This window comes from Microbacterium sp. Clip185 (genome assembly GCF_028743715.1).
Classification (GTDB): Bacteria; Actinomycetota; Actinomycetes; order Actinomycetales; family Microbacteriaceae; genus Microbacterium.
In genome coordinates, this window is sequence record NZ_CP117996.1 from 3050016 (window position 1) to 3163496 (window position 113481).

The 113481-nt window shown below is 70.4% G+C and carries 109 protein-coding genes and 1 pseudogene (2 of these 110 running past the window's edge); 59 read left to right on the plus strand and 51 right to left on the minus strand.

Going from position 1 to position 113481, the window contains the following annotated elements; all coding sequences use genetic code 11:
* Nucleotides 1–217 carry the final stretch of a DoxX family protein gene (locus PQV94_RS14900; protein WP_274286545.1) on the plus strand. Its footprint begins 359 nt before the window's first position, so 217 of the gene's 576 nt are visible here — the last part of the coding sequence; its start codon lies beyond the left edge, outside the window; the stop codon is at nucleotides 215–217.
* Nucleotides 218–587: 370 nt separating this feature from the next.
* Here PQV94_RS14900 and PQV94_RS14905 read toward each other — a convergent pair whose 3' ends face one another.
* Both PQV94_RS14905 and PQV94_RS14910 read right to left on the minus strand, forming a co-directional pair.
* Complete coding sequence (locus PQV94_RS14905; RefSeq protein WP_274286546.1) at nucleotides 588–1211, minus strand: response regulator; 624 nt, start codon at nucleotides 1209–1211, stop codon at nucleotides 588–590.
* Nucleotides 1208–2851, minus strand: coding sequence for a GAF domain-containing sensor histidine kinase (locus PQV94_RS14910; RefSeq protein ID WP_274286547.1), 1644 nt, complete (start codon nucleotides 2849–2851; stop codon nucleotides 1208–1210). Before PQV94_RS14910 ends, PQV94_RS14905 begins: the two co-directional genes overlap by 4 nt.
* Nucleotides 2852–3098: 247 nt before the next feature.
* On the opposite strand from PQV94_RS14910, the gene PQV94_RS14915 reads away from it, so the two are divergent.
* Nucleotides 3099–4859: an aldehyde dehydrogenase family protein gene (locus PQV94_RS14915; RefSeq protein WP_274286548.1), complete on the plus strand. Its 1761-nt coding sequence runs from the start codon at nucleotides 3099–3101 to the stop codon at nucleotides 4857–4859.
* A 3-nt stretch (nucleotides 4860–4862) separates the two neighbouring features.
* Here the strand turns inward: PQV94_RS14915 and pip are convergent, their stop codons facing one another.
* Nucleotides 4863–5834 carry a prolyl aminopeptidase gene (gene pip / locus PQV94_RS14920; protein ID WP_274286549.1) on the minus strand — a complete coding sequence of 324 codons (972 nt, stop codon included), beginning with the start codon at nucleotides 5832–5834 and terminating at the stop codon, nucleotides 4863–4865.
* A gap of 95 nt (nucleotides 5835–5929) precedes the next feature.
* Between pip and PQV94_RS14925 the strand changes: the two genes are divergently transcribed.
* The 3 genes from PQV94_RS14925 to PQV94_RS14935 are packed head-to-tail and all read left to right on the plus strand — an operon-like array spanning nucleotide 5930 to nucleotide 9169.
* Nucleotides 5930–6943 carry a malate dehydrogenase gene (locus PQV94_RS14925; protein ID WP_274286550.1) on the plus strand — a complete coding sequence of 338 codons (1014 nt, stop codon included), beginning with the start codon at nucleotides 5930–5932 and terminating at the stop codon, nucleotides 6941–6943.
* A gap of 1 nt (nucleotide 6944) precedes the next feature.
* Entirely contained in the window at nucleotides 6945–8669 is a 1725-nt protein-coding gene (locus PQV94_RS14930) for a cation:proton antiporter (protein WP_274286551.1), read from the plus strand.
* Nucleotides 8670–8701: 32 nt separating this feature from the next.
* On the plus strand, nucleotides 8702–9169 hold the full coding sequence (locus PQV94_RS14935; RefSeq protein WP_274286552.1) for a recombinase family protein: 468 nt from the start codon (nucleotides 8702–8704) through the stop codon (nucleotides 9167–9169).
* A 58-nt stretch (nucleotides 9170–9227) separates the two neighbouring features.
* Here the strand turns inward: PQV94_RS14935 and PQV94_RS14940 are convergent, their stop codons facing one another.
* Complete coding sequence (locus tag PQV94_RS14940) at nucleotides 9228–9809, minus strand: DNA-3-methyladenine glycosylase I (protein WP_274286553.1); 582 nt, start codon at nucleotides 9807–9809, stop codon at nucleotides 9228–9230.
* Nucleotides 9810–9841: 32 nt separating this feature from the next.
* Nucleotides 9842–11950: an acyl-CoA dehydrogenase family protein gene (locus PQV94_RS14945; RefSeq protein WP_274286554.1), complete on the minus strand. Its 2109-nt coding sequence runs from the start codon at nucleotides 11948–11950 to the stop codon at nucleotides 9842–9844.
* Between the two features lie 262 nt (nucleotides 11951–12212).
* Between PQV94_RS14945 and PQV94_RS14950 the strand changes: the two genes are divergently transcribed.
* Both PQV94_RS14950 and PQV94_RS14955 read left to right on the plus strand, forming a co-directional pair.
* Nucleotides 12213–12524, plus strand: coding sequence for a mycothiol transferase (locus tag PQV94_RS14950; RefSeq protein ID WP_274286555.1), 312 nt, complete (start codon nucleotides 12213–12215; stop codon nucleotides 12522–12524).
* Between the two features lie 48 nt (nucleotides 12525–12572).
* Nucleotides 12573–13829, plus strand: coding sequence for a GNAT family N-acetyltransferase (locus PQV94_RS14955; RefSeq protein WP_274286556.1), 1257 nt, complete (start codon nucleotides 12573–12575; stop codon nucleotides 13827–13829).
* A gap of 22 nt (nucleotides 13830–13851) precedes the next feature.
* Here PQV94_RS14955 and recQ read toward each other — a convergent pair whose 3' ends face one another.
* The 3 genes from recQ to PQV94_RS14970 form a co-directional block, all read right to left on the minus strand.
* Entirely contained in the window at nucleotides 13852–15828 is a 1977-nt protein-coding gene (recQ, locus tag PQV94_RS14960) for a DNA helicase RecQ (RefSeq protein WP_274286557.1), read from the minus strand.
* A gap of 461 nt (nucleotides 15829–16289) precedes the next feature.
* The gene (locus PQV94_RS14965) at nucleotides 16290–16835 is read right to left on the minus strand and encodes a DUF1697 domain-containing protein (RefSeq protein ID WP_274288296.1); all 546 of its coding nucleotides are present in this window, start codon (nucleotides 16833–16835) and stop codon (nucleotides 16290–16292) included.
* 42 nt (nucleotides 16836–16877) lie between these two features.
* Nucleotides 16878–18041: a glycoside hydrolase family 3 N-terminal domain-containing protein gene (locus PQV94_RS14970; protein WP_274286558.1), complete on the minus strand. Its 1164-nt coding sequence runs from the start codon at nucleotides 18039–18041 to the stop codon at nucleotides 16878–16880.
* Between the two features lie 101 nt (nucleotides 18042–18142).
* Between PQV94_RS14970 and PQV94_RS14975 the strand changes: the two genes are divergently transcribed.
* From PQV94_RS14975 to PQV94_RS14990, 4 genes are read left to right on the plus strand one after another with little or no spacing between them, the layout of a single operon-like run.
* The gene (locus PQV94_RS14975; protein ID WP_274286559.1) at nucleotides 18143–18439 is read left to right on the plus strand and encodes a hypothetical protein; all 297 of its coding nucleotides are present in this window, start codon (nucleotides 18143–18145) and stop codon (nucleotides 18437–18439) included.
* Nucleotides 18436–18705 carry a hypothetical protein gene (locus PQV94_RS14980; protein WP_274286560.1) on the plus strand — a complete coding sequence of 90 codons (270 nt, stop codon included), beginning with the start codon at nucleotides 18436–18438 and terminating at the stop codon, nucleotides 18703–18705. Before PQV94_RS14975 ends, PQV94_RS14980 begins: the two co-directional genes overlap by 4 nt.
* A complete protein-coding gene (locus PQV94_RS14985) occupies nucleotides 18702–19025 on the plus strand; it encodes a hypothetical protein (protein ID WP_274286561.1) in 324 nt (107 codons plus the stop codon). Before PQV94_RS14980 ends, PQV94_RS14985 begins: the two co-directional genes overlap by 4 nt.
* Nucleotides 19019–20257 carry a C2 family cysteine protease gene (locus PQV94_RS14990; protein ID WP_274286562.1) on the plus strand — a complete coding sequence of 413 codons (1239 nt, stop codon included), beginning with the start codon at nucleotides 19019–19021 and terminating at the stop codon, nucleotides 20255–20257. The genes PQV94_RS14985 and PQV94_RS14990 overlap by 7 nt, the downstream gene beginning before the upstream one ends.
* Here the strand turns inward: PQV94_RS14990 and PQV94_RS14995 are convergent.
* On the minus strand, nucleotides 20254–22860 hold the full coding sequence (locus PQV94_RS14995; protein ID WP_274286563.1) for a DEAD/DEAH box helicase: 2607 nt from the start codon (nucleotides 22858–22860) through the stop codon (nucleotides 20254–20256). The two genes, PQV94_RS14990 and PQV94_RS14995, sit on opposite strands and share 4 nt — an antisense overlap.
* Nucleotides 22861–22994: 134 nt before the next feature.
* On the opposite strand from PQV94_RS14995, the gene PQV94_RS15000 reads away from it, so the two are divergent.
* From PQV94_RS15000 to PQV94_RS15035, 8 genes are all read left to right on the plus strand, one after another.
* Complete coding sequence (locus PQV94_RS15000) at nucleotides 22995–23288, plus strand: GNAT family N-acetyltransferase (protein WP_137418303.1); 294 nt, start codon at nucleotides 22995–22997, stop codon at nucleotides 23286–23288.
* Nucleotides 23285–24259: a pirin family protein gene (locus PQV94_RS15005; RefSeq protein ID WP_274286564.1), complete on the plus strand. Its 975-nt coding sequence runs from the start codon at nucleotides 23285–23287 to the stop codon at nucleotides 24257–24259. Before PQV94_RS15000 ends, PQV94_RS15005 begins: the two co-directional genes overlap by 4 nt.
* Before the next feature lie 62 nt (nucleotides 24260–24321).
* A complete protein-coding gene (locus PQV94_RS15010) occupies nucleotides 24322–24870 on the plus strand; it encodes an ECF transporter S component (RefSeq protein WP_274286565.1) in 549 nt (182 codons plus the stop codon).
* Between the two features lie 4 nt (nucleotides 24871–24874).
* Nucleotides 24875–25456 (plus strand): TetR/AcrR family transcriptional regulator, encoded by a 582-nt coding sequence (locus PQV94_RS15015; protein ID WP_274286566.1) that lies wholly within the window; start codon nucleotides 24875–24877, stop codon nucleotides 25454–25456.
* 47 nt (nucleotides 25457–25503) lie between these two features.
* Nucleotides 25504–27252, plus strand: coding sequence for an ABC transporter ATP-binding protein (locus PQV94_RS15020; protein WP_274286567.1), 1749 nt, complete (start codon nucleotides 25504–25506; stop codon nucleotides 27250–27252).
* Complete coding sequence (locus tag PQV94_RS15025; protein WP_274286568.1) at nucleotides 27249–28064, plus strand: energy-coupling factor transporter transmembrane component T; 816 nt, start codon at nucleotides 27249–27251, stop codon at nucleotides 28062–28064. The genes PQV94_RS15020 and PQV94_RS15025 overlap by 4 nt, the downstream gene beginning before the upstream one ends.
* A gap of 23 nt (nucleotides 28065–28087) precedes the next feature.
* Nucleotides 28088–28942 (plus strand): siderophore-interacting protein, encoded by an 855-nt coding sequence (locus PQV94_RS15030; protein WP_274286569.1) that lies wholly within the window; start codon nucleotides 28088–28090, stop codon nucleotides 28940–28942.
* Nucleotides 28939–29502, plus strand: a complete 564-nt coding sequence (locus PQV94_RS15035; RefSeq protein ID WP_274286570.1) for an ECF transporter S component — start codon at nucleotides 28939–28941, stop codon at nucleotides 29500–29502. The genes PQV94_RS15030 and PQV94_RS15035 overlap by 4 nt, the downstream gene beginning before the upstream one ends.
* Nucleotides 29503–29711: 209 nt before the next feature.
* On the opposite strand, the gene PQV94_RS15040 is transcribed toward PQV94_RS15035, so the two are convergent.
* The 3 genes from PQV94_RS15040 to PQV94_RS15050 all read right to left on the minus strand — a co-directional run bounded on the left by PQV94_RS15040 (nucleotide 29712) and on the right by PQV94_RS15050 (nucleotide 33225).
* Complete coding sequence (locus tag PQV94_RS15040; protein ID WP_274286571.1) at nucleotides 29712–30875, minus strand: acyl-CoA dehydrogenase family protein; 1164 nt, start codon at nucleotides 30873–30875, stop codon at nucleotides 29712–29714.
* A gap of 161 nt (nucleotides 30876–31036) precedes the next feature.
* Nucleotides 31037–32209: a hypothetical protein gene (locus PQV94_RS15045; RefSeq protein ID WP_274286572.1), complete on the minus strand. Its 1173-nt coding sequence runs from the start codon at nucleotides 32207–32209 to the stop codon at nucleotides 31037–31039.
* 50 nt (nucleotides 32210–32259) lie between these two features.
* Nucleotides 32260–33225, minus strand: a complete 966-nt coding sequence (locus PQV94_RS15050) for a M15 family metallopeptidase (protein ID WP_274286573.1) — start codon at nucleotides 33223–33225, stop codon at nucleotides 32260–32262.
* Nucleotides 33226–33334: 109 nt separating this feature from the next.
* Between PQV94_RS15050 and PQV94_RS15055 the strand changes: the two genes are divergently transcribed.
* The gene (locus PQV94_RS15055; protein ID WP_274286574.1) at nucleotides 33335–34399 is read left to right on the plus strand and encodes an Rv2578c family radical SAM protein; all 1065 of its coding nucleotides are present in this window, start codon (nucleotides 33335–33337) and stop codon (nucleotides 34397–34399) included.
* Nucleotides 34400–34455: 56 nt separating this feature from the next.
* Here PQV94_RS15055 and PQV94_RS15060 read toward each other — a convergent pair whose 3' ends face one another.
* Nucleotides 34456–36519 carry a DEAD/DEAH box helicase gene (locus PQV94_RS15060; RefSeq protein WP_274286575.1) on the minus strand — a complete coding sequence of 688 codons (2064 nt, stop codon included), beginning with the start codon at nucleotides 36517–36519 and terminating at the stop codon, nucleotides 34456–34458.
* 234 nt (nucleotides 36520–36753) lie between these two features.
* Between PQV94_RS15060 and PQV94_RS15065 the strand changes: the two genes are divergently transcribed.
* The gene (locus PQV94_RS15065) at nucleotides 36754–37662 is read left to right on the plus strand and encodes an aldose 1-epimerase family protein (RefSeq protein WP_274286576.1); all 909 of its coding nucleotides are present in this window, start codon (nucleotides 36754–36756) and stop codon (nucleotides 37660–37662) included.
* A 287-nt stretch (nucleotides 37663–37949) separates the two neighbouring features.
* A pseudogene (locus PQV94_RS16165) lies at nucleotides 37950–38597 on the plus strand (DUF998 domain-containing protein); the annotation flags it as partial.
* Between the two features lie 178 nt (nucleotides 38598–38775).
* Here the strand turns inward: PQV94_RS16165 and PQV94_RS15070 are convergent.
* From PQV94_RS15070 to PQV94_RS15090, 5 genes are all read right to left on the minus strand, one after another.
* On the minus strand, nucleotides 38776–41940 hold the full coding sequence (locus PQV94_RS15070) for an efflux RND transporter permease subunit (protein ID WP_274286577.1): 3165 nt from the start codon (nucleotides 41938–41940) through the stop codon (nucleotides 38776–38778).
* Between the two features lie 114 nt (nucleotides 41941–42054).
* On the minus strand, nucleotides 42055–42426 hold the full coding sequence (locus PQV94_RS15075) for a fluoride efflux transporter FluC (RefSeq protein WP_274286578.1): 372 nt from the start codon (nucleotides 42424–42426) through the stop codon (nucleotides 42055–42057).
* On the minus strand, nucleotides 42423–42797 hold the full coding sequence (locus PQV94_RS15080; protein WP_274286579.1) for a fluoride efflux transporter FluC: 375 nt from the start codon (nucleotides 42795–42797) through the stop codon (nucleotides 42423–42425). Before PQV94_RS15080 ends, PQV94_RS15075 begins: the two co-directional genes overlap by 4 nt.
* 35 nt (nucleotides 42798–42832) lie before the next feature.
* Entirely contained in the window at nucleotides 42833–43795 is a 963-nt protein-coding gene (locus PQV94_RS15085) for a DNA topoisomerase IB (protein WP_274286580.1), read from the minus strand.
* Nucleotide 43796: 1 nt separating this feature from the next.
* Complete coding sequence (locus PQV94_RS15090) at nucleotides 43797–44066, minus strand: DUF7218 family protein (protein ID WP_137418321.1); 270 nt, start codon at nucleotides 44064–44066, stop codon at nucleotides 43797–43799.
* 229 nt (nucleotides 44067–44295) lie between these two features.
* On the opposite strand from PQV94_RS15090, the gene PQV94_RS15095 reads away from it, so the two are divergent.
* The 4 genes from PQV94_RS15095 (at nucleotide 44296) to PQV94_RS15110 (ending at nucleotide 47103) form a co-directional block, all read left to right on the plus strand.
* A complete protein-coding gene (locus PQV94_RS15095) occupies nucleotides 44296–44460 on the plus strand; it encodes a DUF2207 domain-containing protein (protein ID WP_137418322.1) in 165 nt (54 codons plus the stop codon).
* Nucleotides 44461–44536: 76 nt separating this feature from the next.
* Nucleotides 44537–45400 carry a class I SAM-dependent methyltransferase gene (locus PQV94_RS15100; protein WP_274286581.1) on the plus strand — a complete coding sequence of 288 codons (864 nt, stop codon included), beginning with the start codon at nucleotides 44537–44539 and terminating at the stop codon, nucleotides 45398–45400.
* A 264-nt stretch (nucleotides 45401–45664) separates the two neighbouring features.
* Nucleotides 45665–46498, plus strand: coding sequence for a DUF4097 family beta strand repeat-containing protein (locus PQV94_RS15105; RefSeq protein WP_274286582.1), 834 nt, complete (start codon nucleotides 45665–45667; stop codon nucleotides 46496–46498).
* Complete coding sequence (locus PQV94_RS15110; RefSeq protein WP_274286583.1) at nucleotides 46498–47103, plus strand: PadR family transcriptional regulator; 606 nt, start codon at nucleotides 46498–46500, stop codon at nucleotides 47101–47103. The genes PQV94_RS15105 and PQV94_RS15110 overlap by 1 nt, the downstream gene beginning before the upstream one ends.
* A 2-nt stretch (nucleotides 47104–47105) precedes the next feature.
* Here the strand turns inward: PQV94_RS15110 and PQV94_RS15115 are convergent, their stop codons facing one another.
* Entirely contained in the window at nucleotides 47106–47600 is a 495-nt protein-coding gene (locus PQV94_RS15115) for a universal stress protein (RefSeq protein ID WP_274288297.1), read from the minus strand.
* Between the two features lie 145 nt (nucleotides 47601–47745).
* Here PQV94_RS15115 and PQV94_RS15120 point away from each other — a divergent pair, with 145 nt between their 5' ends.
* A complete protein-coding gene (locus PQV94_RS15120) occupies nucleotides 47746–47940 on the plus strand; it encodes a DUF3073 domain-containing protein (protein WP_137418327.1) in 195 nt (64 codons plus the stop codon).
* Between the two features lie 96 nt (nucleotides 47941–48036).
* On the opposite strand, the gene purF is transcribed toward PQV94_RS15120, so the two are convergent.
* Complete coding sequence (gene purF, locus PQV94_RS15125) at nucleotides 48037–49497, minus strand: amidophosphoribosyltransferase (RefSeq protein ID WP_274286584.1); 1461 nt, start codon at nucleotides 49495–49497, stop codon at nucleotides 48037–48039.
* Between the two features lie 6 nt (nucleotides 49498–49503).
* A complete protein-coding gene (purM, locus tag PQV94_RS15130; RefSeq protein ID WP_274286585.1) occupies nucleotides 49504–50622 on the minus strand; it encodes a phosphoribosylformylglycinamidine cyclo-ligase in 1119 nt (372 codons plus the stop codon).
* 225 nt (nucleotides 50623–50847) lie between these two features.
* Between purM and PQV94_RS15135 the strand changes: the two genes are divergently transcribed.
* Nucleotides 50848–51438, plus strand: coding sequence for a zinc-binding alcohol dehydrogenase (locus PQV94_RS15135; RefSeq protein WP_274286586.1), 591 nt, complete (start codon nucleotides 50848–50850; stop codon nucleotides 51436–51438).
* A gap of 2 nt (nucleotides 51439–51440) precedes the next feature.
* Here PQV94_RS15135 and PQV94_RS15140 read toward each other — a convergent pair whose 3' ends face one another.
* Nucleotides 51441–51791 (minus strand): potassium transporter Trk, encoded by a 351-nt coding sequence (locus PQV94_RS15140; RefSeq protein ID WP_274286587.1) that lies wholly within the window; start codon nucleotides 51789–51791, stop codon nucleotides 51441–51443.
* Between the two features lie 71 nt (nucleotides 51792–51862).
* On the opposite strand from PQV94_RS15140, the gene PQV94_RS15145 reads away from it, so the two are divergent.
* Entirely contained in the window at nucleotides 51863–52402 is a 540-nt protein-coding gene (locus tag PQV94_RS15145) for a GNAT family N-acetyltransferase (RefSeq protein WP_274286588.1), read from the plus strand.
* A 95-nt stretch (nucleotides 52403–52497) separates the two neighbouring features.
* On the opposite strand, the gene PQV94_RS15150 is transcribed toward PQV94_RS15145, so the two are convergent.
* The 6 genes from PQV94_RS15150 to PQV94_RS15175 all read right to left on the minus strand — a co-directional run bounded on the left by PQV94_RS15150 (nucleotide 52498) and on the right by PQV94_RS15175 (nucleotide 59251).
* A complete protein-coding gene (locus PQV94_RS15150) occupies nucleotides 52498–55002 on the minus strand; it encodes an HtaA domain-containing protein (protein WP_274286589.1) in 2505 nt (834 codons plus the stop codon).
* A 108-nt stretch (nucleotides 55003–55110) separates the two neighbouring features.
* A complete protein-coding gene (locus tag PQV94_RS15155; RefSeq protein WP_274286590.1) occupies nucleotides 55111–55887 on the minus strand; it encodes a heme ABC transporter ATP-binding protein in 777 nt (258 codons plus the stop codon).
* On the minus strand, nucleotides 55884–56903 hold the full coding sequence (locus PQV94_RS15160; RefSeq protein WP_274288298.1) for a FecCD family ABC transporter permease: 1020 nt from the start codon (nucleotides 56901–56903) through the stop codon (nucleotides 55884–55886). Before PQV94_RS15160 ends, PQV94_RS15155 begins: the two co-directional genes overlap by 4 nt.
* Nucleotides 56904–56929: 26 nt before the next feature.
* Entirely contained in the window at nucleotides 56930–58027 is a 1098-nt protein-coding gene (locus PQV94_RS15165; protein WP_274286591.1) for a heme/hemin ABC transporter substrate-binding protein, read from the minus strand.
* Nucleotides 58024–58824: an HtaA domain-containing protein gene (locus PQV94_RS15170; RefSeq protein WP_274286592.1), complete on the minus strand. Its 801-nt coding sequence runs from the start codon at nucleotides 58822–58824 to the stop codon at nucleotides 58024–58026. The genes PQV94_RS15165 and PQV94_RS15170 overlap by 4 nt, the downstream gene beginning before the upstream one ends.
* Before the next feature lie 73 nt (nucleotides 58825–58897).
* On the minus strand, nucleotides 58898–59251 hold the full coding sequence (locus tag PQV94_RS15175; protein ID WP_274286593.1) for a sterol carrier family protein: 354 nt from the start codon (nucleotides 59249–59251) through the stop codon (nucleotides 58898–58900).
* Nucleotides 59252–59303: 52 nt separating this feature from the next.
* Between PQV94_RS15175 and purD the strand changes: the two genes are divergently transcribed.
* Entirely contained in the window at nucleotides 59304–60590 is a 1287-nt protein-coding gene (gene purD / locus PQV94_RS15180; protein WP_274286594.1) for a phosphoribosylamine--glycine ligase, read from the plus strand.
* A 117-nt stretch (nucleotides 60591–60707) separates the two neighbouring features.
* Here the strand turns inward: purD and PQV94_RS15185 are convergent, their stop codons facing one another.
* The 3 genes from PQV94_RS15185 to PQV94_RS15195 all read right to left on the minus strand — a co-directional run bounded on the left by PQV94_RS15185 (nucleotide 60708) and on the right by PQV94_RS15195 (nucleotide 63460).
* The gene (locus tag PQV94_RS15185) at nucleotides 60708–61202 is read right to left on the minus strand and encodes a hypothetical protein (protein ID WP_274286595.1); all 495 of its coding nucleotides are present in this window, start codon (nucleotides 61200–61202) and stop codon (nucleotides 60708–60710) included.
* A 168-nt stretch (nucleotides 61203–61370) separates the two neighbouring features.
* On the minus strand, nucleotides 61371–62846 hold the full coding sequence (locus tag PQV94_RS15190) for an MDR family MFS transporter (RefSeq protein WP_274286596.1): 1476 nt from the start codon (nucleotides 62844–62846) through the stop codon (nucleotides 61371–61373).
* Complete coding sequence (locus PQV94_RS15195) at nucleotides 62843–63460, minus strand: PadR family transcriptional regulator (protein WP_274286597.1); 618 nt, start codon at nucleotides 63458–63460, stop codon at nucleotides 62843–62845. Before PQV94_RS15195 ends, PQV94_RS15190 begins: the two co-directional genes overlap by 4 nt.
* 59 nt (nucleotides 63461–63519) lie before the next feature.
* On the opposite strand from PQV94_RS15195, the gene PQV94_RS15200 reads away from it, so the two are divergent.
* The 3 genes from PQV94_RS15200 to PQV94_RS15210 all read left to right on the plus strand — a co-directional run bounded on the left by PQV94_RS15200 (nucleotide 63520) and on the right by PQV94_RS15210 (nucleotide 66356).
* The gene (locus PQV94_RS15200; RefSeq protein WP_274286598.1) at nucleotides 63520–63867 is read left to right on the plus strand and encodes a hypothetical protein; all 348 of its coding nucleotides are present in this window, start codon (nucleotides 63520–63522) and stop codon (nucleotides 63865–63867) included.
* Between the two features lie 44 nt (nucleotides 63868–63911).
* Nucleotides 63912–64844 (plus strand): phosphoribosylaminoimidazolesuccinocarboxamide synthase, encoded by a 933-nt coding sequence (locus PQV94_RS15205; protein WP_274286599.1) that lies wholly within the window; start codon nucleotides 63912–63914, stop codon nucleotides 64842–64844.
* Between the two features lie 192 nt (nucleotides 64845–65036).
* A complete protein-coding gene (locus PQV94_RS15210) occupies nucleotides 65037–66356 on the plus strand; it encodes a uracil-xanthine permease family protein (protein WP_274286600.1) in 1320 nt (439 codons plus the stop codon).
* 67 nt (nucleotides 66357–66423) lie between these two features.
* On the opposite strand, the gene PQV94_RS15215 is transcribed toward PQV94_RS15210, so the two are convergent.
* The 5 genes from PQV94_RS15215 to PQV94_RS15235 all read right to left on the minus strand — a co-directional run bounded on the left by PQV94_RS15215 (nucleotide 66424) and on the right by PQV94_RS15235 (nucleotide 72252).
* Entirely contained in the window at nucleotides 66424–67437 is a 1014-nt protein-coding gene (locus PQV94_RS15215; protein WP_274286601.1) for a LacI family DNA-binding transcriptional regulator, read from the minus strand.
* Between the two features lie 6 nt (nucleotides 67438–67443).
* Complete coding sequence (locus PQV94_RS15220; RefSeq protein WP_274286602.1) at nucleotides 67444–68916, minus strand: glycoside hydrolase family 1 protein; 1473 nt, start codon at nucleotides 68914–68916, stop codon at nucleotides 67444–67446.
* Nucleotides 68917–68944: 28 nt separating this feature from the next.
* Entirely contained in the window at nucleotides 68945–69856 is a 912-nt protein-coding gene (locus PQV94_RS15225; RefSeq protein WP_274286603.1) for a carbohydrate ABC transporter permease, read from the minus strand.
* The gene (locus PQV94_RS15230; RefSeq protein ID WP_274286604.1) at nucleotides 69853–70908 is read right to left on the minus strand and encodes a carbohydrate ABC transporter permease; all 1056 of its coding nucleotides are present in this window, start codon (nucleotides 70906–70908) and stop codon (nucleotides 69853–69855) included. The genes PQV94_RS15225 and PQV94_RS15230 overlap by 4 nt, the downstream gene beginning before the upstream one ends.
* A gap of 72 nt (nucleotides 70909–70980) precedes the next feature.
* The gene (locus PQV94_RS15235) at nucleotides 70981–72252 is read right to left on the minus strand and encodes an ABC transporter substrate-binding protein (protein WP_274286605.1); all 1272 of its coding nucleotides are present in this window, start codon (nucleotides 72250–72252) and stop codon (nucleotides 70981–70983) included.
* Between the two features lie 224 nt (nucleotides 72253–72476).
* Between PQV94_RS15235 and purS the strand changes: the two genes are divergently transcribed.
* From purS to PQV94_RS15265, 6 genes are all read left to right on the plus strand, one after another.
* Entirely contained in the window at nucleotides 72477–72725 is a 249-nt protein-coding gene (gene purS, locus PQV94_RS15240; protein ID WP_274286606.1) for a phosphoribosylformylglycinamidine synthase subunit PurS, read from the plus strand.
* A complete protein-coding gene (gene purQ, locus PQV94_RS15245; protein ID WP_274286607.1) occupies nucleotides 72722–73429 on the plus strand; it encodes a phosphoribosylformylglycinamidine synthase subunit PurQ in 708 nt (235 codons plus the stop codon). The genes purS and purQ overlap by 4 nt, the downstream gene beginning before the upstream one ends.
* Before the next feature lie 158 nt (nucleotides 73430–73587).
* On the plus strand, nucleotides 73588–74541 hold the full coding sequence (locus tag PQV94_RS15250; protein ID WP_274286608.1) for an ABC transporter ATP-binding protein: 954 nt from the start codon (nucleotides 73588–73590) through the stop codon (nucleotides 74539–74541).
* Nucleotides 74538–75299 (plus strand): ABC transporter permease, encoded by a 762-nt coding sequence (locus PQV94_RS15255; protein ID WP_274286609.1) that lies wholly within the window; start codon nucleotides 74538–74540, stop codon nucleotides 75297–75299. The genes PQV94_RS15250 and PQV94_RS15255 overlap by 4 nt, the downstream gene beginning before the upstream one ends.
* A gap of 9 nt (nucleotides 75300–75308) precedes the next feature.
* Nucleotides 75309–76400 carry a sensor histidine kinase gene (locus PQV94_RS15260; protein WP_274286610.1) on the plus strand — a complete coding sequence of 364 codons (1092 nt, stop codon included), beginning with the start codon at nucleotides 75309–75311 and terminating at the stop codon, nucleotides 76398–76400.
* A 17-nt stretch (nucleotides 76401–76417) separates the two neighbouring features.
* The gene (locus PQV94_RS15265) at nucleotides 76418–77011 is read left to right on the plus strand and encodes a response regulator transcription factor (protein ID WP_274288299.1); all 594 of its coding nucleotides are present in this window, start codon (nucleotides 76418–76420) and stop codon (nucleotides 77009–77011) included.
* A gap of 233 nt (nucleotides 77012–77244) precedes the next feature.
* Here the strand turns inward: PQV94_RS15265 and PQV94_RS15270 are convergent, their stop codons facing one another.
* Nucleotides 77245–77892 carry an ATP-binding cassette domain-containing protein gene (locus PQV94_RS15270; protein WP_274286611.1) on the minus strand — a complete coding sequence of 216 codons (648 nt, stop codon included), beginning with the start codon at nucleotides 77890–77892 and terminating at the stop codon, nucleotides 77245–77247.
* 55 nt (nucleotides 77893–77947) lie between these two features.
* Between PQV94_RS15270 and aztB the strand changes: the two genes are divergently transcribed.
* From aztB to PQV94_RS15300, 6 genes are all read left to right on the plus strand, one after another.
* A complete protein-coding gene (aztB, locus tag PQV94_RS15275; RefSeq protein WP_274286612.1) occupies nucleotides 77948–78793 on the plus strand; it encodes a zinc ABC transporter permease AztB in 846 nt (281 codons plus the stop codon).
* 10 nt (nucleotides 78794–78803) lie between these two features.
* Nucleotides 78804–80000 carry an ABC transporter gene (locus PQV94_RS15280; protein ID WP_274286613.1) on the plus strand — a complete coding sequence of 399 codons (1197 nt, stop codon included), beginning with the start codon at nucleotides 78804–78806 and terminating at the stop codon, nucleotides 79998–80000.
* Nucleotides 79997–80911 carry a zinc ABC transporter substrate-binding protein AztC gene (gene aztC, locus PQV94_RS15285; RefSeq protein WP_274286614.1) on the plus strand — a complete coding sequence of 305 codons (915 nt, stop codon included), beginning with the start codon at nucleotides 79997–79999 and terminating at the stop codon, nucleotides 80909–80911. The genes PQV94_RS15280 and aztC overlap by 4 nt, the downstream gene beginning before the upstream one ends.
* 65 nt (nucleotides 80912–80976) lie before the next feature.
* Nucleotides 80977–82161, plus strand: coding sequence for a zinc metallochaperone AztD (gene aztD, locus PQV94_RS15290; protein ID WP_274286615.1), 1185 nt, complete (start codon nucleotides 80977–80979; stop codon nucleotides 82159–82161).
* A 309-nt stretch (nucleotides 82162–82470) separates the two neighbouring features.
* Nucleotides 82471–83781, plus strand: coding sequence for a threonine/serine ThrE exporter family protein (locus PQV94_RS15295; protein ID WP_274286616.1), 1311 nt, complete (start codon nucleotides 82471–82473; stop codon nucleotides 83779–83781).
* A gap of 81 nt (nucleotides 83782–83862) precedes the next feature.
* The gene (locus PQV94_RS15300) at nucleotides 83863–84780 is read left to right on the plus strand and encodes an NAD(P)-dependent oxidoreductase (RefSeq protein WP_274286617.1); all 918 of its coding nucleotides are present in this window, start codon (nucleotides 83863–83865) and stop codon (nucleotides 84778–84780) included.
* Nucleotides 84781–84784: 4 nt separating this feature from the next.
* Here PQV94_RS15300 and PQV94_RS15305 read toward each other — a convergent pair whose 3' ends face one another.
* From PQV94_RS15305 to PQV94_RS15315, 3 genes are read right to left on the minus strand one after another with little or no spacing between them, the layout of a single operon-like run.
* Nucleotides 84785–85552, minus strand: a complete 768-nt coding sequence (locus PQV94_RS15305) for a hypothetical protein (protein WP_274286618.1) — start codon at nucleotides 85550–85552, stop codon at nucleotides 84785–84787.
* Between the two features lie 40 nt (nucleotides 85553–85592).
* A complete protein-coding gene (locus tag PQV94_RS15310; RefSeq protein ID WP_274286619.1) occupies nucleotides 85593–86438 on the minus strand; it encodes a hypothetical protein in 846 nt (281 codons plus the stop codon).
* A 35-nt stretch (nucleotides 86439–86473) separates the two neighbouring features.
* Nucleotides 86474–87034 (minus strand): nucleotidyltransferase family protein, encoded by a 561-nt coding sequence (locus PQV94_RS15315; RefSeq protein WP_274286620.1) that lies wholly within the window; start codon nucleotides 87032–87034, stop codon nucleotides 86474–86476.
* A gap of 50 nt (nucleotides 87035–87084) precedes the next feature.
* Between PQV94_RS15315 and PQV94_RS15320 the strand changes: the two genes are divergently transcribed.
* Nucleotides 87085–88176, plus strand: a complete 1092-nt coding sequence (locus tag PQV94_RS15320; protein WP_274286621.1) for an XdhC family protein — start codon at nucleotides 87085–87087, stop codon at nucleotides 88174–88176.
* A 121-nt stretch (nucleotides 88177–88297) separates the two neighbouring features.
* The gene (locus PQV94_RS15325; RefSeq protein WP_274286622.1) at nucleotides 88298–89065 is read left to right on the plus strand and encodes a nucleoside phosphorylase; all 768 of its coding nucleotides are present in this window, start codon (nucleotides 88298–88300) and stop codon (nucleotides 89063–89065) included.
* A 96-nt stretch (nucleotides 89066–89161) separates the two neighbouring features.
* On the opposite strand, the gene PQV94_RS15330 is transcribed toward PQV94_RS15325, so the two are convergent.
* On the minus strand, nucleotides 89162–90139 hold the full coding sequence (locus PQV94_RS15330; RefSeq protein ID WP_274286623.1) for a zinc-binding dehydrogenase: 978 nt from the start codon (nucleotides 90137–90139) through the stop codon (nucleotides 89162–89164).
* A gap of 69 nt (nucleotides 90140–90208) precedes the next feature.
* On the minus strand, nucleotides 90209–90601 hold the full coding sequence (locus tag PQV94_RS15335; RefSeq protein WP_274286624.1) for a DUF1304 domain-containing protein: 393 nt from the start codon (nucleotides 90599–90601) through the stop codon (nucleotides 90209–90211).
* A gap of 74 nt (nucleotides 90602–90675) precedes the next feature.
* Between PQV94_RS15335 and PQV94_RS15340 the strand changes: the two genes are divergently transcribed.
* From PQV94_RS15340 to PQV94_RS15390, 11 genes are all read left to right on the plus strand, one after another.
* A complete protein-coding gene (locus PQV94_RS15340) occupies nucleotides 90676–91266 on the plus strand; it encodes a TetR/AcrR family transcriptional regulator (RefSeq protein ID WP_274286625.1) in 591 nt (196 codons plus the stop codon).
* A 382-nt stretch (nucleotides 91267–91648) separates the two neighbouring features.
* Entirely contained in the window at nucleotides 91649–92485 is an 837-nt protein-coding gene (locus PQV94_RS15345; protein WP_274286626.1) for an FAD binding domain-containing protein, read from the plus strand.
* The gene (locus PQV94_RS15350) at nucleotides 92482–95184 is read left to right on the plus strand and encodes a molybdopterin-dependent oxidoreductase (protein ID WP_274286627.1); all 2703 of its coding nucleotides are present in this window, start codon (nucleotides 92482–92484) and stop codon (nucleotides 95182–95184) included. Before PQV94_RS15345 ends, PQV94_RS15350 begins: the two co-directional genes overlap by 4 nt.
* A gap of 319 nt (nucleotides 95185–95503) precedes the next feature.
* Complete coding sequence (locus PQV94_RS15355; protein WP_274286628.1) at nucleotides 95504–96118, plus strand: helix-turn-helix domain-containing protein; 615 nt, start codon at nucleotides 95504–95506, stop codon at nucleotides 96116–96118.
* Nucleotides 96119–96233: 115 nt separating this feature from the next.
* Nucleotides 96234–97622 (plus strand): amidohydrolase family protein, encoded by a 1389-nt coding sequence (locus tag PQV94_RS15360; RefSeq protein ID WP_274286629.1) that lies wholly within the window; start codon nucleotides 96234–96236, stop codon nucleotides 97620–97622.
* Nucleotides 97619–99124, plus strand: a complete 1506-nt coding sequence (locus tag PQV94_RS15365; protein WP_274286630.1) for an aldehyde dehydrogenase family protein — start codon at nucleotides 97619–97621, stop codon at nucleotides 99122–99124. The genes PQV94_RS15360 and PQV94_RS15365 overlap by 4 nt, the downstream gene beginning before the upstream one ends.
* Nucleotides 99121–100497 (plus strand): NtaA/DmoA family FMN-dependent monooxygenase, encoded by a 1377-nt coding sequence (locus PQV94_RS15370; protein ID WP_274286631.1) that lies wholly within the window; start codon nucleotides 99121–99123, stop codon nucleotides 100495–100497. The genes PQV94_RS15365 and PQV94_RS15370 overlap by 4 nt, the downstream gene beginning before the upstream one ends.
* A 29-nt stretch (nucleotides 100498–100526) precedes the next feature.
* Nucleotides 100527–101027 carry a thiamine pyrophosphate-binding protein gene (locus tag PQV94_RS15375; RefSeq protein WP_243232221.1) on the plus strand — a complete coding sequence of 167 codons (501 nt, stop codon included), beginning with the start codon at nucleotides 100527–100529 and terminating at the stop codon, nucleotides 101025–101027.
* Nucleotides 101024–101638, plus strand: coding sequence for a thiamine pyrophosphate-dependent enzyme (locus PQV94_RS15380; RefSeq protein WP_274286632.1), 615 nt, complete (start codon nucleotides 101024–101026; stop codon nucleotides 101636–101638). Before PQV94_RS15375 ends, PQV94_RS15380 begins: the two co-directional genes overlap by 4 nt.
* A complete protein-coding gene (locus PQV94_RS15385) occupies nucleotides 101638–103203 on the plus strand; it encodes a GMC family oxidoreductase (protein WP_274286633.1) in 1566 nt (521 codons plus the stop codon). The genes PQV94_RS15380 and PQV94_RS15385 overlap by 1 nt, the downstream gene beginning before the upstream one ends.
* A gap of 552 nt (nucleotides 103204–103755) precedes the next feature.
* Nucleotides 103756–104019, plus strand: coding sequence for a hypothetical protein (locus PQV94_RS15390; protein ID WP_274286634.1), 264 nt, complete (start codon nucleotides 103756–103758; stop codon nucleotides 104017–104019).
* A gap of 167 nt (nucleotides 104020–104186) precedes the next feature.
* Here PQV94_RS15390 and add (PQV94_RS15395) read toward each other — a convergent pair whose 3' ends face one another.
* From add (PQV94_RS15395) to PQV94_RS15425, 7 genes are all read right to left on the minus strand, one after another.
* Nucleotides 104187–105227 carry an adenosine deaminase gene (add, locus tag PQV94_RS15395; RefSeq protein ID WP_274286635.1) on the minus strand — a complete coding sequence of 347 codons (1041 nt, stop codon included), beginning with the start codon at nucleotides 105225–105227 and terminating at the stop codon, nucleotides 104187–104189.
* Entirely contained in the window at nucleotides 105224–105844 is a 621-nt protein-coding gene (locus PQV94_RS15400) for a helix-turn-helix domain-containing protein (protein WP_274286636.1), read from the minus strand. Before PQV94_RS15400 ends, add (PQV94_RS15395) begins: the two co-directional genes overlap by 4 nt.
* Nucleotides 105845–105853: 9 nt before the next feature.
* On the minus strand, nucleotides 105854–106888 hold the full coding sequence (gene add, locus PQV94_RS15405; RefSeq protein WP_274286637.1) for an adenosine deaminase: 1035 nt from the start codon (nucleotides 106886–106888) through the stop codon (nucleotides 105854–105856).
* A 50-nt stretch (nucleotides 106889–106938) separates the two neighbouring features.
* Nucleotides 106939–107862, minus strand: a complete 924-nt coding sequence (locus tag PQV94_RS15410; protein ID WP_274286638.1) for an ABC transporter permease — start codon at nucleotides 107860–107862, stop codon at nucleotides 106939–106941.
* On the minus strand, nucleotides 107859–108692 hold the full coding sequence (locus tag PQV94_RS15415) for an ABC transporter permease (protein ID WP_274286639.1): 834 nt from the start codon (nucleotides 108690–108692) through the stop codon (nucleotides 107859–107861). Before PQV94_RS15415 ends, PQV94_RS15410 begins: the two co-directional genes overlap by 4 nt.
* On the minus strand, nucleotides 108679–109506 hold the full coding sequence (locus PQV94_RS15420; protein WP_274286640.1) for an ABC transporter ATP-binding protein: 828 nt from the start codon (nucleotides 109504–109506) through the stop codon (nucleotides 108679–108681). Before PQV94_RS15420 ends, PQV94_RS15415 begins: the two co-directional genes overlap by 14 nt.
* Before the next feature lie 88 nt (nucleotides 109507–109594).
* Entirely contained in the window at nucleotides 109595–110671 is a 1077-nt protein-coding gene (locus PQV94_RS15425; protein ID WP_274286641.1) for an ABC transporter substrate-binding protein, read from the minus strand.
* A gap of 305 nt (nucleotides 110672–110976) precedes the next feature.
* On the opposite strand from PQV94_RS15425, the gene PQV94_RS15430 reads away from it, so the two are divergent.
* Nucleotides 110977–111477, plus strand: a complete 501-nt coding sequence (locus tag PQV94_RS15430; RefSeq protein ID WP_274286642.1) for a septum formation family protein — start codon at nucleotides 110977–110979, stop codon at nucleotides 111475–111477.
* A gap of 55 nt (nucleotides 111478–111532) precedes the next feature.
* On the opposite strand, the gene PQV94_RS15435 is transcribed toward PQV94_RS15430, so the two are convergent.
* The gene (locus PQV94_RS15435; protein ID WP_274286643.1) at nucleotides 111533–112903 is read right to left on the minus strand and encodes an amidohydrolase family protein; all 1371 of its coding nucleotides are present in this window, start codon (nucleotides 112901–112903) and stop codon (nucleotides 111533–111535) included.
* Between the two features lie 284 nt (nucleotides 112904–113187).
* A protein-coding gene (locus PQV94_RS15440) for an ABC transporter substrate-binding protein (RefSeq protein ID WP_274286644.1) crosses the window boundary here: on the minus strand, nucleotides 113188–113481 show its 3' end. It continues 771 nt past the right edge of the window; the window shows 294 of its 1065 coding nt (coding positions 772–1065); its start codon lies beyond the right edge, outside the window; it ends in the stop codon at nucleotides 113188–113190.

Here is a 113481-nt window from a genome sequence, read left to right on the forward strand (position 1 = left end):
CGCCGCCGTCGCAGGCAGCGCGATCATGTTCTTCATGTGGATGGCGGAGTTCCCGATGATCTGGGGCACCGGCTCCACCAACCCGGTCGTCGACTACCACATCATCTACGCCCTCATGCTCATCGTTTTCGTCGCACTTGCGGCCGGCGAAACGTGGGGCCTCGGCGCCCAGTGGCGCAAGCTGCCCATCGTGCAGAAGAACCACTGGCTCATCTAGCCGACCTGCTGGCCGCGTGACGGTGCGGCGCTTCCTCGCCCGGGGAGCGCCGCATCGTCATGTCTGCATGTCCGCCCTTCTCGCCCTCGTGCGGCACCCGCCCCAGAGCCTCGCGGCCCGCTCCCGACCCCGGGGCCTCTGCATGTTCGAGGGACCCGGAACGTCACGCCCACGGCCCGAACACGACAACACGCGTCCCTCGAACGAGAACACCCCACGTTGAAGGGACCCGGAACGTCACGCCCACGGCCCGAACACGACAACACGCGTCCCTCGAACAAGAGGACGCCCCATTCGAGGGACGCGAAACGTCACGCCCGCGGCCCGAACGCGACAACACGCGTCCCTCGAACGAGGAGCGGGGGCGGGGTCAGGAGCGGCGCTGCTCGGCGCGGTAGACGGCGGCCTGGGTGCGCCGCTCCATGCCGAGCTTGCGCAGCAGCCCCGACACGTAGTTCTTGACCGTTTTCTCGACCAGGTTGAGCTTCTCGCCGATCTGGCGGTTGGTCAGCCCGTCGGCGATGAGGTCCAGGATCTGCCGCTCGCGCAGCGTGAGGTCGACCTCGGGCGCCGCATCCGCATCCGCACGCGAGCGGACGAGCTCGGCTGCGCGGGTTCCGGTGAGCGTCTTGCCCGCCGCGACTTGACGGATGCTGTCCAGCAGCCCGTTCGCGCGGATGTCCTTGAGAACGTAGCCCGCAGCGCCGGCGAGCACCGCCGCTTCGCTGGCACGGTCGTCGTCGAACGCGGTGAGGATGAGGCACGCGATCTCCGGATGCGCGGAGCGTACGTCGCGGCAGACGTCGATGCCATCGCCGTCGGGCAGGCGCATGTCGAGCACCGCGACATCCGGACGCACCGCATCCACGCGCGGGAGCGTCTGCGCCGCCGTCGACGCTTCGCCGACGACCTCCATATCGGGTGCGGCGTCGATGAGGTCGACGACCCCGCGGCGCACGAGTTCGTGGTCATCGAGAACGAAGACGCGGATCATGAATCGGCCTCCTGCCGGGAAGTGTCGTCATCGGATGCGGCCGTCGGAGCTGCCAGCGGCACGCTCCACGCGGCGAGGGTGCCGCCGCCGGGGCGGGGTGCGAGTGCGAAGGTGCCTCCGCGGGCCTCGGCGCGGGCCTGCAGATTGCTGAGCCCGCTGCGCCGTTCCCGCGCAGGGTCGAGCCCCCGACCGTCGTCGCCGACCTCGATGAGGATGCGACCTCCGCGCACCTCCACCCGCACTTCGGCGTGCGAGGCACGCGCGTGGCGGACGACGTTCGAGAGCGCCTCGCGCACGACGGCGGCGGCCTCCGGGGCGAGATCGGCGGGGACGTCGTGGTCGACGGGACCACGGAAGACCAGCCGCGGCGGCTCCGCGAGAAGGGCTCGATACTCTCCGACGACGTCGACGATGCGGTCGCGCAGCGTGACGCCGCCCACGTCGTCGTGCTGCAGCGCGAAGATCGCGGTGCGGATCTCGGCGATCGCCTCGTCGAGGGCGTCGATCTGCGCCGAGAGGCGGTCGCCCAAGCGCGGATCGTCGACACCGGCAGAAACCACCTGCAGTTGCATGCCCGCGGCGAACAGCCGCTGAATCACGTTGTCGTGCAGGTCGCGGGCGATGCGGCCGCGGTCCTCCAGCAGGGCGAGCCGATGACGGTCGGCACGCGCGCGACTCAGTTCTCCGGCCAGGTCCGCAACGGAGGCCAGCGCGGTCGTGCGGCGGATGTCGTCGTCGCTGAACGGCCGTTCACGCAGGTGCCGAGCCAGCAGCACCCCCACATCCGCGCCGTCCTGTCCGCCGAGACTCACCACGAACGCGTCGCCGAATCGCACGGTCTCGCCCTCGAAAGTGGGCAACGCCACCTCGGGAAGCACAGTGGCCCCCGTCGCGAGCAGAGCGCGGGCGACCCGGTCGTGACCGGGCAGCTCCACGCTCTCCAGCTGTCGCGCCATCGCGTCGCCTCGCACGATCTGCAGCCGCACGGTGCCGCGCTCGGTGGAGGTGATGATCGCCACGAGAGCCGCACCGGTCAGCATCGGCAGCTGCTCCGCGAGCAGTCGGTAGGGCCGCTCGTCGTCGACCTCGAGAAAGGCCGCGCGCACCTCGGCGGTCGCCGCGGCCCACCGCTCGCGCAGCCGGGCGGCCTCGTACAACCGCGCCTTCTCGATCGCGATGCCCGCCGTCACGGCGAGCGAGCGCAGCAGCTCGGTGTCTTCTTCGGTGAAGTGGCCTTCAGGATGCTCGGCCAGATAGAGGTTGCCGAACATCTCCTCACGCACCCGGATCGGGACGCCGACGAAGCTGTCCATGTGGGGGTGGTGCGCGGGGAATCCGGTGAACCGCGGGTCGGCGGCGACGTGGTCGACCCGCACACTCTCGGACACGATGGCTCCCAGCAGCCCGCGCCCGCGCGGCGGATGCCCCATCCGCGCCGCGGTCTTCTCGTCGATGCCGACGTGCACGAAATCGACGATCGTGCCGTCCGCGCCCAGTACCCCGATCGCGCCGTACCGCGCGCCGACGAGGTCCACGGCGGACTCCACGATCTCGCGCAGCACGGAGTGCAGATGGATGTGTCCGACGATCGCCTGGTTGAGCGAGAGCAGGCTGCGCAGTCGCGCCTCGATGTCGGCCACGGTCCCCTCCCCTGGTGTCGCGCCCAAGTCTAGGTGCGCCCCTGTCCGGCCCCTCCGACCGCCGCCGTGACTACTGCGCCCTCCCCCGCCCCCGCTCCTCTCACCCACCCCGTTCGCCTGTCACAGATCGAGCCGGCGGGCTCGATCTGTGACAGGCGAACAAAACGGGCGACCCCCGACGACCGGGGCGTTGTGCTCGAGGCGCGGTTCACAGCATCCGGGATGCCGGGCGCGGCACACTTGCCTGGTGGCCCACCCGAAGGAGAGCGCCGTGCCCGCGTCCGAGTCCTCTGCAACGCCCGCGCCTGTGTCCACGCCCGAGCTCGATCCGCGGCTGCGCGCCGCGATCGACGACGACCTCGTCGCGCTCCGCCAGGGCGCCGCCCTCTGGATGCGCTCGAGCATCGTCGAGCGCATCCGGGCACTCGCGGCCACGAGGGATGCGGTCGGCACCGCCGCCGCGGACTGGGCCGGCATCGCCGCGCGCGCGAAGGGACTCGCGCCCGACCATCCGCTGCGCGGCGAGGAATGGCTCTCCGGTCCCTACGCGGTGCTCGGCGCGCTCGACGGCTACCTCGCGACGCTTCACCGCATCGCCGCCGGCGGCAGCCCGCTCGACGGCGTGCGGATCGATAGAGCCCCGGGCGACCGTGTCCGCGCGCACGTCTTCCCCCGCGAGCCCATCGACAACCTGCTGCTGTCGGGTTTCACGGGCGAGATCTGGCTGCGGCCCGGCACCGACGCCTCCACGGCGATCCGCAGCGCCGGGCTCGCGCAGGTCGCACCCGGGACCGCGGGGGTGGGGCTCGTGCTCGGCGCCGGGAACATCTCCGCGATCCCCGTGCTGGACGTGCTCTACGAGCTGCTCGCGTTCGACCGCGTGAGCCTGCTGAAGGTCAACCCCACCCAGGACGACCTCGTGCCGGTGTTCGAGCGCGCGCTCGCGCCGCTCATCGGGCGCGGGCTCGTGCGGATCGTCCGCGGAGGCGGGGATGTGGGCGCCTACCTCACTGCGCACGAGGGCATCGAGCACGTGCACATCACGGGGTCTGCCGCGACGTTCGACGCGATCGTCTGGGGCGACCGCGACCGCACGACGGACCAGCCGCGGCTCGGCACCCCCATCACGGCCGAGCTCGGCGGGGTGTCTCCGATCATCGTGGTGCCGGGCGAGTGGACCGACGCCGACCTCCGTTTCCAGGCGGCCCATATCGCGACGATGCGCCTGCACAACAGCGGGCACAACTGCATCGCGGGTCAGGTCGTGCTGATGAGCGCGGACTGGCCGCAGCGGGAGCAGTTCCTGCGGGCGCTGCACGAGGCCTACCGCGACGCGCCGACCCGGCCGGTCTGGTACCCCCGCGCCGACGAACGACTGCACGCGCTCTCGGCCACGTATCCGCGCGCCGAGTGGTCGGCCGGGCACAGCCGCGCGCTCGTGCAGGTGGCGCCGGACGAGGACGCCGCCGAGCTCGAGACCACCGAGTACTTCGCCCCCGTCCTGGGGGTGGTCGAGCTCCCCGGCACGGGTCAGGGCTTCCTCGACGCCGCCGTCGCGCACGCGAACGAGTCGCTCGCCGGAACGCTCGGCGCCAACGTCATCGTCGACCCCGACACGGAGGATGCGATGGGGGCGGGCTTCGAGCGGGCGATCGCCGAGCTCCGCTACGGCGGCATCGCGATCAACGCGTGGACCGGCGTCCTGTTCGCGACGCCCGTGCTGAGTTGGGGCGCCTTCCCCGGCTCCGACGTGCGGGAGGTCGGGTCGGGGATCGGCGTGGTCCACAACACCTCGCTGCTGGCAGACGTCGAGCGCTCGGTGCTGCGAGGGCCCTTCCGTCCGTTTCCGCGCTCGATCGGCACGGGACGTTTCTCCGTGCTGCCCACCCCGCCGTGGTTCGTGTCCGCCCGCACGGCTGCGGCGGTCAGCGAGGGGCTGACCCGCTACCGGGTCGACCGCAATCCGCTCGGACTCGCCCTGACCCTCATCAGGGCGATGGGCGCGTGAGCCTCAGGCGAAGCGGTCGGTAGCCGCCCGCAACGCCGCCGCGATCCCGGGCTCGGATGCGGAGTGCGAGGCGTCGTCGACGACGACCAGCTCCGATTCCGGCCAGGCGCGGTGCAGGTCCCACGCCGTCATGATCGGCGTGCAGACGTCGTAACGGCCCTGCACGATGACCGCGGGGATGTGGCGGATGCGGTCCACTTCCTCGATCAGCTGACCCTCGCGCAGCCAGCCGTGGTTCACGAAGTAGTGGTTCTCGATGCGGGCGAACGCGGTGGCGGCATCGGGGTCCGTCATCGACGCCACGAGTTCCGGGTCGGGCCGCAGGGTGAGCGTCGATGCCTCCCAGCGGGTCCACGCGAGCGCAGCCGGTCGATGGACGGCCGGGTCCTCGTCGAAGAGGCGGCGGTGGTAGGCCTCGATCATGCGACTGCGCTCGAGCACCGGGATCTCGGCGACGTAGCCCTCCCAGAGATCGGGGAAGATCGCCGACGCACCGCCCTCGTAGAACCACTCGAGTTCGTGCCGGCGAAGCGTGAAGATGCCGCGCAGCACGAGCTCGGTGACGACCTCGGGGTGCGCCTGGGCGTACGACAGCGCGAGGGTGGACCCCCAGGAGCCGCCGAACACCTGCCAGCGTTCGATCCCGAGGTTGCGACGCAGGAGCTCGAGGTCGGCGACCAGGTGCCAGGTCGTGTTGAAACGCAGGTCGGCTGCGGGGTCGCTCGCGTGCGGCGTCGACTTGCCGCATCCGCGCTGATCGAGCAGGACGATCCGGTACCGCTCGGGATCGAAGAAACGCCGGTGCCAGGCAGACGTGCCGCCGCCGGGGCCGCCGTGCAGGAAGACGACGGGCTTGCCCTCCGGGTTGCCAGACTGCTCCCAGTAGATCCGCTGCCCGTCGCCGACCAGCAGCTCGCCGCTCTCGTAGGGCTCGATCGGCGGGTAGAGGATGTCGTCGAGCTCGGAGACCGTCATATCCTCACGGTACCTTGCCACCCCATCCCGTCGACGGATGCGCTATGGGGCTCACCGGGATGTGTCCGTCGCGAGGCTGCTCGTATGCTCATCGCATGAGCACAGCTGCGCCGACCACGATCACCATCACCGGCGCCGGGGGGCAGATCGGCTACGCGCTGCTGTTCCGTATCGCGGCGGGCGACATGCTCGGACCCGACCGACCGGTCAGGCTGCGGCTGTTGGAGATCCGCCAGGGCCTGCGCGCTGCGGAAGGTGCGGCGCTCGAGCTGCAGGACGGCGCGTTCGAGCTGCTGCGCGACGTGGAGGTCACGGAGGATCCGGCCGTGGCCTTCGACGGCTGCAACATCGCCCTGCTCGTGGGCGCGCGCCCGCGCGGCCCCGGCATGGAGCGCGCCGACCTCCTCGCCGCGAACGCGGGCATCTTCGGCCCTCAGGGCGCCGCGATCGCGGCGCACGCCGCATCCGACGTCCGCGCGGTCGTGGTGGGCAACCCCGCGAACACGAACGCGCTGATCGCGTCGGCATCCGCACCCGACGTGCCTGCCGAGCGCTTCGCCGCGCTCACCCGTCTCGACCACAACCGCGCCGTCGGGCAGCTCGCAGAGGCGGTCGGCGTCGGAGTGTCCGCCGTGCGCGACGTGGCCATCTGGGGCAACCACTCCGCCACCCAGGTCCCCGATGTGACCCACGCGACGATCGACGGCGCACCCGCCCTCGACGTTCTCGCCGCGCGCCTCGGCGGCGAGGATGCGGCAATCGGCTGGCTCGAGGACGAGTTCACCCCGCGGGTCGCGAAGCGCGGAGCCGAGATCATCGAGGTGCGCGGATCCTCCTCCGTCGCCTCCGCGGCGAACGCGACGATCTCCCACATCCGGGACGACGTCGCGGGCACGCAGAGCGGCTGGACCTCCGCTGCGGTCGTCTCGCACGGCGAGTACGGCGTGCCGGAGGGGCTCTTCAGCTCCTTCCCGGTGCGCTCGGACGGCAACGGCTACCGCATCGTCGAGGGGCTGGAGGTTCCCGCCCGCATCCGCCGCCGTCTGGACGCCTCGATCGCCGAGCTCGCTGACGAGCGCGAGGCCGTGCGAGCACTGGGGGTGATCTGACGTGGAGCATCTGGCCGTCATCGTCGGCGGCGTCATCGTCGTCGCGATCGTGACGGCCCTGGGCCGGCGGCTGAACATCGCGGGCCCTCTCGTTCTCGTCGCCATCGGTCTCGTGCTGGCCGCCCTGCCGTTCGTGCCCGACATCCCCGAGGTCGATCCCGAGTGGATCCTCGTGGGCGTGCTGCCACCCCTGCTCTACTCGTCGGCCGTCCAGCTTCCCGCGATCGAGTTCCGCCGCGACTTCACCCCTATCGCCGGGTTGTCGGTCGTGCTCGTGGTCGGCAGCGCGGTGCTGCTCGGCTTCTTCTTCACCTGGGTGATCCCCGATCTCAACCTGGCGCTGGGCATCGCGCTGGGCGCGATCCTCTCCCCCACGGATGCGGTGGCCACCTCGATCGTGAAGCGGATGGGGATCTCGACACGTGTGACGACGATGCTCGAGGGCGAGAGCCTGCTCAACGACGCGACCGCTCTGGTGCTGCTACGCACCTCGACCGCCGCGATCGCCGCCGGCTTCTCGTTCGGAGAGACCATCCTGTCGTTCCTGTGGGCGGTGCTGATCGCCCTCGTGATCGGTGGGCTCGTCGGGTGGGTCAACCTGCGCGTGCGCGCGTGGGTCGGCCACTCGGCCGCGAACACCGCGATCAGCTTCGCGATCCCCTTCATCGCGTACTTGCCCACCGAAGAGCTCAACGGCTCGGGACTCGTCGCCGCCGTGGTCGCGGGCATCGTCACCGGGCAGGGCGCGGCCCGCCGCTTCGCCCCCGAGCAACGGCTGTCGGAGGAGGCCAACTGGCGCACGATCGAGCTCGTCCTCGAAGGCGGCGTCTTCCTCGTCATGGGGCTGGAGCTCACCGACGTCGTCAACAAGAACCTGACCGAGCACGACGGTCTCTGGCATGGCACGTGGCTCGCCCTGTCGGCCCTCGGCATCATCGTCGCCGTCCGCGGCGTGTACGTCGCCATCCTGATCTGGCAGCAGGGGCGACGAGCGCGGCGGTTCGCCGGTTTCGACATCGAACGCGTCGACAACAGGCTGCAGGGCATGGCCGACGGCACGATACCGATCGAGAGATCGAACCCGGAGCGGGCGATGCGCCGCATCCCGTCGATCCGCAAACGAGTGGCGCGCCTCGGCGCCGATCTGGACTACTACCGCTCCTCCCCGCTCGGCTGGAAGCACGGCACGATCATCGTCTGGGCCGGGATGCGGGGTGTGGTGACTCTCGCCGCGGCGCAGACCCTCCCGCGGGGCACCGACCACCGCCCGCTTCTCATCTTCGTCGCGTTCATGGTGGCCATCATCAGCCTGCTCCTGCAGGGCTTCACTCTTCCGGCCCTGGTACGCCTGCTCCGCATCCCGCCGGAGTCCTCGGGACCGACGCGTGAAGAGCAGCGGCGCCTGGACGACGTGCTGCGCGAGGCCGCATCCGAGCGACTGCAGGGCGGTGATCTGCGCCGGCGCGACGGTACGGCGTTCAGCGAACGCATCCTCACCCGGGTGGGCGCACGGCTCGTCGACCCGCCCGACGAGGAGATGACCGCTGCCGCGCGCGAGGTGCTGGAGCTGCGTCTGGAGATGATCGACGCCATGCGCGAGCGCCTGCTCGAAGCGGGGTCGTCGGGCTCGTTCAGCACAGCCGCACTGCGCCACGCTCTCGCAGAGCTCGATGCCGACCAGCTCAGCCTCGAACTGCGTCTGTCGGACGAGACGGGCGCAGAGTGACACGGTCGACGGATCCGGGGGAGAATGGACGCATGACGAGCGAGGGGACGGGCGTCGACGCCGGTGCGGGAGCCGATCCCGCGACCGCGCCGTTGCACCTGCCCCACTCGGCGGCCGACTGCCCCAAGTGCTTCACCGAACTGCAGTCCGACCGCAACTGGTGGCGCGCCCGGCCGACCGGCGCTCGCCTGGTGGGTCTTGTCGTGAATCGCGACGACATGCCCTCCGTGGTCGAGCAACGCGCTGAGCTGACGCGTTTCGGGGTGCCCATCGATGGCTTCCGACACCCGGCCCCCGACATCCTCGAGTCGTGGGAGGAGCGTCTGGGCCGCCTGTTCGGTCGCCTCACCCGCGGCGACGTGCTCGTCGTGGCGAGCGTGCATGCGCTGGGACGCAACATCGACGAGGAGACCCGTACAGTCGCGGAGCTTCGTCGTCGCGGTGTGATGGTGAAGGTGTTGGGCCACTCCGGCCGGCACCTGTTCGACACTGGTCGCTGACGCCGAGCGCGTTTCGTCTCGCCTGAGGCTCGCTCAACGACCCGCGCGCTGACAGCGCTCAACGAGCGGTGCTTGCAGCTCGCCAGCACCCGGCGACGTGATCGTCGACGAGGCCGGCGGACTGCATCAGGGCGTACATCGTCGTCGGGCCGACGAAGCGGAAGCCTCGCCGGCGCAGCTCCTTGCTGAGCGCCGTCGACTCGGCCGTCGTGGCCGGCACCTCCGAGAAGGTGGCCGGCGGTACGTGGCCCTGGGGCGCGAACGACCAGATGAGCGCATCCAGCTCGCCGGGCGACATGGCGTGAACGAGACGCGCATTGCCGATCACGGCCTCGATCTTCGCCCGATTGCGCACGATGCCGGCGTCGCCCATCAACCGCTCGATGTCGGCCTCGTCGAAGGCGGCGACCGCATCGGGTTCGAAGCCCGCGAACACCTCACGGAAGCGCGGACGCTTGCGCAGGATGGTGATCCAGCTGAGACCGGCCTGGAACCCCTCGAGGCTCATCTTCTCGAACAGCGGCCGGTCACCGCGAAGCGGACAGCCCCACTCCTCATCGTGGTAGCGCAGATACTCGGGATCGGCGCCGGCCCACGCGCATCGCGCACGGCCGTCTTCTCCCACGAGGATGTCGGTCATCCGCCCACGCTATCGGCGCCCGCCGACACCGCTCAGCGCTTCTTCTGCAGCGACTTCTCCGAGACCGGCGCCGCGCCGGATGCGGCGAGCTGGGCGTAGTACGCGTGCGCCTCATCCTGTCGCTGCTGTTCGGCACCCGACGCGATGTGCGCGCGGATGTGCTCAGGCTCGAAGCCCCACGCATCCACCAGATCCTGCGCGTGCGGGCGGAGTCTGGACGACAGGCGACCGATGTAGCGCGACACGGAACCCGCGCGCTGGGCCGAGAGGCGACCGTTGATGAGGTACCACGAGAGGTGCTTCTCGATGAGGCTCATCCCGAAGAGATCGCGCAGCCACGTGAGAACCCGCAGCGTGCCGTCGTCGCCGATGCGGTGCACGGCGTCGGTGAAGGCCTCCCACTGCAGCAGCTCACCGTGTGCACGAGCGGCCTCGATGAGGTCGTGCTGGCACTCGTTGAAGAGCGCGGCGGCCTCGGCTGCGGGCAGCTTCGCCGCCGGACGCAGCCGCGCGGCGACGTCGGCGACCATCTGCTGCACCCGTCCCGCCAGCAGCTCGAACTGCTGGTCCTCGCGCAACCCGAGCTCGACCGAGCGCGCGGTCGAGCCGAGGTCGGCGAGCGACTGCCCGAGCTGGCGGAGCCCCGCTCCGTGGAACACCTTGCCCGCCGTGCTGCCGACGGCGAAGCGCGCGAGCGCGGCCGCATCCTTGCCCTTGAACTGCGAGGCGTAGTCCGACAGCAGACGCTTGCCGACGAGCTGGAGGAGCACGTTGTTGTCACCCTCGAACGTGACGTACACGTCGAGGTCACTGCGCAGCCCGACGAGGCGGTTCTCGGCGAGGAAGCCGGCACCGCCGCTCGCCTCGCGGCACTCCTGCAGGATGTCGAGCGCGTTCCACGTCGACAGGGGCTTGAGAGCCGCAGCGAGGGTCTCGAGATCCTCGCGCTCCTCGGAGGTGTCGGTGCGTCCGGAGAACACACCGTCGAACTTCTTCAGGAACTCGTCGTGCGCGAAGGCCTGCGCGTAGACCGTGGCCAGCCGCGGCAGGAGGCGGCGCTGGTGCTTTCCGTAGTCGAGCAGGGTCACCTCGGGCGTTCCTGCTCCGGAATCGAACTGACGACGCTGGTTGGCGTAGGTGACGGCGATCTTGAGCCCGAGAGCGGCGGCCGTGGTGGCCGCACCGTCGAGCGAGACGCGGCCCTGCACCAGCGCCCCGAGCATCGTGAAGAAGCGACGGCCGGGGCTCGCGATCTCGCTCGAGTACGTGCCGTCGGCGGCGACGTCACCGTAGCGGTTGAGGAGGTTCTCGCGGGGGATGCGGACCTGGTCGAAGTGCAGGCGGCCGTTGTCGATGCCGTTGAGACCGCCCTTGACGCCGTCGTCCTCACCGCCGACGCCGGGCAGGAAGTCGCCGGCCTCGTCGCGGATCGGAACGAAGAAGCAGTGCACGCCGTAGTTGACGCCGCCCGTGATCAGCTGGGCGAAGACGGTGGCGGCACGCCCGTGCACCGCCGCGTTGCCGAGGTAGTCCTTCCACGCACCGCGGAACGGGGTGTGGATGACGAACTCCTCCGCGTCGGCGTCGTACGTCGCGGTCGTGCCGATCGCGGCCACATCCGATCCGTGACCGGTCTCGGTCATCGCGAAGGCCCCCGGCAGCTTCAGCGTGACGACGTCGGCGAGCCACTTGTCGTGGTGCTTCTTCGTGCCCAGCTGCTGGATGGCGGCACCGAAGAGCCCCCACTGCACGCCGGCCTTGATCTGCAGGCTGGGGTCCGCGAGCACGAGCTCCTCGAAGCCCGCGATGTTCGCGCCGTTGTCACCGAGGCCGCCGTACTCGACGGGGTACGCGCGCGCCGAGACGCCCTGCTCGACGATGAGTCCCAGCTGACCGAAGACACGGTCGCGGTGCTCGGCGACGGTCTGCCCGTCGATCCGCCAGAACGCCGGGTCCTTGATCATCTCGCGCGCCTCACGGCGCGTCTTGCCCCATGTGCCGAGCAGCATCTCGGTCACTGCGGGCAGGTCGATGCGCGGCTCGGCGGCTTCTGCCGCGGAGTGCGCCGCCGTGGGCGCACCTCCGGCGGGGGTGCGACGGTTGGTCGCAGGCTTGGCGGGACGGACGACGGCGTCGGTCATGGCATCACCCTTCGGTGGGACAGAGGAAGACGATCTCGACGGTAGGAGCACGACAACCACTCCCCAACTCGGTTGGACATCCCCCACAAGCGGATGCGGCCACGTCGCCGCATCCGGTTGTGCGCTGGCGACATCGGGAGCGCGAGGCGCTTGCCGATTCGGCAGGAAGTTTGCGTGGTGACGGACCTCCTCACGACGATCGTGAGAACGCCGCCGATCGACGGCCGCGCCGGACCCGAGCACGCCGAACGAGGGAGATCGCATGCCGCACGACGACGTGGGGCGTGTGGTTCGGCGAGGCGGCCACGGGCCGCGCCCCCGGTCGGAGTTCGGCCTTCCCTCCTCCACGGCGAACTCATGGAAGGCGCGGAAGGTGGACACGATCGAGTCCGTCTCCGCCGACTGTCGCCGGATCCATCAGCATTCTCGCGACGACCTGGCCGCGCTCGGTCTCGACGACGTCGTCACGGGGCGCGGTCGCCGCACCGTCCTGAGCCTGTTCACACACGTGCTGAGCGAGCTCGCGTGGAACACAGGGCACCTCGACATCCTCCGGGCGATCCACACCCCCTGAGAGACGATGTCGGAGACCTCGGCGACACTGGATGCGGGAGGTTCACCCATGACGCTCGCCTTGACGCCCTGGTCCACCGCTGATCTTCCCGTGCTCCAGCGCGCGAACACCCCGGAGATGACGCGGTTCATCGGGGGACCCGAGACCGAGGCGCAGGTCGCCGACCGCCACGAGCGCTACCTGCGCCTGAATCGGAGCGGCGAGGCCGAGATGTACCGCATCGACGTCGATGACGAGCCCGTCGGCGCGATCGGATTCTGGCAGGTCGACCACGACGACGTTCCCGCGTACGAGACCGGATGGAGCGTCGAGCCCGCGTGGCAGGGGCGAGGCATCGCCTCCACAGCCCTGCGGCAGCTCATCGCGCGCGTGCGGCAGCGCGGCGACCGTACCTTGCTCGTGGCCTATCCCGGTGCCGACAACGCGGCGTCCCAGGGGATGTGTCGCGCGGTCGGCTTCACCCGCGGCACCACGTTCACCGAGCCCTGGCGCGGGGGCTCGCTCATGGTCACGACGTGGACCCTCGACATGTCGCCGCTCGAGGTCGCCGCTCGTGACGCGGATGTCGACGAGCGGTTCTCCGGCGCCCTCGATCGGGAACGCTGGTGGCCGTACTACCTGCCGCACTGGGCGTCGCGCGCGACGACGAGCGCCAGGTGGCGCACCGGTGCCGACGGACTGGAGCTGCGCATCGACGACGACACCGAGCCGTGGGCCCCTGAGATCGACGGCGACGTCCGCGTCTCGCATCTGCAGACGGGGCAGCACTCGGGCCCTCTGGGATCGTCGATCGGACAGCATCGCTTTCGCGACGGGTTGATCGTGCGCGAAGAGCAGCCCGATGCCAGGCTGTGGCTCGTACAGTACGGCGTGATCGAGGCGCGACTGACGGCCGTGCGCGACGCACGCGCGATGGTGGCCTTCTGGCCCATCGGCGTCGAAGACACCCCCGAGCAGTCGGGTGAGATCTGCGTGTGCGAGATCTTCGGACACGAGCTCGACGACGATGGCGGCTGGGTGGGAGTCGGAGTGAAGGCGCAGCACGATCCACGGCTGCGCGACGATTTCGAGAAGATCCGCGTCGAGGGCGATCTCACCCGGCCGCACGACTACGCGGTGGAGTGGTCGCCCGACCGCATCCGATTCTTCATCGACGGACGTTGGGTCAAGACCGTCAACCAGTCGATCGACTATCCGGTGCAGCTCATGCTCGACGTGTACGACCTGCCGCTCGCACCGCGTGAGGAGTCGAGCTACCCGTTCCGGATGCGGGTGGAACGGGTGCGCAGCTCCCCGCCGGTCTGAGCCGGCCATCGGGTGCGACGTGTCAGGCGGCGGCGATGACCTCGAGCACAGCCTCGCCGTACGCGTCGCGCTTCTTGGCCCCGATCCCCGTGATGCCGTCGAGGTCGGCGAGGGAGCCAGGACGATGCTCGGCGAGCGCGCGCAACGTCGCGTCGCCGAACACGATGTACGCGGGGACGCCTTGCTCGCGCGCGGCCTGGGCGCGCCACTCACGCAGAGCCTCGAACAGCGCGCGATCACCCTCAGCCACGGCGTCGGATGCGGCTGCCCGCCGTGCGCGCGGCACGCTGGCGGGGCGGCCGATCACGTCACGCCGGAGGCGCACCGCGGTCTCGCCCCGGAGCACTCCACCGGCTTCCTCGCCCAGTGCGAGAGTGCCGTACTCACCGCGCGCGACGAGCACGCCGCGTGCGAGGAGCTGGCGGATGATGCTGCGCCAGTCCTGGTCACTCAGGTCGGCGCCGATTCCGTACGTCGCCAGCTCGTTGTGCCGTTGCTGACGGATGCGGTCGGTGTCTGCCCCGCGCAGGATGTCGATGATCTGGCCCGCGCCGAAGGACTGGTTGCGCTCCCGCTGGAGGCGCACGACCGTCGACAGGAGCTTCTGGGCCGGCACGAGGCCGTCGAAGATCTCGGGCGGGGTGAGGCACGTGTCGCAGTTGCCGCAGGGCTCGGCCTGTTCGCCGAAGTAGTTCAGCAGGTTCTGCCGTCGACACTCGACGGTCTCGCACAGCGCCAGCATGGCGTCGAGGTGCTGTCCCATCCGGATCTTGAACGTGCGGTCGCCGGGGCTCTGGTCGATCAGTCGCCGTTGCTGCACGACGTCGCCGAGCCCGTACGCCATCCACACGACCGAGGGATCGCCGTCACGGCCGGCGCGCCCGGTCTCCTGGTAGTAGCCCTCGACGGACTTCGGGAGATCGATGTGCGCGACAAAACGCACATCCGGCTTGTCGATGCCCATGCCGAAGGCGATCGTGGCCACCATCACGACGCCGTCGTCGCGCAGGAACCGTGACTGGTTCGCGGCGCGGGTCTCTGCTGGCAGACCGGCATGGTACGGCAGGGCATCGATCCCCTGCGCACGCAGATAGTCGGCCGTCTGCTCGACGCTCTTGCGGCTCAGCGCGTACACGATGCCCGCGGAGCCCTCCGGCTGTGATCGGATGAAGGACACGAGCTGGCGGCGCGGATCGACCTTGGGCTCGATGCGGTACTGGATGTTGGGTCGGTCGAAGCTCGCCACGAAGTGGCGGGCATCGCCGAGCGCCAGCCGCTCGGTGATCTCGCGGTGGGTGGCGCGCGTCGCCGTGGCGGTCAGCGCCATCCGGGGCACGCCGGGGAAAAGGGCGCCCAGCTCGCCGAGGGCGAGGTAGTCGGGGCGGAAGTCATGGCCCCACTGCGACACGCAGTGCGCTTCGTCGATCGCGATCACGCTCAGCCGGCCGCGCTTCAACAGCGCCGTGGTGGTGGGGAGGTTGAGCCGTTCGGGCGCGACGTAGAGCAGGTCGATCTCGCCCGCGACGAACGCACGCTCGACGCTCTGACGTTCTCCGGGCAGCTGCGTGGAGTTGAGGTAGGCGGCGCGCACGCCGTTGGCCAGGAGCGCTTCGACCTGGTCGTGCATGAGGGCGATGAGCGGACTGACGACGAGCCCCGTGCCGGGCCGCACGAGCGCCGGCACCTGGTAGGTGACGCTCTTTCCGCCGCCCGTCGGCATGAGCACGATGGCGTCGCCGCCGCCGACCACATGATCGACGATGTCGGCCTGGTCGCCCCGGAAAGCGTCGTAGCCGTAGACCTCGTGCAACACGGCCCGCGGGTCCTGGCCGGTGAAGTCTCGGCGCGGCGCGGCGGGCGGCGCATCCTCCGGCGGGACCCAGCCGTCGTCGGGCGGAACTGGGCCGCTCTCGCCGTACGGATCGTACGGCGGCTCGTCTTCGGGAGGCGCCCAGTCATCCGGTGGGACGTCCCACGAGGACGGATGCGGCGAACTCACCCTTCCAGGGTAACCAGCCCCGCCGACAGACTCGCCGCGGTCGCACCCCGCCGCATCCACCGCACCGGCGCCCGCCGCCTGCCGCGCACCCCCTCCGCGCACACCCCTCCCCGCGCCCTCCGTGTCTCACAGGTTCACGCGCCCTGCGTGTCTCACACGTTCACGCCCGAAGCCCCCGAAACCTGCACAACTGAGACACGCAGCGCCCCCAATGCCGCGCACACCCCTCCGCGTCTCACACGTTCACGCCCAACGCCCCCGAAACGTGCACAACTGAGACACGCAGCGCCCTCGATGCCGCGCACACCCCTCCGTGTCTCACACGTTCACGCCCGAAGCCCCCGAAACGTGCACAACTGAGACACGCACGGGACAGCCCCGCGCACCGGACAGCCGCACGCACGCGGCAGCCCCGCGCACCGCGGCAGCCCCGCGCGCAGGGGCGGCCTTAAGGCCCGCGATCAGCACCAGCGATCGGCGAGGGCCCCGACGACGTTGAGGTTGCGGTTCGTGGCGATGCCCAGCAGCTTCGCGGCGGACAGCGGGTCGACCGTGCCGTCGTTGTACCCGGGTCCCAGCAGCGCGTGCGCCGCCCGGCCCGAAACGACCATCTCGCCCTTGTCTCCGCTGGTCGCCTCGACGAGTGCCGCCTGCTCCGGGGTGAGCTCTTGTTTCAGCAGGTACACGTAGTGCCGCGCGAGATTCGGTCGGGCCTCGCTCAACGCGCGCGCCTCGTCGGCGATGCGGGCGAACTCGTCGGTCGTGAACACGATCGTTGGCACGTCGAAGCCCCGGTCCGCGTGGAACGCCCGCTCCAGCGCCTCCTCGATGCGGGCGCGCGAACGCATCCGCGTGGAGAATCGCAGATTGCCGGTGTTGAGGTGCGTGGTGACGTCCTCGAAGCCGAGCGCTGACGCCACCCGGCAGATGTCGTCCTTGGGGAAGACCCGCTTCGCTCCGAGGTTGATGGCGCGGAGAAACCCGAGATACGTCGGCACCCGGCCCATTGTGGCCCGCCGCGCCCGATCACGCATCCCCGCAAGCGTGGATCACTCGCCGGGGAAGGCCTCCTTGAGTCGCAGGATGCGGCCGGCCGCCGCATCCACCTTCTCGGCGAAGGCGGGGTCGGTCTTCGCCCGCTGCAGCACGGCCTCGTACATCTCGGGGAACACGGACGTGTCTGCGGACAGCAGCAGCAGATCGACGCCGGCGTCGACGGCGAGCACCGCGCGGTCCGCCGGCGCCCAGCGCTCCACCTGCGCCGTGGCCGAGATGTCGTCGGTCATCACGACACCGTCGAAACCGAGCTCGTCGCGCAACAGCCCCGTCACGACGGGTTCGGAGAACGCCGCGGGCATCGACGGATCTATGCGCTGGTAGACCGCGGTGGCCATCATGACCGCGGCCGGACCTTCATCGAGCAGGGTGCGGTAGACGTCGACGTCGGGGGAGTCTGCGCCGACCTCGGTGTCGACGACGTCGGCCGCGTAGTCGGTGTTCCCGGTCACCCGGCCGAGCCCCGGGAAGTGCTTGATCGTCGGCAGGACGCCAGCCTCCCGCATCCCCTGTGCGAAGACGCCCGCCTTGTCGGCGACGGTCGCCTCGTCGTAGCCGTAGTGGCGGTTGTAGACGCCGATGGGCTGGTTCAGACGCGCGGTGTCGGCGCTCGTGACGATGTCGGCCACCGGCGCGAGATTCATGTCGACACCCGCCGCGCGCAGCTGGGCACCCCACCGCTCGGCGTCAGCGCCGAGGGTCGCGTCGTCGCGTTGCGCGCTCGTGAGCGCCGTGGGCATGGGTTCGAACCCCTCGCCCGAGAGCACCTGCACATCGCCGCCCTCCTGGTCCGTCGCAATCCAGGTGCGTGGGCCGGTCACAGGCTCCACCGCCGTGAACTGCGCGACGAGCGCAGCCGTGGCCGCCGAGCCCGCCGACGAGCGTCCACGCAGGAAGAGCCCTCCGACACCCGGATCGGCCATCGCGGCGAGGGCCGTGGGATCGGGGGCGTCGGCCGGGGTGCCGACCATGAACAGCTGTCCGACACGCTGCTCGAGCGTGAGCGCCTCGACCGGGTCGGGCGTCGGAGTCGGCGTGGGAGTCGGGGGCTTCGTCGAGGGAGCGGCCGTCGGCGCGGCCTGCGTGGTGGAGCATCCCGCGAGCACCGCCACCGCGGCGAGAACGGCGAGCGCGCGAACCGTGATCGTCTTGCGCATCACTCCAGTGTCGCCCACCCGACCTGGACGAGTCCGGGGTTGTGGAGGAGCCCGGCGGCCGCATCCGCGCCCGTGCGACACTGTGGCGAAGGGGGAGGCCCATGACCATCTCGATGTCCTTCGACGAACTTTCCGCCCTCAGCACACGACTGCACGACGCCGCCGGTCGACTGGCGGATGTCGACGCGCAAGTGCCCACGGATGCGGGCACCCTCGGTGGCGATGACGTCGCCGGCGCTGCGGCGTCGTTCGCAGCCGCGACGGAGCGCATGCGCGACGCAGCGCATGAACGGTGGCAGCAGCTCGGCGATGCGGTGACCGCGACCAGCGACGCCATGCACGAGCGGGAGTCCGCACTGTCGGCGAGCCTGGCCCGGATCCACGGCGACCTCCCGTGACCGAGCGGCTGGTGCTGCGGCAGGGCACACAGTTCCGGGATGACGCACTGACGATCGGGTTCATCTCCGCCGACCTGCGGCCGTCCGCTGAGGGCGGCGGCGTCACCGTGCGCCTCGGCATCGCCGGCGCCGAGGGCCGCACCTCCGCCCGGCTGGCCTCCGGAGAATCCGCTCCGCTGCCGGGTGGCGGCTCGCTGCGGGTGGCCGCGATCTCGTTCTCGCCGGACGGCTCCGAGAGCGCAGTATCGATCGAGATCGAGCGATGAGAAGCCGCAGGATCGCGCTCTTCGTCGCGGGCGGCCTGATCGCCGTCGCCGCCGCGGCGGTCACGGCGTGGCAGATCGTGGGCGTGCCGCAGACCCTCGCCGCGGGGGCGCAGACCGAGGTGTGCGGCGTGCGCATCGGGGTCGTCGACGCCGGCGAGCCCGTCGTGCTCACCTGGGGCGACCGGCAGCGCGCCGCTCTGACGGCCGGCGAACGTGCGCGGGTGGCTGCCTGGTGCGTGATCCAGATCGAACGCGTCGAGGGCTCCGACGACGGGGTGGACGGCGGCGGTCGGGTGTTCGTGAGGTGGCGCCCGTGGTGAACGCGATGGGGGATGCAGGCACGATCGCCGCCGCAGCCGAGCGTCTGCGCGCGGCCACCGACGCCGTGACCGACGCCGTCTCGCTCGGCCGCAGCGCCAGCGCGGACGGGTGGCAGGGGGAGGCGTCGGCCGCCTTCAGCAGCGCCCGCTCCGATGCCGCCGACACGACGGCGCGGCTCGCAACGGCGTACTCCCGCGCCGCCAGCACGCTCGAGTGGTATGCCGAGCACATCCGCAGCGTCGGCGCGGACTACGATCGCGCGGTCGCAGCGTACGATCGCGCCGCGGACGCCGTGCGCTCCAACCCCTTCGACCTCGGCGCCTACGGCGCGGCCGTGGGCGCCCGCCTCGACGCCTTCGCCGCCCTCGGCGCACACCAGGAGGCCGCGGCGCGCGCCGCGGCGGAACTCCGCGCTGCGGCGGGTCAGGATGCGGAGGGCAACGCCTGGTGGGACCCGTTCGGCTGGTTCACGGGCGATGAGAGCGAGCCCGACCAGCCGGTGACGGAGTCGATCACCGACGACGACGCCTTCGACGCCGATGACGTGGCCCAGGGTCAGATCGGCGACTGTTTCATGCTGTCCAGCATCGTGTCGCTCCTGGGCACCGACGGCGGCGACGACTTCATCCGCGACAACGTGCGGTGGGATGCCGATCGCGAGGGCTACTGGGTGACGCTCTACGAGAACGGGGAGCCCAAAGAGGTCTTCGTCGACAACGTCTTCGGGCACGGGGCACGCCAGTCCGACTGGGAGTGGTTCCTGTTCTCCGGCGACAAACCTTCGATCGCGGCCCTGTACGAGGCGGCGCTGCGCGAGGAGTACGGATACGACTTCCTCGACGGCGGCATCCCCGCCGACGCGATGGAGATCATCACTGGACGCGACGTGACCGTCACCGAGAACGATTCCTACGCGGGGCTCACTGCCGAGCAGCTCGCTCCGCTCCGGGAGAATCTGGAGCAGGGCGGTCAGGTCGTCATCTCGTCGCCGCGCAGCGGTGACCACACGATCACCGTCGAGGCGCCCGACGGCAGCACGCGCGAGGTCGACATCGTCTCGACTCACTCGTACGCCGTCACGCGCATCGAAGAGGACGGCAGCGTGTGGATGCGCAACCCGTGGGGCCCGGGCAACAGCGCCGACGGCGGCGGCGAGTTCCGCGTGTCGGCGGACGACGTCGCGGCGCTGTTCTGGCGCGCGACCTCGACGAACGTGACGGCTCCCGACTAGAGCCGCACGACCTCCGTCACGCTGACGTGGGCCGCGCCCTCCTCGGCGGATGCGGCGAGATCGACGACCGCGCGGATGCGCCAGTCGTGGTCGCCCGCCGGATCGTCGATGACCTGCTCGACGCGCCAGAGACCCTGCGCCGCATCCGACTCGTCGATCGTGCAGAGCGCGGGCGAGCGCGCGCCGGCCCCGGTGAGGACGGCGTCGTGCTCGTCGTAATAGGCGTCGAGGGCGTCGGGCCAGCCCGCATCCGGATCCAGCGCGACCAGGTCGTCGTCGCGCTGCAGCGCCGCCAGCTGCACGCGCCGGAACATCTCGTTGCGCACGAGCACGACGAAGGCGCGACGGTTCGCGACGACCGAGGGAGGTGCGGGCGGAACGACGGGCTCGCCCGCCTCATCCGCGGGGTTCACGAGCCGCTCCCACTCATCGACGAGGCTCGAGTCCACCTGCCGCACGAGCTCGCCGAGCCAGGCGATCACATCCAGCAGCTCCTCGGTACGCGCCTCGGCCGGCACCGTCTGCCGGATCGCACGGTACGCATCGCTGAGGTAGCGCAGCACGAGGCCCTCGCTGCGGCCGAGCTGGTACCAGGAGACGAACTCGGCGAACGAGAACGCCTGCTCGAACATGTCGCGGACGACCGATTTGGGGCGCAGCTCGAAGTCCCGCACCCAGGGCTGGCTGGAGGCGAACACCTCGAAGGCTTCGCCGAGCAACGTGGCGAGGGGCTTCGGATAGGTGACGTCCTCGAGCGCCGCCATCCGCTCGTCGTAGTCGAGTCCGTCGCGCTTCATCGCCGCGACCGCCTCGCCGCGCGCCTTGAACTCCTGCTGCGCGAGCACGGGACGGGGGTCGTCGAGCGTCGCCTCGATCACGCTGACCACATCCAGCGCGTAGTGACCCGACCCCGCGGTGCGCGCCGATCGGAGATCCGGCCCGATGTCGGAGGTTTCGCCGTCGATCCTCCGACTTTCGTCGCTTTCTCCGACCGGAGCGAGCTCGACGGCGGATGCGGGCGGCGCCGCATCCGGGTCGAGCAGCTCGATGGCGGCGAGCGCGAAAGGCGAGAGCGGCTGGTTGAGCGCGAAGTTCGGCTGCAGGTCGACCGTCAGGCGGATGCGGCCATCCGCCACCTCGACGACGTCGGCGGCGACGAGCGTGCGGAAAATGGCGAGCGCTCGGCGTGCGAGCTCGTATCGGCGCGCACGGGGCTCGTGGTTGTCGAAGACGAGGGAACGCACGTGGGCGAAGACATCGCCCCCGCGGGCGATGACGTTGATGAGCATGGCGGCCGTCAGCTGCATCTGCGGCACGAGGGGCTCGGGCACGGCCTGCACGAGCCGCTCGAACGAGCCTTCGCCCCAGTTGACGGCGCCGGCCGGCGCCTTCTTGCGCACGATCTTCTTGCGCTTGGCGGCGTCGCCCGCGGCTTTGCGCAACGCCTGTTCGTTCTCGATCTCCCACTCGGGAGCCATGACGACGACCGTTCCGGCGGTGTCGTAGCCCGCACGACCGGCGCGCCCGGCGATCTGATGGAACTCGCGCGCGGTGATCTGCCGCATCCGGACGCCGTCGAACTTGGTGAGCGCCGTCAGCAGCACGGTGCGGATGGGCACGTTGATGCCAACGCCGAGGGTGTCGGTTCCGCAGATCACGCGCAGCAGCCCGCGCTGCGCGAGCGTCTCGACGAGACGTCGGTAGCGCGGCAGCATTCCGGCGTGGTGCACGCCGATGCCCGCGCGCACGAGACGCGACAGGGTCTTGCCGAACGCCGTCGTGAAGCGGAAGCCGCCGATGGCCTCGGCGATCTCGTCGCGCTGCGCACGCGTGGCCACTTTGACGCTCGCAAGCGCCTGCGCACGCTCCATCGCCTGCGCCTGCGAGAAGTGCACGATGTACACCGGCGCCTCGTTCTCCTCCAGGAGCTTCTCGACCTGCTCCTGGATCGGGATGCGGGCGTAGGAGAAGTGCAGCGGGACGGGCCGCTCCACGCCCGTGACCTCGACGGTGGGGCGCTCGGTGCGACGGGTGAGGTCGGCCGCGATCTCGGTCACGTCGCCGAGCGTCGCCGACATCAGCAGGAACTGCGCCCGCGGCAGGAGCAGGAGCGGTACCTGCCAGGCCCACCCACGGTCTGGCTCGCCGTAGAAGTGGAACTCGTCCATCACGACCTGATCCACCGCCGCATCCGCCCCGTGGCGCAGGGCGAGATTCGCCAGGATCTCCGCCGTGCAGCACACGATCGGCGCGTCCGGGTTGACCGAGGAGTCGCCCGTCACCATCCCGACGTTGTCCGCACCGAAGATGTCGACGAGCGCGAAGAACTTCTCACTCACGAGGGCCTTGATGGGCGCGGTGTAGTAGCTGCGCCCGCCCCGCGCGATGCTCACGGCGTGTGCGGCGACGGCGACGAGCGACTTGCCCGTGCCGGTGGGAGTCGACAGGATCACGTTCTGACCCGAGACGAGCTCGATGACCGCCTCATCCTGCGCGGGGTACAGCTCGATGCCGCGTCCGGTGGTCCAGTCCACGAATGCGTCGTACAGCGCATCCGCGTCGTCCCCGGCTGCGCGGGCGAGCTCGGTGAGGGATGCGGTCATCCCTCGAGTCTGCCCGACGCCGGCGGCATCGGGCGGGCAGCCCTCGTCATCGGATGCAGGCTCGCTCGGCGGATGACGCAGCCCGAGAGCGCCGGCCCCCGGCTAGCGTGGGAGCACGCGAGCAGAGGAGAGCCATGTCGGATGAGCTGAACGTGCGCGTCGAGCGCGGCGAGGACAGGTACGAGGTCTTCCTCGACGACGTGCCCGCGGGCTTCACGGCCTTCTACACGGACGAGGAAGGCCGCACGGTCTTCCCCCACACCCAAGTGGATCCCGCCTTCAAGGGTCACGGCGTCGCCAGCATCCTGGTCGAACGCGCTCTCGAGGACGAGGCGAAGCGCGGCGAGACCATCGTGCCGCTCTGCCCGTTCGTGGCGAAGTACCTGCGCGAGCACGAGGTGCCCGGCCTCAAGGTCGCCTGGCCGTGACCCGACTCGACGCCCACGCCGAGGAGAGCCTCGAACAGTCCGTCGAGTGCGACGGGCCCCGTGCCGTCGTGCTCGACGCGCGCGAGGTTCCCCTGGGCGGTGTACGCGCGATGCAGGTGCACCGTGCCCTTCCGCAGCGCGAGCTGCCGATGGTCGGCGCGTGGTGCTTCCTCGACCGCTTCGGACCCCAGGAGGTGCGGATGCGGGTCGAGCCGCACCCCCACATCGGTCTGCAGACGGTCACCTGGCCGCTGGTGGGCGAAGTGCGCCACCGCGACGGGATCGGCAGCGACGTGCTGATCTCGCGCGGCCAGCTCAATCTCATGACGAGCGGGCGCGGCATCGCGCATTCCGAGTACTCGGTGACCGACGAGGAGATCCCCCTCGACGCCCTGCAGCTGTGGGTCGCCCTGCCCGACTCTCGCCGCCACGGCGAACCCGCATTCGAGCAGCACGCGGACCTTCCCGAGCTGGTGCTCGACGGCGGCGGGCGGGCCACGGTGGTGATGGGAGAGCTCGGCGGCGTTCGCTCACCCGCATCCGCCTACACACCGATCGTGGGCGCCGAGATCCGCGTGCCCGCCGGCTCCCGCATCACGCTGCCGCTGCGTGAGGACTGGGAGTACGCGCTCGTCGGCGTCGCCGGAGCCCCGCGCGTGCACACGGCGGATGCCGAGCACACCGAGCTGGTGGGGCTGCAACTGCTGTATCTCGGTCGCGGGCGCGAGCAGGTGCAGATCTCGAGCGCCGAGGACACGACGCTGTTCCTCCTGGGCGGCGAACCCTTCGAGGACGAGATCGTCATGTGGTGGAACTTCGTCGGACGTGACCACGACGAGATCGTGGCTGCCCGCGAGGAGTGGGAGGCGGGCTCGGCGCGCTTCGCGCACGTGGTCGGCCACGGCAACGAACGCGTCCCCGCACCTCCGCTCCCGGCCGTTCGGCTGACGCGTCGTCGGCGACGGCTCTGAGCGGCGGAGTTCTCCCGGTCGCTGAGAGCCGCTCGTCAGCCTCGCGCCGATAGTCTGGGGACGTGGCCCGCACCTCCGTTCTGTCGACGCGCGTGCTGCTCGTGTGCGCCGCGATCGGCGTGGCCACCGGCATCCTCGGCGGCATCGCCGGATGGGCCACGGTGCCGCTTCTCGGCTTCGTCCCGCCGCTGTACGGGCTGCTGCTGGGCGTGCACGTGCTCCCCGGCATCATCGCGCAGGAGGTGCTGCGCCGGCCCGGCGTCGCCCTGCTGGCCCACCTGCTGGCAGCACTCGTGTCCAGCGCCACGGCGCCCCAGTACGCGCTGCAGTTCCTGGGGACGGCGGTGCTCTTCGGAGGCATCCAGGAGGTGGTCGCCGCCGCGACCCGCTACCGTTCCTGGCGCGCGTGGCGCTTCTTCGTCTCGGCCCTCGTGATCGGCGTCATCATCGCCGCCGCCGTGTTCTTCGCCGCACACCTGAAGACGCTGCCGCTCTGGGCGCAGATCGCATACCTCGCCATCTCGGTGCTGGCCCCCGTCGCATGGACCGGCGTGGGCCTGTGGGTCGGCATCGGACTGCGCCGCGCCGGCGTCGTGCGCGGCGGACGATGAGTCGATGACCGACGCCGTCGACAGCCCGGAACGCCGCCGACTCGCACAGCTCGTCGCCGACCTCATCCTCGAGAACGGCCTCATCGACCTGAGCCTGTCCGGCATCGCCCGCGCGGTGGGCTCCAACAACCGGATGCTGCTGTACTACTTCGGCTCGAAGGAGCGACTGCTGGAGGCCGCATCCGAGACCGCGATCGAGCGCTTCCCCCACCTCGCCGCCGTCTTCGAACGCCTCGCCGCCGACGATGCCCCGCTGCGAGAGCGCCTGCTGCGCGCGTGGCACGACATCGGTGCCCCCGAGAACCGGCCCTACCTGGTCATGTTCTTCCACCGTTTCGCGGTCGCCCTCGGAGACCCCGTGCGCTGGAGCGAGTTCCTTTCGCACCTCGGCACCGGATGGGTGCGTCACGTACGTGCGGTGTTCATCGCCGAGGGCTGGGCTCCGGATGCGGCCGAGCTCACCGCGACGCGCGTCGTCGCCGAGTGGCGCGGCCTGCAGTTCGCTCTCCTGTGCGGCATGGAGCCCGCGCGACTGACAGCGGCCTACGAACGCAGTATCGACGAGCTCCTGGAGAAGGCGAGTTAGGTTAGGCTAAGTTGGGAGGACCCGCCCGTCCGAACTCTGGATCCTCCGTGCCCGCTGCCTCCGCCGATCGCGACGCTCCGTCCGCCGCATCCGGCGTCGACGCACCCCTCCTGCGGGTCGAAGACCTCTCGGTCACCCACGAGGGCGCCACGCGGCCATCTCCCGCATCCGCCTCGTTGCGGATCGACCCTGGCGAGGTCGTGCTGCTCCTGGGGCCGAGCGGCTCCGGCAAGTCGACGCTGGCCCTGGCGCTGAACGGACTCATCCCCCACGACATCCCCGCCGAGGTCACCGGACGAGTGAGGGCCGGGAACCTGGACACCCGCGACGCCTCCGTCGCCCAGCTGAGCACGCAGGTGGCGATGGTGTTCCAGGATCCGGACGCCCAGCTCGTCACCGGCACCTTGCTCGACGAGGTCGCCTTCGGCCCCGAGAACCTGCGGCTTCCCGTCGACGAGGTGCTCCGCCGCGCCGAAGACGCCCTGCGCCGGGTCGGGCTCTGGGACCGGCGCCACGAGAACCCCGATCGCCTGTCCGGCGGCGGACGCCAGCGGCTCGCGATCGCCGCGGCTCTGGCCATGGGCTCTCCCCTGCTGGTGCTCGACGAGCCCACGGCCAACCTCGATCCGCGCGGTATCGAAGAGGTGTACGCGACGCTCGCCGAACTCGTCGCGGCCGGCGATCGCGCCATCCTGCTGATCGAACACAACCTGGATGCGGCCGTGCCGCTGATCGATCGCGTCGTCGTGCTCGATGCGGCGGGCGCGGTCATCGCGGACGGGGGCGTCGACGAGGTGCTGCGTGCGCGGGCCGACGAACTGCACGAGCTCGGCGTGTGGCTGCCGACCTGCACCCTCGCGGCGCTCCGCCTGCGGGCGGCTGGCTACCGCATGGCCCCGTTGCCGCTGAGTCCTGCCGAACTGCGCGCGGCGCTCGAAACGCAGCCCGCGCCCGCATCCGTTGCCTCCGCCGCGCGGTCGGCCGTCACCTCACGCGAACCCCGCGAGCCCATCGTCCAGGTGCGCTCGCTGAGCCTGCGACGCGGGCGCACCGAAGTGCTGCACGACGTCTCGCTGAGCGTCGCGGCGGGCTCCTTCGTCGCGATCGTCGGAGCCAACGGCGCCGGAAAGACGAGCCTGCTGCAGGCGATCGCGGGAGTCGTCGTGCCCCCGCGCGGCACCGTGACGGTCGCCGGGGTCGACGTGGGCCGCGCCGACCCGCGGACGCTTCCCGCCCGCATCGGTTTCGTGTTTCAGAACCCGGAGCACCAGTTCATCGCCCACACGGTCGCAGACGAGATCGCGCACGGCCTGCGTCGGCAGCGGCTCGCCGATGACGAGGTGCGCCGGCGCACCGACGAGCTGCTCGCGCGGTTCGGGCTGACAGAGCGGGCCGGGGCCCATCCCTTCCTCCTCTCGGGCGGCCAGAAGCGCCGTCTCTCCGTCGGCACCGCGCTCGTGGCCGGCGCCCCGGTGCTTGCGCTCGACGAACCGACCTTCGGGCAGGACCGCGCCCGCGCCGACGAACTGCTCGCGCTGCTCGCCGAGCTCAACGCCGCCGGCACCACGGTGCTCGTGGTCACACACGACATGCAGCTCGTGACGGAGTACGCCGATCACGTGGTCGTGGTGCACGAGGGGCGTATCGCCGCATCCGGCGCCACATCCGACGTGTTCGCCGACGCGGCACTCATCGAGCGAGCTGGGTTGCGCCCTCCGCCGCTGCGGCACGCGCTCGCTCAGCTCGAGGGGCATCCGGCCCTCACCGGCGTCGCGCGGTTGGCGGATCTGCCATGACCGCGACGATCGACCCGTTCGCGGCGCCCACGGCGGCATCCGGGACACGCTTCCTCTACGCGCTCAATCCGCTCGCCAAGTTCGCGGCCATCATCCCCCCGAGCCTCGCGCTGATCTTCGTCCGCGACCTCGCCACCCCGCTCGCGTTCCTCGTGCTCGCCTACGCGGTGCTGCTCGTGGGCGCGCGGGCGTCGCGTCAGGTGCTGCTGACGCTGTTCCTGGCGCTACCGGCCGCCGTCGTCGTGCTCGGATGCGGCTTCGCCGCGTGGACGGATGCGGCCCAGGTCGACACGACACCGCTCGTGCTGCAGATCGGCGAATGGCGACTGTTCTCCGGCGCTCTCACGATCGGTTTCGCCACGGCTCTGCGCCTGATCGCGATCCTCGCGCTCGCCCTAGCCGCCGGATTCACGACCTCGGGAGCCGACCTCGCCCGATCGCTCGTGCAGCAGCTGCGTGTGCCGTACCGCATCGGCTACACGGCTCTGGCCGCATTCCGTTTCGTGCCGCGGTTCGCGCACGAGCTGGACGTGATCCGGCAGGCGCACCGGGTGCGCGGCTCGCACGGCGGGCGCGGACCCTTCGCCGCGATCGCCCGCTGGGGCGGGTACATCGTCCCGCTCCTCGCTGGTGCGATCCGTCACGCCGAGCGCGTCGCGCTCGCGATGGATGCGCGCGCGTTCGGCGCCCACCCCGATCGCACCGAGCGTCATCTGGTGCCCTTCGGCATCCGCGACGTCGTCTTCGTCCTGGCGTTCTGGGCCGTCTCGGCGGCCGTCTTCCTCATCACCCGCCCCTGGGCGCTCGCCTGACCCACCCGACAGAAAGGCTCCGCATGGCTCGGTTCTCCCGTCTCGTGAAGCCCGCATCCCCCGACCTCCTGCACCTCAGGGTGCTCCGCACCGAACGCCTGAGCGAGCATTGGATGCGGGTGACGCTCGGCGAGGGGGAGATCGACCGGTTCGTGCCGCTCGGCTACGACCAGTGGTTCCGCCTCTTCCTCCCCGTCGGCGGCGACGAAGGCCTGGAGCGGATCCCGGCCAAGGCGAACAAGCTGATCGGGTACCTGAAATACCTGCGCATCCCGGACGGCGTGCGTCCCGTCATGCGCAACTACACCGTGCGCGCCTACCGACCGGCTACCGCGAACGCGGGTGCCGAGCTGGATGTGGACTTCGTCCTGCACGGCACAGGGCCCGATGCGGGTCCCGCATCCCGGTGGGCGGCGTCCGCACGCCCCGGCGACAGCGTCGTGATCATCGACGAGGGGCTCGGGTTCGACCCGGAACGCGGCGTCGATCGGGTGATCCTCGCCGCGGACGAGACGGGGCTGCCCGCGGTGTCCGGGATTTGCGCCTCGCTGCCGGCGAGCGCGACGGGCGTCGCCCTCGTCGAGGTGCCGTCGGAGGCCGACGCACTGGCATTCGATGCGCCCGCCGGCGTCGAGGTGCGGTGGCTCGTCCGCGACGCCCAGGCCCGCCCCGGCACACTCGCACTCGCGGCTCTCGAGGACGTCCCGCTGCCTGCAGAGGGAGTACACGCATTCATCGTCGGCGAGCAGTCGCTGCCGACATCCGCCCGCCGCGCTCTCGTCGCCCGGGGCCTCGACAAGGCCTCGATCAGCTTCATCGGCTACTGGCGCGTGGGCGCGGCGCGCCCCGCGCGCACCTCCGCGGAGGTCGACGCGTGAGCGCTTCGTCGGCCGAGACCCCGCGCACGGCGCGCGGCCGCATCCCCACCCTCGTACTGCTGACCTGCGCCGCGATCGGCGTCGCCGGCGGCGTCGTGCTGTGGGGCGCGACCGGTCTGTCGACGCTGCTCTTCGCGGTCGTGCCGTTCGCCTCGGTGGCGCTGGCAGGGATGTGGCTGCTGCCTGCCACGATCGCGCTGCGACTGCTGCAGCGGCCGGGGGTGGGCCTGCTCGTGGGCCTCATCTCGGGCATCGTCGTGCTGCCCTACATCGGCACCAACCTGTGGTGGGCGTTCTTCGCCGAGCTGCCGTTCCTGCTCGTCCTGTACCGCTACTGGGGAACCTGGCTGCACTTCGCCGGCGCACTCATCATCGGCGTGGTCTACCCGCTGTTCGCGGCCGAGTACTTCAACCTGTGGGCCATGCCGCTGCCCGCGGTGATCGGCTTCTTCGCGCTGACGATCGGGAGCTGCCTCGCGGGCACCGCGCTCGGGGTCGTGATCGCCGATGCGCTCCGGCGCGCGGGTGTCGCCCGTCTCGCCCGCCGCCAGCCCCGCTGACCCCGCGGCGGCGTCACGCCGCACGACGTGTCTCGTCCCTCGAAGACGGGCCCACCCGGTCGGAGGGACCCGAAACGCGGCCCGCACGACCGAACCACGACGTTTCGCGTCCCTCGAACGCGGACCCATCCGATTCAAGGGACCCGAAATGCGGCCGGCGCGCTCGCACAGCGACATCACGGGTCCCTCGAACGGGATGGGGGCGGCGGCTACTTCCGGCCGGTCACCTGACGCGCGACGATCTCACGCATGATCTCGTTCGTGCCGCCGTAGATGCGGTGCACGCGGGCGTCGACGAAGGCGCGGGCGACGGGATACTCCAGGATGTAGCCGTATCCGCCGTGCAGCTGGACGGCGGCATCGAGCACCTCCCACTCGCGCTCCGTCGTCCAGAACTTGACCTTGGCCGCCTCCTCCGGCGTGAGCTTGCCCTCGCCGTACAGCGCGATGGCGCGGTCGACGTAGGCCCACAGCACATCGACCGTCGTCGCCATGTCGGCCAGGCGGAAGCGGGTGTTCTGGAAGTCGGCGATCGCGTGACCGAACGCCTCGCGGCTGCTCGTGTACTCGAGTGTCCACCGCAGACCCGCGTCGGCTGCCGCGGCCGCGGCCACGCCGATCGACAGCCGCTCGAGCGGAAGGTTGCGCATGAGCTGCACGAAGCCGTGGCCGGGCTCGCCGCCGATGAGGTTCTCGTCGGGGATGAACACGTCGGTGAACGACAGCTCCGCCGTGTCGTGCCCGGCGAAGCCCATCTTGTGCAGCTTCTTGCCGTGATCGAAGCCCGCCATGCCGTTCTCGACGAGCACGAGACTGAACGCGTCGGGGCGGTTGCCTTCGCCGGTCTTGACGAACGTCACCACGAGATCCGCCGTCGCGCCCGACGAGATGAACGTCTTGGCGCCGTTGAGGATCCAGCCGCCGTCCACCTTCTTGGCGACGGTGGAGATTCCGCGCAGATCGCTTCCCGCACCGGGCTCGGTCATGGCGAGCGCGCCGATCACCTCGCCGGTGGCCATGCCGGGCAGCCACTTCTGCTTCTGCTCCGGCGTGCCGAAGTGAGCGAGGTACGGCACGGCGAGGTCGTCCTGGATGCCGAAGGCACCGGCCAGCGACCCGAGCCCGGCCTTGATGACCTCCTCGTTGACCACGGCGCGGAAGCGGTAGTCCTGCAGCATCCCCGCGCCGCCGAACTCCTCAGGAACCGACAGTCCGATGATCCCGGCGTCGCCGGCGGCCCTCATGGTCTCGCGGTCGATCTGACCGGCCGCATCCCATGCTTCGCGCCGGGCGTTCGTGCCGTAGCGCTTGATGAACTCGACCACGACCTCCCGGAAAGCCTCGTGATCCTCGTCGTAGATGTCGCGTTCCACTGACGTCTCCTCCATCTCGGGGCGCCTGCGTCGACACGCTGCGGCGCCATCGCCTGCCGCGATCCTAGACCGGCGGATGCGTGGTGAGCACATCACGCTGTGGAATCGCATTCCACGCACACCGAAACCGAGTGTCGCGATTGTGGAGGCTCTCCAGCGAGTCAGTTGCCCTCGGTGCGCACCGGGTCCGTGCCGTCGGGGGCGACGTCGTAGTAAACCGATCGGTAGTCCCCGTCGAACCAGAAACTCACCCGAACCGGCCCCGCATGCTGCGCGAACGTCGGCGAATCGGTGTCGCCGTCGATCTCCCGCTCCACCCGCAGTGTGACGTCGCTCAGGCTGTCGATCCCCTCCGCGTCGGCGGCCGTCTGCACCGCGGCCCACAGCCCGGGCCACGACACCTCGTCGAGCGAGAACTGTTCGGCGGCGGAATCCGGCTGCGACGGCGCGGGACCTTCGCGAGTCACCTCGCCGCGGCGGTACTCCCAGCGGTCGGTGTCGGTGGAGCCGGGCGTCACAGGAGCATCCACGACGATGACGTCCTCGCTCACCGAGATGCTGACCACCCGATCGTGCCCGATCTTCGCGGCGAGGGCGCCGACAGCGTCGGCGGTGGTCTCCGGCTGACGCAGATCCGCGGTGAGCCGCCCCTGGCCGAGGGCGGTGATGGTCTGCGCGACGGCCGTCGGGTAGGGCAGGGCCACCGCTGCACCGGCGACGAGGAACGCGAGGGCGAACAGGACGAACCGCGGCCCCCTGCCCTTCGGGCCGATACCGATGAGGGGTCCGCGTCGCCGCCCCTTGATCGTGACCGCCCCGGGCTCGGGCAGGCGGGGCTCGCCGAGTTCGGTCGGCGGGGGAATGCGGATTCCCGCGTACGGAGCTTGGGTGACGTCATCGTCGGTGAGCGCCACTTCGGCGCCGTCCGCGCTCAGCAGCGCCACCGCGCGCAGGTTCCCCGGCTGGACGGCGGGGATGTCGACGAGCCGCACGAGCTGGCGCACGCGCGCGCGATACGCGGGGCCCTCCAGCGGCTGGATGCTGAGATCGAGGTCGCACACCGGCTGATCGTTGATCAGCGTGCCGGTCTGTGTCACGGCGTCGATGCGGGCGAGGGCCATCCTGCCCTCGGATCGCGCCGCGTCGAGGTCTGTGGTGGACGCGGCAGGCATCCCTCGGGTGGCGCGCGCGATGAGGATCAGAATGCCGCTGAAGATGGCCAGGACCATCCCGGTCGGAAAGGTGATCTCGCCGGCACCCGGCGGGCCGATCTCCGAGACGACGAGAGCGCCGAGGGCCATCCCCGCCCCCACGAAGAACAGAAGGCGGATCACCCGTCCATGCTATCCAGCCCGGCGGAGCGCTTTGGATGCGGTGAGCCGGGTCAGCCGGTATAGGCGGGCGCGGCGGGCAGCCCGAAGAACTCCTCGAGGGTGTGCCAGCCGCCCTCATGGTACGCCCGCGCCAGTTCCGGGCCGATGTAGCGCAGGTGCCAGGGCTCCGCCTCGTAGCCCGTCACGGGCGTGTAGCCCTGTTCGTAGCGCACGATGAACCCGAACTGCCAGGCGTTCGCGGCCACCCACTGCCCCTCGGGGGAAGAACCGAAGTCGTCGAGCGTGCCGCATCCGCTGCCGCAGGGCATGAGGTCCATCGCGAGCCCGAGCTGATGCTCGCTGAACCCGGGTCTCGCGCTGGAGACCTCCGCCTCCGCCTGTCCGCCTCGCGCGACGTTCTCCTGATAGGTCCTCACCTGGGTGTCGTAGGAGCGGTATCCGCTGAGCTGTCCGAGTGAGCCGACACCAGCCGTCTCGACGGCCTCCGCCATCTGCTGCAGCGCAGCAGCGGCGTCCTGACGGAGCACGCCGGCGTTGAAGGTCTGCAACCCCTGCACCTGCACGATGCCCTGGGGCTCGTAGTCGAGCGGGTTCAAGGGACGCTGCTTGTTGACGACGACCCAGCGACGAGCCGCATCCGAGAGCGAGATGCAGGGCGCGGTTCCCGAAACGACCGCCTCACGGAAGGACAACCCTCCGCCGGCGGCCACGATCACGGCCTCGTCATCGCCGGCCGCGATCGCCGCGGCGACGGCGGGGTCGTCGCAGATGGATGCGGCCGCAGGCGCTCGGGTGAAGACCGGAGCGGGGATGCTCTGCGCGGCGGGCGGGCCCGCCTTGGCGCCGGGAGCGACCACCGGCGCTCCCCCTACGAGAGCGCTGACCCAGAGAGCCGCCACCACGGTGCCGGCCACCGCGGCGCACGCGACCGCGATGCGGCGGCGACGGAGGCGCCCGGACGCGACGCGCGCAGCGCGGCGCGACGTGAGCGTCTCGGGTGACGCGGTGGAGATCACGCTCTATTGTGCCTCCCGCACACGGCCGCGACGAGCGCGATCAGACTCCTGTACGACCTTGAGTCTCACCAGGGTTGACATAGCTTCGTATCTTTGTTCCACTGTCGTCATGCGGTGGAACGGTCAGAGGGTCGGCGAGGAGGATGCGGCTGCGCTCCCCGGCATGGAGCGACTCGACTCTCTCGTGCGCTCGGTGACGACACCGGAATTCGCCGGCATGACGTTCCACGAGGTCGCGGCGCGCTCCGCGTTGAACCACGTCCCCGGCTCGTCCGCGATGCCCTTCGACTGGACCATCAACCCCTACCGTGGGTGCAGCCACGCCTGTACGTACTGCTTCGCGCGGGGCACCCACACGTACCTCGACCTCGATGCGGGTCGCGACTTCGACACCCAGGTCGTGGTGAAGGTGAACATCGCCGAGGTGCTCGAGCGCGAGCTCGCCCGCAGCTCGTGGGGCCGGGAGCACGTCGCCCTCGGCACGAACACCGACCCCTACCAGCGCGCAGAAGGGCGTTACCGGCTCATGCCCGGCATCATCGATGCCCTGGCCGCATCCGGAACACCCTTCTCCATCCTCACCAAGGGCACGCTGCTGCGTCGCGACCTGCCGGTGCTGCGTCAGGCGCACGAGCGCGTACCGATCTCGATCGCGATGTCGATCGCCCTTTTCGACGACGACCTGCAGCGCTCGGTCGAGCCGGGGACGCCCACGGCGCAGGCGCGCCTCGACACGGTGCGCGCGGCGACGGATGCGGGCTTTCGCGTCACCGTCTTCCTCATGCCGGTGATGCCGCATCTCACCGACTCGATCGCGGCCCTCGACGACGCGCTGCGGCGCATCAAGGCGGCGGGGGCGGTGCGTGTCGTCTACGGCGCGCTGCATCTGCGCCCCGGCGTGAAGCCCTGGTTCATGGCCTGGCTGCGGCGCGAGCATCCCGAGCTCGTCTCGAGCTACCTGGGGCTGTATCCGGGAGCGTCGGTGAGCGCGCCCAAGGCGTATCGGCAGTGGCTCGCGCGACGCGTTCGACCCTTGCTGCGGGTGCACGGCCTCGACGGCCGCGACGAAGAGGAGCCGGTGCGCGCGCGTCCGGTCGCTCCCGGCGCACGCGCGGCGGCCGCCGCATCCGTGCGCTTCACCGGATCGGCGCCGGAGCCGGCACGCCTGTTCTGACCCGAGACGCGGCAACGCCCCCTCGCACGGGGCGAGAGGGCGTTGCCGACTCGATGTCAGGCGGAGGCGACGTCGGCGAGCTGGCGCCCAGCGACCTCCTCGACGACGTCGTCGCCGGGGCGGACCTCTTCGAACGGTGCGTCGATCTCGGCGCGCGAGAGCAGCTCCGTCATGCGACGACGGCGCTGCCGCGGGACCAGGGTGACCACGGTGCCGCTGCGGCCGGCCCGGCCGGTACGGCCAGAACGGTGCAGGTACGTCTTGTACTCGTCGGGAGCGTCGGCCTGGATGACCAGATCGATGTCGTCGACGTGGATGCCGCGGGCGGCCACGTCGGTGGCGACCAGCACGTTGACCTTGCCGTCGGTCAGACGCTGCAGGTTGCGCGTGCGCTTGGCCTGGTTGAGGTCTCCGTGCAGAGCGACGGCGGAGATGCCGGCGTCCTCGAAGTTCTCGACGAGCATCTCGGCGAACGCGCGGGTGCGGGAGAAGACGAGCGTCTTGCCGTCGCGGTCCACGAGGGAAGCGAGCAGCTCGGCCTTGTCGCGGTGGTCGACGACGAAGACGCGGTGATCGATCGTTCCGGTCTCCTGCGTCTCACCCGCGACCTCGTAGACGGCCGGGTCGACGAGGAACTCGTCGACGAGGGCCGCGACCTCACGGTCGAGCGTGGCGGAGAACAGCAGCTTCTGGCTGCCTTCGCCGGTCAGGCGCAGGATGCGCTGCACCGGCTCGGCGAATCCGAGCTCTGCCATGTGGTCGGCCTCGTCCAGCACCGAGATCTGCACCTCGGACAGGTCGAGCTTTCCCTGGTTGATGAGGTCCTCGATGCGACCCGGGGTACCGATGATGATGTCGATGCCCTTCTTGAGCGCACCGACCTGACGCGCCTGGGGCACGCCGCCGTAGATCTGCGTGGTGAACAGGCCGACGCTGCGCGCGATCGGCTGCACGGTGCGGTCGATCTGGAGGGCGAGCTCGCGCGTGGGAGCCAGGATGAGCGCCTTGGGGCGGCGGCCGAACTCGCGGCGGGTACCCGCCTGCGAGCGCAGGATGCGCTCGACCAGGGGAGCACCGAAGGCGATGGTCTTGCCGGAGCCGGTACGGCCACGGGCGAGCACGTCGCGTCCTTCGAGGATCGGAGGGATCGTCGCGGACTGGATCGGGAACGGGCTGGGCGCGCCGAGCTCGGCGAGCACCTTCACGATGTTCTGACCGAGCCCGAGCTCACCGAAGCCCTGACCCTCGACGGTCTCGGCCTGGACGGCCTCGGCCTCGAGCCGCTCGTGGACGACATCGACGTGCTGCTCGTGCGCCTTGGCTGCGGTCGCGTTCCAATCCGACCGGTTGCCACCCTCGCGGCGGGCGGGACGATCGTCGAAGGAACGGCGCGGACGGTCGTCGAACGAACGCGCGGGGCGATCGTCGAACGAGCGGCGGGGACGGTCGTCGAACGAACGAGCCGGACGGTCCCCGTCACGACGAGCCGGACGGTCGTCGAAGGAACGGCGCGGACGGTCATCGAACGAACGAGCCGGACGGTCGCCATCGCGACGAGCCGGACGGTCGTCGAAGGAACGGCGCGGACGGTCATCGAACGAACGAGCCGGACGATCGCCATCGCGACGAGCCGGACGGTCATCGAACGAGCGCGCGGGACGGTCGTCGAACGACCGACGCGGACGGTCGTCGAACGAACGAGCCGGACGGTCGCCATCGCGACGGGCGGGACGATCGTCGAACGAACGGCGCGGGCGGTCGTCGTAGGAACGCGCCGGACGGTCGTCGAAGGAGCGACGCGGACGGTCATCGAACGAACGAGCCGGACGGTCGCCATCGCGACGGGCGGGACGGTCGTCGAAGGACCGTGCGGGACGACCCTCGCGGATGCCGCGGGCCTCATCGCGGCCGGCGCGCTCGGCCGAGGTCCAACGACGCTTGGGAGCCGACTCCGCGGTCTCCTCGCGGTAGCCGCGGTGATTCGGGCTCTTGGAGCCGGTCGAGCCGGCAGAGGACTCGCCCGGACGACGCTTGCGGTCCTGGAACGAGGTCTTCGCGCCGTAGCGGGGCTCGAAGTTCTTGGCCGGACGTCCGCCGGCGGGCTTCTTGTTCTTGGGCATGGGTGATTCTTCCTGGGTTCTCTTCGCACGAGAACAGCACCCGCTCAGAACGCGGGCATACCCGGACTACCGTCGGCCGGGGCCATTTTCGATGATGGTCATGTGCGCCGAGCGGCGCTCACCATCGGCCCCATGGACTCACAAACCCATCCGCGCACCACGCGGTGTCCAGAGCCGACATTCCAGAGTAACCCATGCGACTGGGAAAGTGCCCCGCGTGAGTACGCTGAGAGGATGAGCGCCGATCCGACCGGAGTCCGTCACCGCTTGTCGTCATCGAACGGGTTGGCCGAGATCACCGAGGTGGGAGCCTCCCTGCGCGCACTGCGGATCGACGGCGTCGACCTCGTGCCGCACTATCCGGACACCGCGGCGACGCCCGCCGCATCAGGGGTCGTCCTGGTGCCCTGGCCCAACCGGGTGCGCGACGGCCGCTGGTCGCAGCGCGGCACCGACTACCAGCTCGCGCTCACCGAGCCCAAGCTGGGCAACGCCTCGCACGGGCTGCTCCGCTTCGCCCCGTACCGGGTCGTGGGCGCCGAGACCGACGCCGTGACGCTCGAGGCCGATGTCTTCCCGCAGACCGGCTATCCGTTCCACCTCGCGACCCGCGTCACGTACGCCCTGACCGACGACGGCATCGACGTCCTGCACCAGATCACGAACGTCGGAGCGGATGCGGCACCTGTCGCGCTCGGCACGCATCCGTATCTCTGCATCTCGGACGTGGCAACCGCGGAGCTGCGCCTCGAAGTGGATGCGGCGACGTGGTTCCGCCTCGACGAGCGCAACCTTCCGATCGCCGAGGAGCCTGTCGACGCGGCGCACGACCTGCGCACGCCGCGCCGGGTCGGAGACCTGACGCTCGACACCGCCTACTCGACGCTCCGCCGCGGCGGGGATGGTCGCGTCCGCGGCGTGCTCCACGCCCCGGACGGTCGCCGCCTCGAACTCTGGGCCGGCGCCGGGTTCGAGTACCTGCAGGTCTTCACGACCGACCGCTACCCGGGGCAGGATCTCGCCGTCGCGATCGAGCCGATGACCGCCCCTGCGGACGCCTTGAACTCGGGTCGCGACCTCCGCTGGCTCGGGCCCGGCGAGACCTGGGAGCTGGAGTGGGGCATCTCCCTCACCCGCCCCTGAAACGCTCCGGCACCGCCGCCGAGTGAGCACTCCTTCGTCGAGCGCGCACCCGATGGGGTGCTCATTCGGCGAACGGATGCTCGTTCGGCGCGTACGGACGACGCCAACCGCGTCCGCTGGTAACACGCACCGGGATTGTCGGTAACCTCCGACGGATATCGTTGACCCATGCGGTTTCGACCGCTGCGGCGACGCTGACCGGCTGCGCTGCTCGCCAGCCGGTGCGTGCAAGGGGCTCCACGTTTCCACCGGCTGGATCGGTGTCCGTCTGGGTGGAGGGTACCCGCATGCTGCGTACCGTTTTCGCGTCGTTTCCCGCTTCGAGCCTCAGCGGGGCAGACCCCACGCCGCCGCGCGTGCGACTGCACCGGGCGGTGAGCGGGCTCCTGCAGGCGGATGCCCTGCGTCTCGCCGTCCTGACGCTGGCCATCCTGCTCACCGGGCTCGGGATCTCAATCGCGACGACGACGAACCCGCAGTGGTGGCGTCTGCACTTCAGCCAGCTGGGCACCTACGGCGACGCGTCGGCAATGTTCTTCAACGGCACGCTCATCCTCGGCGGCTCCACCGTGCTGCTGTTCGCACGCGCCGCCGCGCGCCAGCTGCGCCCACTGGAGGGGACGCATGTGCGCCGCGGCACGGCAATGACCGCCCGCATCCTGTTCTCCGTCGTCGGCGCCAACCTCGCCCTGGTGGGATGCGTGCCGCTGACCACCAACGGATTCGTGCACGACCGCGTCGCCGCCGCGATGGTCCTCGGTTTCGCGGGACTCCTGCTGACGAGCCCGTTCATGATGCACCGCTTCCCGAAGCGGCTGGTGCTCACGACGGGATTCGTGTTCGTCGGACTGTTCGCGGGAGCCTGGGTCTTCGTCGCAGGCACGATCAACCTCGCCCTGTTCGAGGTCATCGCCTTCAGCGCGATGTTCGGCTGGTCGGGCGTGTTCCTCAGCGCTCTGTCGGCGTGCGGCGCCCCGGCCGAACCCGCCACCCCCGTGCCCGCGTCCGCAGCAAAGCCCGCATCCGCGCCCGAGGAGTCGGCGTTCCTTCCCGTCATCGCGACGGCATCCGATGCCGGTCCGCGGCTCGCGGGAGGCGCGGAGATCGTCGAGATCAGGACCCTCGCAGAGCCCTCCGCGTCGTCGGCGCATCGGGTTCCCCGGCGGTCTCGGGCAAGCCGGATGCCGGTCCGTCGCCGCCGTGTCGCAGTCGGCGGCGTTCCCTCGCACCCTCGACGAGGTTGTAGAGCGTCGGCAGCACGAGCAGCGTCAGCACCGTCGAGGAGACCAGCCCGCCGATGACCACGATGGCCAGCGGCTGCGAGATGAAGCCGCCGTGGCCCGTGATCCCCAGCGCCATCGGGGTGAGCGCGAAGATCGTCGCCGCCGCGGTCATCAGGATGGGTCGGAGCCTGCGTGACCCGCCGGCGACCGTCGCGTCGTGGGCGTTCAGGCCCTTCTCGCGGTACTGATTGACCAGGTCGACGAGCACGATCGCGTTCGTCACCACGATGCCGATGAGCATCAGCACGCCGATGAGCGAGGCCACCCCCAGCGGCACACCCGTCGCGATCTGCAGCAGGATGGCGCCGGTCGCCGCGAACGGAACGGACACGAGCAGCAGCAACGGCTGACGCAGCGACTTGAAGGTCGCGACCATGACGATGTAGACGATCAGGATGGCCGCGAGCATCGCGAGACCCAGCTGGGTGAACGCGTCGGTCTGCTGGGTGACGACACCACCGAGCGAGGCATCGGCGCCCGTGGGCAGCGACACGTCGGCCAGCGCCTTGTTGACGGTCGCGTTGGCCGATGTCAGATCGTCGCCCGCCGGGGTGACGGTGACGGTGGCGGTGCGCTGGCCGCGCTCGGTCGTGATGGAGGTGGGCCCCTGGCTCTGCTCGACCGTCGCGATCTGGTCGAGTCGCACCACGCCCCCGGCGCTCGGGATGGTGAGCGCGCGCAGGTCGTCGAGGGTCGCCGGAACCTGGGATGCGGCCAGGTAGACCGTCAGCGAGGTGCCGTCGATCTCCACCGATCCGACCTGACGCGGCTGCATCGTGCCGGAGACGAGCCCGCCCACGGCGACCTCGGACAGGCCACGGGCCGCAGCCGCATCCCGATCCACGGTCACGGCGATGTAGGGCAGCGACGCGGAGAGATTGCTCGTGACCTGCGAGATGCCGTCTTTGCCTTCGAGGCCCGACTGCACCGCATCCGTGGCCTCCTGCAGCGTCTGCTGGTCCGGCGCGGTCACATCGATCTCGATGTCGCTCGAGCCGAAGCCGCCGCCGGAGGAGGCGAGCGCGATCGTGCCCACGTCGTCGAGATCCGCGAGGGCCGACTGCACGCGGTCGCGGAGGGCGAGCTGATCGGCGCCCGCATCCGTCGTGATCGAGTACGTGATGCCGCCGCTGCCGCCGGAGAACGCGTCGCGCACGGCGGAGCCGCTCGAGCCGATCGAGACCTGCACGGTCTCGATGCCGTCGACGCCCTTGAGGGTCTCCTCCACGCGGGCGGCCGCCGCATCCTCCGCGTCGAGGCTCGCGGCCGGACCCAGGGTCTGCGTGATGGTCAGGGTGTTCTGACCGGAGTCGCCGAGGAAGTTCGTCTTCATCAGCGGGGCCAGCGCCCCCGTGCCGACAAGCACGAGCAGTGCGATGCCGAGCGTCACCCACGAGTGCTTGAGCGTCCACGACAGCACCGGCAGATAGGCCTTCTGCAGACGCGAGGGCGGCGCGGAGGGGTCTTCCGGGTCGATGTGCTCACCGTCGGGGCCCTGCACGGGCTTGCCGGGCTTGAGGAACCAGTACGCGAGCACGGGCACGATCGTGAGCGACACGAACAGCGAGGCCGTCATCGCGAGGGTGACCGTCAATGCGAAGGGCCGGAACAACTCCCCCGTGAGATCGCCCACGAAGGCGATCGGCAGGAAGACCGCGACGGTCGTGATGGTGGATGCGGTCACCGCCGCCGCAACCTCGCGCACGGCGAGCAGGATGGAGGCGCGTTTGTCGGCGTCGCCCACGTAGTGCCTGCGGATGTTCTCGATCACGACGATCGAGTCGTCCACGACGCGGCCGATCGCGATGGTCAGAGCACCGAGGGTCAGGATGTTGAGCGAGTAGCCGAACGCCTGGATCCCGATGAAGGTGATCAGCACGCTGGTCGGAATCGAGATCGCGGTGACGATCGTCGCTCGCACCGACAGCAGGAAGATCAGGATGACGAGAACGGCGAAGACGAGCCCGAGCAGCCCCTCCTGCGCCAACGCCTCGATCGACTGCTCGATGTAGGGCGCCTGATCGAAAACCACGGAGAACTGCGCATCGCCGCCCAGCGCATCGCTGAGCTGCGGCAGCGCGTCGGTGACGGCACGAGAGACATCGACCGTGTTCGCCGCCGGGAGCTTGGTGACGGCGATCGTCAGAGCCGGCTCGCCGTTGACCCGAGAGAGGGATGTGACCGGATCGGCCGCTTCGGCGACGGCGGCGACCTGACCGATCGTCACGGTTCCCGCACCGAACTGCGCCGCATCCGTCGGCACGAGCGGCAGGGCCGCGAGCTCGTCGACCGATGTGATCTTGGCTCCGGTCTGCACGGTCAGCGTCTGGTCGCCCTCGGTGATGGCGCCGCCGGGGAAGAGCACGCCGTTCTTGTCGAGGGCGTCGGTGATCGCCTGCTGCGTGAAGCCGGATGCGGCCAGCTTCGCCGCATCCGGGGTGATGACCACACGTTTGCCGATGCCGCCGACGATCTGCGCGGCGTTGACGCCGGCGACATCCTGGATCTCGGGGATGACGGCGGACTCGAGCTTGTCCTGGATCGCCTGTTCGTCGCTGTAGCCCGTGACGGCGAGCTGGATGACGGGCAGGTCGTCGATCGACACGGAGATGACGTTGGGCTCGACACCGGTCGGCAGCTGGTCCTTGATCCGGCCGATCGCAAGACTGATCTTCTGCTCGGCGGTGGCGAGGTTGGTGCCGTAGGTGAACGACGCGCGCACGATCGAGGCGTTGGTGGTGCTCGTCGCCGTCGTGGACTCGAGACCGGGCACGCCCTGGATCGCGGTCTCGATCGGCGTGGAAACGTCATTGGAGACGACCTCGGGCGAGGCGCCGGGGTACGTCGACAGGATCGACAGCTGCGGGAACTCGACGGAGGGGATGAGCTCCTGCTTGAGACTGGTGAGCGCGAGCGAACCGAAGATCGCAGCGACGATCGTGATGAGCGCGATGAGCGCGCGGTTCTTCAGGCTGAGGACTGCCAGATGTGACACGGGAGCGCTTTCATGACGGCCGACTCGAGAGGGTGCAGCGGCGAGGAGGCACGATACAGGGTTGTATCGGGGTCAGTATCTCACGCGTTCTCGCGCGGAAGCCGGGCCCGTTGCCTACCCCGCGGCGAGCCCGCCGATCGCGAGACCGGCAGCCGCGGCGGCGAGGGCCAGGACGAGTGTCCCGATCGTGTTGGTCGCCGCGGCCCATCCGCGCCCGTCGGTCGCCATCACGGCGCTGACCGCGGCCACCGAGCTGAAGGTCGTGAAGCCGCCCAGGAGTCCCGTCCCGATGACGGCCAGCAGCGCCGCATCCGACACCGCGCCCGTCAGAACGCCGAGCGCGAAGGAGCCCACGACGTTGATGACGAGCGTGCCCCAGGGGAAGCGGGCACCCACGAGCGCGGTCACCGCGAGGTCCACGATGTAGCGCGCGCCGGCGCCGATCCCTCCCGCGACGGCCACGATGAGAAAGGTCAGGGGTGTCATGCGGGGCGCCTCCGCCCGAGCGCGAGGCCCGCCCACGCGGCAGCGAGTCCCACGGCAGCCGTCGCGAGGGTGAGTGCGACCGCCGCACCGTCGACCGCCTGCACCGCGAAGGTGCTGTAGGTCGTGTAGCCGCCGAGCACTCCGGTTCCGAGCAGCTGGCGCAGATCGCGCGAGCGTGCGGTCTCGGCGCGACGGGTCAGCACCGCCGTCAGCAGGCCCAGAGCGAAGGCACCGGTGACGTTGATGACGGGCACCGCGATCGGGTGCCATCCCGGCGCATCGATGAGCAGCAGCCCGGCGCGCGCGGCGGTGCCGAGGGCGCCGCCGCACACGATCAGTCCGAGATGCCGCCACGAGAACCCTGCTGCCACCCGGCAACGGTACCGCCGTCGTTGCGGGTCTGCGCTCAGCCCTCGACGAGACGGCGGATCGCGGTCTCGGGCGAAACGCCCGACTCCAGCAGTCGTCCCCTGGCGTACGCCCGCCACACGCGCGGGTCGATATAGCTGCTGCGCGCGACGGAGGGCGTGTTGCACAGCACCGCGGCCGTCGCCTTCACGGCGTCGCGCTCAGCAAGCTTGCGCGCCTTCTTCGATTCCACGTGCCCCAGGCGCGCGAGACTCTCCGCCGCCGTCACGGTTCCCCGCAGCGTCCGGAAGTCCTTCGCCGTGAAGTCTCCGCCGGTCAGCACCCGGATGTAGGCGTTCACCTCGCCGGGGGTCAGGGCGACGCGGCGCCGACCCCGCCGGTACGCGAGCAGCGGAGAGCGCGGACGCCCCGCCGTCAGCTGCTCGAGGACCACGGCGAGGTCCTCGTCCTCGATCCGGATGCGGGCGCGCACGCCGCTCTTGGCGGGGAAGTCGAGCTCGATGACCCCCGCTTCGACGCGGACATCGCGGCGCTGGAGGGTCGTCAGACCCCGTCCGCCACCGCGGCGCAGGTACTTCGTGGATCCGATGCGGATGGCTCCCGCATCCAGCATCCGAAACGCTGCGGCGAGCACGGCCTCACGCGAGTCGTCCGCGCGCCGCAGCGCCGCCGTCACCCGACCGCGCGCACGCGGCAGCGACTCCGCCAGCGCCAGAGCACGCGCGTACTTGCCCTTGTCCCGTTTGGCCGACCAGTCGGGGTGGTACAGATACTGCCGGCGCCCGGCGTCGTCGGTGCCGACCGCTTGGATGTGACCGTTGTCCTTCGTGCAGATCCACACGTCCTGCCAGGCCGGCGGGATGACGAGAGCCTCGATGCGCGCACGCTCGGCAGCGGTGACCTTCGCGCCGTCGGGCCGCGTGTAGCTGAACCCCGTGCCGCTGCGCGTGCGGGAGATTCCCGCATCCGATCCGGGATCGACCCGAGCCAGTCGCGCCACGTCAGTGGTTGCGCAGAGCCGAGATCAGCTCCGCCTTGCGCTTGCCGGAGTACCCCGTGAGGCCGAGTTCCTTGGCGCGCTTGCGCAGCTCGGGCACCGTCCAGTCCTCGTAATCGCCCGATCGCCCGCCGCGCCTACCGACCGCCGATCGCCCGTCGCGGGCAGCGGCGTTGGAGATGCGCGCGGCCTTCTCCTTCGAAGCGCCCTCGTCGCGCAGTTCTTCGTACAGCTTCGGATCCTTCAGGCTGTTCGCCCCGCGTCCACCCGGCATGTCGGCCTCTCCCGCCCCGCGTCCGCGAAGCGTTCCCCCGACGCTAGAGCGCCCGGCATCCGTCCATCAGCGGGCTTGACATGTGAGACGACGCGCGCCTACGCGACTAGCACCGGGCGCTTTCGAGCGTCAACCCCTCTGACGCTGTGAGTGCGCAGTGGGAATGTTGGGATGTGCCCACGAGGCATCCGGGTCGCGCGGCGTCCCGGCGAGAACGAGGAGAGTCCAGATGAACATCGCACTGCTCATCATCATCGTCGTCGCCATCGTGCTGGCGATCGTCGGAGGCCTCAACACAGCACTGAACTGGCTGCTGTGGGTGGCACTCATCGTCGGCGTCATCGCGCTGATCGCATTCCTGCTCCGAGTCATCCGAGGCGGCAGCAAGGTCTGACACCTCGAGAAAGGGGCATCCGTCGCCGACGGGTGCCCCTTTTTCGTGCGTGGCCGTCCGCGGGTAGCGTGAGTGCATGGTCTCCGCGCGCGAGCACATCGATCCCACCCCGTTCGTCGAGGCGAACCGCGCGAACTGGGACGAGCGCGCTGAGCTCCACGCCGCCCGCGACGGGTCCGGATACGGGATCGAGCGCTTCGTCGCCGACCGCGAGGCGCTCTCCGACGTCGTCCGGTTCGATCTGCCCCTCCTCGGCGACATCCGCGGAAAACGCGCCGTGCACCTGCAGTGCCACATCGGCACCGACACGCTCTCCCTCGCCCGCCTCGGCGCGCACGTGACGGGGCTGGACTTCTCCGAGACGGCGATCGCCGAGGCCCGGCGGCTCGTCGCCGAGTCCGGCGACGACGTCGACTTCGTCCGCTCCGACGTGAGGGATGCCGCATCGGTGCTCGAGCCCGCATCCTTCGATCTCGTCTACACCGGCATCGGCGCGCTGTGCTGGCTGCCGCGGGTCGATGAGTGGGCGCGCGTCGTCGCAACGCTGCTCGCACCCGGCGGCTCGCTGTTCATCCGCGAGGGGCACCCGATCCTGTGGTCGGTCAACGAGACGCTCGAAGACGACATCCACCTCCGCTTCTCCTACTTCGAGCCGGCCGAGCCGCTCGAATGGGACGACGACTCGACCTACGTGCCCACGACGCGTCCGTTGACGGCGACCAAGACGTATGAGTGGAACCATGCACTCGGCGAGATCGTGACCGCGCTGCTGGATGCGGGCCTGCGCATCGACGCGCTCGTCGAGCACGACAGCGTGCCGTGGGAGGCGCTTCCCGGCCGCATGTCCCATCGGGCGACCGACGGCGAATGGGTGCTGACCGGCCGTTTCGCCGGGGTCATGCCGCTGACCTACACGATCCGGGCCACCAAGCCCGCCTGATCTTCGCCGGCATCCCTCACCGGCACCACGCACCTCGGTGCACAGCTCAGCCGCATCCCGCCTCCTGCGCATCCCGCCGGGCGACGGCCCGCGGTGCCGGCTGAGTTGTGCACGCCCGCCAGCGCCCGAACTCCTGCAGAACCCATGAGGCGGCGGGCCCTGCGGCCCGCATCAGCCGATATGCAGGAGTTCGGGCCTTCCAATTCGAGATATATCGTGTTATCTTCGCAACGCGATATATCTCGATAGACGAGGAGAACCGACATGGCACCGGAAAAGTGGCTCATCCACCCCGGCGAGACGCGCGTGATCGACCTGGACGACATCACGCACCTGAAGGTGGGGCTGGTCGGTGGTGAGATCGACATCGTCGCCCACGACGAACCCGGCGTGCGCATCGAGGTACACGCTGTGACGACGAAGGATCTGCGCATCTCCGCCGAAGACGGCCGGATCGAGATCGACCACCCGCAGTTGCGGTGGGACAACTTCCTCGAAGTGTTCCGCAACTTCGGCTCCGGCGGCCCGAAGGCCGAGATCAGCGTCGCGGTCCCCGCCGACATCGCACTGACCCTCGGCGTCGTCAACGCCAGCGCGCTCGTTTCCGGCCTCGCCGCGGATGCGCGCGTCAACACCGTCTCCGGCGACGTGATCGTCGACGGCCTGAGCGGCGACCTCACCGTCAACGCCGTATCGGGCGACGTCCAGAGCCGCGGACTCGACGGCGCGCTGAACGCCAACAGCGTCTCGGGCGACGTAACGGCGACGGGACGCATCACGAAGGCGACGGTCGACACGGTCTCCGGCAGCATGATGATCGACGCGATCGGCCCGGTGCACCAGATCGGCCTGAACACCGTCGCCGGCAGCACCACCATCCGCCTGGATGCGGGGCTGCCCGCCAACTACGTCGTGCGCAGCGTCAGCGGCCGCGTGCAGATCGACGGGGTGCCGCACTCCGGTCGCGGCAGCGGTCCGACGACGAACTACTCCGGCTCGGTCGGCGAGCTCAGCGGCAGCTTCGTGGACGTGCGGGCGAACTCGGTCTCGGGCGACATCACGGTGCTCCGCCGCGCCGTCGGGGAGGGCGAGCAGTGATGGCGCCGGTCTTCTCGCACGGCGACCTGCGCCTGTACCTACTCAGCCTCCTCGACGAGGCCCCTCGTCACGGCTACGACCTCATGCAGGCGCTGGCCGACCGCACGGGCGGCACCTACACGCCGAGCGCCGGAACGATCTACCCGCGCCTCGCGAAGCTGGAGGAGGAGGGGCTGGTCACCAAGACCATTGACGGGCGCAAGACGATCTATGCGCTCACGGATGCGGGGCGCGCCGAGGTCGCAGCGCGTGCGGGTGAGCTCGAGGGCATTCAGTCCGACCTCGCCGACTCCGTGCGCCTGATCGCCCAGGAGGTGCGCGGCAGCGTGCGCGAGGCGATGCGGAGCCTGCGCGCAGATCTCGCCGCGGCATCCAAGGCCGACCGGGATGCGCCGACGCCGCCGCGCGAGGACGACGAGCGAAGTGCCACGCGCGAGCAGTTGCGACGTGCCGAGGCAGCCGTCACCGAGTTCCGCACGCAGGTGCGCGCCGACATGCGCACGCACGTGGCACGGGGCGGTCAGCTCTCCGCATCCGCCGTCGACGCCTTCGTCGAGGCGATGGATGCGGCAGCGCGCGAGCTCACCCGCAGGATCCGCGGCTAGGGTTACTCGACCCAGGGATCGTCGGCATCGGCCAGGGGCTCCTCGAGAGGAACGACGAGCACCGGCCGGTGCTGACGATGCGCCAGGCGCGCGGCGACCGAACCGGTGAAGAACTCCCGCAGGGTCTCGCCGAACCCGCGCCGGCGCGTGCCGACCACGATCATCACCGCATCCACCTGATCGGCGAGATCCTTCAGCGCCATCGCGGGATCGCCCACGAGCGAGCGCAGCGACCACGAGTCCGGCGCGAGAAGCTTCTCGGCTCGAGCACGCACCGCATCCGCCTGCGCCTGGCCGGCAGCGAGGTTCATGTCGATCGGCGCGCTGTGCTCCACCCCGTCGGGATCGGCATAGGTGACGAAACGGGTCACGTCGACGTAGGCCACGATGAGATCGCGGCCGAAGAGCCGCGCGTAGCGGGCGGCTTCCATCCAGACCCGATCGGGAAGATCCGCCGTCGCTCCCAGAACGACCGGTCCCACAGCCTCTTCGCCCATGACTCCTCCGCGGGCGGCCGCGGGAGAGACCCCGCGAGCCACCGTGTTATTGTTGATGCTACTCTTCCCGGTTCAGAAACCGGACTACGCGGATGCGATGGGCGCCAGCTGCAGCCCTCGCCGTCAGAATATGAGGGGGTCTCGCATGGGGCGTGGCCGTCAGAAGGCGAAGCACACGAAGATCGCCCGTGAGCTGAAGTCATTCAGCCCGTCGGTGAACTACGCGGCGCTCGAGCGCGAACTCGGTCACCCGAGTGACGAGAACGAGTACGTCGACAAGTGGGCCGACCAGTACGAGGACGAAGACGAAGACGAGGACTCGCTCGAGGGCGCCCGGTAACACACCGGCGCCCGCGCGGCGACACCTCGCCCGCTCATCGTCACAGCCAGGCCGCACGGCGCACCGCTTCGGTGCCCGTGCGGCTGCTCTGTGGTGTCAGGACGTCTGCGTGCCCTCGACCCAGGCGAGGTACTCCTCGCTGACGGTCCCGGTCACATAGCGCCCGTCGAAGCAGCTCATGTCGAGGTCGGTGATGTCGGAGCCCTCGAGGATCGCCGCCTTCAGGTCGTCGATCTCCTGGTAGACCATGTAGTCCGCGCCGAGCTCCTCGGCGATCTCGGGAATCGTCCGGCCGTGGGCGACCAGCTCGTGCCGAGAGGGCATGTTGATGCCGTACACGTGCGGGAACCGCACCGGCGGGGCCGCGGAGGCGAACGTGACCGACAGCGCGCCCGCATCCCGCGCCATCTGGATGATCTCCTTGCTCGTCGTGCCGCGCACGATCGAGTCGTCGACCAGCAGCACGTTCTTGCCCTTGAACTCGCTCGGCATGGCGTTGAGCTTCTGGCGGACGCTCTTCTTGCGCACGGCCTGGCCGGGCATGATGAACGTCCGGCCCACGTAGCGGTTCTTGTAGAAGCCCTCGCGGTACTCGATACCGAGCTTGCGGGCGACCTGCATCGCCGCGGGACGGGAGGAGTCCGGGATCGGCATGACCACGTCGATCTTGCCCTGGGGGGTGTACTTCGCGATCGTGTCGGCGAGGCGGTCGCCCATGCGCAGGCGCGTCTCGTACACCGAGATCCCGTTCATGACCGAGTCGGGACGCGCGAGATAGACGTACTCGAACGAGCACGGCGCGAGCGTCGTCTCGCTCGCGCACTGGCGCGCATGGAGGGTCCCGTCGAGCGCGACGAACACGGCCTCGCCGGGAGCGACGTCGCGGACGACCTCGAAGCCGGCGTTGTCGAGCACCAGCGACTCGGACGCCACCACCCACTCGTCGTGACCGTCCGGGTTGGAGCGGCGACCGAGGATCAGCGGACGGATGCCGAACGGATCCCGGAAGGCCAACAGACCGTGACCGGCAATGAGGGCGATGGCGGCGTACGAGCCCTCGACGCGCTCGTGCACACGCGCGACGGCGCGGAACACCTGCTCGGCATCCAGTTCGAGACCCGGGATCTCGGACTGCAGCTCGCCCGCGAGCACGTTCACGAGAAGCTCGGTGTCGGAGCTCGTGTTGAGGTGACGGCGGTCCTTGCGGAACAGCTCCTCGGTGAGCTCCCGCGTGTTGGTCAGGTTGCCGTTGTGCACCAGGACGATGCCGTAGGGCGCGTTGACGTAGAAGGGCTGGGCCTCTTCTTCGTTGGACGCCGTGCCCTTCGTCGCGTAGCGCACGTGACCGAGCCCGATCTCACCGAGAAGGGCGCGCATGTCGCGGGTGCGAAACGCCTCGCGCACCTGACCCTTGGCCTTGGCGATATGGAAGACCCCCGAGCCCTCCGCGGTCGCGATACCGGTGGAGTCCTGTCCGCGGTGCTGCAGCAGCAGGAGCGAGTCGTAGATGTCCTGATTGATCGGGCCCTGCCCGACCATTCCGACGATGCCGCACATGAGGTGTTACTTCGCTCCGTCTCGCGTGCCGTCGCCGTAGGCGCCCACCAGGCGCACGGCACCGCCGTCGACGCCCTTGGCACCCTCGATCCATTCCCCGTCGGACCGGGCTCCCTCGCCCACGACGCCGACCTGCCAGGCGTCGATGCCGTACCGGGCGAGGACGGATGCGGCCGCATCCACGCGCTCGGCGGAGATCACCGCGAAGAAGCCGATACCCAGGTTCCACGTGCCCTCGGTGGCGGTGAGCTCCAGATCGCCCAGGTCGGCGAGAACCCGGAACACCGGAGCCGGCGACCACGTGGAGCGGTCCACCTCGACCCAGCTCCCGGGGGCGAGCACGCGAGCGAGGTTCGCGCCGATGCCGCCGCCGGTCACGTGACTGAGGCTGTGCACGTCGCCACCCAGCTCGTCGATGAGCGCGAGGATCGGCGTCGTGTAGAGACGGGTGGGCTCCAGGAGCGTCTCGCCCCAGGTGCGGCCGAAGTCGGCGGCGTGGTCGCCGTACTGCACGCCGGCACGCGCGACGATGTGACGCACGAGCGAGTAGCCGTTGGCGTGGAGACCGCTCGAGGCCAGGGCGATCACGGCGTCGCCCGGGCGGACGCGGTCGGCGCCCAGCACCCGGTCGGCCTCGACAACGCCGGTGGCGGCACCGGCGACGTCGTAGTCGGCGACTCCGAGGAGCCCCGGATGCTCGGCCGTCTCTCCGCCCACGAGCGCGGTTCCGGTGGCTTCACAGCCCTCGGCGATACCGCGCACGATGGCGGCGATGCGCTCGGGGACGACCTTGCCGCACGCGATGTAGTCGGTCATGAACAGCGGCTTGGCGCCGACCACGACGATGTCGTCGACGACCATGCCGACCAGGTCCTGCCCGATCGTGTCGTGCTTGTCGATCGCCTGCGCGATGGCGACCTTGGTGCCCACGCCGTCGGTGCTGGAGGCCAACAGCGGCCGGCGGTAGCCGAGAAGAGCGGAGGCGTCGAACAGCCCTGCGAATCCGCCGACGCCGCCCAGGACCTCGGGGCCCTGGGTGCGACGCACGGCCGACTTCATGAGTTCGACGGCCAGATCACCCGCGGCGGTGTCTACACCCGCGGCGGCATAGGGATCGGGAGCCACCCCCTCAGCCTACCCGGCCGAGCGCACCGTCGCTCCGCCCCCGTGGGGCGGGGCGACATGTGCACGATCGGTGGGGCGCACGTGTACGCACGGGGCGCATGGGGCGGAGAGATCGGCAGCGGTCGTGCAGACCTCGCCGCACGGATGCGGGGTGGGCGAGGAGGGGATGGACGCAGTGAGGGGAAGCACCCGCGACGAGGGCGAGGCGGCCCCTACAATGACGGCATGCCGAGCGCCGAGAGGCCGCAGTGGGTGGTCCGCGAAGACGCGGGGCCGAGCGTGCTCGCGGCGCTCTATCTGCGGCAGATGCTCGGCATCCGCAGCCCCGAGGAGCTGCCAGGGCTCCGCGGTGTCCGGACCGACGCACCCGAGGCGGATGCCGTGCTGGAGCGGCAGTGGCGTGCGCTGTGGGCGATGACCGTAGAGCCGTTGGCGCATCCCTCAGAGGTGCCGCTGGAGCTCATCGCGGGCATGGACACCCTGCTCGCGCTGCCCGCCGACGGCGCCGATGAGTTGCGCGCGGCGATCGTCCCGCACGCTGGTGCGGCTCTCGCCTTCGCCCGCTCCGCGAGCGCCGTCCACACCGATCGCGTGCGCGGCTCGTCGTACCGCGCCTACGCGAGCGCGATCGCCGTGCACGAGCGCGAGGTGGGCCGGCGCGCGCACTCGTTCGAGCTGAACGTCCAGGTGCTGCCGCTCGCCCAGCGAGGTCTCTGGTGGATCGGATCCCTCACGATCGCGGTGACCGACGGTCTGCGCGCAGACGTGGCTGCCTTCGACGCGGCGATCCACCCGATCATCGCGGAACTGGCCTGAGTTCAGTCGTCGTCGCGTCGCACGTGGGCGACTTCCACCGAGACATCCCGTGCGCGTCGCACCATGGCCCGGTCGAAGAGGAGGGCGATGACCCCGCCGATCGTGAGGCCGACGACGGCGCAGACGAGGGCGAGGAATCCGAACACCTGCATCTGCGTGTACTGCACGCCCGCGGCGCTCGGCTCGTCGGTGCCGTGGAACGCGAAGGTCAGGATCATCGCGACGAGCACACCCACCGCCGCACCCAGAACGAGGAAGACCCCGTACTTGGGTGCGCGACGAACCCGCAGGGTCTCGACGTGCTCGTCGGTCACCATTCGGGGGGTCTGGGGGTCCTGCGGCTCGGGGGCCATGCATCCATTGTCGCATCCGCGGGGTACACAGCCGGGCCGCCTCCCGCGCAGCTCCTATCGTGGATCGGGTGATGACTGCTGTCGAGCTGAGGGAGGGCTTCGTCCTGCGGCCGCTGGCGATGGGAGACGCGAGCGCGCTGGCGGATGCCTATCGACGCAACCGGGAACATCTCGCGCCCTGGGAGCCCCTGCGGCCGGAACGCTTCTTCACGCAGGACGGTCAGGAGGAGGACATCGCGGCCCGGGCCGCGTCAGCCGAGGCGGGCGCGGGCTGCTCGCTCGGCGTGTTCCACGGCGAGCGGATCGTCGGACGGTTCAACCTCGCCGGCATCGTCCGCGGCCCGTTCCAGAGCGGGGGGCTCGGCTACTGGGTCGATCGCGACGTCACGGGGCGAGGGATCGCGACGTCAGCGGTGAGAGCCATCGTGACGGCGGCACGTGAAGAGCTCGGACTGCACCGCCTGGAGGCCAGCACCCTGACGCACAACCACGCCTCTCAGAGCGTGCTGCGCAAGGCCGGCTTCGAGCAGATCGGCTTCGCTCCCCGGTATCTCCAGATCGCCGGCCGATGGCAGGACCACAACCTGTACCAGGTCATCCTCCACACGTGACAGGGACACCCGAGGCACACCGAAGCGCCGGCCCCCAGGACCGGCGCTTCGGGTTTCGGCGCCCCGCGGAAGCCGTTCGCGGGGCGCCGAGTCTGTCAGGCGCGCTGACGGCGGCGCACGGCCACCACCAGCAGCAGGCCGCCGAACGCGATCACGCCGGCACCGAGCCAGAGCGCGCCCGTGGGTGCTGCGCTACCGGTGGACGCGAGCGCGCTGTCGGTTGCGCTGTCGCACGGCACCTCGGCACCCAGCGGCAGCGAGAACGTCACGGCATCCAGCGCCGTGCCGGCCTCGTAGAAGCCCGCGAACGCCTGTGCGCCCGCCGAGGTGAGGGTCGCCGCCGCTCCGGAGAACGTCACACGGTTCGCCGACTCCTGGGCCTGAGGCAGCGACAGCGTCGCGAACACGATGCCCGACGCGTTCGTGTCGGGCGAACCGTTGAAGCCCTTCGACTGCACGTTCAGGATGAGCGAGGCGGAACTCGCGCTGTTGATCTGGATGCGGGGGTTGGACAGTGTCATGTCGAGCGCGCCGCTGTGGCCGGTGTAGTGGACGGACCCGCCGAAGCTCACGCGCCCGCGGTCGGTCTCGGTGCTGAAGGCACCCGACCCCGATCCCCAGCCGCCCTCGATCGAGCCGTTCGCGACGGAGCCGGTGACGTAGGAGCGGAGCGACTCCTTGACCCCCCAGTCGATGCTCGCGCCCGACACGGCGCGGGCGACGCAGGTCGGTGCGGCGACCTGCTCCACAGCGGGGACGACGGCCGCGGCGGTGACCGAGAAGGGAGCGGATGCGACGACCGCACCGTTCACGCTGAGCTCGACCGTGTGGGCACCCACCGGGAAGTCGGCGGGGACGTTCCAGCTGAAGGTGACGGTGCCGCTGCCGCTCGCCGGCACGGTGCCGATCGTGACCGGCTCCGAGTGGGCGACGGCCGTGACCTCGTCACCGGGCTGGAAGCCGCCACCGGTGATCGTGAGAAGCGATCCCTGCTGCGCGCTCGCGCCGACGGGGAAGCCGACGAAGGGTGCCAGGGGCACGGCGACCGCGACAGGGGTGAGCGTGTCGAGCGAGCGATCGGTGACGGAGAGAGCGTGTGCGGCGGAGGTCGCGACCTGATAGCTCTTCGACGCATCGAGGGCGCCGGCGGGCACGGTCAGCGTCGTCGAGAACGCGCCGTCGACGACAGCGGCCGAGGGGACCCACGCCTGAGCGATCCAGCCCTCCGCCGGCAGCGGCGCGCCGCCGCTCCAGACGGAGCTCTCACCGAACAGGACGTAGACGCCGTTCGCGGCTCCGGCACCGGTGAAGCCGGTCCCCGCGATCGTCAGCACGTTCTCGACCGACGCGTCGAGCGGTGCGCTCGGCGCCACGCTCACAGCCGGCTCGACCACGGGCTGCGGCTCGGGCTCGGGCTGCGGCTCGGGCTGCGGCTCGGGCTCGGGCTCCGGCTCCGGCTGGGGCTCGGGCTGCACGGCGGCGAACGAGACGACCGCCTTCGCGTCCTGGGAGCGGTCGTTCATCGCGGTGTGGTTGGCGAGCGTGTACAGGGCGGTCCCGCCGCTCTTCGGCTGCACCGTGAACGTCGTCGTGAACGAGCCGTCCGCCTCGAACTTCACCATCGTGGGCGTGGTGGGGTTCGAGGTGATCTGCTTGGCGCCGGTCGTGCACCGGTTCGCCGCGATGAACGTGAACGACACTTCGCCGAGCGGCACGTCGACGCACGTCGTGAGGTAGATCGGCTGGTCCGGGTTGTAGCCGGTTCCGCTGACGGTGATCTCCTCGCCCGCGGGATCGAGGCCGGTCGACTTCGACAGCGTGAGGGTCGGGGTCCGCTCAGCGACGGGCGCGGTGATCGTCACCGCGACGGCCGCGGAGGTGGATGCCGCGTACGCCGCTGCATCCGTCGGGGTGAAGACGGCCTTCAGCGTGTGGGTGGCGACACTCAGCGCGGAGTTGCGCAGCACCGCGCTGCCCGACGACACCGGCACACTGCCGAGGGATGCGGCGCCGTCGAAGAACTCGACCGAGCCCCCGGCGGAGGGCTCGACCGTTGCCGTGAACACCACCTCGGCGCCCGCGACAGCCGACGCCGGCGACGCCGAGAGGGTCGTCGTCGTCGCGGCGGCGGGGAACAGCTGTGCCCAGTCGATCGCGACGCCGGTGCGCGCATAGAGGTTGCTCGCGCTGGGGTTGGAGCGCGACGGCCAGGCGATCACGTCGTAGGACCTGGTGCGATCCAGCGTGGCCGCCGGCTGCTCGAGCGAGCCGGAGATGGCGCCGGCGGCGTCCGGGTAGACCGCCGCGGCGGGGATGCTGCCGCCGAGCTGGATGCTCGACAGATCCGTGTCAGCGGGAATGAGAGCGATGTAGAGCGAACGCTGCGCCTGGCCCGGCAGGAGCGGGACGTTGCCGTAGCCGTCTCCCGTGACGGCGACGCTGACAGACGTGCCGGGGTCGACGGCAGCGGTCGCCGAGAGGGTGTAGCTGGCGGCCTGGGCGGGAACGGCGGCGCCGATGACGGCGGCGGAGGCGACGAGGGCGGTCGCCACCGCGCTCGCGAGCAGGCGCCGCAGCGACGCTCGAGGTGATCTGTGCACGGGAACTCCTTGCGGAAGGCGGGTCGGTGACCGCTCTGATGCGATCCATCACGGTCGGAGTTAGCTTAGCCTTACCAAAGTTGAATCTGGGAATTCGATATGCGCCCGTTACGCGGACCGACGGGGCAGGACGATCGGCCGGCCGGTGTCGGGGTCATCGATGATCCGCACACCGGTCGCGTAGACGGACTCGATGCGATCGGCTGTGAGCACGGCGGCCGGCGCTCCGACCGCGGCGAGCGTTCCGCCGGCGATCATCGCCACATCGTCCGCGTACGCGGCGGCGAGGGAGAGATCGTGCAGCACGATGACGACGGCACGACCGATGCCCGCCAGGCGGCGGGCGGCCCGCAGGACATCCTCCTGATGCCGGAGATCCAGCGCCGCGGTCGGTTCATCGAGGAGGACGACGGGGGTCTCCTGCGCGAGTACCCGCGCCAGCGAGACGCGCGCCTTCTCGCCCCCTGACAGCGAGACATAGGTCCGCTCGGCCAGATGCGCGACATCCGCAGCGGCCATGGCTTCGGCGATGGCGTCGTCGTCGCTTGCGCCGTCCGGGCCGCGCCACGGCGCACGGCCCATCGCCACCACCTCGTGCGCGGTGAAGGCGAACGCCACCCGGTTCTCCTGCAGCAGCACCGACCGCATCCGCGCCAGCTCCGGCGGCCGGACGTCGCCGACGGGTCGCCCGTCCACCAGCACCTCGCCGGAGGAGGGCCGCACATCGCCCGCCATGACACCGAGCAGGCTCGACTTGCCCGCGCCGTTCGGGCCCACGAGTGCGAGGACGCGCCCGAACGCGACGTCCATCGTGACGTCGCGGAGGATGTCGGCGCCGCCCACGCGCAGGTCGACCGAGCGCAGACGAATGGCCGCGGCGGTCATGCCCACCCCCCGCCGCGCAGACGACTGCGCCGGATGAGCCAGTAGAAGAACGGGCCGCCGATGAGAGAGGTGAGGATGCCGATGGGCAGATCGGCCGCGGGCACGAGCGTGCGAGCGAGCAGGTCCGCGTAGACCAGCAGCACGGCGCCGCCGAGCAACGACGCGACCAGAAGCGGACGGTTCGCGGGTCCGAGCAGCATCCGCGCAAGGTGCGGCACGACGAGCCCGACGAACGCGATGATCCCGACGAACGCCACGGCCACCCCCGTCATCGACGCGACGAGCACGATCGAGACGATCCGCAGCCGCTCCACCCGCACGCCGAGGTGCGCGGCCGTCCGCTCCCCCAGAGCGAGCAGGTCATATCGTCGCGCCAGTGCGAGCGCGCCCGCGGCTGCGACGGCACCCACCGATGCGACGACCCCGACCTCGTCCCACCGGGAGCCGTTCATCGAGCCGAGCTGCCAGAAGACGATCTGCTCCCTGGACGCGGTGTCGCCGACGAACATGAACACGGCCAGCGCGGCTCCCGCGAAGGCATTGACGGCGATGCCGGTGAGGATGAGCGTCACGGACTCGGTGCGTCCCTGAGTACGCGCCGTCGCGTAGACGATCACGGTCGCCAGCAGTCCGCCGGCGAAGGCGAACACGGCGGTCGTCCAGCCACCGAAAGCGGCGATGCCGAAGGTGAGGGATGCGGCGGCGCCGACCGCGGCACCGGAGGAGACGCCGACCACACCGGGCTCTGCGAGCGGATTGCCGAAGATGGACTGCATCACCGCTCCGGCCACGGCCAGCAGGGCTCCGACGAGCAGCGACATCACCACACGGGGGAAGCGGATCTGCCAGAGCGTCTGCTCGACGAGCGCGTCCGTCGGCGCCCAGCCGTTGGCGAACCCGATCGCGCGGAGGAGCGAGCCCACGACCTCGGATGCGGGGATGGCCAGCTGTCCCACGCCCGCGGACAGCAGCACGCCCACCACCAGGAGGATGCCGGCGGCACCTCCTACCAGCATCCGCCGATGCCGCACGGAACGCGCGGTCACGAGGCGGCCGGCGCGTACACGGCTCGCGCCAGGGCCTCGAGCACCTCCGCCGATCGCGGGCCGAACGAGAGGATCTGACCGTCCTCCATGTCGACGAAGCGGCGGTGCGCCCCCGCAGCGGTGATCGCGATCGCAGGTTTGGCGGTGAGGAGCCCGTCCACGCCGCCCACCGAATCGAGCCCGCCCGTCATGACGAGGATCAGATCGGGGTTCGCCGCGACCATCGCCTCGTCGGTGAGCGGCCGCATCCCGTCCCATCCGAGCTCCCCGGCGACGTCCACGCCTCCCAGAGCCCTGATGATCTCGTCGGCACCGGACTCCTCACCGAACAGGTAGTACACGCCCGCCGTTCCGCGCAGGTAGAGGAAGACCATGCGCAGCCGATCCCCCTCGGCGGCCGGTGCGACCGCTGCGATGTCGGCGCGCACCCGTTCGACCTCCGCGCCGATGCGCTCCGCGAGAGCCTCGCCCGAAGCCTGGGCGCCGAACACCGCCGCCACGTCGCGGGCGAGTTGCTGCGCACCGGCGAACGAAGACTCGTTCGCCACGAAGACGACCGGGATACCCACATCCCGCAACTGCTCGACGACGTCGCGCGGACCGATCGAGCCGTCCGTGATGACGAGCGTGGGCCGGAGCGCAATGACGGCCTCGGAGCTGACGGTGTGCCCGCCGGTCGTGACGACGGGCAGGTCTTCCACTCCCGGGAAGGTCGTCGAGACGTCGCGGCCCACGAGAGTGCCGCCGAAACCGAGCCCCCACACCGTGGCCGCGAGCGAACCCGACAGGTCCATCGCGACCACGCGCGAGGTATCGGAGACCGTCACCTCGCTCGCACCCTGCAGGTCGTGGGAGAGCACGGTTGCGGGGAGCGTCTGCGTCGGACTCTCATCCACCGGATCGATGGCGGCGTGCGGAAGCACGGCCGTGGAGGCGCCCTCGTAGGCGCGTGGATCGCTCAGGGTCTCGAGATCCGTCAGGGGTCGTGCCGGGCTGGCCGCGGCTGAGACGGCCGGTGTGGGCGTCGGCGACGCGCAGCCCGTCAGCAGAGCGGCGGTAATCCCCAGTGCGACGACGATCGCGCGACGCCTCACGGGGCATCCTCACGGATGCGGCGCCGACGCGCGACGGCCACGACGGCGACGGATGCGGCGATCGCAGCGAGCGCGGCCCCGATCCCCCACCTCCAGGCCGTCGCGTCGTCGTCCGCGTTCCCGGCGGCCGATGCCTGGGTCGGTTCGGGCGTCGCCACGGCGGCGACATCGGCCTCGGCGCAGGCGAGCTGCACCTCGAACGAGACCGGGTCGAAAGCGGTGCCGGCCTCGTAGCTGCCGAACTGTGCGGCACCGTCGGCTGTGAGCGTGGTCGCCGCATCGGCCGCGGACAGCACCTCCCCGGTCGGGGCTGGCGTCGTTGCCGTGTCGAGCGCCACGAAGTCGACCTGCTCGGCACTGTTCACGCGGTCGGTGGCCCCCGCCAGGGCGTCGTCCATCGACACGCCTCGCACGTCGAGCAGGACGCGGGATCCGCCCGGCTCGAGCACGAGAGTGGGGTTCGCGATGGTCGTGTCGAGCAGCCCGGCGTGCCCCGAGAAGCGGACACCGCCGCCGAAGGTCACCGATCCCGTCCCCGTGGCGGGGTCGACGCTTCCGCCGGTCGCCGGCCAGCTGAAGACGGGCGTCTCGTAGGTGGCGCCGTCGATCGGCTCCCACGAGCCCTTCGCGATCGTGCCGGAGATGTAGGAGCGGAACGACTCCTTGAAGCCCCAGGTCAACGAGCCTCCTGTCACCGCACACGCCTCGGTTGCGTGCTCCGTCGCGGGGGCGGTCATCGGCACGGTGAGCACAGCTGTGGCCAGCACGATCGAGGACACGGCGGAACGAAGGAGCATGGCGAGACCATTCCGAACTAGGTGAGGTAAGCCTTGCCTACCCTAGCGGATGGTCGCGCCGCGCTCGTGACGGTTACGGGCGCAACGGAAGCAGGTCCGAGACGTCCGAGCGGGTTCCCGATGCGCGGATGAGGCCGGCGGCCGCCGCATCCGACCACGACTGAGCCCCCGTCGCGAGGGCGATCCAGGTGCGGGCGTCGGTCTCCACGACGTTCGGCGGCGTGCCGCGGGTATGGCGCGGCCCCTCGATGATCTGGACGGCGCCGAACGGTGGAACGCGCACCTCGACCGTGTGGCCGGGCGCCTTCTCTGCGAGCAGCTGCAGGAGATACCGCACGGCCGTCGCGAGATCGGGACGGGCGGGCTGTTCGGCCGCCGCCACCGCGGCGAGCGCGGCGCGGCCGGCGTCTGTCGTGATGCGCGGCATGACCGCCACGCTACCCCGACGCTCGAAAGCGGCTCTCGGTAGGGTGGGGCGCGTGAAGATCCTCGTTCTCGGCTCCGGCGCGCGCGAGCACGCCATCATCCTCGCGCTCGCCTCCGAACCGACGCACCACGAGATCCTCGCGGCGCCGGGCAACGCGGGAATCTCGCGCGACGCCGCGATCGCACGCGTCCCCGACGGCTCCGTACTGAACCCCGAGGATCCGACCGCCGTGACCGAGTACGCCAACGCTCACGCGATCGATCTCGTCGTGATCGGCCCCGAGGCGCCCCTCGTCGCCGGCGTCGCCGACGCGCTGCGCGAGCGCGGCATCCCGGTCTTCGGTCCCGGCCGTGCCGCGGCGCAGCTCGAGGGCTCCAAGACCTTCGCGAAGCGGATCATGGATGCGGCGGGGGTTCCCACCGGTCGCGCGGTGCGCGCTCAGACCATCGAAGAGGTGCGGGCGGCGCTCGACGACCTCGGGGCCCCGCACGTCGTCAAGGCCGACGGGCTCGCCGCCGGCAAGGGCGTCATCGTCACCGAGGACCGCGATGCGGCGCTCGCGCACGCGGCCGAGTTCCTCCCGACCGGCGCCGTGCTCGTGGAGGAGTTCCTCGCAGGCCCCGAGGTCTCCCTTTTCTTCCTCAGCGACGGCGACACCGTGCGCCCGCTCAGCCCGGCGCAGGACTTCAAGCGGTTGGGCGACGGCGACAGCGGCCCCAACACGGGCGGCATGGGCGCATACTCGCCGCTCCCCTGGCTCGCCGAGAGCTTCGGCGACGAGCGCTCGTTCGTCGATCTCGTGACCGAGACCGTCGCCCTTCCCATCATCCGCGAGCTCGACCGCGAGGGCACCCCCTTCATCGGCCTGCTCTACGCCGGACTCATCCTCACCGACACCGGCGTCAAGGTCATCGAGTTCAACGCGCGGTTCGGCGACCCGGAGACGCAGGTCGTACTGCCGCGCCTGATCACGCCGCTCTCGCAGCTGCTGCTGTCGGCGGCATCCGGCACGCTCGAGGACGAGCCGCGTCCGGAGTTCTCCGACGCGGCTGCGGTGACGGTCGTACTTGCGAGCGAGGGATACCCCGCGGCGCCCGTCACGGGCCGCACCCTCGCCGGGCTGGATGCGGCCGCATCCGTCGATGGCGTGCACATCGCCCACGCCGCCACCCGGGACCACGGCGGCGAACTCGTCGCGACGGGCGGGCGCGTGCTGAACGTGGTGGCCGTGGCCGATGACTTCGCCACCGCCCGCGACCACGCCTATCGCGCGCTCGCGCGCATCGAGCTGGCGGGCGGGCAGTACCGCACCGACATCGCGGCACGCGTCGCCGGCTGAGTTCGGGAGCCGGCGCATCCGCCTGGCGCAGCCCGAACTCCTGCACAATCACCCCGGACCGGCGTGTGGAGCCGGTTCAGGCCGGATCTGCCGGAGTTCAGGCGCCCGCACCCAGGCTCACTGCACGCGCGCCTGCACCCATCCGGCGCTGGTTCCGCCGGTGGTGACCATGATCTGCACGGGGCCTTCCGCATCGACCTGCTGATGATCCTGCGTCTGCAGGGCGTCTTCGCACGCGAACGAGCCGGATGCGATCGCACGGCGCTCCTGGTCGACGGCGGAGGTCATCACCTCGTAGCTGATGGCGCCGCCCGTGCACCACGCGTCGATGCGGAGCATCTGGCCGGGCGAGACGACCGCGGGCCCGGTGATCGACGCGTTGGCGGCGGCGTCGCCGTCCGGGTCGAACCTCGTGAGCGCCACCTGCCCGGGATCGTCCGCCTCGGGCTCCAGCGGTGCCGAGGGCGGCGTGGTCGTCTGCTCACCGGACGGCGCGGGCGGCGTGAGGGACACGGTCGGTTCGTCGTCGACGGCGCCTGCCGTGCACCCGGCGATACCGAGAGCGGCGAGGACGACACCGCCGAGAAGGAGGGGACGGATGCGGCTGCTCATGCCCTCCACGGTAGAAAGCGCCCACCGCGGGTGCACAACCCGTTGATCCGGGGCCGTTCTCCGCCTACGGTGGGCGCCCTCATCCGGCTCCGAACTCCTGCAGAACCGCCGCACCGGGGCCTGGAGACCCGTGGACGGCCGGTTCTGCAGGAGTTCGGGCCCGCCCGCTCAGCGGCGCACGAGCTCCTTGGGACGCCGCATGAACAGCACGGCGACGAGCCCCACGACGATGATGCCCGCGGGCAGCAGCGTGGCTTGCGCCATGGCGGTGGAGAACCCGGCGACCACGGGCTCCGGAAGGGTGCCGGTGCCGAAGCCGGATGCGGCATCCGCCGCCCCGGGAAGATTCGCCTCGAGCCGGGCCTGCATGACCGCCGCGATCGCCGCCGATCCGATGACCGAGCCGACGACGCGCGTCGTGTTGTAGATGCCGGCGCCCGCACCCGCCTGGCGCGGCGGAAGCCCGCGCGTGGCGGTCGTCGCCAGCGGACCCCACATCCCCGCGTTGCCGATTCCCTGCAGCGCCGAGGGGATCAGGAAGACCCAGATCGGCGTCGTGGGATCGCCGATGAGGACCGAGTTGAACACGAGCGAGCCGCCGACCAGGACGAGCCCCGGCACGAGGATCACGCGGGGGTCCACCCGATCGAGCAGACGCCCGGCCAACGGCGCGAGCACGCCGGAGAGCACGGCCATGGGGATCATCAGCAACGCGGCCTCGGTGGGCGTGAGCCCACGTGCCAGCTGCAGCGCGAACATGAACGGAACCGACATGGCCGTCACCGCGAAGCCCACCGCCGCGATGCCCGCGTTCGCCGCCGAGAAGTTGCGGTCGCGGAACAGATCGAGCGGCACGAGCGGCTCGCTGCGCGTGCGCGCCTGCGTCCAGATGAAGACCGCGAGCACGACGACGCCGACCGCGATCATGAGCCACACCCACGGTGCCCAGTCGAAGTGCTCGCCCTCCTGCAGGCCGAACACGATGAGGAACAGCGCCACAGCGGACAGGAACACGCCGACCATGTCGAAGCGGTGCTTGTGGGTCTCCAGCTGCGGCACCAGGATCCACGCGAGAACCAGCCCGATGATGCCGACGGGCACGTTGATGAAGAAGATCCACTCCCATCCGAGGCCGTCCACGAGAAGCCCGCCGGCGAGGGGGCCGACGAGCATCGCGACCCCGGCGGTCGCACCCCACAGGCCCATGGCAGCGCCGCGCTGCGAGGGCGGGAAGGTGCGCGTGATCACCGCCATCGTCTGCGGCGTGACGAGCGCGGCACCGATCCCCTGCACGGCACGCATGGCGACGAGCATGCCGAGACTGGACGAGAGCCCGCATCCGAGCGACGCGAGCGTGAACAGCGCGAGGCCGATGAGGTAGATGTTCTTGGGACCGAACCGGTCACCGAGACGCCCGGTGATCAGCAGCGGCACGGCGTAGGCGAGCAGGTAGGCGCTGGTCACCCACACGACGTTGTCGAGGTTGTTCGTGTTCGGATCCAGCGCGGCCTTGATGGCAGGGTTGGCGACCGAGACGATCGTGGTGTCGACGAGGATCATGAAGAACCCGATGACGAGGGCCCAGAGGGCCGGCCACGGGCTGCGTGTGGGCGTGTTGGTGGTAGCGGTGGTGGGAGCGCTCATTCGCGAGCAGCCTTTCTCTGAGTGAGGTACCGGTCGCTGGTGCGATCGTGCGCATCCGGACCCCAGGCGAAGCTCGGGTCGCCGAGGCGCCCGAGGAAAGCGTCGAGCCAGGCCAGGTCGGCCTGGGCGAGGAAGAGGGAGCGGTCGACCTCGACGAGGTGCTGCTCGGCCACACCTGCCGGGCGGGCCTTGGCGAGCCCTGCGGTGAGGTCGGCGATCTGCTCCGTCAGCGCGTCGCGGCGCACGGCCAGCAGCGCTGCGACGTCGTCACGGTCGAGGTTGTGCGCCTCGGCGAGAGCGACACGGAACTCGACCGGCCGGTCGATGCGCACGAGCTCGGCGCGCACTCCATCGTGGAGGGCGGCCATGCCGGCATCCGTCAGCGCGTACGTCGTGCGTTCGGGACGATTGCCCTCGCGCTCGGTGCCCGCCTCCGCGACGAGTCCGGCCTTCTCCAGCCGGGCGACGGTGTGGTAGACCGTGCCGCCGGTGACATTCAGGATGCGGTCGTCGTGACGCAGTCTCATGAGCCGCAGCATCTCGTAGGGATGCATGGGGTCTTCGCGCAGCAGCGCGAGCACCATGATCCCCAACGGGGTGATCCGAGCCGTCATTGGGTACTCCATATCGATTAGTCCACATGGACTATACACCCGCGGCGTACCCTTCCGGCATGCCGGATGCCGAGCGCGAGGCCGCCCGCCGACGCGGCCACGAGATCTTCGATCCGATCGTCGAGCCGCTGCTGAAGATGCCCGACGTGGATGTGGGCAGGATGTTCGGCTCGGAGGGCGTCCGCATCCGGGGCAAGGTCTTCGCCTTCCTCGGCTTCGACGGCACTCTCATGGCCAAACTGCCCACGGCGCGCATCGATGACCTCGTCCAGGCGGGCACCGCCCGGCGCATGATCATGAAGGGGCGCCCGCTGCGCGAGTGGGTCGAGGTCGGCACCGATCAGGCCGAGGCGTGGGCCGGGATCATCCACGACGCGCGCGCGTTCCTCGACGAGATCACCCCCTGACGGATGCGACGGGCGCACCGACGCCCGCACGGGATAATGGGCGAGTGAACGACCCTGCGCTCCTCGACGGCTGGCGGCACGTCTACTCCGGAAAGGTCCGCGACCTCTACGTTCCCGACGACACGCCCGAAGGCGCTTCCGGCGAGCGCATGCTCGTCGTCGCGAGCGACCGCGTGAGCTCCTTCGACCACGTGCTCGAGCCCGGCATCCCCGACAAGGGCGTGCTGCTGACGACCCTGAGCCTCTGGTGGTTCGACCGCCTCGCGGGCGGAGACGGCGGCCGCCGCATCCCGAACCACCTCGTCGCAGACCACGTTCTCGGCGCCGACGACACCGCGCACGAGCTCATCCCGGATGCGGTCGCCGGCCGGGCCATGGTCGTGCGCGCACTCGAGATGCAGCCCATCGAGTGCGTGGTGCGCGGCTATCTCACCGGCTCCGGTTGGCTCGAGTACCAGAGCACGGGAACGGTCTGCGGCATCCCGATCGCCCCGGGACTCGCCGACGGCGACCGCCTCCCGGAGCCGATCTTCACCCCCGCCTACAAGGCGCCGATGGGCGAGCACGACGAGAACATCTCGTTCGAGCGCACCGCAGAGATCGTGGGGAGCGAGATGGCCGAGCGCTTGCGCGAGCTCTCGCTGGAGATCTATGCACGCGCCGCCGCCACCGCCGAGGAGCGCGGCCTCATCCTCGCCGACACGAAGTTCGAGTTCGGGCTCGACCAGCAGGGCGTGCTCACCCTCGCGGACGAGGTGCTGACCCCCGACTCGTCCCGGTACTGGGATGCGGATGCGTGGCGCACCGGCACGACGCCCGCCGAGCGGATGGCGAGCTTCGACAAGCAGATCGTGCGCAACTGGCTCGCCGCGGCCTGGGTCCCCCGCGAGGGCGAGCCGCCGCGGCTCCCCGACGAGATCGCGGCGCAGACCTCCGCGCGCTACGCCGAACTGCTGCGCCGACTCACCGCTGTCTGACCCTCCCCTCATCCGCGTCGTCGTACGGGCCGGCGGCCACTACCGCCGCGCCCCCGCGCGCGCCAGACTTTCCGCGAGACTGCACTTTTGCCACGAGATCACGGGGAATACCCGTGATCTCGTGCGGGAGATGCAGTCTCGCGGGATGAAACACCCACGCGAACGGGCCGTCCGCCCGGAAAGGACCACCCCATGCCCCTGTGGAAGATCCACGGAAACGGCCGCACCGTCGCTCCGGGCGAGGTCGTCGCACCCGACGAACGCCTGAACTGGCCCGCGACGATCGCGATCGGCGCCCAGCACGTCATCGCCATGTTCGGCGCCACCTTCCTCGTGCCGATCCTGACCGGCTTCCCGGTCGCCACGACCCTGCTGTTCTCCGGCGTCGGAACGCTGCTGTTCCTCGTGGTCACGAAGAACAAGCTCCCGAGCTACCTGGGCTCCTCGTTCGCCTTCATCGCGCCCGTGACGGCGGCGACCGCATCCGCCGGCATGGGTTCCGCCCTCGCGGGCATCGTCGCCGTGGGTGTGCTGCTGGCCATCATCGGCGTCGTCGTGCAGTTGGCGGGCCTCGGCTGGGTCGACAAGCTCATGCCCCCGGTCGTGGCCGGCGCCATCGTCGCTCTGATCGGCTTCAACCTGGCCCCCGCCGCGTGGAACAACTTCCAGCAGGCGCCCGTGATCGCCTCGATCACGCTGGCCGCCGTCATCCTCTTCAGCGTGCTCTTCCGCGGCTTCCTCGGCCGGATCTCGATCTTCCTCGGCGTCGTCGTCGGCTACATCGCCGCCGCGATCTCGGGCGAGCTCGACTTCAGCAGCGTCGCGGATGCGGCCTGGGTCGGCCTGCCCACCTTCCACATCGCCGACTTCGGCAGCCCGGGCACGTGGAGCGCGATCGCGATGTTCCTGCCCGTCGTGCTCGTGCTGGTGGCGGAGAACGTCGGCCACGTGCGCGGTGTCGCCACGATGACGGATGCGTCCGTCAACCGCTCCACCGGGCGCGCCCTCATCGCCGACGGCGCCGCCACCACCGTCGCCGGGTTCTTCGGGGGTTCGGGAACCACGACCTACGGCGAGAACATCGGGGTGATGGCCGCGACCCGCGTGTACTCGACGGCCGCGTACTGGGTCGCGGGCGTGGTGGCGATCCTCCTCAGCCTGTCGCCCAAGATCGGCGCCGTCATCAACTCCGTGCCTGCAGGCGTGCTGGGCGGTGTGACGACCGCGCTGTACGGTCTGATCGGCATCATCGGCATCAAGATCTGGGTCGACAACCGAGTGGACTTCTCCCGCCCGGTGAACCAGTACACCGCCGCTGTCGCCCTCGTCATGGCGATCGCCGGCTTCTCGATGTCGTGGGGCGACTTCCAGCTCGGCGCCATCGTGGTGGCCACCGCCGCGGCACTGCTGATCTACCACCTCGGCAACGCCATCGCCCGATGGCGCAAGACGGGGGCCGACGACGGCGGCCCCATCCCCGCGGTCGGCCCGCTGGGCGGCGACCCGGAGTGACACGCGGGCGCCGCGGGCGGCATCCCGCTCGCGGCGCGCCGCATCCGGTCGCCCCGGATGCGGGGGCTCAGGCCGACTCGCGCCGGATGAGCTCGGACGACAGGATCGTGGCGTGCGGGGGCTCCTGGCCTGCGAGCAGCGCCAGCAGCACATCGACCATCTGCTCGCCCTGCAGCTGCGAGGGCTGGCGCACGGTCGTGAGCGCGGGGGTCACCGCGGTGGCGACCGGCGAGTCGTCGAACCCGACGATCGCGATGTCGTCGGGCACACTCAGGCCGGTGCGCTCGAGCGCCGCCAGCGCGCCGCGCGCCATGAGATCGCTCGCGATGAACAGGGCGTCGATCTCGGCGCCGGAGGCGAGGATGCGCTGCATCGCGGTGTAGCCGCCGGCCGAGCTGAATCCGCCGTCCTCGATCGGGCCGACCTGAAGTCCCGCATCCTGCAGCACCTCGCGGTAGCCGGTGAGTCGGTCGATGCCGGCGGGCATGTCGATCGGACCGGAGATCGTGCCGATGCGCGTGCGCCCCGCCTCGACGAGGTGCCGGGTCGCCGTACGACCCCCCTCCACGTTGTCGATGTCGACGAAGTAGGCGCCGTCTCGTCCGTGAGCGGGCCGGCCGCCGTAGACGACGGGGACCGCGGCGGCGATCCGGTCGACGAACGTGTCGGTCGTGTGGTGCGAGACGACGATCGCGCCGTCCACGGCGCCGCTGCGCAGATACGCGGCCGTCTTGTCGCGCGGATCGTTGCTCGCGATGATGAGGTTCAGCACGTAGTCGGATCTGCTGAGCCGCGCGTTGATGCCCGACACGATCGACGCGAAGAACGGGTCGCCGAAGAACCTGTTCGTGTCTTCCGGCACGATCAGCGCGATCGCCATCGTCGCCCGGCTCGCGAGCGAGCGCGCGGCCCGATTGGGCACGTAGTTCAGCTCGCTGATGGCGAGTTCGACGGCGGCCACCGCAGCGGGACTCACTGCGGTGGCGCCGTTGACGACTCGGGAGACCGTAGACCGGGAGACCCCGGCCATCGCCGCGACGTCCTCGATGGTGGCGGTGGCACGACGAGGGTCGCTGGTCACGGTTCTCTACCTCTGCAGGACGGCGCCCTCGGGCGCGTTATCGATCGCACGGGCGGCGATGACCCGACGATACTCCAGAGCGCTGTCCTTCAACGTACGCACCTGGGTGTCGTAGTCGACATGGACGATTCCGAACCGCTTCTCGTAGCCCCAGGCCCACTCGAAGTTGTCCAGCAGCGACCAGTAGAAGTACCCGCGCACGTCGACGCCCGCATCGGCAGCGTCCAGCACGGCCGACAGGTGCGCGCGCAGGAACTCGGTGCGCTCGACATCCTTCACCCGGGCGACGCCGTCCTCGACGACGAGCTGGTCATCGTAGGCCGCGCCGTTCTCGGTGACGTAGAGCACGGTGCCCGCGGAAGCGGCGTACTCGTCCGAGACGCGGCGCAGGAGCCTGGTCAGACCCTCCGGCTGCACCTCCCAGTTCATCGAGGTGCGCGGCAGGCCGCGATCGTGCCAGTGGATCCCCTCCGCCGCCGGGAACGGCGAGCGGCCGGGACGATCGGTGGGAGCCTCGCCGGGCAGCGGCGGGTTCGGGTCGGGCTGAGCGCCCACGAACTCGCCGTGGTAGTAGTTCACGCCCAGGCTGTCGATGGGCTGCGCGATGAGCTCGAGGTCGCCCGGACGGATGGCGGCCTGCCACGTCTCGACGGCCGCGGGGTCGACCACGCGGATGTCGTCGATCACGTCCTGCGGGTACGAACCGCGGAAGATCGGGTCGAGGAACCAGCGATTGAACTGGCCGTCGATGCGCCGCGCCGCATCCCGGTCGCCCTCGTTCTGCGGGTCCACGGGGTCGGGAACGGTGAGGTTGAGCGTGATCCCGAGGTTCTTGCCCGCGTCGCGTCCGCGGAGCTCCTGCACCACCTGGCCATGACCGAGCAGGAGGTGGTGCGAGGCCAGCATCCCCTCGGCGATGGAGTAGTGACCGGGAGCGTGGATGCCGGCGGTGTAGCTCAGGAACGACGAGCACCACGGCTCGTTCAGCGTGGTCCAGATGTCGACCCGGTCGCCCAGCGCGTCGTACACATCCAGCGCGTACTCCGTGAACAGGTCGCTCGACTCCCGCACCGCCCAGCCGCCGCGTTCCTGCAGCGCCTGCGGCATGTCCCAGTGGTAGAGCGTGAGCCACGGCAGGATGTCGGCCTCGCGCAGCTCGTCGACCAGACGCTTGTAGAAGTCGAGGCCCTTCTGGTTGAGAGGACCGGCGTCCGGGCGAACCCGCGACCACGAGACCGAGAACCGGTACGTGTCCAGCCCCAGCCCCTTCATGAGCGCGACGTCATCGCCGTAGCGGTGATAGTGGTCGCACGCGACATCACCGTTATCGCCGTTGATGACGGCACCGGGCTCACGGCAGAACGCGTCCCAGATGGATGCCGTCCGTCCGTCTTCGAAGGCAGCGCCCTCGATCTGGAAGGCTGCGGTGGCCGCTCCGAACAGGAAGTTCCGCGGGAACGCGCGCAGAGCGTCGCTCATTGTCGATGTACCTTTCTCGCGCCGGGCCTCAGCCCTTGACGGCGCCTTGCATGATTCCGCTCACCAGCTGCTTGCCGGCGAAGACGAAGAGGATCAGGAGCGGGATCGTCGACAGCAGCACGCCCGCGAGGACGATGGAGTAGTCGACGAAGTAGTTGGACTGCAGCAGCGACAGCGCGACGGGGAGCGTCGGGTTCTGCCGGTCGAGCACGATGAACGGCCAGAAGAAGTTGTTCCAGGCTGTCACGAACGTGAACAGTGCCAGCATCGCGGCCGCGGGACGCGCGGCGGGGACTCCCACCGTGAGGAAGGTGCGGAACGAGCTCGCCCCGTCGACACGGGCCGCCTCGATCAGCTCGTCCGGCACGGCCTGGCGGATGTACTGCGTCATCCAGAACACCCCGAAGGCGCTCACCAGGGCCGGGATGATGATCGCGCCGATCTGGCCCGTCCATCCGATCTCGCTGAACAGGAGATACAGCGGCACGACGCCGAGCTGCGTCGGCACGGCCATCGTGGCGATCACGAACACCAGCAGCCAGCTCGAGCCGCGGAACTTCAGCTTGGCGAAGGCCCATCCGGCGAGCGTCGAGAAGAACACGACGGATGCGGCGATGAGAGCCGAGCTGAAGATCGAGTTCCACAGCGCAGGCCAGAAGTTCACGGCCGGGTCGTTGATGACCTTGGCGGCGTTCGCGATGAAGTTGCCGCCGGGGATCCACGACATGTTGGGGTCGCGGATCGTGTACGAGTCGCCGGAGCCGATGAGCAGCGACCAGTAGAAAGGGAACGCGGCGCTCAGCAGCACGACGCCGAGGGCAGCGTACACGAACCAGCCAGGACGCGAGCCTCGCACCGGGCGCCGCCGGCGCACCGGCTTGCGGCCGGGTTCCAACAGCGCTTCCTCCGCCGCGACGGGCGGGTTCTGCAGAGTGGTCATCGGAGGACCTCCGTCTTCTGGGACGCGGTGGCACGGGAGGCTTCGACCGCCTCCTTGGCGGCGCGTCGGGCGGCGCGCATCTGGGCCCGGCTCATGTCGGACTTCTTGCCTTCGTCACGCACGAGCCCGCGGGTGACGAAGAGGTTGATCGCGCCGATGGCGAGGATGATCAGGAAGAGGATCCAGGCCAGCGCTGCGGCGCGGCCGAAGTTCCACTGGCCCCATCCGAGGTCGTAGAGCCACAGCGTGATGGTGAGCCACTGGTTGTCGGCGCCGCCGGTTCCGGTCTGGTCGTACATGCGCGGCTCGTCGAAGATCTGCAGGCCGCCGATCGTCGAGGTGATGATGACGAAGATCAGGGTGGGCTTCAGACTCGGCAGCGTGATGGAGAAGAACTGGCGGACCTTGCCGGCGCCATCGACCGTCGCCGCCTCGTAGAAGTCGCGCGGGATGGCCTGCATGGCCGCGAGCAGGATGAGGGTGTTGTAGCCCGTCCAGCGGAAGTTGACCATCGTCGCGATGGCGATGTGGCTGGCGAACGCATCCGAGTGCCACTTGATGGCGGGGATGCCGAGGTCGGTGAGGATCGAGTTCACGAGACCGTACTGGTCGCCGAACATGTTGGAGAAGATGAGCGCCACGGCGACGGGGGCCATGACGTAGGGCAGCAGCACGCCCATGCGCCAGAACGTCTTGGCGCGGATGTTCTGATCCAGCAGCACCGCGATGAACACCGCCAGGATCAGCTGCGGGACGGTGGAAAGCAGAAAGATCGAGAAGGAGTTGCGAAGGGCCGTCCAGAACTTCGGGTCGTTGATGACCGTCGCGTACTGGTCGAAGCCGACGAAGGTGCCCGTGCCGCGCACGAGATCCCAGTCCTGGAAAGAGATGTACGCCGTGTAGGCGATCGGGAAGAGCCCGACGATCAGGAACAGGATGAAGAAGGGGGAGATGTACAGATAGGGGGACAGCTTGAGGTCCCAGGAGCTGAGGCTCTTGCCACCGAAGCCGATGCGCTTGGGGGATCTGGCCGTCGTGGACGAGGCGCTCACGTCGTTCCTTCGTTTCGTTGAGGGTGAGACGGGCCCGCAGGGTCGGCCCTGCGGGCCCGTCTCACTGCGGGATTACTTGATGGCCTCGACCTCAGAGACCCACTGGTCCCACGAAGCCTTCGCGTCCTGCGTGCCGTCCTCGACGCGCGTGAGCGCCTTCTGCATCGCGTCGTTGACCTGGAAGTAGAACTCGCCCTTGAAGGGGGTGACCGTCACGGCCTTGGCCCGCTCGGAGAAGATCTGGCCGACCGGAGCGTTGTTGAAGTACTCGTTGGTCGAGTCCAGCAGCGTGGCGTCGCTGAGCGCGTCGTTCTGGCTCGGGAAGGTGCCGGCGTTCTCGAAGGCCTTGACCTGGGTCTTGGCGTCGGTCAGCCAGTCGGCCAGCTTCTGGGCGGCCGCGACGTTCTTGCCGTTGGCGGGGATCGTCAGGTACGAGCCGCCCCAGTTGCCGCCGCCGTTGGGGAACATCGGTGCGACGTCCCAGCCGGTGACGTCCTTCGCGTTGCCGGAGATGACACCGAGCATCCAGCCGGGGCAGAGCATCGTGGCGAAGTCGCCGTTGCTGAGACCGGCGAACCAGTCGTCCGACCACTGGCTGAAGTGCGCCGACTGCGTCGCGCTCGCCTTGGTGACCTGGTCGTAGATGTCCTTGACCTCGGCGTTGGTCGTGGCGGTGATCTTGCCGTCCGAGGGGTTCTCGTACGCCGCCTCGACCTGGTTGATCATGCCCTGGTAGGTGCCGCCGGCGGAGTCGAAGAAGGCCTTGCCGGTGGCGGCCACGTACTGGTCGCCGACCTTGAAGTAGTTGGCCCAGTCGCCGTCGAAGAGCTTGCCGACCTCGGCGCGGTCGGTCGGGAGACCGGCGGCCTGGAACAGGTCGGAGCGGTAGCAGACGGCCTCGGGGCCGATGTCGGTGCCGTAGCCGATGAGGTTGCCGTCGGCGTCGGTCGCGGCCTTGACCTTCCAGTCCAGCCAGCGGTCGGTGAGGTCGGTGGGAACCGGCGCGAGCATGTCGGAGTACTTCATGACCTCGGGCAGCCAGTCGACCTCGATCGCCTCGATGTCGGCCAGGCCCGTCTTGCCGAGCTTCTGGAAGTAGTTGGCGCGGGCGTCGTTGGAGGTCGCGGCCTTGTTGTGGACGATCTTCACGTTCGGGTTCTCGTCCATGTACTCCTGCAGGAGTGCATCGGTGTAACCGAAGTCGTTGAAGGTGGCGATGGTCAGCGTGACCGGCGCGTTCGGGTCGGACTGCTCGCCGCCGCCGGTCGAACAACCGGCGAGGACGATGGCTGCGGTTGCGATGCCGGCGGCGAGGCCGAGCGGTCGCAGGGCGCGTGATTTCACGGGACACTCCTTTGTGGATGCGGTTCGGTGCCAGAAAGCTCTCGATGTCCCCAGGACTGGGAGCGCTCTCATCGGACGCGACTCACAGTATGGGAGCGCTCCCGAGAGGTCAAGAGAGCGCTCTCACCGTTCGGGTAACGGTTGGATAACGCATCCGCACCGCGGGCGTCCTGCCCGCCTCTAGACTGGGAGCAGACCATCTCCCGCGCACCCTCGGAGCCGTTATGCCCACGATCGTCGTCGATGTCATGCCCAAGGCCGAACTGCTCGACCCGCAGGGCAAGGCGGTCCAGAACGCCCTGCACCGCCTGGGCGTCGAGGACTTCGGCTCCGTCCGGATCGGAAAGCGGTTCGAGCTGACCGTCGAGGGCACCGTCGATGAGGCCCTGCTCGAGAAGGTGCGCGAGATCGCCGACGATGTGCTCTCCAACGCGGTCATCGAGGATGTCGTCGGCATCGAGGTCGTCGAATGAGCGTACGCATCGGGGTCATCACCTTCCCCGGTTCGCTCGACGACCGCGACGCGCAGCGCGCGATCCGTGTGGCCGGGGCCGAGCCGGTCGCCCTCTGGCACGGCGCTCACGACCTGCAGGGCGTCGACGCCCTCGTGCTGCCGGGCGGCTTCAGCTACGGCGACTACCTCCGGGCGGGTGCGATCGCGGCGCTCGCGCCGATCATGTCCGAGGTGAAGGATGCGGCCGCCGCCGGCATGCCGATCCTCGGCATCTGCAACGGCTTCCAGATGCTCGTCGAGGCGCACCTGCTCCCGGGCGGACTGATCCGCAACGCGCACCAGCAGTTCGTACGTCGCGACCAGCGTCTGCGGGTCGAGAACGCCGACACCGCCTGGACGAGCGACTTCAGCACGGGCCAGGAGATCGTCATCCCGCTGAAGAACGCCGACGGCGGCTACATCGCCGACGCCGAGACGCTCGCACGCGTCGAGGGCGAAGGTCTCGTGGCGTTCCGCTACATCGGCGTGAACCCGAACGGCTCGCTCGATGACATCGCCGGGCTCACCAACGAACGCGGCAACGTCGTGGGGCTCATGCCGCATCCCGAGCACGCGGTCGAGCCCGGCTTCGGGCCCGACACCTCCGCCGCCATGCGCTCCGGCGTCGACGGCCTCGGCTTCTTCAGCTCCGCCATCGCGGCCGTGGTCTCCGCCGCCGCCTGATCCGGGCGCACTGCCTCCCCTTTCCCCGTTCGGCTGGGGGTGAGGGCGGCGACGAACGGGCGAGCACCGGTCGCGCCCTCTCGGGCATGACACGTGTCATGCCCGAGACGTGACAGAACCCTCCGGCGCAGGGGGTCGCCGCGCGGTTGGCTGAAGGCATGAGCGAACCGCGCGTGCAGATACCCGACACCCCCCTCGCCCCGGATGCGCCGGCCGTCCAGCTGCGCGGCATCGTGCGCCGCTTCGGCCGCGCGGGCCAGCGCTTCACCGCCGTCGACGGCATCGACCTGCGCATCGAGCGCGGCGAGATCGTGGCGCTGCTCGGCCCGAACGGGGCGGGCAAGACCACGACGATCGACGTGCTGCTGGGACTCGCGGAGCCGGATGAGGGCAGCGCCCTCGTCTTCGGCGCCCACCCCCACCGCGCGGTGGCGGCCGGGCGGCTCGCCGCGGTGCTGCAGACCGGCGGCCTGCTGTCGGATCTCACCGTGCGCGAGACGGTCTCGGTCATCGCCGACCTGTACGGTGCGGGCACCCGGGTCGCCGAAGTGATGGAACGCGCCGATCTCACCGAGATCGCTCGCCGCCGCGTCGGCAAGTGCTCCGGCGGCGAGAAGCAGCGCGTGAAGTTCGCGCTCGCACTGCTGCCCGACCCCGACGTGCTGGTGCTCGACGAGCCCACCGCCGGCATGGACGTCACGGCCCGCCGGCGGTTCTGGCAGGCGATGCGCGCCGACGCGGATGCGGGACGCACGATCGTCTTCGCCACCCACTACCTCGAGGAGGCCGAGCAGTTCGCCCGGCGCACCGTCGTGATGAGCCGCGGCCGCATCGTCGCCGATGCCGCCACCGCGCACCTGCGCGCCTCCCTCGGAGGCCGCCTCGTCTCGGCGACGCTCGCCGACGAGGCGCTCGCCACGGCTTTCGCCGCCGAGCTGGTGGGCGACGAGTCCGCCGCCGAGGTGTCGGTGGACGCGTCCCGGCTCACGGTGCGCACCGCCGCATCCGATGCACTGGCCGCGCGCCTGCTCGCCGCGGGCGCGAGCGACCTCGAGATCACGGCCCCGACCCTGGAATCCGCCTTCACCCGACTCACCGAGGAGCCCTCATGAGCACGCTCGTCTCCCCCGCGATGTATCGCATCGAGGGTCTGCGCCAGCTGCGGAACCCGTACACGCTGGCATTCACGCTGGCCATGCCGTTCGCGATGTACCTGCTGTTCGGCGCCAGCATGGACTACGCCTCGCAGAGCGTCGGTCACGCGAACGCCTCGTTCTACGTCATGGTCTCGATGGGCGCCTACGGCACCGCGACGGCGATGAGCTCGCTGTGCTCGCTCGCCGCATCCGAGGTCGGACAGGGGTGGGGACGACAGCTCGCCCTCACGCCTCTCTCGACCGCCGGATACGCCCTGACGAAGGTGCTCTCCGCGATGTCGTTCGCCGCACTGTCGGTGCTCATCGTCTACATCGCCGGATACGTCACGGGCGCCGCGGCCGACGACGTGTGGCGATGGTTCGCCTCGGCCGCCATCACTCTCGTGCTCGGCCTGGTCTACGGCCTGTTCGGTCTGGGCGTCGGGCTCGCGTTCAACTCGGACTCGGCCGCCGCTCTCGCCTCGATCTCGATCACCTTCTTCGGCTTCTTCGGCAACGTCTTCGTGCCCCTGAGCGGCGTGATGCTCGACATCGCCAAGTGGACGCCGATGTACGGCTACGCAGCCCTCGTGCGCTGGCCGGCGACCGGCGGCGCACTCGTGGCGGGAGGCTCCGACCAGCTCTGGGCTGTCGTTCTCAACGTGCTCGTCTGGGGCGCGCTGTTCGCCCTGCTGGTGCGCTTCGGCGTCGTGCGCTCGCGGCGTCGTCGTTAGGCTCGAGCGGTGACGACCCCCTCCGTGCCCCAGCGCATGCCACAGGATCCGTGGCAGCGCTGGGGCTGGGTCATGGCCATCGTGTGGATGGTCTTCCTGGCCTTCCCGGTACTCTCCCTGCTGTCGTCGTCCGCGCCGGCGCCCCTGCTCGTGCTGGGGTGGGCGGCACTGGTCGGATTCGCCGTGTCCTACGTGGTCGGATTCGTCTCGGGGATGCGATCGGCCTGGGGCGCGCCGACCCGACTCGTGAAGACGCTCTTCTGGGTGCAGATCGCGTGCGCCGCGGCGACGGTGCCCGCCATCGCCGACGGCGCCCTGAGCTTCGTGCCGTTCGTGATGTCGTACGCGAGCTACGGCCTCCGGCGTATCTGGCACTGGGTGACGATGGCGGCCGGCATCGGACTCGTCGTCGTCGTGATCGTCGCTACGGGCTCGATCGCTGACAACATCCAGATCCTGTCGGTGGTCATCATGATCTCCGTCGTCAACACCGTGACGAGCTGGCTCATCGGCCGCTCCGTCGACACGGATCGGATCCGGCTGGAGCTCGCCGCCAGCGACGAGCGCACCGCGATCGCCCGCGACGTGCACGACCTGCTCGGTCACACGTTGACGGCGGTGAAACTGAAGGCCGAGCTCGCCGAGCGTCTCGTCGACCGCGATCCCGCTCGCGCGAAGGCCGAGCTCGCCGAGATCGTGCGCCTGACCAGCGAGGCGATCACGGGCGTGCGCAGCACCGTGACCGGCATCCGCGGACAGGCCTTTGCCGAGCAGCTGGTCGCGAGTCGTGCGGCCCTCGAATCCGCGGGGATGGCCGTGGAGGTCACCGGCGACGCCGCTTCCCTCTCCCCCGCCCAGTCCCTGCCGGCGGGGTGGATCGTCCGGGAGGCGACGACCAATATCCTGCGCCACGCGCACGCCCGCACGGTGCGCATCTCGGTGGCACCGGGCGTCGTGACGGTCGACGACGACGGCGAAGGGGTGCGCCAGCGGCCGGGCAACGGGATCCGGGGCATGCAGGAGCGGGCGGCAGCGGCCGGCGCCGTGCTCGAAGTGGTCCCGGCACCCAGCGGCGGAACGAGAGTGAGCATGACGTGGTGAACGCACCGATCCGACTGATGCTCGTAGACGACCAGGCGCTCGTCCGCGGTGCGATGGGCGCCCTGCTCGAGCTGGAGGGCGACCTCGTCGTGGTCGCCGAGGCGGCCGACGGTGCGCAGGCCGCATCCCTCGCCGGCCAGGCGACGCCCGACGTCTGCCTCATGGACATCCAGATGCCCGGGATGGACGGGATCACCGCCACGCGCCAGGTGCGCGAGGCGAGTCCGGCGACACGCGTACTCGTGGTGACGACGTTCGCCCGGCCCGGGTATCTGCGCCAGGCACTGGATGCGGGAGCCAGCGGCTTCATCGTGAAGGATGCGCCGGCCGATCGCCTGGCGGATGCGGTACGCCGCGTGCATGCGGGGCTCCGGGTGGTCGATCCCGAGCTCGCCGAGGCGTCGCTGTTCGAGGGTCAGAGCCCGCTGACCGAGCGCGAGCAGCAGGCGCTGCGCCTGTCGGCCGACGGTCGGGCGGTAGCGCAGATCGCCGCGGAGATGTTCCTGTCGGCGGGCACCGTGCGCAATCACCTCTCGTCGGCGATCGGCAAGACCGGCACCGAGAACCGCTCGCAGGCGGCGCAGGTCGCCCGCGAGAAGGGCTGGATCTAGCGCAGGCGCGCCGGCGCGCGGTGTTCGGGGGCGATCGTCACCCTCCGCGACGGGTGCACTGTTCAAGGGACCCGAAACGTCGGCCCGGGCGCTCCGCGTCGCAAGACGAGTCCCTTCAACAGGCCCGCCCCTAATTCGAGGGACTCGAAACGTCGCCCCGGACGCTCCGCGCCGCAAGACGAGTCCCTTCAACAGGGGCGGCGGCGCGGGTCAGCAGGGGCGCGGGCGCGGGGTCACACGAGGCGGCCGCCCTCGAGGCGGAGCACGCACCCGGCCGCGGCGATGAGCACCGGGTCGTGACTCACGCACACGACGACGGCACCGCGCTGCCGCTCCCGCTCGACGGCGGCGAGGATGCGGGCGCTGCTGTCCGCATCCAGCCCCGTCGTCGGCTCGTCGAGCAGCAGCACGTCGGCGCGGCGGGCGAGCGCCTGAGCGAGCAGCGCACGCTGTCGTTGACCGCCGGAGAGCGTCGCCACCGGTCGGGAGGCGAGATCGGTGATCTCCAGCGCTGCCATCGCCTCCGCCGCATCCGCCCGCTCCGCGCGTGAGGGCAGCGGGAGCCGGCGCCGCCAGGCACCGATCCGCACGAGCTGCGCCACCGTCAACGGCAGCTGCTCGGCGATGGCGGAATGCTGGGGCACGAAGGCGATCCGCCTGGCCCCGTCGACGACGCCGCTCCGGCCGGGCCGCACCCCGGCGAGCGCCTCCAGCAGCGTGGTCTTGCCCGCACCATTCGGGCCGGTGATGACCGTCACCACGCCCGGCTCCAGGCGCAGATCGAGCGGATGCAGCAGTGTCCGACCTCCCGCGTCGACGCGCAGGCCCGTCGCGCACAGCGGGCTGGATGCGGGAGCCGACGGCGAATCGGAGAGGAACATCCGACCAGACTAACCGAGTTGAGAACGGTTCTCATTATCGCTACGGTCAGGTGTCGTGACCCTTCTCCTGCCGCTCGAGCACGCGTTCCTGCTGCGCGCGCTCGTCGGCGGTTCGCTCGTGGCCGTGCTGTGCGCGGTCGTAGGCACCTGGGTCGTCATCCGGGGCATGGCCTTTCTCGGCGAAGCACTGGCGCACGGGATGCTTCCCGGCGTCGCCCTCGCCACCGTGACAGGTGCCCCCGTTCTCCTCGGCGGCGCCGCGAGCGCCGTGGCCATGACGATCGGGATCGGGGCACTGCGCCGACGTGGGCGTCTCGCATACGACACGAGCATCGGGCTCCTGTTCGTCGCGATGCTCGCCGTCGGCGTCATCGTCATCTCACACTCCGGCAGCTTCGCAACGGATGCGACCGCGATCCTCTTCGGCGACGTGCTGGCGATCTCGGCCGAGGACCTCGCGGTACTGGCCGTCGCCACGGGGATCGGCCTGTCGCTCGCGGTCGTCGCGCACCGGGCGTTGGTCGCGGTGGCCGTGGACGCGCGCGTCGCCCGGGTACTGGGTGTGCGTCCAGGCTGGGCCGAGGCCACGCTCACCGGCCTCGTGACGCTCGCCGTCGTCGCCTCGTACCAGGCCGTCGGTTCGCTCCTCGTGGTCGGGATGCTGCTCGCCCCGGCCGTGGCCGCCCGACCGTGGGTGCGCGGGATCGCCGCCACGATGACCCTCGCCGCCGCGATCGGGATCGCCGCCGTCGTGGCGGGACTCTCGCTCTCCTGGCACCTCGGCACCGCCGCGGGGGCGTCGATCGCCGCATCCGCCATCGCCGCGGCGGCGTTGTCCGCGCTGCTGCGCTCCCTGTTCGCCTCCCGCCGCTCCGCCGCCGCGGTGCCGGCGCCGCTCTAGAAAGCTCCGCGTGCGTCATCCCCTCGCCTTCACCGCCCTCACTGCATCCGCTCTCCTGTTCGCCGCCTGTGCGAGCCCTCCGCAGTCAGAACCTCAGCCCACCGCAGGCGCCGGCCACGGGCAGGTCGCCGGCGCCGCCGAGGTGAGCGAGCCGCCCCTGCACCTGCTGACCGCGACGACCGACGGTCGATTGACGCTGCTCGATCTGCTCTCCGAGGAGACCTCGAGCCTCGGCCGCATCGATGCTCCGCTCGCGACCGCCACGGACGGTCGCTACCTCTTCGCCGACACCGGCGACGGCGTCGAGATCGTCGACAGCGGGATGTGGACCTGGGATCACGTGGATCACTTCCACTACTACCGCGCCGAACCGCGTGTGCTGGAAAAGGTCCCCGGCCACGGCACCGCTCGTATCGCGACGACCAATTCATCGACGACGGGCGACACCGGGATCTTCTTCGCCGACGGAGAGGCCGTGCTGCTGGACACCGAGGCGCTCTCGAAGGGCGAGGTCGCCGAGCGGTTCCGGGTGCGGATGCCCGAGCACGAGGGCTACATCGTCCCCGTGGGCGACCACGCCCTCGTCACGACCGGCGCAGGCGCGGTCCAGGTGCGCGACCGCGACGGCGCTCTCCACGGCGACCCCGTCCCCTGCGCCGACCCCGCCGGCACGCTCACCACGCGTGTGGGCGCGATCCTCGGATGCCGGGATAGCGTGCTGCTGGCCGTCGCCGCCGACGCGGGCACCGTCGTCGAGCGCATCGCGCTGCCCGACGGGGTCACGGCTCCCCGCGTCTGGGCCAACCGGGAGGGACGCCCGACCGCCGCGGGTCTCAGCCCCGACGGCTCGATCGTCCTGCTCGACACCCGCGCGCGCACCGCGGCGACGATCGCCGCCCCGAGGCCGCTTCTGGCCGTCACGGCCGTCGACGACGCATCCGAGCACGTGCTGGGACTCACGGCAGACGGACGGGTGAGCGTGATCGACGGCGCGACGGGCGCCGAGCTGGCCCTGACCGAACCGCTCGTCGCCGCCTCGCTCGCGGCGGGATGGACACCCACACTCATCGCGGACGACCGGCGTGCGTACCTCAACGGGATCACCGAACGCGTGCTCTTCGAGATCGACTTCGCGGATGCGGGGCGCATCGCCCGCACGTTCACCACGACCGACGAGCCGGCCTTCGTCGCGGAGACCGGACGATGACCGCCGGGCAGCGCGTCGCCGCGTTCGCAGCCGCGCTCGTGGTCGCGGGCGCACTGTCCGCCTGCGCCCCGACGGGCGAAGATCGCCCCCTCGTCGTGGTCTCCACCAACATCCTGGGCGACGTCGTGACCGAGCTGGTCGGCGATCAGGCCGAGGTCGTGACCCTCATGAAGCCGGACTCGGATCCGCATTCCTTCGAGATCTCGGCCCAGGAGGCGGCGCGACTGCGCTCGGCGGACCTCGTCGTCTCGAACGGTCTCGGGCTCGAAGAGGGCCTCGCGCAACACCTCGAAGCGGCGGCGGATGAGGGTGTGACGCAGTTCGTCGCGGGCGACGTCGTCGACGTCCTGCCATACGCGAGCGAGGAGGCGGACGGCGCCGACGACCCGCACTTCTGGACCGATCCGGCGCGGATGCTGCAGGTCGTCGACGCGCTGGAGCCGACGCTCGCGGGCATCGACGGGGTGGATGCGGCGACTCTCCGCGCCGACACCGCCGCGTATCGCACCGAGCTTGCGGTGCTGGATGCCGAGATGAGCGAGGCCTTCGCCGCCATCCCCGCCGAGAGGCGCGCACTCGTCACCAACCACCACGTCTTCGGCTACCTGGCGGACCGCTTCGACGTGCGCCTCGTGGGTGCCGCGATCCCCGGCGGCACGACACTCGCCGCACCGAGCGCCGCCGACCTCGCCGAGCTCGTCTCCGCCATCCGGCAGGCGAGCGTACGCACGATCTTCGCCGAGTCCTCCTCGCCCGACCGGCTCATGCAGGCATTGGCCGAGGAGGCCGGCGTCGACGTGCGCGTCGAGGAGCTGTTCACCGAGTCACTCACCGCCGCCGACGGCGCGGCGCCCGACTACCTGACCATGATGCGCGTCAACACGCAGCGCATCGTCACCGGGCTCTCCTGAGCCCCTCCACACAGCCGCACCGGCCGGCGGGCCACGCCCGCGAACCCACAGAAACGAGGCACCACATGCACCTGAAACGTCCCGCGCTGCTCACGCTCGCCCTCGTCGCCGCCGCGACGCTGACCGCCTGCGCGGGCACCGCACCTGCGCCCGCATCCTCATCATCCGCCGCCGCGCCGGCCGGCGAACGCGTCGCGATCAGCTACGAGGGCGGCATCCTCGTGCTCGACGGCACGACGCTGGAGACGGTCGGCGACCTCGCCTCCGAGGAGTTCACCCGACTCAACCGGGCCGGCGACGGCTCGCACGTGCTGGTCACGATGAGCGAGGGTTTCCAGATTCTCGACACCGGTGCCGCATCCGGGTCCGATCCGGCGCTCACCGATCTCGTGTTCCCCGCGGAGGCCCCCGGGCACGTCGTGCGGCACGCCGGCAAGACGGTGCTCTACGCCGACGGCACGAGCGACACGACGATCGTCGACACGGATGCGTTCGCCTCGCTCGGCGACGCCCTTCCCGCATCGACGACGATCCCCGGCACCGAGGCGCATCACGGCGTGTCGATCGTTCTGGAGGACGGCACCTTCGTGACCACCGTGGGCTCGGCGAACGGGCGCACCGGCATCACGGTGCGCGACGAGGACGGCACCGAGATCACGTCGAACGCCGACTGCCCCGGCGTGCACGGCGAGGGCACGGCCGCCGACGAGGTCGTCGTCTTCGGGTGCGAGAACGGCGCCCTCATCTACCGCGACGGCGAGATCGAGAAGGTCACGGCGCCCGACGCATACGGCCGCACCGGCAACATCTTCGTCACCGACACGAGCCCGCTCGTCGTCGGCGACTACAAGAACGACCCGGATGCGGAGGGCTACCTGCTCTCGAACATCGCGCTGATCGACACCGAGAAGGCGAGCATGAAGGTCGTGCCGCTCCCGGAGGGCGTCTCGTACACGTTCCGCGACCTCGCGCGAGGCCCGAAGGACCTCGGCTACATCCTCGCCACCGACGGATCGATCCACGTGATCGATCCCGCGAGCGGCGATCTGGTGGACGAGTTCCCGGTCATCGCACCGTGGGAGGGCCCGCTCGAGTGGCAGGACCCGCATCCCGCCATCGTCGTGTCGGGCGACATCGCCTACGTGACCGAGCCCGCGGCGAAGAAGGTGCACGCGGTCGACCTGACGACCGGCGAGGTGCGCGCGAGCACGACGCTCGCCGTGACCCCGAACGAGGTCGCCGTCTCCTGACCGGAGGATGCCCTGTTCGAGGGACCCGTGATGTCGCCCCCGGGACCCCGGCGCCGCAACACGGGTCCCTTGAACAACGGGGTCACCTTCACGCCCCGGCCCCGCTCGCTGTTCGAGGGACCCGAAACGTCGCCCCGGGCCGCCCGGCGCCGCAACACGGGTCCCTTCAACACGAGCGCACGCTGTCCGAGGGACCCGAAACGTCGCCCCGGGCCGCCCGGCGCCGCAACACGGGTCCCTTGAACAACGGGGGCCGGCGGCGGGGCCTTGGTCCTTCATCCGGCCGTGTCGAGGTGGGAGGATGGCAGCATGGCCGGCGCCCGTATGATCCCGGCGGACGACGGCGACGCCACTCCCCTCGATGAGGCACGACTGGAACCCGTGCGGTTCGTCGCGCTCACCGATGCGGTGCTGCGGCTGGGAATTCTGATGCTGGGCGCGGGCGCCTCCTCCGCGCGCGTGCGCACCACGATGGAGCGCGTCGGCCGCGCCTGGGGCATCGAGACCATGAACGCTCGCGTCGGCATGCTCGACATCGTGCTCACGGTCAGCCGCGGCCAGCTCGTCCGCACCCGCGTGGCAGAGGTCGCGCGCCCCGTCGTGAACGCAGAACGCATCGCGGCCCTGCAACGGCTGTCGCACGAGGTCGAGGCCGAGGCGGGCGGGAGCGTCGACGACTTCGCCGCACGTCTGGATGCGATCGCCGCTCGTCCGGCCCGCTACGGGATGCTGCTGCGCATCCTCGCCGCCGGCGCGGCGTGCGCCGCGTTCGCCCTGCTCAACAACGGCGGATGGGCGGCAGCGGTCGCCGTCGGCGTCGGCGCCGCCGCCGGTCAGGCGGTCCGGATGCTGCTGGGCCGCGCACGGTTGAACGAGTTCCTCACCGTGTTCGTCGCCGCGGCGACGGCGTTGCTGATCTACCTCGGCGCCGCTCAGTTCTTCGAGGTGCTGGGCCAGCCGTTCGCCCACGACGCCGCCCTCACGAGCGCCGTGCTCTTCCTCGTGCCCGGCTTCCCGTTGGTCACGGGCGCGATGGACCTCGCCCGCCTCGACCTCAACGCGGGGATCGCCCGTGTGGTCTATGCCTGCCTCATCCTGCTCACCGCCGGCTCCGCCGTCTGGGCCGTGGCGGCCCTGTTCGCCACCTCGCCGGGCGCGGTCGCGACCCCTCTGCTGGACGAACCCGTGCTCGCCGTCATGCGCCTCGCGGCCGGGTTCGTCGGCGTTCTCGGCTTCGCGCTGCTGTTCGCCACTCCCTGGCGCATCGCGATCGCCTCGGCCGCGGTGGGCGCGATCGCGAACACCGCGCGTCTGACGGCGGTGGATGCGGGACTCATGCCCGCCGTCGCGGCCATGGCCGCGGGACTGCTCGTGGGCCTCGGCGCCTTCATCTGCTACCGCCGGCTCGACGCGCCGCGGGTGGCGCTGACGGTTCCGGCGGTCGTGATCATGGTCCCCGGCGCGGCCGCGTATCGCGCGATCGTGGCGACGATCGACGGCGACACTCTCGCGGCGGTGCAGAACAGCGTGCAGGCGTTGTTCGTGGTGGCGGCGCTCGCGATCGGGCTGACGGTCGCGAGAGTCGTGTCGGAGAAGGAGTGGGGCGACCGCTCCCGCTGAACCGGCTGTCTGCCGCATCCGAAACGAATGCGGCAGCGCAACGCCCCGGAGAATCCTCGGCCCGGTGGCTACGCTCGCAGCATGACGCCCTCCCGCCTCATCGTGTCCGTACCCGATCCCTCCTTCGCCGCCGAGCTGGCGGACCTCGGTGAGCAGGTGGAGGTGATGGTCTGGCCGATGGATGCGGCCGCGCCGGCGGACCGGATCGATCTGGTCGTACCGCCGTACATGAGCGCGCGCGACGTCGTCGCGCGACTCGAAGGTGTCGAGACCCGCCTCGTGCAGAGCCAGTCGATCGGCTATGAGGGCACGGAAGAGCTGCTGCCGCCCGGGATCGTGTTCGCGAACGCGGCAACCGTCCACGAGACGTCGACGGCAGAACTGGCGCTCGCGCTGACCCTCGCCGTCCAGCGAGAGCTGGACGTCTTCGCCCGTCAGCGCGACTGGACGCGCGCCTTCGCGCAGAGCCTCGCCGACCGCCGCACCACGGTGCTGGGTTTCGGGGGCGTCGGCAAGGCGATCGCCGCGCGCCTGCGCCCGTTCGAGGTGCACCTGCGCGCCGTCGCGACGCATGCCCGCATCGAGGACGGCGTCGAGGTGGCGGCGCTCGAGGATCTGCACGCTGTGCTCGCCGACACGGAGGTGCTGATCCTCGCGCTCCCCGCATCCGAGCGCACCCGCGGCATCATCGGTGACGCGGAGCTGTCGGCGCTGCCGGACGGTGCGCTGGTGGTCAACGTCGGGCGCGGCACGCTCATCGATACGGACGCACTCGTCGATCACGTCCGGCGGGGCCGCATCCGCGCCGGACTCGACGTGACCGATCCCGAGCCCCTCCCGGAGGATCACCCGCTCTGGGAGCTTCCGGGCGTGCTGATCTCGCCGCACGTGGGCGGCGCCTCGACGGCGATGCAGCCGCGGATGGTGGCCCTCGTGCGGCGCCAGATCGCCCACCTGCTCGCGGGCGAGGAGCCCGAGAACGTGGTCATCCGCACGTGAGAGGTCAGAATCCCGGCGGCAGTTCTCCCTCGTCGACGAGGATGACGTCACCGTGGCGCGCGAAGCGCAGGGATACGCCATCCGGGTACCGGTCGCGCATTTCTTCGGGGTAGCCGAAGTCACCGGCGCTCGCGCGGGATCTTCGAGGGATGAAGAAATCGACGAGGGGCTCCATCCCTTCACCCACGCACGTCCCGGCGCCGGGGCCTGTTTCCTCGAGAGAATCGGTCGCGACGATGATGCAGGCATCGGTCGCATACACCTCGAGGCCGGCGTACGAGCCGAAGGAACGGAGCTCGTCGGGCTCGAGACCCGCCATGATCCACTGCCCCGCATACGAGACCGCACCCGGCTGCTCGGTGAGCCGCGCCGCGTGGTGCTGGTCGTCGCGCACACCCCACGGCAACGTCCACGCCGTGAGACCTGCGGCGACGGCGGCCGTCACGAAGATGCTGACGATCCAGGCGATGCGGAGGCGGCGATCGAGCGTCCGCGGCGTCGGCTGCGCGGTCAACGAGACCGGGGCGATGGGCGGAGTGGGCTCCGGATCGTCGGCGGGGGGCGGATTCTCCGCGGCGACCGGCGACGACTCCTGCTCAGGCTCCGCCTCCCGCTCAGGCTCCGGGGCGGGCGTCGTTCGCGATGCGCTCCGGGACGAGAGCGCGGCCTCGAGTTCGGCGAGCCGCGCGAGCCCCGCCTGATCGAGATCGGCATCCGGTCCGTAGGCGCGGGCGCGGAGGTGCGCGAGCTCTTCCTCGGTCGGGTCGGGCATGCTCCTCCTTGTTCGGTATCGGGCTTCGATCGCGGAGCTGTCAGGTGCGACCGGGGAGATCACCCTCGTCGACGAGCACCGTGTCGCCACGGAGGGTGAAGCGCAGCACACCACCGTCGGGGTACCGCTCGCGAACCGCATCCGGCACCGCCGCGTCCCCACCGGAACTCGTCCCGCCGAAGTAGATGTCCATGATCGGCGGGAGGCCTTCGCCTGCGCAGGTGCCTGAGACAGGGGTGCGGGTCTCGCCCACAGCGGCCTGGAGACACGAGTTCAGCGAATAGATGTGCAGACCGAGGTAGTCGCCGTAGTAGCGAACGCCCTCCCGCTCCGACATCCCACCCCGCGTACGTTCCCCGTTCACCACATCGCCCTGAAGATGCATGCTCGCCAACTGTCCCGCGCCGTCCGACGGACGCAGCCACGTCGTGACGAGCGCCGTCACGACGATCGCGACCACGAGACTCGCGATCCAGACCCACCGCGTCCGTCCGCTCGGCAGCCATGCGGCGATCCGCGTGGCGGAGCTCGATCGCGCGGGCGCCGTGGGTTCCTCCTCGGCGGCCTCCGACGCGGCATCGGGCAGCGGCTCGAAGACGACCTCGGGCTCGGGTGCGGGCGCGAGGTCTTCCTCACGGAGTCCGGCACGCAAGCCGCGGCGCGTCGGGGCCGCGACGTCGGATGCGGCGCCCTCAGGTTCCGCCGGCGGTCCGAAGAGCGCGGCCAGTGTGTCTGCCGCGGAGGCGCCGGCGGCGGTCTGCCCCGCGGTGGCCCCGCTCTCCTGCAGCTCGGCGAGCCGGGCGAGGCCTGCCGCATCGATGTCGGCGGCGGGTCCGTACGCGCGCGCCTGCAGACGCGCCAGCTCGTCGTCGGTGTCGTCCGGCATAGGCCCATCCTGGCCTGCGGCGGCGCTCGGGCGCATCAGCGGGTGTCGCGGTCCTCGCCCGACCAGAGATCGGCGCAATCGACTTTCTGTGCCCCGTGGGTCCGCAGATAGTCGCGCGCACCGCGATCGCCGACGACGGATGCGGCCAGCGCCGGCCAGTGGTCACGGCCGATCACCACGGGGTGCCCGGGGCGGGCGCCGTACACCGCCTGCACGAGCGATGCGGAGTCCGCACACCGCGTCATGCGCTGCACCGCAGTGGCGGGGAGGTCGGGGGTGTCCACCGTGATGATCGCGAGAGCGACCGCATCCGAAGACCTCGCGGCGGCGAGCCCCGCGCGAAGCGACGCGCCCACACCCTCCGACGGATCGGCGACGAGAACGGGCTCCGCCTCGGCGGGCACGAGCGGCAGCACCTCGTCGGCGGCCGCGCCCACGGCGACGTAGATCGGTGAGCACCCCGCATCCCGGAGCGCTCCGACGGCGAGCGCGAGCCACGAGCGCCCATCTGGGGTGCGGGCGAGAGCCTTGGGAGAACCGAACCGGCGCCCCGCACCCGCGGCGAGCACGAGGCCGGCGACAGCTGGCTGGCGCATGATCAGGTCAGCGTATCGCGCACGAAACACGCGCTGGTTAGCGTGGAAGGATGCTCGAACTCGCCGCCGACCTGTTGCCGCTGCTGCGCGCGGGGCAGACCGTGGCGACCATCACCGTCACCGCCGTCGCCCGTTCCGCTCCCCGCGGCGTCGGCTCGGCGATGGCCGTGACGCGCGACGCCCGGGTGATCGGCTCGATCTCGGGCGGATGCGTGGAGGGCGACGCGGTCGCGCTCGCTCTCGCGGCGCTCGCGCGCGGCACCGGCGACGCGGCGCGGTTCGGCTTCACCGACGATCAGGCGTTCGCGGCGGGCCTCGCCTGCGGCGGCACGATCGACGCCGTCATCAGCGTCGTCTCGCCCACGGATGCGGTCGCCCTCGACGCGCTCGAGCGGGCGGCGGCGGACCGTCCCGCCGCCGTCGGCATCGTCGCCTCGGGACCCGACGCCGGAACGCTCGTGCCTCACGACGCGGTGCCCGAGAGCGTGCGGCACGACGAGCTGCTCGTGGTGGCGGCTCCGCGCCGCCCCCGCCTCGTGATCCTCGGAGCGGGCGAGCACGCCGCGGCCCTCAGCCGCGTGGCGGCCGCATCCGGCTTCGCCGTCTCGGTCTGCGACGTGTGGGACACCCTCGTCACCCTCGAGCGCTTCCCCGAGGCCGACGAACGGGTGTGCGCGCTGCCGCACGAGCACCTGCAGCAACTTCACGAGCGGGGCGAGCTCGACGAACGCACCGCGGTCTGCGTGCTCACTCACGACCTGCGCCTCGACATCCCGGCGCTGCAGACCGCCCTCGCCCTCCCGGTCGGTTTCGTGGGCGCCATGGGGGCGCGGCGCACGGTGGCCCGACGGGCGGACCTGCTGCGCGAGGCCGGTGTGTCCGAGGCGGATCTCACCCGCCTGCACTCGCCGCTCGGGCTGGATCTGGCGGGCGTCACGCCGCAGGAGACCGCGATCGCCGTGTTGGCCGAGATCGTCGCGGCGCGGCGCGGCGGCTCGGGCCTGCCGCTCCGCGCCGGCACCGGCGCCCTGCACCCCCGCGCATCCGCATCCGCCTCCGCCTCCGTACCCGCATCCGCACCCGCAGCGCGAGAGAGCCTTTCGCCGAGCGAGCATTCGATCGGGTGCTCGCTCGACGAATGAATGCGCGCTCGGCGAGGGAGGCGCGCACGCGGTGCTAGCCTGACCGCGCGTCCTAACAACCATGGCGACAGCCAGGGCGGGGACTGCGACGAACCGTTCGTCTCAGCACCCGAGGAGCAGCATGTCTCAGCCCGTCGACAAGTCCCAGGCCGGTCTCACCGCCCGGCAGTACCACATCGGCATCGCGCCGGGAGAGGTGTCGTCCGTGGCTCTCCTGCCGGGCGACCCGTTCCGGGTGCCGCTGGTCGCGGAGTTCCTGACCGACGTGCGCGAGGTCGCGCACAACCGCGAGCACCGCACGATGACCGGCTGGTACAAGGGGCGCCACATCACGGCCACCTCCACCGGTATGGGCTGCCCCTCGACCGCGATCGCCGTGGAGGAGCTCGCTCGCGTCGGGGTGACCTCGTTCATCCGCGTCGGCAGCTCCGCCGGGCTCCAGCCCGGCGTCGAACCCGGCGACCTGCTCGTCAGCGAGGGGAGCTTCCGCAACGACGGCACGACGGATGCGTATCTGCCCAAGGGCTTTCCCGCGGTGCCGGACCTGTCGCTCACGCTCGCTCTCCAGCGGCACTCCGAGCGGCTCGCCGCCGCATCCGGCACGCGCTCGCACAGCGGCATCAGCGTGAGCGACGACGCGTTCTACGCCGAGACGCCTGAGTGGATCGGTCAGCTGAACCGGATGGGCATCCTCAACGTCGAAATGGAGGCCTCGGCGCTGTACATCGTCGCGCGGATGCGGGGGCTGCGCGCCGGGATGGTGTGCGCCTGCTCGAGCAACCTCGTCGACGGCTCGTCGCTGTACGACGAGAAGAACACCGCGCTCAAGGACGGCTGGATGCGCTCGATCGAGGCGGCCCTGGACACCGCGGTCGAACTGGAGCTGTAGCCCCCGCCCACGCGAAAGAGCACCCGTTCACCGAGTGAGCACCCCATCGGATGCTCGCTCGGCGAACGGATGCTCGCTCGGCGGGATGACGCGCGGTCAGGGCTTGAGCAGCACCTTGCCGATGCGGCCGGGCTCGAAGTTGGCGCGGGCCGCATCCGAGATCTCGTCGAAGCTGAAGGTGTGCGACGCCGGGAGCGTGAGAACGCCCTCGCCGATGCGGGTCACGAGCTCGCGCAGCAGCTCACCGCGGCGCGCGGGCGCCATCGACGAGCTGACCTTGCTTCCCCAGAACCCCTTGACGGTGGCCTGCTTGAAGATCACGTCGCCCGAGGCGATCTCCATGATGGGCGAGGCCATCGCGCCGAAGGCGACCAGCGTGCCGTTCTCGGCCAGCAGCGAGAGCACCTCGCCGGATGCGGCGCCACCGACCGAGTCCACACCGGCGACGATCGGGGCGCCACCGGTGATCTCGGCGACGCGCTCGCGCCAGTTCTCGCCCTCGGTCGAGACGACGTTGCCGATGCCGAGGCCCTCGAGCTCCGCCACGCCCGCGTCGCGGCGGACGAGACCGAGCACGTTCAGGCCACGGGCGACCGCGAGCTGGGCGACGAGGCGTCCGACGGCGCCGTTGGCCGCGTTCTGCACGAGCCAGTCGCCGCGCTCGAGCTCGAGGAACTCGATCAGGCTCAGGGCGCTGAAGGGCATGGAGACCAGCTGGGACGCCGTGACGTCGTCCATCGCATCGGGCACCGGGATCATCGCGGCGGCATGGCCGACGAAGTACTCGGCCCACACGCCGAACGTGCCGCCGGTGGCGACGCGCTGGCCGACGCTCAGGTTCTCGACGCCCTCACCGACCGCATCCACGACGCCGACGGCCTCGGTGCCGGCGCGGGCCGGCAGCTCGGGCTTGAAGCCGTACGTGCCGCGCACGGTCCACAGGTCGTGGTTGTGGATGGGCGAGAGCAGCGTCCGCACGCGGACCTGTCCTGCGCCGGGCTCGGGGAGCGGGGCATCCTCGACGTGAAGGACCTCGGCAGGATCGCCGAAGGCGGAGTGCACGATGGCGCGCATGTTGTTCCTCTTTCTCGTGGGGTGAGGGAAGACGGGGGCGTCGGATGGACGTCCTCGAGGTCGTTGGGGTCAGGCGACCAGCAGGCCGATCGTCGTCGCGATGACGGCGAGCAGCGGCAGGGTTCCCTGCGTGATCGCTGCGCGGGCCTTCGTGCGGTCCGAGAGCAGCAGCACGAGGGCCGCCGCCAGCATCGAGCCGGTGCCTGTCAGCACGAGGGCCGCGCCGACGGAGGTGGCACCCGCGGCGACGCCGACGATGCCGACGAACACCGCGATCGCCAGGAACAGGTTGTAGAAGCCCTGGTTGTACGCCATCGGCTTCGTCATCTGCACCTGCTCATCGTTGCCCAGCCCGAAGGTCTGGCGGGTGCGCGGACGATCCCACGCGAACGATTCCATCCAGAAGATGTAGACGTGCAGGACGGCGGCGAGGCCGGCAAACACGAGTCCGACGATGAGCATGGAATCCTCCTGTTATTGCAACGGTCGTTTCAATATATACTGCAATGGACGTTCTAGTAAAGGCGGTGGTCGAAATGGGTCGCACCCGGACCTTCGACGAGGATGCGGTCGTGCGCGCGGCACGCGACGTGTTCTGGCAGCACGGGTATGCCGAGGCATCCGTCCCGGACCTCGAGGCGGCCACCGGACTCGGCCGCTCAAGCCTGTACCACTCGTTCGGCAGCAAGCGCGAGCTGTTCGACGCGGCGATCGAGAGCTACCTCGACGAGGTGATCCGACCACGACTCGCCCCTCTCCTGGGACCCGACGTGAGCACCGATGCGCTCGAGACCTACCTCACCGGTCTTGCCGCCGCTCTGCAAGCCCCTCAGACACATCTCGCCGAGCACGGCTGCCTCCTGATGAACAGCGTGCGCGGCACCCTCGCCGACGACGAGCACGTCAAGCGGGCGGTCGGTCAGTACCGCGCCGAGCTCACGACCGCCTTCGCCGCGGGCGTCGGCGCCCGCCGCCCCGATCTGGATGCGGAGGCCCGCGCCGTGCTCACCCGCTCCTGCACGGCCCACGTGCTCTCGGCCATGGCGATCGTGCGCGCCCAGCCCGCGGCGGCAGCCGATCTGGTGGACAACGCCCGCATCCTCGTCACCGGGTGGGGTCCGCGCTGACCCGGCGCCTCCCCGACCGAGCGCCGCGCTGACCCGGCGCCTCGCACGCCGCACCGTCACGGCGCCCGAACTCCTGCAGAACCGGCGAATCCGGGCCTTCGACGGGGCCGCGCCGCGGTTTTGCAGGAGTTACGTCGCGGCGAGCGGCCGGACGCGGTCCGCGCCCGCCAGCGGCTCCAGCAGCGTCCGCGCGCCCGAACTCCTGCAGAACCGGCGCCTCACCGCCCGGCAGCGTACTGCACGACGGGTTTGCAGGAGTTGTGCTCGCGTCCGGGCGTAGCCTGCTCGCCGAGGGACCGCAGGCTCACGCACGCGAAACACCCACGAAACGCCGCCCTGGTTCACTGAGGGCTGTTCATGTGACCAACATCCCGAGGCAGCCGTGGACATCACGACCATCACGAGTTTCCGCCCGGCGCGAAGCCGGTCCGACCTGCGCCTGAACGAGGGCGAGGTCTTCCTGGCGGGCGGCACCTGGCTCATGAGCGAGCCCCTGCCGGGCACCACAGGCTTCGTCGACCTCACCACCCTCGGCTGGCCCGAGATCGAGCTCACCGAGGACGGCCTGCGGGTCGGTGCGACCTGCACGATCGCCCGTTTCCTCGCCTGGGCCGAGGGACGCGCCGCAGGCCTTCCCCCCGTGCCCTCCGAGTGGACCGCCGCGCACCTCGTCACGGATGCGGCGCACGCCCTCCTCGCCTCGTTCAAGATCTGGACCACCGCCACGGTCGGCGGCAACGTGTGCCGCTCGTTCGCCGCCGGCGCCATGATCTCGCTCGCCGCAGCACTCGACGCCACGGCCGTCATCTGGACACCCGACGGCGGCGAACACCGCATGCCCGTGGCCGAGGTGCCCACCGGCAACGGCACGAATGTGCTGACCCGCGGCGAGGTGCTGCGAGCGCTCGAGTTCCCCGCATCCGCCCTGCGCTCCACCGCGCGCCTGCGCAAGATCGCCCTCGCCGAGCTGGGCCGCTCCGGCGCGGTCGTCACCGGCCGCGTCGACGAGGACGGCGCGAGCGTGTTCACTCTGACCGCCGCCACCGCGGCTCCCACCGTGCTGCGGTTCTCCGAGCTGCCGGATGCGGCGACCCTCGCCGCATCCGTCGGATCGGTGTCCGGCTACTACACCGATCCCCTCGGGGCGGCGGACTGGCGGCGCGGGGTGAGCATCGAGTTCGCGGAGCGGATCCGCGCCGAGCTGGAGGAGTCCGTATGAGGTTCGAGGTCAACGGCGCCGACATCGAGGCGGAACCTGCTCCCGGCCAGTGCCTGCGCACGCTCCTGCGCGAGCACGGACACACCGAAGTCAAGAAGGGCTGCGACGCCGGCGACTGCGGCGCATGCTCGGTGCTGCTGGACGGCGAGCCCGTGCACTCCTGCATCATCCCGGCCGTGCGGATGGAGGGCCGCTCGGTCACGACCGCCGCGGGTCTCGCCCCTCCCGGCGAGCTGCATCCCGTGCAGGAGGCGATCGCCGAGAACTTCGGGTTCCAGTGCGGTTTCTGCACGCCCGGCATGAGCGTGACCGCATCCACCGTCTGCGAGCACGACCTCGACGACCTCGACCGCAAGATGAAGGGCAACCTGTGCCGCTGCACGGGCTACCGTCCCATCCGCGAGGCCATCCGCTCCTCGGTGCTGGGTCCCGTGCGCGAGACCGGGCCCGCGCCCACCGGCGCCGTGGGCACCTCGCTCGTTCCGCCCGCCGCCCGCCGGATCGTGCAGGGGCTCGAGCCCTACACGTTCGACGAGCCCGTCGTCGGCACCCTCGTGCTGCGTGTGCTGTCGTCACCGCACGCGCATGCCCGCATCCGGTCGATCGACACGACCGCCGCCCGCGCGATCGAGGGCGTCGTGGCGGTGTACACGCACGAGGACGTGCCCGACGTCCTGTACTCGACCGGCCGGCACGAGCACCGCACGGACGACCCCGACGACACCCGCCTGCTCGACTCGGTCGTGCGTCACGTGGGTCAGCGGGTCGCTGCCGTCGTGGCGGAGTCGGCAGCGGCGGCGGATGCGGCCTGCCGCGCCATCCGGGTGGACTACGAGGTGCTGCCCGCCGTCTTCGACGCGGAGGCCGCCCGCACCCGGGGTGCGCCGCTGCTGCACCCCGACCGCACGCCGCAGGACCGCGTCGACCACGCCGAGCGCAACACGGTGCTGTCGCTGCAGGAGAGCCACGGCGGCGACGTCGAGGCGGCGCTGGCGGCGAGCGAGGTGACCGTCACGGGAACGTGGCAGACCGGTCGTGTCACGCACGCACAGCTCGAGACGCACGGCTCGATCGGGTGGATCGATGACGACGGACGGCTCGTCATCCGCTCCAGCACGCAGGTGCCGTTCCTCGTGCGCGACGAGATCGCGCGGATCTTCGGCCGCGACCCCGCCGAGGTGCGGGTGTTCGCCGCTCGCGTCGGCGGGGGCTTCGGCGGCAAGCAGGAGATCTTCACCGAGGACCTCGTAGCCCTCGCCGTGCTCGACACCGGCCGGGCGGTCTCCTACGAGTTCTCGCGCACCGACGAGTTCCAGCGTGCGGCTCTGCGCCACCCGATGCGGGTCGCGGTCACGCTCGGTGCGACGCGCGACGGCGTGCTGACCGCGATGAAGCTCGACCTGCTGAGCGACACCGGCGCCTACGGCAACCACTCGCGGGGCGTGCTGTTCCACGCGTGCGCCGATGCCATGACGGTGTACCGCTCGCCCGTGCGCGGCATCCACGCGGAGGTCGTGTACACGAACAACGTGCCCTCCGGAGCCTTCCGCGGATACGGGCTCGGCCAGGTGATCCTGGGCGTCGAGTCGGCGATGGACGAGCTGGCGCTCGCCCTCGGGATGGACCCGTTCGAGCTGCGGCGGCGCAACGTCATCCGGCCCGGCGACGATCTGCACGAACCCGACCTGCGGTGGGGCTCGTACGGACTCGACCAGTGCCTGGACCTCGCCGAGACCGCGCTGCGCCGCGGCAACGGGGTCGAGGCGCCGGAAGGCTGGGCGGTCGGCGAGGGCATGGCGGTCGCGATGATCGCCACGATGGCTCCCTTCGGCCACATCTCGCACACGACCGCGACCCTGCGCCCCGACGGCACCTACGCGCTGCGCGCCGGCACGAGCGAGTTCGGCAACGGCACCACCGTCGTGCTGCGGCAGATCGCCGCATCCGTCTTCGGCGTCGATGTCGACCGCCTCGATCTCAAGACGGCCGACACCGACCTCGTCAGCCACGACACGGGCGCGTTCGCCTCGGCAGGTGTCACGGTGGCCGGCAAAGCGCTCTACGCCGCGTGTCTCGCCCTCGAACAGCGGGTGCTGCACGTCGCGCGCGCGCTCGTCCCGGATGCGGAGCCCGAGCTCACCCCCGACGGCGTGCGCGCCGGCGACCGGCTGATCGCGTTCGCGGAGATCGTGGCGGCGGCATCCGACGCGACCCCGGAGGGCCTCACGGCGACGGGCGCGGAGCTCGGCGAGGTGCGTTCGCTCGCGTTCAACGTGCACGCCGTGCGGGTGGCCGTCGACCCCTCGACCGGCACCGTGCGCATCCTGCAATCGATCCAGTCGGCGGATGCGGGCACGGTCCTCAATCCCGCGCAGTGCCGGGGACAGGTCGAGGGCGGCGCGGCGCAGGGCATCGGCAGCGCGCTGTACGAGGAGGTGCTGGTGGACGAGAACGGCCGCGTGGAGAACCCCGTGTTCCGCACGTACCGCGTGCCGCAGTTCGCCGACATCGTCGACACCGAGGTGTACTTCGCCGAGACCCGCGACGACCTCGGCCCGTTCGGGGCGAAGTCGATGAGCGAGTCGCCGTACAACCCGGTCGCCCCGGCGATCGGCAACGCGATCGCGCGGGCCCTGGGTGTGCGCCCCTATCAGCAGCCGTTCACGCGCGAGCGCGTCTGGCGTCTCACCCAGGGGTGAACCCCGGGGCGGTCGCGCGCGCGTGACCCGCGGTGCTCCGCGCTCGCGCGCCCGCATCCCCTGTTCGAGGGACCCGATGTGCGGCTCCGCGGCCCGGAACACGACGTTTCGGGTCCCTTGAACACTCGCCGATGCCGATTCCCCTGTTCGAGAGACCCGAAGCGCGGCTCCACGGGCCCAGGGACGACGATTCGCGTCCCTTGAACACGTCGGGAGCACGCGACTCGGGTCCCTCGAACACATCGGGTGCGTGCATCCGTAGTGTTTCGGCCGGCCGGCACGGTTTGTGGCATGGCGAGCCCGGTGCGATCCTGGGTCCGTGACGACCGATGCCCTGACCGAGCCGGATGCGGCGAGCCCCGCCGGTGCGGAGGCGTACATCGGCGTCTCGCTCGGGCGTCGCATCCGTGCCGCCCGGACTGCCAAGAAGCTCTCGATGCGGGCTCTGGCGGGCGCGGCGGAGATCAGCCAGCCGTTTCTCAGTCAGATCGAGGGCGGCCGCACGATGCCGTCGATCCTCACACTCTTCAAGCTCGCGAAGGTGCTCGACATCTCGCCGTCCGAGCTGCTGCCGGCGAACGAGGAGCCGGAGCCGATCCACGTCGTCCGCCGCGGCGAGGGCGAGCTCGTTCCCGTCTCCGAGAGCGACGACGGCGCCGTCAGCCGGATCATCTCCTCGGCCGCCACGCGCGGCGCGACCGTGCAGGAGTACCGCATCGCGCGCGCCCCGTATGTGGGCGAGTGGTTCGAGTCCGACGGCGAGAACACGATCTACCTCGTCGCGGGGTCGCTGACGGTCGAGCTGGAGGACCGCGGGTCGTGGACGCTCACTGCGGGCGACGCCCTCTCGCACCCCGGAGCGCTGCGCAACCGCTGGCGCGTCGACGGCGCCGACCCGGCCGTGCTGCTGCTCGTGCATGTCGCCGAGCGCTGAGCCCCCGCATTCTGCCCCCGCGCCGCGCTTCCGATCCCCCGCGCCCCGCGAGAGGTAACGCGCGCGAAACGCGATTGGTATGTGTAATCAACGATAGGTACCTACGATCGGCAGCGTGCCTCCCACCGCGCGCCTGTTCCTGCCCGATCTCGTCGTCACGATGGACGATGAGCGCCGCGTCCTCACGGATGCGGGCGTCCTCGTCACCGGCGACACCATCACCGATGTCGCGCCACGGGCCGAGCTGATCGCGGCCCACCCCGACGCCGAGCACGTCGAGCTGCCCGACCGCCTGCTCATGCCGGGGCTGATCAACGCCCACCACCACTCCGGGATGCTGCGCGGCACCGCCGAGCACCTGCCGGTCTGGGAGTGGCTCCGGCTGCACATCGACCCCATGCACCGCGTGCTCCGCCCCGACGAGGCCGAGGCCGCCGCGTGGCTCTGCTACGCCGAGGGGCTCTTGTCGGGCACCACGACCGTGGTGGACATGTGGCGGTACATGGACGGCGCGGCGCGCGCCGCATCCGCCCTCGGCAACCGCGTCGTCACCGTCAACTACGTCGGCGAGCACCCCGACTTCGACTACTTCGACACGCTCGACGACAACGAGCGGATGCTCAGCGAATGGACGGGAGCGGCCAACGGCCGCATCATGCCCTGGGTCGGACTCGAGCACCCGTTCTACGCGGATGCGGCGGGCCAGCGCCGCGCGATCGCGCTGGCGAACGCCTACGGCACCGGCCTCTACACGCACTGCAGCGAGTCCGAGATCGAACTCGCCGACTTCGCCGCCCGCCACGGCGCGCGCCCCATGTTCGCCCTCGAGCAGCTCGGCTTCTTCGACGTGCCGCGCGCGATGATCGCCCACGCGGTGTGGCTGGATCAGGCCGAGGTCGACCTGATTGCCGCCCGCGGCGTCGGCGTCTCTCACAATCCGGTCTCGAACATGAAGCTCGCCAGCGGCATGGCGCCGGTCGCCGAGATGCTCGCCGCGGGCGTCGCCGTGGGTCTCGGCACCGACGGCGAGAAGGAGAACAACAACCTCGACATGTTCGAGGAGATGAAGGTCGCTTCCCTCCTCGGCAAGCTCCGCACGATGGATGCGGCCGCGATGGACTCGTGGCAGGTGCTGGGCATGGCGACCCGTGGCGGCGCGGCGGCGATCGGCCGCGGCGACGAGCTCGGCGCGCTGACGCCGGGTCGGAAGGCCGACTTCGTGGCCGTGCGCACCGACACCCCCCGCATGACGCCCTTCATGCCCGACGGCGCATATCCCAACATCCACCACAACCTCGTGCACGCGGTGCGCGGCTCCGACGTCGACATGACGGTCGTCGACGGCGAGATCGTCGTGCGGGACGGCCGCCTCGTGAACGCCGACCTGGGCGAACTCATCGACCGCGTGCGCGCGCTCGTTCCCGACCTCTTCGCCCGCCGCTCCGCGTGGATCTCGGCGCAGGGCGAACTCGACGGACTGTTCCCCCGAAAGGCCACGACATGACCATCGCGCTCGATCACGGCCCGCTCCGCGAGCGGGTCTCCGGCTTCCTCGCCGACAATCCCGGACGCCTGCTCATCGGTGGGCGCTGGGTGGATGCATCCGACACGTTCGCCTCGCTCGACCCGGCCACCGGCGAGACCCTGGCTCAGATCGCCCGCGCCGGGGCCGCGGACGTCGATGCCGCCGTCCGCGCGGCGAGCGCCGCACTCGAGAGCGCGGCGTGGGCACGGATGCGGCCGGCCGACCGCTCGAAGCTGCTGTGGCGCATCGCCGACGTCATGGAGGAGCACCTCGACGACCTCGCCGAGCTCGAGACCCTCGACCAGGGCAAGAGCCTCGGCACGGCCCGCTTCGGCGAGGTCCCCGCGGCGATCTCGCAGTTCCGCTACTACGCGGGCTGGCCCACGAAGATCACGGGCGAGACGATCCCCACCTCGCTCACCCGCACCCCCGAGGGCAAGGACGTGTTCGCCTACACGCGGCGGGAGCCCGTGGGCGTGGTCGCGGCGATCGTGCCCTGGAACTCGCCGCTCATCATGACGGCGATGAAGCTCGCCCCCGCTCTGGCCGCAGGCTGCACGATCGTGCTCAAGCCCGCCGAGAACACCTCGCTCAGCGCGCTCTACCTCGGCCGCCTGCTGCAGGAGGCGGGGCTGCCCGACGGCGTCGTCAACATCGTCACCGGCTACGGGCACGAGACGGGACAGGCGCTCGTCGAGCACCCCGGCGTCGCGAAGATCGCCTTCACCGGTTCCACCACGGTCGGCAAGAAGCTGGTGGCCACCGCATCCGATCGCCTGGCGCGCCTCACGCTCGAGCTCGGCGGCAAGTCGCCCTCGATCATCCTGCCGGATGCGGATCTGTCCGCCGCCGTCGCGGGCGTCTCACGCGGCATCTTCGACAACGGCGGCCAGGTCTGCGTTGCGAGCGCACGCATCTACGCGCACCGCGACGTGTACGACGAGGTCGTGGCCGGTATGGCGGCCACGGGCGACGCCCTGCGGCTCGGTCACGGCCTCGCGTCCGGTACGGATCTCGGCCCTCTCGTGAGCGAGACGCAGGCCCGTCGCGTCGCGGCCTACGTCGACGAGGGTGCGGCCGACGGGGTCACCGTGGTCACCGGCGGCGAACGGTCGGGGCCGTCCGGCACGTTCTTCACGCCGACCGTGCTGACCGACGTCCCCCCTCACGCCCGCCTCATGCGGGAGGAGATCTTCGGGCCCGTCGCCGTCGTCACCCCCTTCGACGACCTCGACGAGGTCGTGGGCTGGGCGAACGACAGCGACTACGGGCTCGCCGCGAGCATCTGGACCGAGGGGCTCAGCAACGCCCACCGCGTCGCCGCGCGCCTGCAAGCGGGGACCGTGTGGGTCAACTGCCACTCCTTCCTCGGTCCGGAGCTGCCTAAGGGCGGACACAAGGAGTCCGGCTGGGGCTACGAGAACGGAGCGCAGGGGTTGGAGAACTACCTCGAGACGAAGTCGGTGGTGATGGTCGTATGACACGGATCGCGCTCGGGGTCTTCGAGATGATGAACCCCTCCAACGGGATGCCGACGTGGACGCATCCCGACGGCCGCGGCGACGACTGGGACCGTCTCGACTACTGGGTCGATCTGGCGCGCGAACTGGATGCGGCCGGCTTCGACTTCCTGTTCTTCGCCGACACCTACGGCTACGCGACGCTCGAGGGTCGGATGCCCGACGAGGTCGCGGCCCACGGCATCCAGTTCCCCGCGCTGGATCCGATGCTGGCCATCGCGACGCTCGCGCGGGCGACGGAGCGCCTGGGCTTCGTCGTCACCTCGCCCACGACCGTCGAGAAGCCCTACGGCACCGCCCGCCGCTTCGCGACGCTCGACCGCTTCACCGGTGGTCGCATCGGCTGGAATGTCGTGACCGGCAGCTCGCAAGCGACGACCGATCAGCTGTTCGGGGTGACCGAGACGCTCGATCACGATCAGCGCTACGACGCCGCCGACGAGTACCTCGACACCTGCCTGCGCCTGTGGGAGCACAGCTGGGACGACGACGCCGAGCTGCGCGATCGCAATCGGGGCGTCTACGCCGATCCGGCGAAGCTGCACCGCGTGGAGGTCGAGGGCACGTATCAGCGCGCCGCCGGGATCTTCGCGGTGCCGCCGACCCCGCAGCGCACGCCCGTGCTCTTCCAGGCCGGCACCTCGGATCGCGGCCGCGCCTACGCCGCCCGCAACACCGAGGCCGTGTTCATCCAGGGCCAGTCGATCGCCGCCGCCAAGGCGCACGTCGACGACATCCGCGCACAGGCGGTGGCCCACGGGCGCGACCCGCACGACATCAAGGTGATCTCGGGCATGACCGTGACCGTGGCCGCCACCGAAGCCGAGGCACGCATCCTCCGCGACGAGTACGAGAGCGTGCTGCAGCGCGCGGATGCGGCCGTCATGTTCGCCGGGATCACGGGGCTCGATCTCACCGGCATCGACCCCGACACCAAGGTCGTGGACCTGCGCACCGACCTCGGACAGACCCTCATCCAGCGCTACGCGCGACAGAACGCCGAGATGCGGGTGGGCGAGATCCTCGACCAGTTCCGCACGAAGGCGATCCGCGGGTTCCAGATCACCGGTTCCCCCGAACAGGTCGCCGACGAGATCGAGGCGATCGTCGACGGTTCGGGGCTCGACGGCCTCATGCTCGAGCCGACCTTCGGCGGGCCCGGAGCCTACCGCGCGTTCATCGAGCTCGTCGTGCCCGTGCTGGCCGCCCGGGGCCGGGTGAGCCCGCCCGTCGGCGCCACGTTGCGCGAGCACTTCGGCGGCGGCCCCCGCCTCGCCGCCACGCACCGTGCGCATCGCCTCGCGGCGCGCGAAGCCGCATCCCTTCCTTCCTGATCCCGCACGCCCCACGAAAGAGAGACCACATGAGAGCCGACGCCGTCGAGGCGGTGATCCGCGGGCTCAAGCGAGCCGGCGTCTCCGTCGCCACGTACCTGCCCGACTCGCTGCTGAAGGAGCTGTATCCGGCTCTGGATGCGGACCCCGACATCCGCACCATCCCCGTCACGAACGAGGGCGAAGGCGCTGCCATCGCCGGCGGCGTCTTCCTCTCGGGCAAGCGCGCCGTGCTCGTCATGGAGAACTCCGGGCTGCGCGCCGCGACCGAGCACCTCGCCCGCATGGGACTCGGCGCCGGCATCCCTGTGGTCATGATCATGAGCTACCGCGGAGAGATGGGCGAGAACAACTGGTGGGCCATCCCGCACGGCATCACCATGGAGCCTCTGCTGCAGGCCCTGCGCACCCCATACACGATCGTGCGAGACGTCGACCAGCTCGAGACGGCGATCGTCCGCGCCTACGACACCGCCTACGCGTCGTACTACCACGCCGCCATCGTCCTCGGAGGGGATCTGGTCCGATGAGCTACTCCCGATTCGAAGCCATGAAGCTGCTCGCCGCACGTCTTTCGGACGAGCTCGTCATCCTTTCCCTCGGCGGCGCCGTCGACGAGTGGTACAACGCCGCGCCGCACATGCGCGAGGCGAGCCTGTTCCAGCAGCAGCTCGGATGCGTGACGCCGGAGGCGTTCGGCCTCGCCGTGGGCCTGCCGCATCGCCGCATCGTCTCGCTCGACACCGACGGCGGCCTGCTGTTCAACCTCGGGATCCTCGCGACCCTCGGCAACGAGCGCCCCGAGAACCTGTTCATCGTCGTGTGGGACAACGAGCAGTACCAGTCGATCGGGGGACCTGCGACCCACACGGCGAAGGGCCGCGTCGACCTCGCCGCGATCGCGCGCGGCGCCGGTGTCGAGAACGCGTTCACCGCCGAGACGCTCGAGGAGTTCGACGCGCACTGCGCGGCGGGGCTCGCCGCATCCGAGCCGTACATCGTCGTCGCCAAGACCGACGGCATCCTCGAGCCCGGCATCAAGCGCAAGCACTCCGACGGGCGCGAGGACAAGTACATCTTCGTGCGCCACGTCGAGGCCACGGAGGGCATCAGCATCATGGGTCCGAGCGAGCACAACTGATGCCCCTCGTGCGCACTCCCGCCGCCGGCTACGACGAGATCGTCGTCGGCGGCGGAGCGGCCGGATGCGTGCTGGCGGCGCGCCTGTCCGAGGATCCCGCGGTGCGGGTGCTCCTCATCGAAGCAGGCGGCGACCACCGCGGCGTGCGCGAGATCCTCGACGCCGCCCACTGGGACGCCCTCATCGGCGGCGAGTACGACCACGGCTATCGTTCGACGCCCACCCCGCACGTGCTGGGTCGGTCGCTCGCGATGCCGCGCGGCAAGGTGCTCGGGGGTTCGTCCTCGACGAACGCAATGCTCTGGTACCGCGGCAACCGGGCGGACTACGACGCGTGGGCGGATGCGGGCGCCACCGGATGGGGCTACGACGACCTGCTGCCCTACTTCCGACGTTCGGAGACTCGCGCGGGCGGCGACCCCGCCTACCGCGGACTCTCCGGCCCCATGCGGGTTGGACCGCTCGCGCACGTGCACCCGATCGCGCACGCGCTCATCGCCGCCTCCGCCGAACGCGGCTTCCCGGTGATCGACGATGCGAACGCGGCCTCCAACGAGGGCGCGACATACCCGGACTACAACGCGATCGAAACCGACGACGGCGCTTTCGAGCGCTGGAGCACGGCGCGCGCGTACCTCGAGCCCGCGCTCAGCCGGCCGAACCTCGACGTGCTGGTCGACAGCCGCGTCCACGCGCTGCTCCTGGCCGGCGAGCGCGTCACAGGGGTGCGGCACACGGTGGGCGGGGTGGCCGTCGAGACCGCCGCCACGCGGATCGTGCTCGCGGCCGGGGCGCTCGACACCCCGCGGCTGCTGCAGCTGTCGGGGATCGGGGACGCCGCGCGGCTCGCCGCATCCGGCATCCGCGCGACGCATCATCTGCCCGGAGTCGGCGAGAACTTCCAGGACCACCCGCTGATCCTGGGCATGAACTTCCGCGCCCGGCACGACCTCGGCCCCGTGATCGGCAACGGGGGCGGCGCGATGCTCAACTGGCGCAGCTCCTTCGCCGACGCGGGGCCCGACCTGCACACCGTCATCGCGCACGGCTCGCGCGGCGACGAGGCGCTGCACGCGCGGCACGACCTGTCCGGGAATGGCGTGTTCGCCCTGGTCCCCGGCCTGTACCGGTCTCGGAGTGTGGGCTGGGTGCGGGTGCGCTCCGCGGATCCGGAGGCGGTCGCCGACATCCATCCGAACTACCTGGCCGACCCGACGGACCTCGCCGCGATGGTCGAGGCGGTCGACGCCGTGCAGGATCTCGTCGCCGCATCCGCCTACGCCGACCTCGCCCAGGGCCCGATCACGCCGGCCGCCGGGCTCGCGCACGCGGACAGGGTGCGATTCGTGCGGGAGAACATCGGCACCTTCTTCCACTGCTCCGGCACCGCGCGCATCGGCACCGACGAGCTGGCGGTCGTCGACCCGGCGCTGCGGGTGAGGGGCCTCGAGGGGCTGTGGGTGGCGGATGCGTCGGTCATGCCCTCGATCCCCACGTGCAACACGCAGGCCCCCACCGTCGCGATCGCCGAGCGCGGCGCCGAACTCGTCGCCGCGGCCCGCTGACCCGCGCACAGCAACACGCGTCCTTCGAACTCAGGCCAACAGTGCTCGAGGGACCCGAAACGCGGCCGGTCGCTCGCCGAGGCGACGAATCGAGTCCCTCCGACACGAGGGACCACCGTTCGAGGGACCCGAAACGCGCACCATCCGGCCCTCGCACAACAACACGCGTCCCCCGAACACAAGCCACCCCCGTTGAAGGGACCCGAAACGCTGGCCGCACGGCCCCGGCGCAGCAACGCGCGTCCCTTGAGCACCGGATGCGGAGACCGCGCGGATGCGGCGAGCGCGCGTGAGCGATGCCGCACCGACCCGGCGTGCTCGTCCCGCCTTCGCTCCTGTGCGTGCCCTACGGTCTGAGCCAGAGCACCCACCGTGGGCGACTCGGAGGGGGAACGATCATGGACAACAGCGCGCGCCCGGCGACAGTCACCGCATCCTTCTGGCTGTGGATAGCGACCGTCGTGCTGTCGGCGATCTCGATCCTCACCTCGCTCGCGGACGGGCGCTACGCCTTCGCCGACGCCCGGCGGCAACGCGCAGGTCGCTGCCGCGGTGGGCCCCGCCGCGGCGATCATCGGCCTGGCCGTCGGTGCGGCGCTGCGCATCCTGTTCGCCGTCTACATGCTCCGCGGACGCAACTGGGCACGCATCGTGCTGCTCATCCTGGCGATCATCGCGGTGCTGGCGGGGCTTCCGGCCTTCGCCACGGGCAACGTCGTGGACATCCTCATCGTGGTCGTCGCGCTCGCGGCAGCCGTGCTGATGTACCTTCCGGCGTCGAACCCGTACTTCCGTCGCCGTTCCGCGGCCGCCTGACCCGCGTCCAGCCCCGTTCAAGGGACCCGAAACGCGCCCCCGCCGGCCCCGGCGCAACAACACGCGTCCCTCGAACACAAGCTGCCCCTGTTCGAGGGACCCGAAACGCGGCCCAACCAAGGAAAAGGCCGCGAAACGCGTCCCTCGAATAGAAAGGGCGAACCGGGTCAGGGCTCGAGGAGGGCGTCGAGGGCGATGAAGGCGCCCTCGAACTCGCCGCGCAGGCGCGCCTTCGTGGCCGCATCCGCGAACGAGATGTCGATGCCCGCGAGGGCGATCCGCTTCGCCGTGGCCGCATCCACGCCCAGCGCCATGAGCCCCTCGCGGTACTCCTTGCCGATGTCGGTGCGGAAGAACATCGCGTCATCGGTCGACACGCTGACCGTGAGTCCCGCGTCGATCATCGCGCGCAGGCGGTGTCCCTCGTCCAGCGTCCATCCCGAGCAGATCGTCGTCGACACGGGGGTCGTCGCGAACCCGATGCCGCGCTCCAGGGCCAGCGCCACGACTGCCGGATCGTCGACGATGCGGTAACCGTGGTCCAGGCGGTCGCAGCCCAGCACCTCGATCGCCTCGCGCACCGCATCCGGTGTCGCCGTCGGGGTCTCCCCGACGTGCGCCGTCAGCTTCAGCCCGGCGGATGCGGCGAGCCGGTACGCCGCGGCGAAGCGGGTGGGGTCCTCGGTGTTCTCCGGCGTCAGATCGTCCTGCCCGATGCCCACGACCTCGGGGATGCCGTGTTCGATCACCTCGCGCACCATCGCGACCGCGGACTCGGGGCTGTCGCGCCGGTTGATCGCGGCGACGATGCGGAATCCGACGCCGAAGTCGGCCTCCGCGCGGCGCAGGCCCGCGATGATCGGGTCCATGACGTCCCGGTAACCGATACCGCGGACCGCGAAGTACTGCGGGTTCACGTAGTACTCGCGGTAGCGGAGGTTGCCCTCGGCCACCGCGGCGCGCACGCCCTCCCAGGCGACCCGCTCGAAGTCCGCCGGCTCGCGCAGCACATCGTGGGCGGCGCGGAAGGCGACGAGGAACTCCGGCAGGTCCGCGAAGTCGAACAACGTCTCGGGATCGTCGCCCCAGAGCTCCACGCCGTAGCGCGCGGCCAACTCGATGAAGGTCGTCGCCGTCATCGTCGAGGCGAAGTGGCAGTGCAGCTCCGTCTTCGGCAGCAGCTGCAGGTAGTCGGCGTACGAGATCACGGCGTTCCTCCCGGGGTGCGGGGCCTGAGCACACCCGCGCTCTTGACGACGAGAAGCCGGTACGGCTCCCCGTCCAACGACCACCAGCGGTGCACCACGCCTCCGGGGAAGTGCACCGAGTCGCCGGCCGTCAGATCGTGCGCCTCGCCGTCGAGTTCGATCCGGATGCCGCCGGCCACCACGTAGAGGAACTCCTCCTCCTCGTGGCTGAAGCTCTCACCCGGCACGAGGGCGTCCGCGGCCACCTCCATCGGATGGAAGGCCCGCGCGTCGTGGGCAAGCATCCGCGCGGTGCCGGAGGCGAACCCCTCGGGCACGGCGCCGGAGCCGGCGCGCTGGATCTCGATCGCGGATGCGGCCTCGCGCGGCTCGTCGGAGGCGGCGATCAGCTCGATCGGGCTCGTCTCCAGGGCCACCGCGATCCGTCGCAGCGACGCCAGGCTCGGCTGGGCCAGTCCGCGCTCCAGTTGACTCAGGAACGGATGCGAGAGCTCTGTGGCCGCGGCCAGGCGCACGAGCGTCAGCCCGCGCGCCTGCCGAAGCTCACGGATGCGGGCGCCGAGACGCTGGCCGGCCGCATCCTCGTCCGCGGCGATGGTGGCGACAGGGTCGGTCATGGTCCGAGATTATGCGGCGGGCATCGCGACGCCGTGGCGCGCCGCGTAGTCCGCGACGGCCGCAAGGTACTCGTCGCGGCGGGCCGGCGTCAGCCAGGACGCCTCGAACGAGTTGATGGCGAACTGCACCAGGTCGGTCTCGGTCAGCTTCGCGTGCTCGGCGAGGGCGACGTAGGTGTCGCCGACGTAGGCGCCGAAGTAGGCGGGGTCGTCGGAGTTCAGCGTGACCTTGGCACCCTGGCGGAGCAGTCCCACGATCTCGTCCGCCTTCATCTGCTCGGTCACGAAGGAGTTCGACACCGGGCACGTCGTGAACCCGAGCCCGCGCTCGATGGCGAGGGCGACGAGAGCCGGGTCCTCGACGATGTTGGTGCCGTGGTCGATGCGGTCGACCTGGATCTCATCGAGCACCGTGCGGATGTTGTCGATCGAGCCGGGCTGGTCGATGTCGCAGTGCATCGTGAGAAGGAAGCCCTCGGCGCGGGCCCGGGCGAAGACCTCGGCGAACTTCTCCGGCGGGTTTCCGCGCTCGTCGGAGTCCAGCCCGATCCCGAGGATCCACTGCTTGTAGGGCAGCGCCTCCATGAGGGTCGCGAAGGCGAACTCGGCGGAGTAGTCGCGCAGGAAGCACATGATGAGCTCGGCCGAGATGCCGAGTTCGCGCTCCGCGCGCACCACCGCGCGGCGGTACCCGCCGATCACGTCGGCGAACGGCACCCCGCGGCCGGTGTGGGCCTGCGGGTCGAAGAACATCTCCACGTGCACGACGCCCTGTGCCGCCGCCTTCTGGAGGTAGGCCCAGGCGAGGTCGTGGAAGTCATCGGCCGTGACCAGCACCCGCATCGCCGGGTAGTACACCGCGAGGAAGCTCGTGAGGTCGGTGAAGTCGTAGGTGGCCTTCACCTCGTCGACGGTCTTCTCGGCGAGCTCGATGCCGTTGCGCTCGGCGAGCGCGAACTTGAGGTCGGGCTCGAGGGTGCCCTCGAGGTGCAGGTGGAGCTCTGCCTTGGGCAGGCCGTGCGCGAACGCGGTGAGATCGGTCATACCGAAGATCTTCCTGGAGTCGGCGGATGCGGCGCGAGTCGCCGCGAGGATCAGATTCCGGTCTGGGCGCGCATGCCCATGCGGGCGAGCACCACGTTCTCGACGATCTGGATCACGTTGTACAGCACGAGCGAGACGATCGTGACGAGCACCACGGATGTCCAGAGGGCGCTGAACTGCGCCTGCGGGATGTAGCCGGCGATCGACCCGCCGATCCCGCCGCCGACGGCGAGCCACTCGGCGAGCAGCGCGCCGGTGATCGCGCCGGGCACCGAGATGCGCACCGCGGCGAAGAACGCCGGGAGCGAGGACGGCATGGCGATCTTGCGCAGCTTGGCCCACGACCCGCCGCCGTAGACCTCGACGAGATCGTTCATCTGCGCGGAGGCGGACTTGAGGCCGAAGGAGATGTTCACGAGGGCGGGGAAGAGCACGACGATCCCGCCGATGACGGCGACGGTGGCGATGTCGCGGCCGAAGATCATGATGATCACCGGCGCCATGGCGATCAGGGGCACCGAGCGCAGGAGCATCGCGACCGGCATGAGCGCGTGTTCGATCCCCTTGCTCAACTGGAAGATGCTGGCACCGAGGATCGCGACGACCAGTCCCGACACGAAGCCGATCAGCGAGTGCCCCAGTGTGACGGCCAGGTTCCCGAACATGAGCTCGCGGTTGGCCTCGGCCGCCGGCAGCGTGAAGAGGTAGTTCCAGACGTCGACGGGGCCCTTGGCGATCATGGGCGAGACCTTGAGGATGGCCAGGACGCCGACCCACAGGGCGAGCACGCCCACCAGGGTGCCGATGAAGGTCACCATGCCCCAGCCGAAGGCCTTCAGGGCGCCGGACGCGACCTGTTTGCGCACCGTCACCTCGAGATCGGGCTTCTGCGCGGGCGGCTGCGGGCCGGCGGGGGCGGTCATAGCTTCGGCGGACTGCCGCGTGCCGGTGGCTGCGATGGCTGCTTCGGTCACTTCTGGGCTCCCTTCGACCAGGGCGCGATGAGGCGGGCGACGAGTCCGACGAGGGCGAAGCCCGCGAGTGCCACGGCGCCGGAGGCGAGGGCGAGCGCCCAGACGAGGGGCGCGTCGGAGTTCTGCTGCGCGAGGATCATCGCAAGCCCGACCCCCGCCTCGATCTTGCCGAAGAACTCACCGAGCACGGCGCCGAGGAAAGCGGCGGGGACGGCGATCTGCAGCGCGTTGAGGATGGCGGGGAGTGCAGCGATGAGGCGCACCTTGCGCAGCTGCGTCAGCTTGCTGCCGCCGTAGACGGTGATGAGGTCCAGGCTTGACCGGTCGGCCGACTTGAGTCCGAGGAGCGCTCCGACGACGGTCGTGAAGAAGACCGACAGGGCCGCCAGGAAGACCGCCGTACCGCTGGGCTCCCCTGCTTTCGGCACGGGGAACAGCACGACCGCGAGCATGCCGATCGCGACGATCGGGACGCAGTAGGTCAGGATCGCGAACTGCATTGCCACGCCCTCGAACCGCGGAACGAGCAGGACGATGAACGCGAGGGCGAGAGCGAGACCGTTCCCCCAGAGGTATCCGATACCTGCCTCGACCAGGGTCACCGAGAAGTTGCGGGCGAAGTAGTCCCAGCCGGTCGTGATGTACGCCCCGATGACGTCGGGCGGGCTCGGGATGATCTGCCGGCCCGAGGGGTTGAGGAAGATCGTCGAGATCAGCCACCAGAAGGCGATGAGGGCGATCCCGCCCATGATTCCGATGACCCACGCGGGGAGGCGGACGTCCTCCCACTGGACCGCCTTGCCCTTGGGCGATGCGTCAGTGGTCGTCATCAGCCGCGGCCCCTCCCGCTCCGAACAGAAGCTCAGAGGCCTGATCGACGTAGGAGTGGAACTCCGGGCTGCGCATCATCTCGGGCAGGCGCGGCCGGGGAAGATCGATCGTCATGACCTCTTTGATGCGCCCGGGGCGCGGGCTCATCACGGCGACCTGGTCCGAGAGGAAGATCGCCTCCGAGATGCCGTGCGTCACCAGCAGCGTGGTCGCCGGCTTCTCCGTCCAGATCCGCAGCAGTTCCAGGTTGAGCTTCTGGCGGGTCATGTCGTCGAGGGCGCCGAAGGGCTCGTCGAACAGCAGTACCTCGGGGCGCATGATGAGCGAGCGCGCGATCGACACGCGCTGCCGCATCCCGCCCGACAGCTGCGCCGGCTTGGCCTTCTCGAAGCCGCGGAGCCCGACCAGGGCGATCATCTCGTCGATGTACGCCTTGTCGGGGCTCTTGCCCGCGATCTCGAACGGCAGCCGGATGTTGGCGTAGACGCTGCGCCACGGAAGCAGCGCCGAGTCCTGGAAAGCGATCCCGAGCTTGTTCTCGCGACGCATCTCCTTGGGGCTCTTGCCGTCGACGCGAGTGGTGCCGCTCGTGGGCTGCTCGAGGCCCGCGAGGATGCGGAGGATGGTCGACTTCCCGCATCCGGACGGACCCAGCAGCGACAGGAACGTGCCCTGGTCGGTGTGGAGGTTCGTGTCCTGAAGGGCGACGACCGACTTGCGGCCGGTGGTGAAAACCTTGTTCAGGCCGGTGATCTGGAGGCCGGTGCCGAGCGCGGCATCGGTCGCGCCGGTCTCGACGACAGTCTGGGTCACGTCGATGGCTGCTTTCGCTCGGGGTCGGTGGGTCACCGACGGGGGAGGGGGAGTACGAGGGCGCCCGCGCACGGGCGCCCTCGCGGTGTCAACCTGCGTACTTGACCAGGTCGGGGTTCTCGCTGTAGAGCTCCTCGAGCAGCGAGGTGTCGAACAGCTGGTCGGCGGTCACGTCGATGCCGGCCTCCGACAGGCTCTTGATCGTGGCGTCCTTGAGGTCGTCGGAGATCGTGAACAGGCCGTTCTCGACGGTCTCGTCGGAGACGACGAGGTCACTCAGCTGGGCGGCGGCACCGGCCTCGGAGTTCTTCGGGTCGAGGTTGAGGTCCTTGCCGTAGTCCTCGTATGCGAGACGCGCGCACTCGGCGGGGTCGGCGATCGCGTCGGTCCATCCCTGGATCTCGGCCTTCAGGAACGCCTTGACCTTCTCCGGGTTGTTCTTGATCATGTCGTCGGTCGCGACGAAGGTCTCCGCCGGGAAAGCGAGGTTGTTGTCGGCGAAGGGCAGGTTGACCGTCTCGTAGCCCTCGTTCGCGACGATGATCGCCTCGTTGGTCAGGTAGGAGACGAAGCCGTCCACCTCGCCGTTCGTGAGGGGCGCCGGGTCGTACTGCACCGGGACGACCGTGACGTCGGACGTGGTCAGCCCGTTGGCGGCGAGGAACGCGTTGAACAGCGAGGTGTTCGGGTCCTGCACGCCGATCTTCTTGCCCTTGAGGTCGGCGACCGTGGCGATGTTGCCGCCGTCCTTCAGTGAGAGGATCGTGAACGGGTTCTTCTGGTAGGTCGTGCCGATGATCTTCAGCGGCGCGCCCTCGCTCGCGACGACGGAGCCGATCGCGACGGCGTCGCTGAGACCGAAGTCGGCGGATCCGGCGATCAGCTCGGTGGCGCTCGTGGAGGGGCCGGGCACGAGCGTGGCGCTGCTGAAGCCCGCGTCGGTGAAGTAGCCCTTGGAGTCGGCGAAGAACTCGCCGCAGAACTCTTCGTTCTTGATCCAGCTGAGCTGGATCGTGGTGTCGCCCAGGCCCGCGGCGTCACCGCCGGATGACGAAGAGGATGCGGGGTCGCTGGATCCGGCACACGCGCTGAGCGCGAGAGCGGACAGAGCGACGGCGGCGATGGACACGGCGACGCGCGTGCGGCGTGCGGTGAAGCGGGACATAAGCTGTCTCCCGGTTTGTCGGGTGGTGCACTTCGGGTGGTTGGGATGCCGGCGCCTCCCGTGCTCGGGTTCATCCCGGCGGCAGCGGTCTGCGTGACGAGTCCGACGCTAAGCGATGTAGATTTCACGAACACTGGCGGTCGTGTTTCCGCACCGTTACACCTGACCTATCCACAGGTCGGCGTCAAGAGGCTCATGCGGGCACGCGCGGACCGATAGCCTGGCGGCCGTTCACCACAGCGAACACGTCCCCTTCAGCCTCCTCTGGCGGCACCGCCGTCCGAGCGCGCCCGAAAGCGAGTGCCATGCGTACCTCCCGCCTCCTTACCGCCACCGCCGTCATGGGGGCCGCCTTGTTCCTCGGCGGCTGTTTCCAGATCAGCGACCTCGGGGGCGGCCCCGAGGCGGTGCGCGACGCCGACACGGGCGAGATCACCGACGCCGGCAAGGCCGACGTCTTCACCCTCTCCGTGGGCGACTGCATGAACAACACCTCCAGCGAAGAGGTCACCGACGTCCCGGTCGTGCCCTGCAGCGACCCGCACGACACCGAGGTCTACTACGAGTTCTCGCTGCCGGACGGCGAGTACCCCGGCAAGGACGAGGTGTACTCCGCTGCGGAGGAGGGCTGCTACAACGAGTTCGCGAACTTCGTCGGCATCGCCTACGAAGAGTCCACGCTGGAGTTCTCGTACTTCGCACCCACCCAGCAGAGCTGGGACCAGGGCAACGATCGTCTGGTCTCCTGCCTCGTCGTCGACACGGCAGAGCAGGTCACCGGCACGCTCGCGGGCGCCGCGCGCTGATCGATCGCACACGAAGGGGGCCGGGTCATCCCGGCCCCCTTCGTCGTTCGCGATCTCAGGCGGGGTGGCGGCCGAGGCGCTCGGCGACGCGCGGCAGGTCCTCGTGCACGCGGATGGTCGCCTCCGGCGCGAGCGGGTTCGTCGAGACGCCGTCCTCGCTCACGAGGCGGCCTCCCACGTAGACCCGCTTGAGGTTGCGGGGCGTCATCGACAGCACGTAGCTGCGCACGGGATGCCAGAGCGGACCGACGTCGGGCTTGCGGGGGTCGACCACGACGAAGTCGGCGAACTTGCCGACCTCGAGGCTGCCCACGCGGTCGTCGACGCCCAGGATCGCAGCTCCCCCCAGGGTGTGCAGGCGCAGGACCCGCTCCGGCATCATCGACAGCGGATCCTTCGTGCGCGCGCGCTGCATGAAGATGCCCGCCCGCATGTTCTGCCAGGGATCCGAGACGTCGGTGCAGGCCTGGTCGTCGAGGCCCATCCCGACCTTCATCCCCAGCGCCAGCATCTCGGGCACGAGAGCGACCCCGGAGGCGAGGCGTCCGTTGGATGCGGGCTGCCACGACATCGAAGCGCCGCCGGCCGCAGTCTGCTCGATGATCTCGGGGGTGGTCTGGATGAAGTGACCGAACATCATGCCGGGGCCGAGGGCTCCCGCATCCCGGTACATCGCGAACTTCGACTGCTGCAGCGGCACGGCTTCGGGGGATTCGAGGAAGTGTGCCTGGTTGGTCACCCCGAACCGGCGCATCGCCTCGACCTCGACCTCGGCCGCATCCGGCCGCGGCGACCACTGCACCTGGCCCATGATCGACGCGCCCAGCGCGAACGCCGGGTCCATCGCGCGGGAGTGCGCGACCTCGGCGGCGAACCGGTCGAAGATCTCCTCGTCGCTGCCGACGGTCGCGTCCATGCCGATCGCGTCGACGAAGCGGATGCCGGCGTCGAGGCAGCCGTCGGCCTGACGCGTGTGGTATTCGAGGCCGCGCATCGCGGCGTTGCCGACGCGCTTGCCGTCGACCATCGACTCCCACGCCTGCAGCGGATCGGTGAAGTTGTAGGCCGTGGTGACGCCGTTGCCGAGGAAGTCGAGTGCGCCGTGCAGGGTCGACCAGTAGATGTCCTCCGGTGTCGCCGCGGAGGTCATGCCGAGCATCGAGTCGCACCATCCGTAGAGCGTCTCGCCCACGCCGAGACCCCGCAGCCCGCTCGTGAACAGGTGCGAGTGGCTAGACACGAACCCGGGGGCGACGAACGCGCCATCGACGTCGAGGACCTCGTCGGCGGTGACCGTGGGAACACCCGACCCGAGGGCCGCGATCCGTCCGTCCTCGACGAGCATCCACCCGTCTTCGATGTAGCCGGCGTCCTCGGTGCCGGCGGGCACGGTGATGAGGCGCGCGTGCGTGATCAGCAGGCTCATGGGGCTCCTGTTCGGTTCGGGGCGGACGACACGGATGTTGGTGACGCTAACACTGCGATGTTTCGCGCGCGTGGCGCCGGCGTCCCGTCCAAGGCGCACTTCCGGTGCCCGAGTTGCGTCGCATCTGCGCACATGCGCCACTTCTGCGCAGATGCGACTGTCAATCACTGTGGCGGATGCGGAAAAGTGCCGCCCTCGACCACGCGGCGGCCGGTGAGGCCTGCGCCGCACACGACGCCGCCCCGCATCCGGGGCAGGATGCGGGGGGCGGCGTGATGGGTGACTCAGCCGGCGTACGCGATGAGGTCAGGGTTCTCCTGGTAGACCTCGTCGAGCAGGCTCATGTCGAACAGGTCGGACGCCTCCAGCGTGATGCCGGCGCCCGCGAGGCTGGCGATCGTCTGCTTCTGCAGCGCGTCGGACACCGTGAACAGTCCGTTCTCGGCCGTCTCGTCCGTGGTGATCAGCGCGTTGGTCGCCAGCAGGCCGGCGATCGTCTTGGCGGGGTCGAGGTTCAGGTCCTTGCCGTAGACGTCCTTCGCGAGGCGCGCGCCCTCGTCGGGGTCGGCGAGGGCATC

Bases quoted from the DNA above. Each gene is read 5' to 3' on its own strand.
- PQV94_RS14905 (WP_274286546.1), bottom strand. From the start codon at position 1,211: ATGATCCGCGTCTTCGTTCTCGATGACCACGAACTCGTGCGCCGCGGG.
- pip (WP_274286549.1), bottom strand. From the start codon at position 5,834: ATGACGGTCTCCGAGCTCGACGACATCCTCTACCCGCCGATCGAGCCC.
- PQV94_RS14925 (WP_274286550.1), top strand. From the start codon at position 5,930: ATGAGCACAGCTGCGCCGACCACGATCACCATCACCGGCGCCGGGGGG.
- PQV94_RS14935 (WP_274286552.1), top strand. From the start codon at position 8,702: ATGACGAGCGAGGGGACGGGCGTCGACGCCGGTGCGGGAGCCGATCCC.
- PQV94_RS14940 (WP_274286553.1), bottom strand. From the start codon at position 9,809: ATGACCGACATCCTCGTGGGAGAAGACGGCCGTGCGCGATGCGCGTGG.
- PQV94_RS14945 (WP_274286554.1), bottom strand. From the start codon at position 11,950: ATGACCGACGCCGTCGTCCGTCCCGCCAAGCCTGCGACCAACCGTCGC.
- PQV94_RS14950 (WP_274286555.1), top strand. From the start codon at position 12,213: ATGCCGCACGACGACGTGGGGCGTGTGGTTCGGCGAGGCGGCCACGGG.
- PQV94_RS14955 (WP_274286556.1), top strand. From the start codon at position 12,573: ATGACGCTCGCCTTGACGCCCTGGTCCACCGCTGATCTTCCCGTGCTC.
- PQV94_RS14965 (WP_274288296.1), bottom strand. From the start codon at position 16,835: ATGGGCCGGGTGCCGACGTATCTCGGGTTTCTCCGCGCCATCAACCTC.
- PQV94_RS14970 (WP_274286558.1), bottom strand. From the start codon at position 18,041: ATGCGCAAGACGATCACGGTTCGCGCGCTCGCCGTTCTCGCCGCGGTG.
- PQV94_RS14975 (WP_274286559.1), top strand. From the start codon at position 18,143: ATGACCATCTCGATGTCCTTCGACGAACTTTCCGCCCTCAGCACACGA.
- PQV94_RS14985 (WP_274286561.1), top strand. From the start codon at position 18,702: ATGAGAAGCCGCAGGATCGCGCTCTTCGTCGCGGGCGGCCTGATCGCC.
- PQV94_RS14995 (WP_274286563.1), bottom strand. From the start codon at position 22,860: ATGACCGCATCCCTCACCGAGCTCGCCCGCGCAGCCGGGGACGACGCG.
- PQV94_RS15000 (WP_137418303.1), top strand. From the start codon at position 22,995: ATGTCGGATGAGCTGAACGTGCGCGTCGAGCGCGGCGAGGACAGGTAC.
- PQV94_RS15015 (WP_274286566.1), top strand. From the start codon at position 24,875: ATGACCGACGCCGTCGACAGCCCGGAACGCCGCCGACTCGCACAGCTC.
- PQV94_RS15025 (WP_274286568.1), top strand. From the start codon at position 27,249: ATGACCGCGACGATCGACCCGTTCGCGGCGCCCACGGCGGCATCCGGG.
- PQV94_RS15030 (WP_274286569.1), top strand. From the start codon at position 28,088: ATGGCTCGGTTCTCCCGTCTCGTGAAGCCCGCATCCCCCGACCTCCTG.
- PQV94_RS15055 (WP_274286574.1), top strand. From the start codon at position 33,335: ATGCGGTGGAACGGTCAGAGGGTCGGCGAGGAGGATGCGGCTGCGCTC.
- PQV94_RS15060 (WP_274286575.1), bottom strand. From the start codon at position 36,519: ATGCCCAAGAACAAGAAGCCCGCCGGCGGACGTCCGGCCAAGAACTTC.
- PQV94_RS15065 (WP_274286576.1), top strand. From the start codon at position 36,754: ATGAGCGCCGATCCGACCGGAGTCCGTCACCGCTTGTCGTCATCGAAC.
- PQV94_RS15075 (WP_274286578.1), bottom strand. From the start codon at position 42,426: ATGACACCCCTGACCTTTCTCATCGTGGCCGTCGCGGGAGGGATCGGC.
- PQV94_RS15090 (WP_137418321.1), bottom strand. From the start codon at position 44,066: ATGCCGGGTGGACGCGGGGCGAACAGCCTGAAGGATCCGAAGCTGTAC.
- PQV94_RS15095 (WP_137418322.1), top strand. From the start codon at position 44,296: ATGAACATCGCACTGCTCATCATCATCGTCGTCGCCATCGTGCTGGCG.
- PQV94_RS15100 (WP_274286581.1), top strand. From the start codon at position 44,537: ATGGTCTCCGCGCGCGAGCACATCGATCCCACCCCGTTCGTCGAGGCG.
- PQV94_RS15105 (WP_274286582.1), top strand. From the start codon at position 45,665: ATGGCACCGGAAAAGTGGCTCATCCACCCCGGCGAGACGCGCGTGATC.
- PQV94_RS15110 (WP_274286583.1), top strand. From the start codon at position 46,498: ATGGCGCCGGTCTTCTCGCACGGCGACCTGCGCCTGTACCTACTCAGC.
- PQV94_RS15115 (WP_274288297.1), bottom strand. From the start codon at position 47,600: ATGGGCGAAGAGGCTGTGGGACCGGTCGTTCTGGGAGCGACGGCGGAT.
- PQV94_RS15120 (WP_137418327.1), top strand. From the start codon at position 47,746: ATGGGGCGTGGCCGTCAGAAGGCGAAGCACACGAAGATCGCCCGTGAG.
- purF (WP_274286584.1), bottom strand. From the start codon at position 49,497: ATGTGCGGCATCGTCGGAATGGTCGGGCAGGGCCCGATCAATCAGGAC.
- PQV94_RS15135 (WP_274286586.1), top strand. From the start codon at position 50,848: ATGCCGAGCGCCGAGAGGCCGCAGTGGGTGGTCCGCGAAGACGCGGGG.
- PQV94_RS15140 (WP_274286587.1), bottom strand. From the start codon at position 51,791: ATGGCCCCCGAGCCGCAGGACCCCCAGACCCCCCGAATGGTGACCGAC.
- PQV94_RS15145 (WP_274286588.1), top strand. From the start codon at position 51,863: ATGACTGCTGTCGAGCTGAGGGAGGGCTTCGTCCTGCGGCCGCTGGCG.
- PQV94_RS15155 (WP_274286590.1), bottom strand. From the start codon at position 55,887: ATGACCGCCGCGGCCATTCGTCTGCGCTCGGTCGACCTGCGCGTGGGC.
- PQV94_RS15160 (WP_274288298.1), bottom strand. From the start codon at position 56,903: ATGCTGGTAGGAGGTGCCGCCGGCATCCTCCTGGTGGTGGGCGTGCTG.
- PQV94_RS15170 (WP_274286592.1), bottom strand. From the start codon at position 58,824: ATGCTCCTTCGTTCCGCCGTGTCCTCGATCGTGCTGGCCACAGCTGTG.
- PQV94_RS15175 (WP_274286593.1), bottom strand. From the start codon at position 59,251: ATGCCGCGCATCACGACAGACGCCGGCCGCGCCGCGCTCGCCGCGGTG.
- PQV94_RS15185 (WP_274286595.1), bottom strand. From the start codon at position 61,202: ATGAGCAGCCGCATCCGTCCCCTCCTTCTCGGCGGTGTCGTCCTCGCC.
- PQV94_RS15190 (WP_274286596.1), bottom strand. From the start codon at position 62,846: ATGAGCGCTCCCACCACCGCTACCACCAACACGCCCACACGCAGCCCG.
- PQV94_RS15195 (WP_274286597.1), bottom strand. From the start codon at position 63,460: ATGACGGCTCGGATCACCCCGTTGGGGATCATGGTGCTCGCGCTGCTG.
- PQV94_RS15200 (WP_274286598.1), top strand. From the start codon at position 63,520: ATGCCGGATGCCGAGCGCGAGGCCGCCCGCCGACGCGGCCACGAGATC.
- PQV94_RS15210 (WP_274286600.1), top strand. From the start codon at position 65,037: ATGCCCCTGTGGAAGATCCACGGAAACGGCCGCACCGTCGCTCCGGGC.
- PQV94_RS15220 (WP_274286602.1), bottom strand. From the start codon at position 68,916: ATGAGCGACGCTCTGCGCGCGTTCCCGCGGAACTTCCTGTTCGGAGCG.
- PQV94_RS15225 (WP_274286603.1), bottom strand. From the start codon at position 69,856: ATGACCACTCTGCAGAACCCGCCCGTCGCGGCGGAGGAAGCGCTGTTG.
- purS (WP_274286606.1), top strand. From the start codon at position 72,477: ATGCCCACGATCGTCGTCGATGTCATGCCCAAGGCCGAACTGCTCGAC.
- purQ (WP_274286607.1), top strand. From the start codon at position 72,722: ATGAGCGTACGCATCGGGGTCATCACCTTCCCCGGTTCGCTCGACGAC.
- PQV94_RS15250 (WP_274286608.1), top strand. From the start codon at position 73,588: ATGAGCGAACCGCGCGTGCAGATACCCGACACCCCCCTCGCCCCGGAT.
- PQV94_RS15255 (WP_274286609.1), top strand. From the start codon at position 74,538: ATGAGCACGCTCGTCTCCCCCGCGATGTATCGCATCGAGGGTCTGCGC.
- PQV94_RS15265 (WP_274288299.1), top strand. From the start codon at position 76,418: ATGCTCGTAGACGACCAGGCGCTCGTCCGCGGTGCGATGGGCGCCCTG.
- PQV94_RS15270 (WP_274286611.1), bottom strand. From the start codon at position 77,892: ATGTTCCTCTCCGATTCGCCGTCGGCTCCCGCATCCAGCCCGCTGTGC.
- aztC (WP_274286614.1), top strand. From the start codon at position 79,997: ATGACCGCCGGGCAGCGCGTCGCCGCGTTCGCAGCCGCGCTCGTGGTC.
- aztD (WP_274286615.1), top strand. From the start codon at position 80,977: ATGCACCTGAAACGTCCCGCGCTGCTCACGCTCGCCCTCGTCGCCGCC.
- PQV94_RS15295 (WP_274286616.1), top strand. From the start codon at position 82,471: ATGGCCGGCGCCCGTATGATCCCGGCGGACGACGGCGACGCCACTCCC.
- PQV94_RS15300 (WP_274286617.1), top strand. From the start codon at position 83,863: ATGACGCCCTCCCGCCTCATCGTGTCCGTACCCGATCCCTCCTTCGCC.
- PQV94_RS15305 (WP_274286618.1), bottom strand. From the start codon at position 85,552: ATGCCCGACCCGACCGAGGAAGAGCTCGCGCACCTCCGCGCCCGCGCC.
- PQV94_RS15310 (WP_274286619.1), bottom strand. From the start codon at position 86,438: ATGCCGGACGACACCGACGACGAGCTGGCGCGTCTGCAGGCGCGCGCG.
- PQV94_RS15315 (WP_274286620.1), bottom strand. From the start codon at position 87,034: ATGCGCCAGCCAGCTGTCGCCGGCCTCGTGCTCGCCGCGGGTGCGGGG.
- PQV94_RS15320 (WP_274286621.1), top strand. From the start codon at position 87,085: ATGCTCGAACTCGCCGCCGACCTGTTGCCGCTGCTGCGCGCGGGGCAG.
- PQV94_RS15325 (WP_274286622.1), top strand. From the start codon at position 88,298: ATGTCTCAGCCCGTCGACAAGTCCCAGGCCGGTCTCACCGCCCGGCAG.
- PQV94_RS15330 (WP_274286623.1), bottom strand. From the start codon at position 90,139: ATGCGCGCCATCGTGCACTCCGCCTTCGGCGATCCTGCCGAGGTCCTT.
- PQV94_RS15335 (WP_274286624.1), bottom strand. From the start codon at position 90,601: ATGCTCATCGTCGGACTCGTGTTTGCCGGCCTCGCCGCCGTCCTGCAC.
- PQV94_RS15340 (WP_274286625.1), top strand. From the start codon at position 90,676: ATGGGTCGCACCCGGACCTTCGACGAGGATGCGGTCGTGCGCGCGGCA.
- PQV94_RS15350 (WP_274286627.1), top strand. From the start codon at position 92,482: ATGAGGTTCGAGGTCAACGGCGCCGACATCGAGGCGGAACCTGCTCCC.
- PQV94_RS15365 (WP_274286630.1), top strand. From the start codon at position 97,619: ATGACCATCGCGCTCGATCACGGCCCGCTCCGCGAGCGGGTCTCCGGC.
- PQV94_RS15370 (WP_274286631.1), top strand. From the start codon at position 99,121: ATGACACGGATCGCGCTCGGGGTCTTCGAGATGATGAACCCCTCCAAC.
- PQV94_RS15375 (WP_243232221.1), top strand. From the start codon at position 100,527: ATGAGAGCCGACGCCGTCGAGGCGGTGATCCGCGGGCTCAAGCGAGCC.
- PQV94_RS15380 (WP_274286632.1), top strand. From the start codon at position 101,024: ATGAGCTACTCCCGATTCGAAGCCATGAAGCTGCTCGCCGCACGTCTT.
- PQV94_RS15385 (WP_274286633.1), top strand. From the start codon at position 101,638: ATGCCCCTCGTGCGCACTCCCGCCGCCGGCTACGACGAGATCGTCGTC.
- PQV94_RS15400 (WP_274286636.1), bottom strand. From the start codon at position 105,844: ATGACCGACCCTGTCGCCACCATCGCCGCGGACGAGGATGCGGCCGGC.
- add (WP_274286637.1), bottom strand. From the start codon at position 106,888: ATGACCGATCTCACCGCGTTCGCGCACGGCCTGCCCAAGGCAGAGCTC.
- PQV94_RS15415 (WP_274286639.1), bottom strand. From the start codon at position 108,692: ATGACGACCACTGACGCATCGCCCAAGGGCAAGGCGGTCCAGTGGGAG.
- PQV94_RS15425 (WP_274286641.1), bottom strand. From the start codon at position 110,671: ATGTCCCGCTTCACCGCACGCCGCACGCGCGTCGCCGTGTCCATCGCC.
- PQV94_RS15430 (WP_274286642.1), top strand. From the start codon at position 110,977: ATGCGTACCTCCCGCCTCCTTACCGCCACCGCCGTCATGGGGGCCGCC.
- PQV94_RS15435 (WP_274286643.1), bottom strand. From the start codon at position 112,903: ATGAGCCTGCTGATCACGCACGCGCGCCTCATCACCGTGCCCGCCGGC.